Annotated in this window: 113 protein-coding genes, 1 other RNA gene and 1 pseudogene (2 of these 115 only partly in view); 56 read left to right on the top strand and 59 right to left on the bottom strand. The window is 33.9% G+C overall.

The annotated features are described in order from the left end of the window. The 5 genes from cobA to NG806_RS05730 form a co-directional block, all read left to right on the top strand. A protein-coding gene (gene cobA / locus NG806_RS05710; protein WP_261512309.1) for a uroporphyrinogen-III C-methyltransferase crosses the window boundary here: on the top strand, positions 1-544 show its 3' portion. The gene continues 302 nt to the left of window position 1, outside the view; only the last 544 of its 846 coding nucleotides appear in the window; the start codon falls outside the window, past its left edge; its stop codon occupies positions 542-544. Then, on the top strand, positions 534-2,243 hold the full coding sequence (locus tag NG806_RS05715) for a diflavin oxidoreductase (protein ID WP_261512310.1): 1,710 nt from the start codon (positions 534-536) through the stop codon (positions 2,241-2,243). Before cobA ends, NG806_RS05715 begins: the two co-directional genes overlap by 11 nt. Positions 2,244-2,274: 31 nt before the next feature. Next, a complete protein-coding gene (locus NG806_RS05720; RefSeq protein WP_214824690.1) occupies positions 2,275-3,948 on the top strand; it encodes an NADPH-dependent assimilatory sulfite reductase hemoprotein subunit in 1,674 nt (557 codons plus the stop codon). Between the two features lie 382 nt (positions 3,949-4,330). Beyond that, positions 4,331-7,216, top strand: coding sequence for a TonB-dependent receptor (locus NG806_RS05725; RefSeq protein WP_261512312.1), 2,886 nt, complete (start codon positions 4,331-4,333; stop codon positions 7,214-7,216). Further along, positions 7,213-8,730 carry a TSUP family transporter gene (locus NG806_RS05730; protein WP_261512314.1) on the top strand — a complete coding sequence of 506 codons (1,518 nt, stop codon included), beginning with the start codon at positions 7,213-7,215 and terminating at the stop codon, positions 8,728-8,730. The genes NG806_RS05725 and NG806_RS05730 overlap by 4 nt, the downstream gene beginning before the upstream one ends. A 56-nt stretch (positions 8,731-8,786) precedes the next feature. Here the strand turns inward: NG806_RS05730 and NG806_RS05735 are convergent, their stop codons facing one another. Next, entirely contained in the window at positions 8,787-9,575 is a 789-nt protein-coding gene (locus tag NG806_RS05735) for a PhzF family phenazine biosynthesis protein (protein ID WP_261512315.1), read from the bottom strand. Positions 9,576-9,657: 82 nt separating this feature from the next. After that, positions 9,658-10,155: a DoxX family protein gene (locus NG806_RS05740; RefSeq protein ID WP_261512317.1), complete on the bottom strand. Its 498-nt coding sequence runs from the start codon at positions 10,153-10,155 to the stop codon at positions 9,658-9,660. Positions 10,156-10,906: 751 nt separating this feature from the next. Here NG806_RS05740 and NG806_RS05745 point away from each other — a divergent pair. Continuing rightward, positions 10,907-11,692, top strand: coding sequence for a hypothetical protein (locus tag NG806_RS05745; RefSeq protein WP_261512318.1), 786 nt, complete (start codon positions 10,907-10,909; stop codon positions 11,690-11,692). A gap of 20 nt (positions 11,693-11,712) precedes the next feature. Here NG806_RS05745 and NG806_RS05750 read toward each other — a convergent pair whose 3' ends face one another. Together NG806_RS05750 and NG806_RS05755 are read right to left on the bottom strand one after the other, a co-directional pair. Beyond that, the gene (locus NG806_RS05750) at positions 11,713-12,621 is read right to left on the bottom strand and encodes a helix-turn-helix domain-containing protein (protein ID WP_261512319.1); all 909 of its coding nucleotides are present in this window, start codon (positions 12,619-12,621) and stop codon (positions 11,713-11,715) included. 40 nt (positions 12,622-12,661) lie between these two features. Further along, complete coding sequence (locus NG806_RS05755) at positions 12,662-13,597, bottom strand: NAD-dependent epimerase/dehydratase family protein (protein WP_261512320.1); 936 nt, start codon at positions 13,595-13,597, stop codon at positions 12,662-12,664. A gap of 256 nt (positions 13,598-13,853) precedes the next feature. Between NG806_RS05755 and NG806_RS05760 the strand changes: the two genes are divergently transcribed. Together NG806_RS05760 and NG806_RS05765 are read left to right on the top strand one after the other, a co-directional pair. Then, the gene (locus tag NG806_RS05760) at positions 13,854-14,354 is read left to right on the top strand and encodes a hypothetical protein (protein ID WP_261512321.1); all 501 of its coding nucleotides are present in this window, start codon (positions 13,854-13,856) and stop codon (positions 14,352-14,354) included. Positions 14,355-14,444: 90 nt separating this feature from the next. Next, entirely contained in the window at positions 14,445-14,579 is a 135-nt protein-coding gene (locus NG806_RS05765) for a bacteriocin-like protein (protein ID WP_261512322.1), read from the top strand. Positions 14,580-14,637: 58 nt separating this feature from the next. On the opposite strand, the gene NG806_RS05770 is transcribed toward NG806_RS05765, so the two are convergent. After that, positions 14,638-15,810 carry an MFS transporter gene (locus tag NG806_RS05770; RefSeq protein WP_261512323.1) on the bottom strand — a complete coding sequence of 391 codons (1,173 nt, stop codon included), beginning with the start codon at positions 15,808-15,810 and terminating at the stop codon, positions 14,638-14,640. A 109-nt stretch (positions 15,811-15,919) separates the two neighbouring features. Between NG806_RS05770 and NG806_RS05775 the strand changes: the two genes are divergently transcribed. Next, a complete protein-coding gene (locus NG806_RS05775) occupies positions 15,920-16,282 on the top strand; it encodes a winged helix-turn-helix transcriptional regulator (RefSeq protein ID WP_261512325.1) in 363 nt (120 codons plus the stop codon). Between the two features lie 28 nt (positions 16,283-16,310). On the opposite strand, the gene NG806_RS05780 is transcribed toward NG806_RS05775, so the two are convergent. Next, on the bottom strand, positions 16,311-16,784 hold the full coding sequence (locus NG806_RS05780; protein ID WP_214824673.1) for a hypothetical protein: 474 nt from the start codon (positions 16,782-16,784) through the stop codon (positions 16,311-16,313). A 262-nt stretch (positions 16,785-17,046) separates the two neighbouring features. On the opposite strand from NG806_RS05780, the gene NG806_RS05785 reads away from it, so the two are divergent. The 5 genes from NG806_RS05785 to NG806_RS05805 all read left to right on the top strand — a co-directional run bounded on the left by NG806_RS05785 (position 17,047) and on the right by NG806_RS05805 (position 22,386). Next, positions 17,047-18,372 carry a phosphatidylserine decarboxylase family protein gene (locus NG806_RS05785; protein WP_261512326.1) on the top strand — a complete coding sequence of 442 codons (1,326 nt, stop codon included), beginning with the start codon at positions 17,047-17,049 and terminating at the stop codon, positions 18,370-18,372. Positions 18,373-18,609: 237 nt separating this feature from the next. Continuing rightward, positions 18,610-19,275 carry a metal-dependent hydrolase gene (locus NG806_RS05790; RefSeq protein WP_261512327.1) on the top strand — a complete coding sequence of 222 codons (666 nt, stop codon included), beginning with the start codon at positions 18,610-18,612 and terminating at the stop codon, positions 19,273-19,275. 154 nt (positions 19,276-19,429) lie between these two features. After that, a complete protein-coding gene (locus NG806_RS05795) occupies positions 19,430-20,854 on the top strand; it encodes an aminotransferase-like domain-containing protein (protein ID WP_214824667.1) in 1,425 nt (474 codons plus the stop codon). A 183-nt stretch (positions 20,855-21,037) separates the two neighbouring features. Further along, complete coding sequence (locus NG806_RS05800) at positions 21,038-21,787, top strand: transporter substrate-binding domain-containing protein (RefSeq protein WP_261512328.1); 750 nt, start codon at positions 21,038-21,040, stop codon at positions 21,785-21,787. 65 nt (positions 21,788-21,852) lie between these two features. Further along, on the top strand, positions 21,853-22,386 hold the full coding sequence (locus NG806_RS05805) for a GNAT family N-acetyltransferase (RefSeq protein WP_261512329.1): 534 nt from the start codon (positions 21,853-21,855) through the stop codon (positions 22,384-22,386). An 83-nt stretch (positions 22,387-22,469) separates the two neighbouring features. Here the strand turns inward: NG806_RS05805 and NG806_RS05810 are convergent, their stop codons facing one another. The 5 genes from NG806_RS05810 to NG806_RS05830 all read right to left on the bottom strand — a co-directional run bounded on the left by NG806_RS05810 (position 22,470) and on the right by NG806_RS05830 (position 25,399). Then, on the bottom strand, positions 22,470-23,201 hold the full coding sequence (locus tag NG806_RS05810; protein ID WP_261512330.1) for an alpha/beta hydrolase: 732 nt from the start codon (positions 23,199-23,201) through the stop codon (positions 22,470-22,472). Positions 23,202-23,205: 4 nt separating this feature from the next. Further along, positions 23,206-23,778 carry a TetR/AcrR family transcriptional regulator gene (locus NG806_RS05815; protein ID WP_261512332.1) on the bottom strand — a complete coding sequence of 191 codons (573 nt, stop codon included), beginning with the start codon at positions 23,776-23,778 and terminating at the stop codon, positions 23,206-23,208. A gap of 136 nt (positions 23,779-23,914) precedes the next feature. Beyond that, positions 23,915-24,283 (bottom strand): alpha/beta fold hydrolase, encoded by a 369-nt coding sequence (locus tag NG806_RS05820; protein ID WP_261512333.1) that lies wholly within the window; start codon positions 24,281-24,283, stop codon positions 23,915-23,917. 16 nt (positions 24,284-24,299) lie between these two features. Continuing rightward, complete coding sequence (locus NG806_RS05825; protein ID WP_261512335.1) at positions 24,300-24,824, bottom strand: alpha/beta fold hydrolase; 525 nt, start codon at positions 24,822-24,824, stop codon at positions 24,300-24,302. Positions 24,825-24,829: 5 nt separating this feature from the next. Further along, positions 24,830-25,399: a TetR/AcrR family transcriptional regulator gene (locus tag NG806_RS05830; RefSeq protein WP_261512336.1), complete on the bottom strand. Its 570-nt coding sequence runs from the start codon at positions 25,397-25,399 to the stop codon at positions 24,830-24,832. Between the two features lie 308 nt (positions 25,400-25,707). Between NG806_RS05830 and NG806_RS05835 the strand changes: the two genes are divergently transcribed. From NG806_RS05835 to NG806_RS05855, 5 genes are all read left to right on the top strand, one after another. Beyond that, on the top strand, positions 25,708-25,974 hold the full coding sequence (locus tag NG806_RS05835) for a bacteriocin-like protein (RefSeq protein WP_214824657.1): 267 nt from the start codon (positions 25,708-25,710) through the stop codon (positions 25,972-25,974). A gap of 399 nt (positions 25,975-26,373) precedes the next feature. Then, a complete protein-coding gene (locus tag NG806_RS05840) occupies positions 26,374-26,832 on the top strand; it encodes a DoxX family protein (RefSeq protein WP_261512337.1) in 459 nt (152 codons plus the stop codon). A gap of 65 nt (positions 26,833-26,897) precedes the next feature. Further along, on the top strand, positions 26,898-27,473 hold the full coding sequence (locus NG806_RS05845; RefSeq protein WP_261512338.1) for a hypothetical protein: 576 nt from the start codon (positions 26,898-26,900) through the stop codon (positions 27,471-27,473). Beyond that, positions 27,470-27,748: a helix-turn-helix domain-containing protein gene (locus NG806_RS05850; RefSeq protein ID WP_261512340.1), complete on the top strand. Its 279-nt coding sequence runs from the start codon at positions 27,470-27,472 to the stop codon at positions 27,746-27,748. Before NG806_RS05845 ends, NG806_RS05850 begins: the two co-directional genes overlap by 4 nt. Before the next feature lie 130 nt (positions 27,749-27,878). Then, positions 27,879-28,415: a YkgB family protein gene (locus NG806_RS05855; protein WP_261512341.1), complete on the top strand. Its 537-nt coding sequence runs from the start codon at positions 27,879-27,881 to the stop codon at positions 28,413-28,415. Here the strand turns inward: NG806_RS05855 and NG806_RS05860 are convergent. Then, entirely contained in the window at positions 28,412-29,104 is a 693-nt protein-coding gene (locus NG806_RS05860; protein ID WP_214824656.1) for a DUF3667 domain-containing protein, read from the bottom strand. The two genes, NG806_RS05855 and NG806_RS05860, sit on opposite strands and share 4 nt — an antisense overlap. A 143-nt stretch (positions 29,105-29,247) precedes the next feature. Between NG806_RS05860 and NG806_RS05865 the strand changes: the two genes are divergently transcribed. Further along, positions 29,248-30,009, top strand: coding sequence for a response regulator transcription factor (locus tag NG806_RS05865; protein WP_214824655.1), 762 nt, complete (start codon positions 29,248-29,250; stop codon positions 30,007-30,009). Between the two features lie 237 nt (positions 30,010-30,246). Here the strand turns inward: NG806_RS05865 and NG806_RS05870 are convergent, their stop codons facing one another. Next, a complete protein-coding gene (locus tag NG806_RS05870; protein WP_214824653.1) occupies positions 30,247-31,044 on the bottom strand; it encodes a T9SS type A sorting domain-containing protein in 798 nt (265 codons plus the stop codon). A gap of 181 nt (positions 31,045-31,225) precedes the next feature. Between NG806_RS05870 and NG806_RS05875 the strand changes: the two genes are divergently transcribed. Then, complete coding sequence (locus NG806_RS05875; protein WP_214824650.1) at positions 31,226-31,717, top strand: cupin domain-containing protein; 492 nt, start codon at positions 31,226-31,228, stop codon at positions 31,715-31,717. Positions 31,718-31,886: 169 nt separating this feature from the next. Continuing rightward, on the top strand, positions 31,887-32,603 hold the full coding sequence (locus NG806_RS05880) for a hypothetical protein (protein WP_261512343.1): 717 nt from the start codon (positions 31,887-31,889) through the stop codon (positions 32,601-32,603). Positions 32,604-32,616: 13 nt separating this feature from the next. Here NG806_RS05880 and NG806_RS05885 read toward each other — a convergent pair whose 3' ends face one another. Beyond that, positions 32,617-33,087 (bottom strand): DoxX family protein, encoded by a 471-nt coding sequence (locus NG806_RS05885; protein WP_261512344.1) that lies wholly within the window; start codon positions 33,085-33,087, stop codon positions 32,617-32,619. Positions 33,088-33,290: 203 nt separating this feature from the next. Here NG806_RS05885 and NG806_RS05890 point away from each other — a divergent pair, with 203 nt between their 5' ends. The 6 genes from NG806_RS05890 to NG806_RS05915 all read left to right on the top strand — a co-directional run bounded on the left by NG806_RS05890 (position 33,291) and on the right by NG806_RS05915 (position 37,890). After that, positions 33,291-33,896 (top strand): dual specificity protein phosphatase family protein, encoded by a 606-nt coding sequence (locus NG806_RS05890; protein ID WP_214824643.1) that lies wholly within the window; start codon positions 33,291-33,293, stop codon positions 33,894-33,896. A gap of 231 nt (positions 33,897-34,127) precedes the next feature. Then, positions 34,128-34,706: an HD domain-containing protein gene (locus NG806_RS05895; RefSeq protein WP_261512345.1), complete on the top strand. Its 579-nt coding sequence runs from the start codon at positions 34,128-34,130 to the stop codon at positions 34,704-34,706. Between the two features lie 23 nt (positions 34,707-34,729). Further along, a complete protein-coding gene (locus NG806_RS05900; protein ID WP_261513170.1) occupies positions 34,730-35,146 on the top strand; it encodes an EamA family transporter in 417 nt (138 codons plus the stop codon). A gap of 215 nt (positions 35,147-35,361) precedes the next feature. After that, positions 35,362-35,757 (top strand): VOC family protein, encoded by a 396-nt coding sequence (locus NG806_RS05905; protein WP_214824639.1) that lies wholly within the window; start codon positions 35,362-35,364, stop codon positions 35,755-35,757. A 204-nt stretch (positions 35,758-35,961) separates the two neighbouring features. Next, positions 35,962-36,828 (top strand): DMT family transporter, encoded by an 867-nt coding sequence (locus NG806_RS05910; RefSeq protein WP_261512346.1) that lies wholly within the window; start codon positions 35,962-35,964, stop codon positions 36,826-36,828. 246 nt (positions 36,829-37,074) lie between these two features. Next, complete coding sequence (locus NG806_RS05915) at positions 37,075-37,890, top strand: GLPGLI family protein (protein WP_261512347.1); 816 nt, start codon at positions 37,075-37,077, stop codon at positions 37,888-37,890. A 47-nt stretch (positions 37,891-37,937) separates the two neighbouring features. Here NG806_RS05915 and NG806_RS05920 read toward each other — a convergent pair whose 3' ends face one another. Beyond that, a complete protein-coding gene (locus NG806_RS05920; RefSeq protein ID WP_214824634.1) occupies positions 37,938-38,156 on the bottom strand; it encodes a SymE family type I addiction module toxin in 219 nt (72 codons plus the stop codon). A 150-nt stretch (positions 38,157-38,306) separates the two neighbouring features. Here NG806_RS05920 and NG806_RS05925 point away from each other — a divergent pair, with 150 nt between their 5' ends. From NG806_RS05925 to NG806_RS05950, 6 genes are all read left to right on the top strand, one after another. Continuing rightward, entirely contained in the window at positions 38,307-38,732 is a 426-nt protein-coding gene (locus tag NG806_RS05925) for a helix-turn-helix domain-containing protein (protein ID WP_214824632.1), read from the top strand. 144 nt (positions 38,733-38,876) lie between these two features. Continuing rightward, positions 38,877-39,194: an ArsR/SmtB family transcription factor gene (locus tag NG806_RS05930; RefSeq protein ID WP_214824629.1), complete on the top strand. Its 318-nt coding sequence runs from the start codon at positions 38,877-38,879 to the stop codon at positions 39,192-39,194. 133 nt (positions 39,195-39,327) lie between these two features. Continuing rightward, on the top strand, positions 39,328-39,789 hold the full coding sequence (locus tag NG806_RS05935) for an SRPBCC family protein (RefSeq protein ID WP_261512348.1): 462 nt from the start codon (positions 39,328-39,330) through the stop codon (positions 39,787-39,789). Between the two features lie 118 nt (positions 39,790-39,907). Then, a complete protein-coding gene (locus NG806_RS05940; RefSeq protein WP_261512349.1) occupies positions 39,908-40,486 on the top strand; it encodes a YdeI/OmpD-associated family protein in 579 nt (192 codons plus the stop codon). An 18-nt stretch (positions 40,487-40,504) separates the two neighbouring features. Further along, positions 40,505-40,921 carry a DoxX family protein gene (locus NG806_RS05945; RefSeq protein ID WP_261512350.1) on the top strand — a complete coding sequence of 139 codons (417 nt, stop codon included), beginning with the start codon at positions 40,505-40,507 and terminating at the stop codon, positions 40,919-40,921. Between the two features lie 38 nt (positions 40,922-40,959). Further along, entirely contained in the window at positions 40,960-41,520 is a 561-nt protein-coding gene (locus NG806_RS05950; RefSeq protein ID WP_214824611.1) for a DUF4256 domain-containing protein, read from the top strand. Between the two features lie 232 nt (positions 41,521-41,752). Here the strand turns inward: NG806_RS05950 and NG806_RS05955 are convergent, their stop codons facing one another. Further along, positions 41,753-42,724 carry a hypothetical protein gene (locus tag NG806_RS05955; RefSeq protein ID WP_214824610.1) on the bottom strand — a complete coding sequence of 324 codons (972 nt, stop codon included), beginning with the start codon at positions 42,722-42,724 and terminating at the stop codon, positions 41,753-41,755. 239 nt (positions 42,725-42,963) lie between these two features. Between NG806_RS05955 and NG806_RS05960 the strand changes: the two genes are divergently transcribed. Together NG806_RS05960 and NG806_RS05965 are read left to right on the top strand one after the other, a co-directional pair. Further along, complete coding sequence (locus NG806_RS05960; protein WP_261512352.1) at positions 42,964-43,464, top strand: hypothetical protein; 501 nt, start codon at positions 42,964-42,966, stop codon at positions 43,462-43,464. 98 nt (positions 43,465-43,562) lie between these two features. Then, positions 43,563-43,892, top strand: a complete 330-nt coding sequence (locus NG806_RS05965) for a hypothetical protein (protein WP_214824607.1) — start codon at positions 43,563-43,565, stop codon at positions 43,890-43,892. A gap of 61 nt (positions 43,893-43,953) precedes the next feature. On the opposite strand, the gene NG806_RS05970 is transcribed toward NG806_RS05965, so the two are convergent. Continuing rightward, complete coding sequence (locus NG806_RS05970) at positions 43,954-44,982, bottom strand: threonine aldolase family protein (protein ID WP_261512353.1); 1,029 nt, start codon at positions 44,980-44,982, stop codon at positions 43,954-43,956. Positions 44,983-45,067: 85 nt separating this feature from the next. On the opposite strand from NG806_RS05970, the gene NG806_RS05975 reads away from it, so the two are divergent. Beyond that, on the top strand, positions 45,068-45,721 hold the full coding sequence (locus NG806_RS05975; protein WP_214824602.1) for a metal-dependent transcriptional regulator: 654 nt from the start codon (positions 45,068-45,070) through the stop codon (positions 45,719-45,721). Between the two features lie 56 nt (positions 45,722-45,777). Here the strand turns inward: NG806_RS05975 and NG806_RS05980 are convergent, their stop codons facing one another. Continuing rightward, a complete protein-coding gene (locus tag NG806_RS05980) occupies positions 45,778-48,207 on the bottom strand; it encodes a TonB-dependent receptor (RefSeq protein WP_261512355.1) in 2,430 nt (809 codons plus the stop codon). A gap of 307 nt (positions 48,208-48,514) precedes the next feature. Here NG806_RS05980 and NG806_RS05985 point away from each other — a divergent pair, with 307 nt between their 5' ends. Next, positions 48,515-49,243 carry a subclass B1 metallo-beta-lactamase IND-17 gene (locus NG806_RS05985; RefSeq protein ID WP_214824597.1) on the top strand — a complete coding sequence of 243 codons (729 nt, stop codon included), beginning with the start codon at positions 48,515-48,517 and terminating at the stop codon, positions 49,241-49,243. A gap of 107 nt (positions 49,244-49,350) precedes the next feature. Here the strand turns inward: NG806_RS05985 and NG806_RS05990 are convergent, their stop codons facing one another. Genes NG806_RS05990 through NG806_RS06000 form a run of 3 tightly spaced genes read right to left on the bottom strand, consistent with a single transcriptional unit; the run spans position 49,351 to position 52,414 of the window. Beyond that, entirely contained in the window at positions 49,351-50,490 is a 1,140-nt protein-coding gene (locus NG806_RS05990) for a hypothetical protein (RefSeq protein WP_214824595.1), read from the bottom strand. Between the two features lie 25 nt (positions 50,491-50,515). Next, a complete protein-coding gene (locus NG806_RS05995; RefSeq protein ID WP_214824592.1) occupies positions 50,516-51,418 on the bottom strand; it encodes a TssN family type VI secretion system protein in 903 nt (300 codons plus the stop codon). Positions 51,419-51,472: 54 nt separating this feature from the next. After that, positions 51,473-52,414 carry a type VI secretion system baseplate subunit TssG gene (locus tag NG806_RS06000; RefSeq protein WP_214824590.1) on the bottom strand — a complete coding sequence of 314 codons (942 nt, stop codon included), beginning with the start codon at positions 52,412-52,414 and terminating at the stop codon, positions 51,473-51,475. Positions 52,415-52,831: 417 nt separating this feature from the next. On the opposite strand from NG806_RS06000, the gene NG806_RS06005 reads away from it, so the two are divergent. From NG806_RS06005 to NG806_RS06025, 5 genes are all read left to right on the top strand, one after another. Then, positions 52,832-53,623 (top strand): S1/P1 nuclease, encoded by a 792-nt coding sequence (locus tag NG806_RS06005; RefSeq protein WP_214824588.1) that lies wholly within the window; start codon positions 52,832-52,834, stop codon positions 53,621-53,623. 208 nt (positions 53,624-53,831) lie between these two features. Next, on the top strand, positions 53,832-54,698 hold the full coding sequence (locus NG806_RS06010) for a sigma-70 family RNA polymerase sigma factor (protein WP_055859010.1): 867 nt from the start codon (positions 53,832-53,834) through the stop codon (positions 54,696-54,698). Between the two features lie 292 nt (positions 54,699-54,990). Next, positions 54,991-55,584: a hypothetical protein gene (locus tag NG806_RS06015; protein ID WP_214824586.1), complete on the top strand. Its 594-nt coding sequence runs from the start codon at positions 54,991-54,993 to the stop codon at positions 55,582-55,584. A 28-nt stretch (positions 55,585-55,612) separates the two neighbouring features. Continuing rightward, positions 55,613-56,122 (top strand): GNAT family N-acetyltransferase, encoded by a 510-nt coding sequence (locus tag NG806_RS06020; RefSeq protein ID WP_261512358.1) that lies wholly within the window; start codon positions 55,613-55,615, stop codon positions 56,120-56,122. Between the two features lie 33 nt (positions 56,123-56,155). Continuing rightward, positions 56,156-57,274: an FAD-dependent monooxygenase gene (locus NG806_RS06025; RefSeq protein ID WP_261512360.1), complete on the top strand. Its 1,119-nt coding sequence runs from the start codon at positions 56,156-56,158 to the stop codon at positions 57,272-57,274. Between the two features lie 338 nt (positions 57,275-57,612). Here the strand turns inward: NG806_RS06025 and NG806_RS06030 are convergent, their stop codons facing one another. From NG806_RS06030 to NG806_RS06070, 9 genes and pseudogenes are all read right to left on the bottom strand, one after another. Then, complete coding sequence (locus NG806_RS06030; RefSeq protein ID WP_261512361.1) at positions 57,613-60,348, bottom strand: multicopper oxidase domain-containing protein; 2,736 nt, start codon at positions 60,346-60,348, stop codon at positions 57,613-57,615. A gap of 101 nt (positions 60,349-60,449) precedes the next feature. Further along, a complete protein-coding gene (locus NG806_RS06035; protein ID WP_261512362.1) occupies positions 60,450-60,923 on the bottom strand; it encodes a DUF3347 domain-containing protein in 474 nt (157 codons plus the stop codon). 111 nt (positions 60,924-61,034) lie between these two features. After that, positions 61,035-61,412: an HYC_CC_PP family protein gene (locus NG806_RS06040; protein ID WP_214824564.1), complete on the bottom strand. Its 378-nt coding sequence runs from the start codon at positions 61,410-61,412 to the stop codon at positions 61,035-61,037. Between the two features lie 202 nt (positions 61,413-61,614). Next, entirely contained in the window at positions 61,615-63,846 is a 2,232-nt protein-coding gene (locus NG806_RS06045; protein WP_261512363.1) for a TonB-dependent receptor plug domain-containing protein, read from the bottom strand. A 44-nt stretch (positions 63,847-63,890) separates the two neighbouring features. Further along, positions 63,891-64,700, bottom strand: coding sequence for a 3-deoxy-8-phosphooctulonate synthase (kdsA, locus tag NG806_RS06050; protein WP_261512365.1), 810 nt, complete (start codon positions 64,698-64,700; stop codon positions 63,891-63,893). Between the two features lie 140 nt (positions 64,701-64,840). Further along, complete coding sequence (locus tag NG806_RS06055) at positions 64,841-65,371, bottom strand: DUF1697 domain-containing protein (RefSeq protein WP_261512366.1); 531 nt, start codon at positions 65,369-65,371, stop codon at positions 64,841-64,843. Between the two features lie 76 nt (positions 65,372-65,447). Next, positions 65,448-66,935, bottom strand: a complete 1,488-nt coding sequence (locus tag NG806_RS06060; protein ID WP_261512367.1) for a DUF2079 domain-containing protein — start codon at positions 66,933-66,935, stop codon at positions 65,448-65,450. A gap of 90 nt (positions 66,936-67,025) precedes the next feature. Then, positions 67,026-70,510 (bottom strand): annotated as a pseudogene (locus tag NG806_RS06065) (glycosyltransferase family 117 protein). Positions 70,511-70,812: 302 nt separating this feature from the next. Beyond that, positions 70,813-74,298 (bottom strand): glycosyltransferase family 117 protein, encoded by a 3,486-nt coding sequence (locus NG806_RS06070; protein ID WP_261512368.1) that lies wholly within the window; start codon positions 74,296-74,298, stop codon positions 70,813-70,815. A 224-nt stretch (positions 74,299-74,522) separates the two neighbouring features. Between NG806_RS06070 and NG806_RS06075 the strand changes: the two genes are divergently transcribed. The 4 genes from NG806_RS06075 (at position 74,523) to NG806_RS06090 (ending at position 79,720) form a co-directional block, all read left to right on the top strand. Next, positions 74,523-75,560 (top strand): PLP-dependent cysteine synthase family protein, encoded by a 1,038-nt coding sequence (locus NG806_RS06075; protein WP_214824551.1) that lies wholly within the window; start codon positions 74,523-74,525, stop codon positions 75,558-75,560. 79 nt (positions 75,561-75,639) lie between these two features. Beyond that, positions 75,640-76,911, top strand: a complete 1,272-nt coding sequence (locus tag NG806_RS06080; protein ID WP_214826172.1) for an aminotransferase class I/II-fold pyridoxal phosphate-dependent enzyme — start codon at positions 75,640-75,642, stop codon at positions 76,909-76,911. Between the two features lie 72 nt (positions 76,912-76,983). Further along, positions 76,984-77,445 carry a glucosaminidase domain-containing protein gene (locus NG806_RS06085; protein WP_261512369.1) on the top strand — a complete coding sequence of 154 codons (462 nt, stop codon included), beginning with the start codon at positions 76,984-76,986 and terminating at the stop codon, positions 77,443-77,445. Positions 77,446-77,530: 85 nt separating this feature from the next. Next, complete coding sequence (locus tag NG806_RS06090; RefSeq protein ID WP_261512371.1) at positions 77,531-79,720, top strand: B12-binding domain-containing radical SAM protein; 2,190 nt, start codon at positions 77,531-77,533, stop codon at positions 79,718-79,720. 51 nt (positions 79,721-79,771) lie between these two features. On the opposite strand, the gene NG806_RS06095 is transcribed toward NG806_RS06090, so the two are convergent. The 3 genes from NG806_RS06095 to atpD form a co-directional block, all read right to left on the bottom strand. Beyond that, positions 79,772-80,593 (bottom strand): hypothetical protein, encoded by an 822-nt coding sequence (locus tag NG806_RS06095; RefSeq protein ID WP_214824544.1) that lies wholly within the window; start codon positions 80,591-80,593, stop codon positions 79,772-79,774. A gap of 79 nt (positions 80,594-80,672) precedes the next feature. After that, positions 80,673-80,954, bottom strand: a complete 282-nt coding sequence (locus NG806_RS06100) for a FoF1 ATP synthase subunit delta/epsilon (RefSeq protein WP_214824541.1) — start codon at positions 80,952-80,954, stop codon at positions 80,673-80,675. 93 nt (positions 80,955-81,047) lie between these two features. Further along, complete coding sequence (gene atpD / locus NG806_RS06105; RefSeq protein ID WP_214824539.1) at positions 81,048-82,556, bottom strand: F0F1 ATP synthase subunit beta; 1,509 nt, start codon at positions 82,554-82,556, stop codon at positions 81,048-81,050. 318 nt (positions 82,557-82,874) lie between these two features. Here atpD and NG806_RS06110 point away from each other — a divergent pair, with 318 nt between their 5' ends. Next, entirely contained in the window at positions 82,875-83,795 is a 921-nt protein-coding gene (locus NG806_RS06110; RefSeq protein ID WP_214824536.1) for a bifunctional riboflavin kinase/FAD synthetase, read from the top strand. On the opposite strand, the gene NG806_RS06115 is transcribed toward NG806_RS06110, so the two are convergent. Both NG806_RS06115 and NG806_RS06120 read right to left on the bottom strand, forming a co-directional pair. Beyond that, a complete protein-coding gene (locus tag NG806_RS06115; protein WP_214824533.1) occupies positions 83,792-84,145 on the bottom strand; it encodes an MmcQ/YjbR family DNA-binding protein in 354 nt (117 codons plus the stop codon). The two genes, NG806_RS06110 and NG806_RS06115, sit on opposite strands and share 4 nt — an antisense overlap. A gap of 98 nt (positions 84,146-84,243) precedes the next feature. Next, positions 84,244-85,725, bottom strand: a complete 1,482-nt coding sequence (locus NG806_RS06120; RefSeq protein WP_214824530.1) for a carboxylesterase/lipase family protein — start codon at positions 85,723-85,725, stop codon at positions 84,244-84,246. 201 nt (positions 85,726-85,926) lie between these two features. On the opposite strand from NG806_RS06120, the gene NG806_RS06125 reads away from it, so the two are divergent. After that, on the top strand, positions 85,927-86,583 hold the full coding sequence (locus NG806_RS06125; RefSeq protein WP_214824527.1) for an NAD(P)H-binding protein: 657 nt from the start codon (positions 85,927-85,929) through the stop codon (positions 86,581-86,583). A gap of 166 nt (positions 86,584-86,749) precedes the next feature. Here the strand turns inward: NG806_RS06125 and NG806_RS06130 are convergent, their stop codons facing one another. Next, entirely contained in the window at positions 86,750-87,265 is a 516-nt protein-coding gene (locus NG806_RS06130) for a VOC family protein (protein WP_315941759.1), read from the bottom strand. 83 nt (positions 87,266-87,348) lie between these two features. Further along, complete coding sequence (locus NG806_RS06135) at positions 87,349-87,924, bottom strand: glutathione peroxidase (RefSeq protein ID WP_214824525.1); 576 nt, start codon at positions 87,922-87,924, stop codon at positions 87,349-87,351. Between the two features lie 1,064 nt (positions 87,925-88,988). Between NG806_RS06135 and NG806_RS06140 the strand changes: the two genes are divergently transcribed. Further along, positions 88,989-90,032, top strand: a complete 1,044-nt coding sequence (locus NG806_RS06140) for a hypothetical protein (protein WP_261512374.1) — start codon at positions 88,989-88,991, stop codon at positions 90,030-90,032. A 31-nt stretch (positions 90,033-90,063) separates the two neighbouring features. Continuing rightward, positions 90,064-90,540 carry a calreticulin family protein gene (locus tag NG806_RS06145; RefSeq protein WP_261512375.1) on the top strand — a complete coding sequence of 159 codons (477 nt, stop codon included), beginning with the start codon at positions 90,064-90,066 and terminating at the stop codon, positions 90,538-90,540. Between the two features lie 171 nt (positions 90,541-90,711). Here the strand turns inward: NG806_RS06145 and NG806_RS06150 are convergent, their stop codons facing one another. The 10 genes from NG806_RS06150 to NG806_RS06195 all read right to left on the bottom strand — a co-directional run bounded on the left by NG806_RS06150 (position 90,712) and on the right by NG806_RS06195 (position 99,963). Beyond that, positions 90,712-91,374, bottom strand: coding sequence for an outer membrane lipoprotein-sorting protein (locus tag NG806_RS06150; RefSeq protein ID WP_214824518.1), 663 nt, complete (start codon positions 91,372-91,374; stop codon positions 90,712-90,714). A 103-nt stretch (positions 91,375-91,477) separates the two neighbouring features. Next, the gene (gene kdsB, locus NG806_RS06155) at positions 91,478-92,203 is read right to left on the bottom strand and encodes a 3-deoxy-manno-octulosonate cytidylyltransferase (RefSeq protein ID WP_214824516.1); all 726 of its coding nucleotides are present in this window, start codon (positions 92,201-92,203) and stop codon (positions 91,478-91,480) included. A gap of 58 nt (positions 92,204-92,261) precedes the next feature. Continuing rightward, positions 92,262-93,233, bottom strand: a complete 972-nt coding sequence (locus NG806_RS06160; protein WP_261512376.1) for a phosphatase PAP2 family protein — start codon at positions 93,231-93,233, stop codon at positions 92,262-92,264. Between the two features lie 108 nt (positions 93,234-93,341). Next, positions 93,342-94,595 carry a pyridoxal phosphate-dependent aminotransferase gene (locus NG806_RS06165; RefSeq protein WP_214824513.1) on the bottom strand — a complete coding sequence of 418 codons (1,254 nt, stop codon included), beginning with the start codon at positions 94,593-94,595 and terminating at the stop codon, positions 93,342-93,344. Between the two features lie 109 nt (positions 94,596-94,704). Continuing rightward, positions 94,705-96,420, bottom strand: a complete 1,716-nt coding sequence (locus NG806_RS06170; protein ID WP_261512378.1) for a phospho-sugar mutase — start codon at positions 96,418-96,420, stop codon at positions 94,705-94,707. A gap of 147 nt (positions 96,421-96,567) precedes the next feature. Then, the gene (locus NG806_RS06175) at positions 96,568-97,269 is read right to left on the bottom strand and encodes a GIN domain-containing protein (protein ID WP_214824507.1); all 702 of its coding nucleotides are present in this window, start codon (positions 97,267-97,269) and stop codon (positions 96,568-96,570) included. Between the two features lie 7 nt (positions 97,270-97,276). Continuing rightward, a complete protein-coding gene (locus NG806_RS06180; RefSeq protein ID WP_261512379.1) occupies positions 97,277-97,987 on the bottom strand; it encodes a DUF3667 domain-containing protein in 711 nt (236 codons plus the stop codon). Positions 97,988-98,024: 37 nt separating this feature from the next. Then, entirely contained in the window at positions 98,025-98,417 is a 393-nt protein-coding gene (locus tag NG806_RS06185) for a hypothetical protein (protein ID WP_261512380.1), read from the bottom strand. Between the two features lies 1 nt (position 98,418). After that, the gene (locus NG806_RS06190) at positions 98,419-99,369 is read right to left on the bottom strand and encodes a glycosyltransferase family 2 protein (RefSeq protein ID WP_214824499.1); all 951 of its coding nucleotides are present in this window, start codon (positions 99,367-99,369) and stop codon (positions 98,419-98,421) included. Between the two features lie 15 nt (positions 99,370-99,384). Beyond that, positions 99,385-99,963 (bottom strand): DUF4199 domain-containing protein, encoded by a 579-nt coding sequence (locus NG806_RS06195; protein WP_214824496.1) that lies wholly within the window; start codon positions 99,961-99,963, stop codon positions 99,385-99,387. A 132-nt stretch (positions 99,964-100,095) separates the two neighbouring features. On the opposite strand from NG806_RS06195, the gene ffs reads away from it, so the two are divergent. Next, positions 100,096-100,193, top strand: an RNA gene (gene ffs / locus NG806_RS06200) — signal recognition particle sRNA small type. A 15-nt stretch (positions 100,194-100,208) separates the two neighbouring features. Here the strand turns inward: ffs and NG806_RS06205 are convergent. The 6 genes from NG806_RS06205 to gyrA form a co-directional block, all read right to left on the bottom strand. Continuing rightward, positions 100,209-100,895, bottom strand: a complete 687-nt coding sequence (locus tag NG806_RS06205) for a metal-dependent hydrolase (RefSeq protein ID WP_261512381.1) — start codon at positions 100,893-100,895, stop codon at positions 100,209-100,211. Positions 100,896-101,064: 169 nt separating this feature from the next. Further along, the gene (locus tag NG806_RS06210) at positions 101,065-101,514 is read right to left on the bottom strand and encodes an SRPBCC family protein (RefSeq protein WP_261512382.1); all 450 of its coding nucleotides are present in this window, start codon (positions 101,512-101,514) and stop codon (positions 101,065-101,067) included. Between the two features lie 13 nt (positions 101,515-101,527). Continuing rightward, positions 101,528-102,457, bottom strand: a complete 930-nt coding sequence (menA, locus tag NG806_RS06215; protein WP_261512384.1) for a 1,4-dihydroxy-2-naphthoate octaprenyltransferase — start codon at positions 102,455-102,457, stop codon at positions 101,528-101,530. Positions 102,458-102,547: 90 nt separating this feature from the next. Next, complete coding sequence (locus NG806_RS06220; protein WP_214824487.1) at positions 102,548-103,384, bottom strand: 1,4-dihydroxy-2-naphthoyl-CoA synthase; 837 nt, start codon at positions 103,382-103,384, stop codon at positions 102,548-102,550. A 174-nt stretch (positions 103,385-103,558) separates the two neighbouring features. Further along, on the bottom strand, positions 103,559-104,584 hold the full coding sequence (locus tag NG806_RS06225) for a tetratricopeptide repeat protein (protein WP_214824484.1): 1,026 nt from the start codon (positions 104,582-104,584) through the stop codon (positions 103,559-103,561). Positions 104,585-104,608: 24 nt separating this feature from the next. Beyond that, positions 104,609-107,209, bottom strand: a complete 2,601-nt coding sequence (gene gyrA / locus NG806_RS06230) for a DNA gyrase subunit A (protein WP_214824481.1) — start codon at positions 107,207-107,209, stop codon at positions 104,609-104,611. A 148-nt stretch (positions 107,210-107,357) separates the two neighbouring features. Here gyrA and NG806_RS06235 point away from each other — a divergent pair, with 148 nt between their 5' ends. Further along, positions 107,358-107,672: a DUF4286 family protein gene (locus NG806_RS06235; RefSeq protein WP_214824478.1), complete on the top strand. Its 315-nt coding sequence runs from the start codon at positions 107,358-107,360 to the stop codon at positions 107,670-107,672. Positions 107,673-107,969: 297 nt separating this feature from the next. Here NG806_RS06235 and NG806_RS06240 read toward each other — a convergent pair whose 3' ends face one another. The 3 genes from NG806_RS06240 to NG806_RS06250 all read right to left on the bottom strand — a co-directional run bounded on the left by NG806_RS06240 (position 107,970) and on the right by NG806_RS06250 (position 109,335). After that, positions 107,970-108,212 (bottom strand): hypothetical protein, encoded by a 243-nt coding sequence (locus tag NG806_RS06240; RefSeq protein ID WP_214824474.1) that lies wholly within the window; start codon positions 108,210-108,212, stop codon positions 107,970-107,972. 104 nt (positions 108,213-108,316) lie between these two features. Continuing rightward, positions 108,317-108,817 carry a GNAT family N-acetyltransferase gene (locus NG806_RS06245; RefSeq protein ID WP_214824472.1) on the bottom strand — a complete coding sequence of 167 codons (501 nt, stop codon included), beginning with the start codon at positions 108,815-108,817 and terminating at the stop codon, positions 108,317-108,319. 5 nt (positions 108,818-108,822) lie between these two features. Next, positions 108,823-109,335 (bottom strand): DUF421 domain-containing protein, encoded by a 513-nt coding sequence (locus tag NG806_RS06250; RefSeq protein ID WP_214824470.1) that lies wholly within the window; start codon positions 109,333-109,335, stop codon positions 108,823-108,825. 144 nt (positions 109,336-109,479) lie between these two features. Here NG806_RS06250 and NG806_RS06255 point away from each other — a divergent pair, with 144 nt between their 5' ends. Further along, positions 109,480-110,043, top strand: coding sequence for a hypothetical protein (locus NG806_RS06255; RefSeq protein ID WP_261512386.1), 564 nt, complete (start codon positions 109,480-109,482; stop codon positions 110,041-110,043). Between the two features lie 31 nt (positions 110,044-110,074). On the opposite strand, the gene NG806_RS23080 is transcribed toward NG806_RS06255, so the two are convergent. The 3 genes from NG806_RS23080 to uvrA all read right to left on the bottom strand — a co-directional run bounded on the left by NG806_RS23080 (position 110,075) and on the right by uvrA (position 113,864). Beyond that, the gene (locus tag NG806_RS23080; RefSeq protein ID WP_449243619.1) at positions 110,075-110,209 is read right to left on the bottom strand and encodes a bacteriocin-like protein; all 135 of its coding nucleotides are present in this window, start codon (positions 110,207-110,209) and stop codon (positions 110,075-110,077) included. 145 nt (positions 110,210-110,354) lie between these two features. Then, on the bottom strand, positions 110,355-110,750 hold the full coding sequence (locus NG806_RS06260) for a TSCPD domain-containing protein (protein WP_261512387.1): 396 nt from the start codon (positions 110,748-110,750) through the stop codon (positions 110,355-110,357). A 285-nt stretch (positions 110,751-111,035) separates the two neighbouring features. Further along, a complete protein-coding gene (uvrA, locus tag NG806_RS06265; protein WP_214824463.1) occupies positions 111,036-113,864 on the bottom strand; it encodes an excinuclease ABC subunit UvrA in 2,829 nt (942 codons plus the stop codon). Positions 113,865-114,106: 242 nt separating this feature from the next. On the opposite strand from uvrA, the gene NG806_RS06270 reads away from it, so the two are divergent. Then, the gene (locus NG806_RS06270; RefSeq protein WP_261512388.1) at positions 114,107-114,682 is read left to right on the top strand and encodes a Crp/Fnr family transcriptional regulator; all 576 of its coding nucleotides are present in this window, start codon (positions 114,107-114,109) and stop codon (positions 114,680-114,682) included. Between the two features lie 116 nt (positions 114,683-114,798). Continuing rightward, a protein-coding gene (locus NG806_RS06275; protein WP_214824458.1) for a type 1 glutamine amidotransferase domain-containing protein crosses the window boundary here: on the top strand, positions 114,799-115,343 show its 5' portion. 136 nt of this gene lie beyond the right edge of the window; the window shows 545 of its 681 coding nt (coding positions 1-545); the start codon lies at positions 114,799-114,801; its stop codon lies beyond the right edge, outside the window.

The following is a 115,343-nucleotide window of genomic DNA, read 5'->3' on the forward strand; positions in this document are numbered from 1 at the left end:
TTCTAATATTCTCGATGAATTACAAACTTTGAAGGAAAATCATATTCCATACGAAATTATTCCGGGGATTACTGCTGCTTTAGGTGCTGCCGCGTATGCAGGAATGCCTCTAACAGCGAGAGGATATGCTACATCTGTTCGATTTTTAACCTATTACAAGTCGGAAATTCTTACCGCTGAATATTGGAAAGAACTTGCTGCCACGAACGACACCCTTGTTTTTTATATGTCTAAGGGCAACCTTACTGATCTTGTTGAGAAGTTTATACACCTGGATATTTCAAAAGAGAAAAAAATTGCAATCATTGAACAGGCTACAACCCCTTATCAAAAGGTATACACTTCTTCTTTCGATGATTTTGAAGTAAACTTTTCGGACAAAACCTTTGCCTCGCCTTCACTCGTGGTTATTGGTAAAATAGTCAACCTGCATGAGAAATTTTCATGGCTGAAAAATACGGAAGAAGAAGGTCTTTATTTTAAATCAGTCGTGAATGGAAGCTTAGTACCAAAAAATCAAAACTTTTTCGAATATGCTGTCTGAAACAAAATTTAATATATTAAAACAAATATCAGGTGATTTCTCCAGAGATGAAACCATCTGGGCAAGTGGCTACCTCGCTGGTCTTGTGGCTGATCCTTCAACTTCGGTTCAGCCACCTCAACAACTGATTCATACAGATCAGATCGCAGTAAAGAAAATTACACTGGCTTATGGTACAGAAACCGGAAACAGCAAGAAACTGGCTACAGGGATTGCAGGAATAATTAAGAAAAAAGGGGTTCAGGTTAAGTTAACTGACCTTTCCCAATATAAACCTAAAGACCTGAATAAAGAAGAATTTTTCTTTGTGATCATAAGTACACAGGGCGAGGGTGATCCCCCGGTTCTGGCTAAAAAATTCTACGATCATATTCATGAGAATGAAATCGATCTCACTCATCTCAAGTTTGGGGTTTTGGCATTGGGAGACAGCAGTTATCCTTTGTTTTGTAAAACAGGAGAAGATATAGATTACCGCTTTGAAACATTAGGTGCTCAGCGGATAATCCCATTGAAAAAATGTGATATTGATTATGAAGAAGAAGCTGGTAACTGGATAGAACATATCTTTGAAACGGTAAATAAAACCACTCAGAATAGTATAAAAAATACTTCGGCACCAAAAACTTCAACAGGCAGAAAAAAATACCATGGAAAGGTTTCAACAATCATCAATCTGAATGATATTACTTCTGAAAAAGAAACCTATCATATAGAAATTGAAACCGAAGAAGCACTGATTTATCATCCAGGGGCAGCTTTGGGTATTTTACCAATCAATTCGAAATCTGTAGTAGAAGAAATTATTGAACTGACAGGAATTGATCCTAAAAAACAGATTGAGACATCAAAAGTCACCGCCAATGTAGAGGAACTTCTGTACAAACATCTTAATATAAGTTATTTACTTAAAACCGTCGTTGCTCAATACGCAAAGATCACAGGCCACTCAATTCCGGAAGTCCGCTTGGGTCTTATCGACCTGCTTCGGATCTATCCGGTGAAAAATGCTGGCGAATTTGAGCAGGTCATTCCGATCTTAACGGGTCAGTCACCCCGTCTGTATTCTATTTCTTCTTCTTTGGAAGCTCATGGTGAAAATGAGATTCATATTACTGTTGCCAAGTCAGAATTCTTACTTGATGATCAGAAACAAAATGGCCTATGCAGTGGATTTCTCAGTGGATTTACGGAAGGAGAAAGTCTTGAATTTTATATTCAGGAAGCCGGACATTTCAGATTGCCTGAAACAGATAAAGATATCATTATGATTGGGCCGGGAACTGGCATTGCTCCTTTCAGATCATTCCTTTGGGAGCGCGATGCAATAGGAGCAGAAGGAAGGAACTGGCTATTTTTTGGAGACAGGAATTTCATCTCAGACTTTCTTTATCAGTCAGAAATGATTGATTTCCTGAAAACAGGAACACTAACCCACCTAGACATGGCATTCTCCAGAGATACAGCCGAAAAAGTATATGTTCAACATAAACTGAAACAAAAAGCTCAGGAAGTATTCTACTGGCTTGAAGGCGGAGCATCTGTTTATGTATGTGGTACTAAAGAACCGATGAGCGGGGATGTTGAAGACACCCTTTTGAATATTATTCAGGATCAGGGAAAACGCAGCAAAGAAGAGGCTCTAATTTATCTCGAAGAAATGGAGCTCAATGGCAGATATGCTAAAGATGTTTATTAAATCAAGTCAGTAAAATTAAAAGAAAACAGTTATGAGTAATAAAGATAACCTTTCGCCGGTAGAAAGGATTAAAACCGGTAGTAACGGACTCAGAGGGACTTTAAAAGAGAGTCTTTCGGATGACTTCACAGGATCTATAAGAGAAGACGATCAAACTCTGATCAAGTTCCATGGAATGTATCAACAGGACGACAGAGACAGAAGAGAAGAACGCGTAGGTAAAAAATTGGAATGGCTTTATTCTTATATGATCAGGCTAAGGCTTCCTGGAGGCTTTTTAAATTCCGAACAATGGATCGGATTGAATAAAATTGCCGAAGATCATTCCACAGGAACCATAAAAATAACCACAAGACAGACGATTCAGTTACATGGTATTTTAAAATCCCATTTAAAACCAACCATACAGAATTTCAATCTGCAACATCTCGATTCTATTGCAGCCTGTGGTGATGTGAATAGAAATGTAACCTGTACAGCAAACCCTTCAGAGTCACCATTACATCAGGAAGCTTATGAGCTTGCCGGTAAAATAAGTGAAATGTGCCTTCCAAAGACAAAATCATATTATGATATCTGGATTGATGATGAACTAATTGTCGATAGGAAAGTTGAAGAAGATCCTCTCTACCAAGACAGATACCTTCCCCGAAAATTGAAAATAGGAATTGCCATTCCGCCCAATAATGATGTGGATGTATTCATCAATGATATCGCATTGATTGCCATCATTGAAAACAATCAGATCGTAGGATATAATATTGCTGCCGGAGGCGGATTAGGGGCAACTCACGGAAATGAAGCTACGTATGCCCGTCTGGCTTCTCTATTAGGGTTTGTGGATACGGAAGAGAAAGTTTTAAAAACCGTATATGAGATTATTACGGTACAGCGAGACTTTGGAAACAGAAATGATAGAAAACTTTCAAGATTAAAATATACGATCGATAAACTGGGAATTGATGGATATAGGGCTGAAGTTGAGAAAAGAACAGGTTTTGCTTTTGAACCTGCCAGAACATTCAGGTTTGAGCAAAGAAAAGACCGTTACGGCTGGATACAAAATCATGAAGGAAAATGGTTCTATACTGTGTTTGTTGAACATGGAAGAGTTTTAGACATCGAAAAATATCCTTTAAAATCTGGGTTATTAAAAATTGCAGAAGCAGGCAAAGTCAACTTCCGTTTTACCTGTAACCAAAACTTAATTCTTGCAGATATTAAAGAAGTGGATAAGCCTGAAGTTGAAAATCTTCTGAAAGAATTTGGAATTTCAGACTCTACTGAAGGTGCCAGTGCTCTCCGTAAAAATTCAGTTGCCTGTGTGGCATTAAATACTTGTTCATTAGCATTGGCTGAAGCACAGCGTTATCTGCCTTCTTTAGTGACTAAAATAGAACCGATGCTTGAAAAATATAGCCTTTTACAGGAAGATATTACAATAAGAATGACAGGATGTCCCAATGGCTGTGGAAGATCTCCTAATGCAGAAATCGGATTTGTGGGAACAGCCTATGGAAAATACAATCTTCATATTGGTGGGGACAGACTAGGAATGCGTCTCAACACCAAATTCAAAGAAAATATCGGCGAAGAAGAGATCCTGGAAACGCTGGATGAACTTTTTGGAATTTATGTAAAGGAGAAACTTGCTGAAGAAACATTTGGAGATTTTTCATATCGATACTTACAAAACTTAAATTAATGAAGCTCCTAAAAATTCAAACACATCATCATTATGCTCTTATAAAAACTAAAATTGAAAATATGACCCATCTTATTGACCAACATAAAAAAACTAAGAAATTCGATCATCATCTTTTAGGTATGCGAATGTGTATGTGTTGTTGATTTTTAATCAATAATAACATTAAAACTATTTAAACTGATTTAAACTGATTTAAACTACAAAACTCCTAAAAACTTTTATTTTAATTACTTACATACACTTACTGTACGTAAAGCTTTTAACGTAAAATCTCCCAAGTATAATAACTTTTGTAGTTCAAAATTCATCCTCCAACAATCTCCCTTATCAAAAAAAGTTTAAATAAGTTCATTCATAGTAACCTAAAAACAGATAAAAAATGAAACATAAAAGGCAGATATATTTTCTGCAAAAAACGGGCATTCTAGTATTTACACTCTTATTTTTTAACCTTGCAGAAGCCCAACAGCAGCTTATTGAATTAAGTGGAATTATCAAAAATACAGATACTCAAAAAGGTATTACCGCAGTAAAGGTTCAGGTTGAAAATACACAAGACACCTCATTAACCGATCAGCAGGGAAATTTTAAAATAAGAACAAGGGTTAAAATACCATTCAGAATTATCATCAATAAAGAAGGCTTTACCAGTCAGACGGTTGAAATCCTTTCTCTTTCAAATAAAATAGCCATCGAGCTCAACCCTCAGAATGCAATCATAGACGAAGTGGTTATTTCAGCCTCAAGGGTTCCTGAAAAAGTATTGCGATCACCTATAGCTATTGAAAAGATTGATATCAGAGCCATCCGTGAGAGTCCGGCTGCGTCATTTTATGAAACACTGGAAAATGTAAAAGGTTTACAGCTTTTAACTTCCAGTCTGACTCTAAAAATCCCTAATTCCCGGGGTTTCAATTCACCCAATAATTTCCGCTTTATGCAATTGGTGGATGGTGTTGATGTACAGTCGGCTACTTTGGGAGTCCCCTTAGGAAATGCAATAGGACCAACGGAACTGGATATTCAGTCTATGGAGGTGACTCCGGGAGCTGCATCTGCTCTTTATGGAATGAATGCCATCAATGGATTGGCAAGCCTTCAAACCAAAGATCCTTTTACTTCTGAAGGACTGAGCGTTTACTTCAGGGGTGGTGTGAATCATGTAGACAATGTTAATCACAAAATAAGTTCTCTGGGAGAAAGTGCAATACGTTTTGCAAAAGCTTTAAATAAAAATCTGGCCGTAAAAGTCAATGCCTCTTATTTTAGTGGTGTCGATTGGATCTCTAATAATCAAACCGATCAGAATGCCAATCCATTAATTACCGCTAATCCCAATTTTCCATTAACGAATAACCCTGCCGAAGATCTTTGGAATAAATATGGAGACGAAAGAAATAACCGAGTTGCCGTAAAAGTGGATTATAATGGAAAACCTACGACATTCAATGTTTCAAGAACGGGTTATTTGGAGAAGGATCTGGTAAGTCCCGAAGTAAAAAATATAAAATTTGATGCCGGATTATATTATCGTTTTGGCGATCAGTGGAGAGCATCATATGTCTATCGATATGGATTACTGGACGGAACTTTCCAAAGAGGGAATAAGATCAGGTTACAAAATGCAACGGTCCAAAATCATAAAGTTGAACTAACGGGCAAAGAACTTACCTTCAGAGCTTATGTATCTATAGAAAATACCGGAGATTCTTATAATTTAAAACCACTGGCTGATAATCTGGATCTGACCAATCTTTCCAATACCAATTGGAAAAACATATTTCAGTCGGCTTTGCAAAATAATATTAACTCTGGTATAAACCTTAATGATGCTTTTATTCTTGCCCGGAGAGAAGCAGACAAAAATAGAGTAGTCCCGGGAACTTATGCTTTTGACCAGCTAAAAAATACTATTATTGGGATCAATAACTGGGATTCTGCCAATGGAGGGGTTGTTGGAGCTCCGGCAACTGGTGGGGCTAAACTCGAACAGAAATCCCGCTTTTATCAGGGAGAGCTTACATACGATCTCAGCAGATTTGTGAAAATATTTAATTTACTTGCCGGTATTGATTATCGCTTATACAGCATAACACCGGACGGAAATAATTTTGTTGATTTTGACAGACCGGTTAAGGAGAGAAATATTCCTTTATCCAATGGTACATTTGGTAAAGATGTTATCTATCAAAAATATGGTGTTTTCGCACAGGTAACCAAGCTTTTCTTTGATGATAAATTAAAGCTTAATGCCGCTTTACGTGTTGACAGGAATCCTGAATTTGAGGCAAAACTAAATCCAAGAATTAGTATTGTCTATTCTCCTGTCAATCAGCATAACTTCAGGGCATCTTTTCAAAACGGATATCGTTTTCCTTCACTGTTTGAAGCCCTTTCATTCGTCAATAACGGAAATGTAAGAAGGGTTGGAGGATTATCTAAAGTGAATGAAGGATTAGGTTATCTGGACAATTCATACACATTGGCCTCAATCGACAAATTTACGTCTGCTGTGAATGCGGATGTAGATGGAGGAAAAACGCCAAATCAAGCGGCTTTGGATAACAAAAACCTTTTAATGGTTGCCAACCTGCAAAAGCTACAGCCTGAAAAGATCAATTCATTTGAAGTGGGTTATAAATCAGTTTTCTTTAATAATAAGTTGGTTTTAGATTGGGATTTCTACTATAACATCTATGAAGGATTCCTTGGCCAAGTTGAAGTGGCTGTTCCTAAAAATGGTAAAGTAGGCAGTGAAAATGCAGTTCTTGATATGATTGATCGCAGCAAACAGGATCGATACAGGGTGTATACCAATAGCAACAACACCTATAAAAGCTATGGAACTTCTTTGGGTATCCGTTATAATATTGTAAAAAATTACAACATTAATGCGAACGTTTCTTACAATGATCTGGCTTCAAATACTGATTCAGATCTGTTTATTACCTCTTTCAATACGCCGAAATGGATGGTGAATGTAAGTGTAGGAAATAGGGAAATTATCAAGAATATTGGGGTTACGATCGTAGCCAGATGGCAGAATCAATTTTTATGGGAGAGCCCGTTAGCTTCAGGAAATATCCCGGCTTATTATACCGTTGATGCTCAGGCCACCTGGAAACTTCCGGAGATTAATGCCAATGTGAAAATCGGAGCTACCAATCTTCTTAACAGACGTTATTTTCAATATGCAGCAGGTCCGGAAATCGGTGGGTTATACTATCTCGCCTTTACTTATGATTTAAAATTATCATCAAAATGAGCAACTCCTTATATCCCGTATTTCTAAAACTAGAGAAGTTATCATTATTAATTATTGGTGGTGGTAAGGTGGCTCTCGAAAAATTAGAATCAATACTAGGTAATTCTCCTAACACCTTTATTAAATTGGTGGCCAGGGAAATTATTCCAGAGATTAGATCTTTACAGTCTCAATTTCCTAATTTAACGATATACGAAAGGTCTTATAACATTTATGATTTTAAGGATATTGATCTGGCCGTTATAGCAGTCAATGATATTGTAATAGCCGGGCAGATTAAAAATCACGCCTATCAACATAATGTGCTCGTTAATGTGGCTGACAAGCCTGATCTGTGCGACTTTTACCTAGGTTCGATTGTAAAAAAGGGCAGTCTTAAAATCGCTATTTCAACCAATGGAAAATCACCAACCATTGCCAAGAGATTGCGTGAAACTTTCACAGAAGTGATCCCCGACGAAATGGATCACGTACTGGACAATATGCAAAATATACGCAATGAGCTAAAAGGTGATTTTAATTATAAAGTGAAAGAACTGAACAGAGTGACAACCCAATATATCTCTGATAGAAAAAATAGCCCTTCAAAATCAGATCTGGAAATTGAAAAATTAATCAAAATCACCAAGATAGCCCAAAGAAAAGCTAATATTTATCTGGCTATTATAGGAGTTCTGCTTCTTGTTGGGGTATTCGGACTTATTATTTATCAGTTTGATCTGTCCGATGCTATTCAGGTTTTTCTCAGCAAAGATGGTCACATCTTTTATTGGATGTTGCTTGCCGGTTTTTTGGCGGAAATCGTTGCAGGATCAATGGGAATGGGCTATGGAGTAATATGTACAACCATTTTATTATTGCTTAATGTTCCGCCACCAGTAGTTAGTGCCAGTATTCACTCTGCCGAATCCTTTACGACAGCGGCTGGAAGTTTTAGTCATTATAAATTAGGAAACGTCAATAAAAAAATGGTTTGGGTATTGTTTCCATTAGCCATTGTAGGTTCAGTGATTGGAGCATTAACATTATCCCATTACGGCGAATATTATGCTCATATTGTAAAACCCATTATCGCTTGTTACACCTTATACTTGGGACTAAATATTTTAAAAAATGCTTTCAAGGAAAAGAAAACAGGTCTTGTTAAAGCTAAAAAGAAAACAAACCTTAGAATTTTAGGACTGGTTGGCGGCTTCATCGATTCTTTTGCTGGTGGCGGATGGGGTCCTTTGGTTACGGGAACTTTAATTAAAGAAGGAAGGAATCCCCGTTATGTTGTGGGAAGCTCAACAGTAGCTAAATTTTTGCTCACCATCACCAGTGCGATCACCTTTATTTTTACCATTGGAATTCATCATTGGAATATCGTATTGGGACTTTTGCTGGGTGGCGTTTTTACAGCTCCTTTTTCAGCCATGCTTACCACAAAGTTACCGACTAAAAAAATGTTTGTGGTTGTAGGTATGGTGGTTATTGTAATGAGCCTTATCACCATTGTAAAATCTTTATTATAAATAAGAAAAGCTCCCTTTGGGGAGCTTTCCATAAAATGCCTCTGGTTTAAAAAATTTTATTCTATCCACAGATGTCCTGCGGAATAGGTTTTTGCTTTTCCTGCAATGATTACCCGCTCACCTTGATCTTCACAATATAATTTCCCAAGCCTTTCGGAAAGTTGTATGGCAAAAAGATCTTTCTTTCCCAATCTCTTCGACCAGAAAGGAATTAATGAGCAGTGTGCAGAGCCTGTTACAGGATCTTCCAGAATACTGGATTGTGAGGTAAAATATCTTGAAACGAAATCGCTGTCATTTCCTTTCGCTGTGATAACCACACCACCAGGATCTAAATTAATAAGATCAAAAGTCTGCCTGTCAATTTTGATGTCTTTTATATCCTCTTCGGTATCATAGACCAAAACATAATCTCTTGACTTGAATACTTCTTTCGGCTGAATATTTAATGATTTAGAAATAATATCCGGTAAAACAGATGGTACCGGCATTCTGGAAGGAAAATTAAGCTCATACAGTCCATCCTGAAAAATAACTTTCAATTCACCACTTTTTGTTTCAAAGATAATTTCATCCCTGTTATAGTTTAGAATCGAAATCAAACAGTGAGCCGTTGCTAATGTTGCATGCCCACAAAGATCCATTTCAATTTCTGGAGTAAACCATCTCAGATGTATTGTTGAACCGTTGTCGATAAAAAAGGCTGTTTCAGCTACTGCATTTTCCATGGCAATCTTTAGAAGTGTTTCATCAGGAAGCCATTCTTTCAAAGGAACAACGCATGCCGGATTTCCTCTAAAAAGTTCATCTGTAAAGGCATCGATTTGATATAATTCTAATTTCATAATTACGGATATAAATTGTATTCAGTAAAAGTAAAAATTTCTTTTCGTCTTCATTACTAAACTGAGATTATAAAAGGGTTTTTCAACGATTAACTAAATATTTGTTTTTTCTAAAGCTATCAATTCCAAGTCCAACACATCCATGTGATAGGAAAAGTGTTAAAAACAGTAAATACAAGGTTTGTGGTAGGTAAAGGAAATAACTCAACCATGTAAAAGGATCCATTTCGTATACTCCGGTTTCTGGTTTAACAGGAATAAGCTCTTTGGGAATTGTAGCCAGATCATGGGTAAATAACGCGACAAGTATAATGATGATCAGGAAAACAGAGCTAAGTCTGGTCCATAAACCTATCATCAAAAACAGTCCAAATATACACTCACAAAATGCCGTAAAATTAGCCGTAAATTGTGGAAAAGGAAATCCTATATTGCTAATGGTATTAAACATATACCCTTGAAATATGGGATGGAATAATTTATTGAAACCTGCTATAAAGAAAAATAATCCGATTAATATTCTGCAGATGATATAAATATTTTTGCTGTTTTTTTCGAAGTTTGATATTGTTGTTTTCATTATATTTTTTAATTTATTTTAATTAAATAACATTGACAAGATTCATGAAAGAAGTTCCGTCATGTTAGTTTAAAATTAGATAATAATTTGAGTATTGGAATAATTGTATTCCATTTTCGTAAAGATTCAGATTTGGTTTATCCGTTCATATCTGGGATATAAATTATCTGATACCTTATTAGAAATTAAGGTATTAGTTTATGTCGAATAACGATCTGAAAATTAAATACTTATTTTGGGCGGAATCCAGATTGAATTAAAAAAAGAAGAATAGGGTGGGTCGTCATATAAAAAGAACCTATTTTCTATATCCTGGTCAATACTTTTATGGCATCTAAAAGATGAAAAAGAAGCCACAAAGAATGATGAAAAACTGTAGCAATAATTGTTATTGCATTTTATTGGAGTTCTATTGTTTTCCTGAAGATAGATCTTACTGCATTTTTTATGAGAATTTGCTTTAAACCTATGATAAGTATTTAACGCCTTTAAAGATAAATGACTGTAATCTGTTTTAAAAATGAACAAATGGGTTAGCATTAAAAATATATTAAATACCCTTACATAATGCCATAAACCAATTTCTCTCATCATAAACTTCCCTAAAAACGGTAACAAATATAATAAAATATTTATGGGAGTTACTTTCATGATTGGTCTAAGAATTTGATATTTATCAGGCGGATAATCATTTCTATTCAATAGTTTTGTAGCAAAGAAAACATAAGGTATTAAAAGAATTTGACGAATTATGAAAAAGAGATTATTATTCCTATTACTACTCCTATTCAGCTATATCATCTCAGCACAGGATGCTGATAATTCCCTTCAGGGTTATTACAAAGCAACAAATGATAAAACATTTTACAACAGTTTTAACTTCGATGGCAATGGGAAAGTTCTAATATCCGATATGGATTATGGTGATTATTTTACACGAAATGATAGCCTGATCATCTATCCTGATAAAAGCATATTTATTTTTAAAATTAAAAAAGGGAAACTTACAGGGGTTTCAAACTGGGTAGAAAAGGGTATTTGGATTCCCAAAAAGGACAGTTCGGAAATCAATAACAGAAAAAATCCCGTAGATGCTCAAAAAAAAGCACAGCTTTTAGCCGAATACTATGATAAAACAAAAAGCTCTTCAAAATCTGATCTCGATTTTGAAACCTTGCTTTCCGGTAAAACTGCTGGAGTAAATGAAGAACTTTGTAACAAAGGTTTAGCCAAAGCCTGTATGAACCTTTTCGGACTGAAAATGATGGAATATACACCTGGCCTATTAAGTGATCTTGCAAAGATTGCTTCAAAAAAAATAAAACCTCATCCGGAATTAATTGCATTATCAAAGAAAATAATAGACCTCGGTGAACCCGAAGGATACACGGTTTTAGGAAGCTATTACTACACATTGGGATTAAAAGATAAAGCTTTTAAAACCTGGGACGAAGGTGAGAAAAACGGAAGCCTGAAATCTGGAACCACAAAAGCACTGATCGAATTTCAGGAAGGTATAGAGAAAGACGCAAAATAAGATTAATCCCCTTTTACTATTCAATTAAACATTTGTCTGAATTCAAGCGGAGAAACAGATGTTCTGTTCTTGAATAATCGGTGGAATGATTGCGGATATTCAAAGCCCAAATGATAACCAATTTCAGAAACTGACATAGAAGTTGTTGACAGTAATTCCTTAGCCTTTTCTATTAATCTGTACTGTATATGCTGCTGTGTTGTTTGTCCGGTATGAATTCGCAATGTATCACTCAGATAGTTTGGGCTGATGTGAAGTTTTTTTGCGATAAATTGCACGGAAGGTATACCATTGATCATTAAATTATCATTTTTAAACTGTTCGTCAAGTAAAGTTTCCAGGTGGTTTAAAAGATCATTGTTTACTTTTTTTCTTGTTAAAAATTGACGGTTATAAAAACGGTCTGAGTATTTTAAAAGCAGATCAATATTAGATATCAATAAATCCTGGGTGAAAATATCCATATTATTTTCTGTTTCTCTTCGTATATTATCTATGATATCCGTAACCAACTTTTCTTCTTTTTCAGAAAGATGCAAAGCCTCATTAGCAGAATACGAAAAATAACCATAATCTTTGATAGCAGAAGCTAATGGATATCCCTGTAAAAAATCGGGGTGAATAACAATCACACTGCCTTTTACTTCAGACAACAGGATATTTTCAAACTGTACAACCTGATTCGGTGCAATAAAATACATAATCCCATCTTCAAAGTCATAGTAATGCTGCCCATACCTGAACTTTCCTGCACATTCATTTTTAATCGCAATAACATAGAAATCCGTACTTACAGTATTAAGAAGAGTTTCATGATGCACAGAAACTTCATTAAAATCAAAAACACTGATCAGTGGATTTGAAGGCCTTTTAAGGTTCAAATAGCTGTGCAATGCGGTAATTGAATTTATTTTTTCCGGTGTTTTCATTTTTTATATTATTAAATAATGATACATCTTAAATTGACTATTATATTAAAGCCTGCTGTTCTTTCTTTATTTGCTCTATTCCCTTTCTATAGGTTGTTACCTCAAAATCAGGAAATCTATTTCTGAATTTTGAATCATCAAAAAGATTGTCATATCCATATCTTGGCAGCAATTCCTGCAGCTCTTTTGCGTTTTCATTGAATAAAGCACTAAGCTTAAAAGCAAATTTAGGAATTGTAAAATATTTAAATTCCTGCCCATAAATTTCAGAAGCTAAAGCAATAAACTCCTTGTAAGTTAATTTATGATCATCTACCGGAAGATGCCAGGTCTGTCCGAATGCATCAGGAGTATTTCCAATTAGAGCAGTGGCCCTGCTTGCATCTGGAGTCCATATCAGACTTCTTAACTTATCATCTCTCAATGGTACTTTGAGCTTTTTACTTTCTTTTATTGCATCAAAAATAAAAGCGTTTGTAATACTTTGTGTCTTACCAGGACCATAAAACTCAGGAGCTCGACAGATTACTATTTCTATTTCTCCTGCTTTCATTTCTTTTAAAAGCATATCTGCCATTTCTTCTCTCACTCTGCCTTTCCTTCCAATTGGCGAAAAGCGGGTGTTCTCAGTGAGAACCTTGTCGTTTTGCGGATACATATAGGTATTGTCAAAAAACACCAATTTACTTCCATTGATTTTACAAGCTTCGATTACATTTTTGGTAATGAGAGGAAATCGTTTTTCCCATAGATCAGAATTCATAGGCAGTCCTAAAGTAAAATAGGCAATTTCACTCCCTTTTACAGCTTCAATAGCATTTTCTCTAACAGATAGATCTGCAGAGAATATTGTATCTGTAGGATTCACTTTCTTTGCGTTTCTGCTCACGATTCTAATATCAGAAGTAAAGTTTCGTTTCAGTTCTCTTGCCAGTTCTTCACCAATCTGGCCATTGGCACCTAATATAGTCTGCATGATATTGTGTTTATACTTTTTTCTAATGCAAAATTCGGGCATAACCTTAAATAAATGGTATCTCAATTACTTGAGTTCATAACCATATCTCTGTTATGAATAATTATTACTCATTTACTAATCTTATTTATTCTAAGAAAAAATACTGCAAAACACTGTCTTAAACTGTATTCTTGAACACTATGAAGAATGTGTATTTATACTAAACTTGTATATTTGCCAAAATATAACATTCATTCACAACACAAAATTATTGATGGTGACACCTCATGCCTCCCATAAGCTTATTCCAATGACCACTTTCGTTCTTGAATATTATTCAAACGAAGGATATGCCGATCTTCAGACATTAAATCTGGTGAATAACTATGCAAACCTGCTGAAACATCCCTTAACTCTTGGAATGTTTGTTCCTGTAGATCCAGATGGAAACATTTTGAAAGAACCTAAAAATTATTTAAGCTGGAAATCTCTTGAACATAATACCCAAAAAGAAAATGATAACTTCGGAGGTCCCGGATTTGAAGAAAACCGCATCTACCAAAAGGCAGAACAAAACTGTTTTTTTGAAGGTTTTAAAGTAGCTTATAATGGGTATTCAGTGGTGAGAATTGTGGCATCCTATGATGATTCTATTGAACTCTCATTTAACAAGATCGATTTGAAATTTCAGACATTTGAAGACATTGAGTCTCTTACAGTTTTCGATGAAATATATTTAAGTTCTACCGCTTTGAAGGTTATTGGTATCAAATAATACAATTCTTATTATTTTTTTTCAAATGATTAACAGTTAGTTAGGAAAATATTCATCATATTTACATAACAAACCACTAAATTATTTAAAATGAAAAATTTCAAAAAAATTTCAAAAGAGGATTTAAAAACAATCAAAGGTGCAGCTTCGGTATGCCCAAAAAATCATTACTGGTGTACACCTTCAGGAGGCTGTATTCCTAATGAACAAACTTGTTGTTTATAAGCCAGAGGACCATCATAGCAATCCATAAAAAGATTGTATAAATTTCAAAAACCCCTAGCTAAGCAGGGGTTTTCTTAATAATGTCTGAGCTCACTATTTCTGTCTTTTTAAGAAGAAGAATTAAAAACGAAACAGCTAAACACAACATACTTGACCAAATAATTTGATGAATACCAAAATGGGCAATCCAAAAACCTCCAATACTTGTCCCTAATGTAACAGCAATATTTCCACAAGAAGTAAAAATACTGTTAATAAATTCACGCGATTCAGGTGCTGAAGAAGTTACATTAATATTGCTGATGAGAAAACCACCAGAATGCACCAGGCCCCAGATCGCTATCATGATGGCAACCGATATAAATTCTGTCCCTAAATTATAAAGTAAAAGATGCACAACACCTAAAGACAGGATAAATAAAAGTGTAGTGATATAGATGCTTTTAGATAAAAATTTACCCGCCAACTGATTGCCAAAAATTCCGGCAACTCCAAAAATAAATAAGAGAATACTTATTTCCTTGCCATTCATTCTATTTACTTTTCCCAGATAATCAGCCATATATCCATAAGTAGCATACATTGCCGCAATGATAAAACAAGCTACCAACAAGTTGATCCATAAAACCTTCTTCTTAAAAATACTACTATTTGTACCTGCTGCTTTTTTATCCGGAATTGGAATGTTCGGTAAAAAGAGCAATATTCCAGCAAATGAAATAACATTTATAACAGCATAAAGGATAAAAGATGATTGCCAATTAAATACATCTGCCATTAATGTAGCAATAGGGATACCCAGAATACTTGCAATGGTAAAGCCTCCAAAGACGATACTTACAGCCCTGGGAGCTTCTTTTTCGGAAACTAAATTAGCTGCGGAAGATAAAGCAATAGACCAGTAAACAGGATGAAAAAATCCAGGTAAAATTCTTGCAACAAGCAGAAATCCAAAATTGGGGGCAATGATAGAAAGTAAGTTGGAGAAAGCAAAGATCCCTAAAACAAATGCCATTAAATTTTTTCTTTTAAAAGAAGATAAAAGCATCATCATAAATGGTCCGGAAACAGCAACTGCTAATGCAAAGCCACTCAATAACCAACCTGCTTTCTCAATACTTACATCAAATGCAGTTGCCAATTGCGGCAATATACCAATCACACCAAATTCAGTGGTACCAATACCAAAGATGCCTAACGCCAAAATGTAAAGTGTTCTTTTTGATTTCATTTAAAATATTTTTTGCAAATTTGCAAAAAGCACTATCAATAAATCATATACTTACTAATAAGTGATATACTAACCTTTTAGAAAGTGTAAGCAAAATTAATTTCATTTTATGCCTGAGTTTTTCCACGATAAAAGACTATACTATACCCCTATAGAGTTTGCATTAAGCCATATAGGAGGAACCTGGAAAATGCCTATTTTGTGGCGTTTGCAGGAGAAAGCGTTGCGATTTAATGAACTAAAAAAAGACATTCCACACATTACTGATAAAATGCTTACCAGTCAGCTCAGAGAGTTGGAAAGTAAAGGATTGGTTAACCGAAAAGTTTTTCCGGTCGTCCCACCAAAAGTAGAGTATAGCTTAACAGAAAAGGGAGAAAAAGCAATTCCTGTCATAGAAACTATTATGAAATACGGTTATGAATTGATCATTGATGAAGGTATCGAATATCCACCAAAAAAGAAGGAGTAATTAAAACAATTGGTATTGTTGTTATTCTTTAATCGAGTTTTTTGTTATGAAAATTGTCAATCTTTTTCTCTAACATTTCTTTAAAATTATTAAAAGCATCAACCTCCTCCTGTGTGTTACTCAAGGGTTGGGAAGGCCGTGGATTACTAATTGCCCAATGGCATGATCTACTATCAGTAAATCGGAGTTTAAAGCCTCGATACATGAAATACCATGGTGAAACGATTTTTATAATATCTCTAAAATAAATTCTCCCATAGAGATCTGATTCCATATGATCCGGGTAGAATACAATACGTTCTTTTCTCCACATCCACCGGATAGAGATAAAAGATAATATAATAAATTCAATGATGCTGATACCTAGCAGCCAATTGATATGAATATCTATTATTTTTCCTCCGATAACCGTTATCAGAAGTAATAGAGGAACGCTGAGTGCACATTGTGCAGCACGTTGGTTATCTGGCATTACAAATTCAAAAGTTGATGTAGGTGTCAATGATGATCAAATGTTTTGGTAAATATACTAAACCCTTCTATTACAGGCCATGTTCCAGCTCATTCCCACATTAAGCTTTCTTACAAAATACAGTCAGTAGTTATACGTATTTCCCTTTAAGTAGAAATACTCTTGTTTCTCTTTATTTCCCGTCGTAAATTTAGGATACTAAATCTTAATAACCATGGAGACCAGAAACCATTACAAAACGGGGCGCAATTCCGAAAAGCCAAATGAGTAGGGAGCGAAAAAACTGAATATTATGAATCATGTAAAGTACAGGGTTGGAAAATGGCTTCCTTCCGACAGGAATTTTCTAAATAGCTGGATAGAAAAGAAGGTCAATCAGGCCAAACATTCTAAACTTGCCATAAATCCGGCTATTGCTGATCTTAGAGATACCATATACAATGATCCAATTTTGTATATGAGCTTCACCAGTATGTATGATGAAATTCCGCAGGGTTACAACGAACCTGTAAAAAACTTTGACACCATGCTTCTCGTCATGAATCAGATTCTACAGGAAGCACCATGCTACAGCACGATAGAGAATACAATAGGACTGGTTGGCTTTCCCATCAATGCTATTTTAGATTGGGCAATGGGAACCAGTGGCGGATATTTAGCATTCACCAATACGGTGGTTAACGAAAAACTAAATGTGATCCTGAACGAATGGAAATTATTTCTTCAATCTGAAGCTTCAAAATATGTTCTTGCCAACGGTCCGATACATCAGCCACAACCAGATTACACCAATCCGGTTGGCTGGTTTTCACCGGAGGCTCTGGAAGCAATTGCCGCTATGGATCCGTTGAGAGGGCAGGGCAATGATCCACAGGATGCATTATCCAATTTTATATATAACTATCAATGTCAGCCCACTCAGCCTTATTTTGGTTATAAAAGCTGGGATGATTTCTTCACCCGTGAGTTTAATCCCGGTGTAAGGGAAGTAAGCAATGCGGACAAAGATCCTTCCGTTATTGTAAGTGCCTGTGAATCGGCTCCCTATAATTGTGTAACCAACGCGATGATGAGAGATAAGTTCTGGATGAAAGGACAGCCCTATTCACTAGTGGATATTATGAACAATCATCCGCTATCACAACAATTTGGAGACAACAGTACCGTATATCAGGCATTCCTTTGTGCCAAAACATACCACAGATGGAACAGTCCCGTTGATGGAAGAGTAATTGCCATTCAGAATGTGCCGGGTACGTATTATGCTGAAGCTCCTGTAGAAGGTTACGATCCTGCAGGTCCTAATGATTCTCAAGGCTATATTGCCGAATTGGCGGCGCGTGCATTGATCTTTATACAGTCAGACAATCCAAAAATTGGATTGATGTGCTTTGTAGCTATCGGTATGGCAGAAGTTTCCAGTTGTGAGATCACCGTAAAAGTAGGAGATCATATCAAAAAAGGAGATCCAACAGGGACCTTCCATTTTGGTGGATCTACCCATTGTTTAATTTTCAGACCAGGAGTGAATATCGATTTTGATTTCCATGGACAGACCCCAAGTTTAAATACCTATAATATTCCAGTAAAATCAAGGATTGGGGTAGTAAAAGGTTAATTTATTTTAAAATAAAACTAAAGAAAGAGTTATGTGATTTCAATGTAACTCTTTTTATTTTTCGTATCGTAACTTTCCTAAATAATCTTTCCAAATTTTACCGTAATGTTTTAATAAACGGTTGTTTAAAGTGGCGTAAAAAACTCAATTTTAGTAGAATTAAGAAAAATGTTTTTTTTGATTTTTGTCAAGAGGAAAACTCCTCATTCCAAACTACTTTTGTTAATAAAATACATCATGTTTATAGGACACTTTGGACTTTCATTTGCAGCTAAAAAGGCTGCACCACAAGTTTCACTAGGAATTCTCTTTATTGCTACTCAATTTGTAGATATCCTTTGGCCCTTTCTCCTCATTTTCAACATTGAAAAGGTAGCTATTATACCTGGCTATACGAAGACAAATGCTTTTGAATTTTTATTATACCCTTATACACATAGTTTACTCATGAATATAGTATGGGGTGTCATCGTAGGATTTATTTACTGGCTTGTTAAAAGAGACAGACAAGGTGCAATCGTCGTGGGTATCTGTGTGCTAAGTCACTGGTTTCTTGACTTAATTGTTCATGTTGCGGATTTGCCATTGACACCTTTTAATGATTATAAAGTGGGTTTTGGTCTTTGGAATCATGTCATGATTACGCTATTTACTGAGACTGCAATATTCTTAATTGGTACATCTGTTTATGCTGCAATTACTAAAGCCAAAAATAAAATTGGAAAGTGGGGATTATGGATATTGATTGCTTTACTTTTAATGATCAACCTAGCCAATACTTTTGGCCCGACACCCCCTGATTCAATAATGACATTATTTATATCTTCAATTATTGCATCAGTACTTATTATCTCGTTAGCCTATTGGGTAGATAAAAACCGGGAGATTAAAAACAATATTTAATTTATGAAGAGCTATACAAGTCTTTATAATTAATGAAGATTGCTTATTTTAAAATGGCTCAAATAGTATTAATTCTTTAATCCGATTTATATTGTAAAGATTCTATACCTTTAACAGATTTTATTTTTATAAATTATCCTATAACAGATAGTGCATGAAAGAACCTGTTTACATTAGTTTTGCCAATAAAATTGCGCAAATGATAGAAGATAAAACCTATAAGCCAGGAGATAAATTGCCTTCATTAAGGAGTTTACATCAAAAGAAAGGCTTAAGTATTGGTACAATATTACAATCATTCAATTATCTAATGGATAAAGGATTAATAACTTCCAGAGAAAAATCGGGATATTTTGTCAATGACAACATGCATAAAAAGTTACCCCTTCCTAACGTATTGCCTGTTTCATTGGAACAAAACACTGTTAAGATCGATCAACTCTTACAAAAACTGCCTTTTAAAAATGACAGTAAAAATTTTGTATCTTTTGCTAAAGCCCTTCCAGATAATAGATTATTACCTTTCAATAGTATCAAAAGAGCAATACAGCAAACTTCAAGAGATATCAGTGGAAGCTACCTGACATTAGAAGGTAGAAAAGGCAATCAGAAGTTACGGGATGAAATAGCCAAAAGATCTTTGATCTGGAAAGGAGTAATTCATACTGATGAGTTAATTGTCACTAATGGGGCGACGGAAGCTATTTTTTGCTGTCTTAAAGCAATAACACAACCGGGAGATACTGTTTTAGTCCAGGATCCTTGTTTTCATGGTATTATGCAGGTATTGGAATGTTTAAACCTCAAAGTATCTACAGTACCTTCACATCCTGAAGAGGGGATATCTATTGAAAATGTGAAAGAAATCTGCGGAAAAATGCAGGTTAAGGCATGTATTTTTGTCAGTAACTTTAACAATCCTGATGGAGCCAGCATCAATACTGAAACAAAAAAAGAACTTGCTGAATGGGCTAATTCTTCCCAAATACCAATAATAGAAGATGATATTTATGGTGAACTATTTTTTAAAGGAAGCAGGCCAGATACCATCAAGACCTATGATACCCATGGATGGGTATTGTATTGTAATTCATTTACAAAAACATTAATTCCAGGCTTTCGGGTTGGATGGTGTGCTGCTGGAAGATTTACCGATCAGGTAGCCAGAATTAAATACATCAATAACCATTCAACTTCCAGTTTCGATCAAAGAGTAATTTTACAATTATTACAGTCCGGGCTTTTTGAACGTCATCTTCAAAAATTCAGACTTGAGTTGCATAAAAATCTAAACCGAACCATTGATCTTATTCAACAATCTTTTCCTGAAAACACCAAAATAACCAGACCTAACGGCGGCGTTATGATTTGGATCGAGCTCCCTGATCATATCAATACGACCTATTTTTTAGATACGGCATTTAATAACGATGTATCTTATGTTCCCGGAGAGGTATTTTCATCAAAAGGAGAATATCGAAACTATATTCGTGTCAGCTATTGCAGTTTATGGGAGAATAAAGTAGAAAAAGCCCTGATTAAGTTAGGGAATCTATTTTCTGCTATCCCTGAGGTCTAGCTAGTTTGGTTTTATTTATAAATCTGTTACACTTAAATTTCCAATATCTGTATCTGTTATAAGTTTATTTATAGTTATAGCTTTGTATTACAAATTAATACTACACTATTAGCATTGATAATCATTACAAAATCATCTTTATAAATAGGGTAGATAGGTATGAATCATATAACAGCAAGTAAAATGGAAACAAAAATTTCAACGCCTGATAGATGGAATAAAATCAGAGTCGCCTATATTGAAGAACCTCCTTTCTATTGGACTGAAGAGCATCTTGTAAAAGGTGCAGACATCGAGTTGGCCGAAGTTGTACTTCGAGCGATAGGTGTTTCTTCCATCGAATATCATCTTACTACGTTCGAAGAACTTTTACCTGGTGTAAAGACAGGTCGATGGGATATGAACGTACCCATTTTCGCTACAGCAGAACGTGCTGAGAAAGTAGCTTTCAGCCTTCCGGTTTGGTCGCTTGGCGATGGATTCGTTGTACAAAATGGCAATCCAAAAACACTAACCAGCTATGAAGCTGTGGTAAGGAACAATGATGCTCTGCTAGGAGTAATTCCAGGACAACTACAATATGATGCTGCAAAATTTGCTGGTATACCTGATAAGCAGATTGTCATGTTTAACAGTCAGCCAGATGCAATCGCAGCTTTATTAGCAGGGAAGATCGACGCATTTGCGGCTACAGCAATTGGTAATCGTGCTATTGCCGATGCACATCGAGAGCTGGAAGCAGCCCCACATCAGATAACTAAAGATAGCGGCGCATCAGTTGGTGCTTTCTCTTTCAGTAAAAATAATCAAGACCTTTTACAAGCTGTAAACTCGCAGCTCCGCAAATATATAGGATCAACTGACCATCGTTTGCGGGTAGCAAAATACGGAATCACACAAACCGAGATCGACAGTGTGGTAGGTGATAAATAAAGCAAGATTCAGATTTTTCAGCCTTCAAATGAGCCTGATATTTGTGACGTATAAAATACAATACTATGGAAATTAAAAACTGCGTAATGAGTGATGTCAATGAGATAATGTCGCTTTATGAAGCTGCACGGAATTTACAGGCCCAAAGACAAATGGTCATATGGCCTTTTTTCGAAAAAACTTTTATTGAAAAAGAAATAGACGAGAAACGACAATGGAAAATAGTTGATGATCACAACAACATCGCGTGCATCTGGGTTATCGCGTTTGAGGATCCGGAAATTTGGGGTGAAAGGGATAAAAATGATTCAATTTATGTTCATCGCATTTCTACTCATCCATCATTTCGGGGACACCGATATATTGATGATATTGTAGAGTGGTCAAAAGAATACGCAAAACAATCAGGAAAACAATTTATACGTCTTGATACCTTAGGAAACAATACCAAGCTTATTCAACACTATACCTCAGCGGGGTTTAATTTCTTAGGAATAGAAAGACTGACAGACACTGCAAATCTTCCGTTACATTATCAAAGGGAACCCAATTGCTGTCTATTTGAAATTGACTTAAAAGACAAGAGCATTAATACATAAACTTCTTTCTAATAAAAATCTCTCATATTCCAAGGAAATAATATGAGAGATTTTCATATTGAAATAGAATATCTATTTTCTCCTTATAAATTAGAAATAAACCTATTGAAGCTTTCCTTATACTCACTTCTGCTTTTTAGATCACCATGTCCTCCTTTAGAAATTACAGTCATTTCTTTTTCCTGAGTTTGAAGATTAGCAAATATCCGCTCTGAATGGTCAGGAGGTAAAACATCATCCTGCTCACCATGAATCAGTAAAGTAGGAATAGTAATTTCATCAGCTCTAGCTGCAGTATTGAGTTGATAGGCAGGTGCCTGATTTCCAAAAATATCAATTTCCGCAATAGAAGAGTAGGGACTTTCAAGAATGAGAGCCTTAGCATCTTTTTTAGTTGCCAGATAGGCGGCCATTGAGGTTCCCATAGAATAGCCGTAAAGGATTATATCTTCGGGACGATATCCTAATTGTAGTGCATAATCATAGATCTGTTCGGCATCATTATACATATTTTGTTCCCCGTCAATCATTCCTGTTGATTTTCCAAAACCACGATAGTCAGTAACCAAAACATTGTATCCCCAATCTAATATCATAGAATGGTTATCAAGAAAATTCTGCATGTTTTTCGCATTTCCCTGAAAATAGAGCAAGAGTAACGGACTTTTTGTCGTCTTATGATAAAGACCATTTAAGTTAACTTCTGAGGCAACATTAATAAAAATCTCTTCAACATTTTCAGGCAATTCAAATTTGTAATCCTGAGGCAAAAGAATGGGTTCAAAAATAAGTTCGGTTTGTTTTTTAATATCCATTTAGCTATTTATTATTTGGTATTTGATTTTGTGCTAAGATCTGTGTCGCATTTTTTCGAGCCAGTTCAATGGGCCATTTGTTCTTAAAGATTTTGCTTTCAACAGTTGCAGCCTCATAGAGTAGGTAAATGGTGTCGGATATTTCAAGTGCCTGAGCTGAATTGGTAAATATCTTCGTTGTGAGTTGATATAAAAATTCCCGGAATTTTTGTTTATGAGCCACTGCCATTGTTGTAATTTGATCATCCTGATCAGTAACTTCCGTTAAAATATTAATTAAACGGCACCCGTTAAAATGATTGATCTGGGCATACTTTTCTGAAAATGAAAAAATAGCAAGAAGCTTTTGAGTAGGATCAGAATAAGCCTCTAGTTCTTCTTCAATCCCTTTGAACCATTCTTCGCTGGATTGTTTTACATAAGCATGACCGAGCTCTCTTTTTGAAGGGAAATGATTGTATAAACTTCCTTTAGCGACATTCGCCTCTGCAATGATCTGATTAATCCCCGTCGACTGATAACCCTGAAAATAGAAGAGCTTATCAGCTGTTTCCATAATGCGATTCTTTGTATCCATGAAACAAAGGTAATATTTTAATTTAAAAATTAGACAGATCTGTCTAATTTTTATTTAAAATACTGATTATCAAATAATAAATTTAATAACTTGTAAAAAGTTGAACTTTTTGTCCGATAGAATAATAAATAAAAGGTTATTTACCCATAAAGCTTAAGATTAATTGTGTGACCTCTTCAGGCTGTTCTTCCATTAAAAAATGACCAGTTCCCTTAATTTCCTTCATTTCTAAATTTATGGCATACTGTGATAAAGAAAATTTAAGCATTTCATAACTTTCATTGCTTGCAATACCCATTGTAGGCACACGAATAGTTGCCATTGTTTTTATATCCTGAATGTCTTGAGTAAATGTTTGGTACCAAGCATTTGAGGCCCTTATAGAATCTTTGTCAGCATAAGCGTTTGCATACACTTTACGGTCAAAATCATTAATCGCTGATTGATCTTGTAAAAGATGATCGAAGATCCAATCCTGGATCATATGGAATCGTCCCTCTGTCAATTTTTCTGGTAGATCTTTAACCTGATTGAAAGCCACCCCACCAGGGATATACAGGGGCGCCTACAGGTAACATTGGAAGTTTATACATATTTTCGTCAGGATGCGGGGTGTCTAAAACGATGAGTTTCTCGGTATTTTCTGGAAAATGCCCAGCAAAACTAATGGCAACACCCGCCCCAATATCATGCCCGGCAATACTTATCTTTTCATATCCAATCTTTTTAGTCAATGCCAATATATCAGCAGCCATATTTTTCTTTGTATATCCATCTTCAGGCTTATCGGAACTTCCCATTCCTCTGATATCTACAACAATCACATGGTGTTTCTCTGCCAATGCCGGCATTATTTTATGGAAGCTCCACCAGGTCTGCGGCCAACCTGCAATGAGTACAAGAGGTGAACCTTTTCCACCAGTAACATAATGTAATTTAATACCATCCTCCAAGTGTTCGATATGGCTGGTAAATCCGATTATCAATTTTACAAGTTCGTTATCCTGATAATTTTCCAAATGTTGATTTGCCAATTTTGAGTCCATATTGCTTAATTATTTATTGATTGTTTCAATCCTATACTGCCTTTAAAAGAAGACCAGGCAAACTTTTTCAGATCATTACCCGCTACCTCTTCATTACGCAATGCAGCGATGGCAATATCAATGATACCTCCAAAAAGATTGTAGATCCAGGCAACTGTAAATCTATTATCAACCATCCTGTCTTCCTGAAGCTTTTCTACAATTCTAAACCATTTTGCTTTAACATCGTCGTATAACCCTTCTTCATTACTTACTACTTCAGAATAGCCACTGCGTTCAAAACGTTTTTTTACAAATGAGTATTCATTACCAATACTAAGAGCCGCATAGAACATATTTTCCATTTGAACAATCGGTTCATTACTGCTCTGGTAAGCAGCTATCATTGTTGCATTACATGTTGTCATCATTTTTTGCTTACACTGTTCGATAAGAAGATTTTTATCTTTAAAATACCTGTGAATTGTTCGTCGGTTTATTCCAATATGATTAGCGATATCATCAATTGTAGCAGCATCATTACCATTTAATACATGTACTGCTGCTTCTATAATTTTGTCTTCTGTACTTTTCATAACACAAATATATGACAAATGACACACTTATGTGACATTTATTAGTTTTTTTTACAAATTCTTAAAATTGAAAAAACTTTCTTTAAGGGAGAATAAGGAACACCACATTTCACAAAAATGAGCCTGGATATTTGTCTAAAGGCATTTTATAAAGGAAAAATCACAAAAGCGATATCCTCATCAAATACCACTTATATTAATGAAATATTAAGTTATAAGAATATTTAATTATTTTTTCCAAAAAAATAGAAGGGTATTGTAATTTTTCATATCTTAGTGATGTATTAACCACATAAAAATTTTATATCATGAAAAATTTTAAAAAATTAAACAGAGACGAGTTGAAATCTATTTCAGGAGAAGGATTACTTGATCCAATCGGAGGTCTAATTGGAGGAGTTGTTGGAGCTGTTGCTGGAACTGTTGGAGGTATCGTTGGCGGTGTTGCTAGCGGTGTTGGAGGTATCGTTGGTAACGTAGTAGGTAACTTAGGAAATGGATTATGCCAAGTACAGTGTGAAATCAATAATGTAATCCACATCAGATTACTTAATTGTGGAGCTACTACTTGCTAAAAAAACAAGTATTAAAAGTATACCGCTCTTTTTAGAGCGGTTTTTTTTGTAGAAAATCAGCAATAAAAAAATAGAACCCCTATAGTACATGATATTGGGGGCTCTTGTAAGCAATCATTGTGCAACATACAATCTGCAGTTAATGGAGTAGCTCAAATTACTTTTATTTGAATCTACTTGTTAATATAATCAAGTATTTATTAGTTAGTTATTCCGCTCTTTTCAGAGCGGTTTTTTTATGGGCTCCCAATTAATTTGTCACTAAAAAAACACCTCTCAAAAAAGAACCTGTGAAAAAGGAATTATAGTCAAGTGATCGGGAAAATCAGTCATCAGTGCTTTAAGACACAGCCTTTATCTTAGCCTCTTATTATTTCTAACCGACTAAAAAAATGAACAATGAAACAATTAAAATGTCATGAATTAGCCCCTCTATTTTTGCGGATAGCTATAGGAATAGGCTTCATAATACATGGATGGGCTAAAATCAGTAGAGGAGGGCCAGGTTTTGAAAAGCTACTGACATGGATTGGAGTTCCTTTTGCCCATTTAAATGCTGAAGCAGTTCCTTATATAGAGCTTTTGGGAGGAATGGCTATCATAACAGGATTCTATATCCGCTTTACATCCATCCCACTTATGCTAACGATGCTGGTCGCATTATTTTCCATCCATATCAAATTTGGCTTTAGTACAGTAAACACTATTGGATTGTCTGAAAGTGGGCCTAAGTTTGGTCCTCCGGGATATGAAATTAATATCATTTATATTGCTGTACTGCTAAGTTTTATTTTGACGGGCGCAGGCAAATATTCAATTGATCATTGGGTCCTAAACAAAAAAAACGATGAGATCTAAAGCTTTTCCTTCAGGAATTAAATAAAAACAGCCAACCCATAAAAACTAAGTAATCAGATAGCACCATGAATCTTGCATATAAAAATCAAAAAACCTTAGCAGAATGCAAACTTCTTATTCAAGAACCTGAATTCAACAGAGCATTCTACGGGAAAGATCTCGCAGATAAATCACTGACGATCAGCTGGAACAAAGGAGCTTCCCAAAAGATATGGATCGATGATATTCAATATGATTTTCCTGAAGATAGTATCTTATGCTTAATGACCAATCAATCCTTTCATTTTATGCATCCTGAAAACATCATAGCCTGGCAGTTCAATCGGGATTTTTATTGCATAGAAAACCATGATCAGGAAGTCAGTTGCGTCGGCTTTTTATTCTACGGATCAGGTCCGATGATGTTTATAAAATTAAATGAGGAAGAAAAAAGGAAAATAATTTTACTCATTCATATATTTGAAGAAGAGTTTAGTGAAATTGATGACATACAAGAAGATATGCTGCGTATGCTTTTAAAAAGACTAATTATCATCGTGACGCGTATTGCCAAGAAACAATTTATTGATAAAGCGTTAACAGATTCAAAGCTCGACATTCTGAGACAATACAATCTTTTGGTTGAGCATCACATAAAGTGAAATTTTACGCCGAACAACTTAACCGATCACCAAAAACTTTAGCCAATTATTTTGCACTTTACAATCATAAATCTCCATTGATGGTTATTCAGGAGAGGATTTTTTTGGAAGCTAAGCGCCTATTGATTTACACCAATAAATCATCTAAAGAAATTGCTTATGAATTGGGTTTCGAAGATGTCGCTTATTTCAGTAATTTTTTCAAAAAAACAGCACTGGTTGCACCTACTTTATTCAGAAAAAACAAAAATGAATTTAAACAAACTGAACCGTAATAAATGCTGTTCATATCTTATCATAGTCCTTTTCCTCATCTTTTCGGGAAATTATTCTATTCTTTAAAGCCTTCTCAAGTCGGAAATTTGCATCAGTAATTTAATGTAAAAACTTATAAACATCTTTAAAATGAAAAATTTCCGAGAATCAGAAAACAAATCAATGCCAGTTCAGTCTAATACTACAGTCAATTCCAAGGTACTGAAAATAACCAATTGGGTTGATGATTTTAATGTTCCATTTATAATGGGGAGCGCATCGATGATTATAATGCTTTTATGGGCAGGCTCTTACAAAATGACTGGTCCGGGAGCAGAAGGTATCATTCCTTTAGTAAGCAACAGCCCTTTAATCAGCTGGCATTTCAAGCTGTTTGGCCCTTATTTAGGTTCAGATATCATTGGAATTACAGAAATTGCAGCAGCGATTTTAATGATCATTGGGTATTTCCGTCCAAAAGTGGGAATTGTCGGGGCATCTATCACTATAATTATGTTTATAACAACAGGTTCTATGTTGATTACAACACCTGATACCATTACTCTTGTAAAAGGAATAGGATATATGTCTTTTCTTGGACTATTCTTATTTAAAGACATTGTTGCTTTGGGGGTAAGTCTATTTCTTATAAGTAGTTATCGTAAAAAAGTTCCTTCCAAATTTTAGTGCTTTAAAGTCAGGTTCATTAAAATTCCTAAAATAATGACTACAATACCAAATGTGGTCATTCCCAATATATAAGAAACAAGGGCCTTTACATAACTCATAGCCTTTGTTTTATCGAAAAATTGACCAACGGCCCACGAAAAATAGATAAAGACAATAGCTGCGGCAGCCTTCATTAATGGAAAATTAGTTAATCCTTCAAAAAGTGCAGAAACAGAAAATATCAACATTTCCATTCCAAGTATAAAACATAATAGGATTAATATTTCAAAAAAATTATAATCATATTTTCTGAAAAATACTTTCAACCAAAAAGCAATAAAGACTCCCATTATAATATTTGCATATCCATAATGGCTTTGAATCCAATCGTTAATCACATTGACTTCTGTTCCTTTTGTTGCATCATCATACTTAATATACGCTTCTTCAATATGGAAAAAATGACTGATCAAAGTATAAATCAGCGATGCTACAATAATGAATATCACAGGTTTTACAAGTCTGCTTCTATTTTCATTAATAAAATTCTTTATATTTTGTCCGGGTCTTACTAATAATTCCCGTATGGTATATAAAATACCTCTTTCAAAATGTAAAACATGTTCGATTTCATGCAAGATATACCGACCATCAATTCTTTTTGGTTTTACAGTTTGTTTGCAGTTTGAACAGAATTCTTCACTCATAATTCGAATGGTGTTTATTAAACGGTACTATCTTTTGTAAATGATTTTTTATCATATGGCCGGAACTAAATCCTACCGCAAAAAACGATAAATCATTTTAAACCAACTTTACACCTTTGTTTAGTTTTTATTATTTTTATCCAATGGAAAATGAAAAAAATTCATTGCTTAATCGAAATAGGATAAAAACAATATCTGACGAAGATAAACTTCAGTTTGGCGATTATCTGGAGGTCGTAAAGTCTTTTGCGAAAATTACTTATCAAAGTGTTTATGTAATCGATTATAAGGAAATGAAGTTTGAATATGTTTCAAACAATCCTTTGTTTTTATGCGGCTATTCTTCGGAAGAAGTATTTGAGATGGGTTATGAATTTTATTTCAACAATGTACCTAAAGAAGATCTTGAGCTACTGAGCATGATCAATACACTTGGATTTGATTTTTATGATAAGCTGCCTAAAGATGCTGACAGAAAATTATACAGCATTTCTTATGATTTTCATTTAAAAGGTAAGTATGATAAGCCTGTTCTTATCAACCACAAATTAACCCCTCTTTTCCTCAGCGGAAATGGTTCTTTATGGAAATCATTGTGTATAGTATCTATTTCGCATAATCAAAAGGCTGGGAATGTAACTATAAATAAGCAGGGTTCAGATCAGTTATGGAAATTGGATCTATCCAAAAAAATTTGGATCACAGAAAACAAACCAACACTCAAAGAAAAAGAACTGAAGATACTTCGGTTATATGCTCAGGGATTAACGATCAATCAGATTGCAGAAAGAATATTTGTTTCACCGGATACCGTCAAATATTACAGGAGAAAAATTTTTGACACTTTTGGAGTTAAAAACTTTACAGAAGCACTTGCTTTTGCTACCAATCATAAGATTATTTAAATGAAAAACAAAGCAGGAAAGCTCTACTTTGGTTTCTTCGTTTTATGATCTTAGAAATCCTGTTTTGTACTGAGTACCATCTATTCTGAAGGCACAGATTTTCATTTGATCTTATTTTTAATAGTCTTAGTCATGATCAATCATCTAATAGGATAAGGAAACTGAATAATGGTATCAAAAAACTCCCACAAAAATTGCAGGAGTTTGGAATATGGAATAGGATATCAGTTATGATTATTATTTTTTCATCAGTTTTAAAGTTCCACTTGTTCCGGCGTTTGATTTCCATTGAACAATATAAGTTCCTCCCAATTGATTTTGGATATCGATCGGCAGTTTGTTTAATCCAGCTTCTATATCGGTAGTATATGCTCTTATTATTTTACCATTCATATCAGCTACATTAATTGAAATGGTTTCTTTATCAGCAGCGGTATAGTAAAGCTCAGAGAATCCCATACTTGGGTTGGGTACCAGAGATACATTGTTTTGAGGATTTGCAGTTTTTGAAACAGGAGGACGAACACATATATAACATAAGAATTTAGTAACCCTCATTGTATATTGATTCGGAGCTGTACAATAAAGATCAACTCCATATCCATATTGACCCGGGTATGGGTCGTATACGATCATATTGGGATCTGAAATTGTTGTATGACTTCCTACAGCAGTTGAAAGTGGATAATAAGCACTAAATAATGATGGATACACCGGATCATTAGAAGTTACTTTAACATAAGTTACTGGAGGGGGGAAACCAGGAAGAGAAATAGAAATAGGAAAAGTGTAAATTCCAGGAAGAGCGCCTGGGCCAAATGCTTTAATTTGAGAATTAGACCCTTTTTTTATCTCAAGGTTAATAGTAGTGGGTGCATAACCCGGCGTAGTTGGAGCAAAATCATCTTGTCTGGTAACCGTAATGTTATAGGTTGGCGCAGGAGCAGTAGTACCTGGATCAGTAATTATTTTTTGGGCAGTTAATTGGTTTTGGCACACCAATACAAAAGACAGTAAGAGGATAAATTTTTTCATTTTACTTAATTTTTAAATTGTTAGTTCTTAATAATAGATCTGTTTTTGTTGATCTTTATTGTAAAATTGAAGGTTACTAACCACTTAACAAAAGGGCAACTAGTAAATGTGAGAGATTATCTAATATCTGTTTATATTTGTTTGGTAAACGTAATTTAAGAGTTCAATAAAAGAAAGTGATATGGATTCAAATATCAGTATTATCAACAAAAATGAAGGGAAACTATTAGCTGTTGCGGGTGGCAATTATAGAATTATAATCTCTGGCGAACAAACTGGTGGCAATTACGCTGTTATAGAAATGGTTGTGCCTCCGGGAGGAGGTCCGCCGCCACATTCACATCCAAATACCCAAGAAATGTTTCATGTCCTGGAAGGGGAAGTAGAGTTTAAAACTGAAGCAGGAAAGCAAATTGTAAGTAAAGACGGTTTTGTTAATATTCCTTTTGGTGGTTCTATACATTGTTTTAAAAATACTTCTGAAAAATATGCCCGGTTACTCTGTACTGTTGTCCCGGCAGGATTGGAGAATTTATTTGGAGAGATAGGTATTTCCGTATTACCAGGTCAGATTTTACCCGTTCCGGAATTAACTGAAGAGCGAAAAGAATTCTTAAAAGAGATAGATCAAAAATATGGTCAGAAAACATATCCTTTTGATTTTCTGGGATAGCTCTATTTCTTTTAAATAATTCGAAAACAAAAGAGAAGGATGATGATTCTTAAATAAAAAAACCAAAAAGAAATTTCCAATGAATTATTTTTAAGTAAAAAATATTATTTCAAGAGATATTGATAGTAGTTTCCAACGTAACTTTGCAAGATTAATTATCAATAATAAAATGAAGCGTTCTTCCATTGTATCCCGTGTTATTTTAGCCATAATATTCACTTGTTCAATACTTACTTTTTCTCAAACACATGATACAAAAGATCATCCCGGAATTCATGGTATGGTTTTACTCGGGAGCGATACTCAATATGCTTCCCATCTTCCTCTTTTTCATTCACCTCATGATTATCAGGTTATTCTAAAAATAAAATTAGATGAGACATCTACCTTAAACTATCAAAAAGATAGAGTAGTACATCCGGAAAATAATATGTATACACTGGAACCTGAAAAATTTGTGCTTCCAGGCATCCTCAATGATATCACCACTTTTAAAGCTAACATTTACAGAGGTCATTTTGAGCGCGGCGGAGAACTTATCATAAAGGATGCGCAAGTAGAAATAACCAAAGTATTGTATTTTCATAAGCTAAACAAAGATAAAAGCGAAGGAAACCCATGTGATTATATTTTATTTGGAGATCAAAAAGAACAATTTCTAGCCCATCAGATTTTAAATCGTCCGGATTTTGATGAACTTTCAAAAATTGATATAAAAAATAAGAACGTTGCGGCTACATTACAAAATGGTGAAATAGCAATTGTTTCCAGTAAAGCAAAAAAAACTCAATCTTTAAAAGAGAAATGCAGTGGTACTAAAGAGTATAAAAATATCAGCTTTAATAATCCTGAAATAATATATCTGGAATTTGATGAGTTACAATAATTGGAGTACAATTTTATCTTAATATAATCTTAGAAGAGATCAACCAATAATCCACAGATAATGTACCACTTCCTTTAAGGATAATAATCAGTAAAATTGCCAGCAGTAATACGAAATATTCTATACCCTCGCCCTTTTTGTTTTTGAGCCAGTTCAAGGTCCATCCCTCAGGCAGATGTACAAACAAGGCTCCTAAAAAAATAACAAAATTGCCTAAAGCAGCAACTCTCCCAAGACAGCCTAGTATCAAAGCAATACTTCCCAAAGATTGCCCTATAATAACCATCCAGGTAATAAAGCCCGGAATTTTTTTAGCTCTCATCTTTAAAAAAGTCTCTTTAATTCCTACACCGCCGCCCATATCGTCAAACCAACCCAATAGCTTTTGCATTCCATAAGGAAAAATAATAATCCCGGCAGCAAGTCTAAGAATAAGATATACATAATCATTCTCCGTTTGAAGTATATCAAATAATATTTCCATTTGTAGTAGTTTATGCTAATTTACATTAAAATCGATCTTTATTTTTCTTTCCAGAACATTATCAATGGAGAGTTTTTTGATAATGCAAAAAAAGGGTAGTGGTGCCCTTTTTTTGCTTTTCTAAATGTTCCACCTTTTTATGATGAGAAAATGAGTATTTTTAAAATAAATTATAGCTTTACAATATTCAAAATTTAATCCTAATGAATTTAAATTTTAAAACCACAATAAAAAGAATAATAATTCCATTAGTAATAATAGGATTCTTATTTTTAATTTGTTCTCTTTATCAGAAAAAAGTACGGTATAATTTAGTAACGATTTCAGAAAATAAAGTCTATAACTCAGGGGTTATACCTCCAAATAAATTACCTGGTGTTCTAAAGGATCATCACATAAAAACCGTTATCGACTTACGGGATGGTGTAGAACAAACAGAACTAAATCCTGAAACAAAAAAGCAGGTGAATGCAGAAGAAAATGCCGTAGACAAAATTTCAGGTGTTCATTATTTTAATCTGCCTACAGATCAAATTCCTCAGGATAGTACTGTAAAAAAGTTTCTAACAATTATGGATGATCCCAAAAATTATCCGGTTTTAATTCATTGCCATCATGGGGTAGGACGTTCACGGTTGTTTAGTTCACTTTATAGAATTGAATACGAAAACTTCACCAACGAAGATGCCAGAGCAAATGCACGTTTCGTTTGGGAATTTAGTAATAATTTCTCAAAAAGCTCTGATAAAGGAATTTACCTTATGAATTACAAAAAAAGAAAATCAGAGGATAAGCAGGTTTATAAATAATTCAGTTTTTAATAGAATATGATTCAAAAAATCGCCCTATAACAAGGTGATTTTTGTTTTATGTTTTATTTCTGTTTTTAATAAAATATATCATTTTCCTCCAGAACTTCCTTAAAAATTCGAAATTTCTTCTAAATCGTTACCGATTATTGCATATCAACCAGGACAATATTATTACGAAACTTAAGTTGTAGGATTGGCTATAGGTATAAATTTTAATTAAAAATGATCATGGATAATTTAGTAGAAGCGGTAAGTAGCTATGTTATATTATTTCTTTCCGAAAATCTTTCAGAGAATCTTTCTTTTCACAGTATTGGCCATACCTATGATGTTGTAGGTGCAGCATGCGAAATTGGCATACAAAGTAACCTTTCTGAGGAAGAATTAATTGTTTTACAGGTTGCAGCATGGTTTCATGATTGTGGATATGCCAATGTATATACCGGTCATGAAGAAGAAAGTAAAAAAATAGCAAAGAATTTTTTAGAAAATTTCGGGTGCGGAAAAAAAATGATTGACATTGTTTTAAGCTGTATAGAATCAACAAAATATCCTGCTCAACCTTCCTCATTAATTGAAAAAGTAATGTGTGATGCCGATATGTACCATTTAACGCGACCCAATTATCCAAAATATGAAAAAGCAATAAGGCAAGAATTTGAAAAATACCTTGGTTTAATTTATACCGATGAAGAATGGATGGCAAAGAATTTCAATTTTCTGAGGGCTCATCAATTTTACACTGATTATGGTCAAAAAATACTTTCAAAGTTCAAGGAAGTGAATGTTCAGTTAATAAATAATTAATATTGAATTTAATATATAAATATATGTGGTTCTATTATGCTTTATTATCAGCTTTATTCGCTGCATTTACAGCCATTTTTGCAAAAATGGGAGTGTCCAATATTAACTCTAATCTTGCAACTGGTATAAGAACTGTGATCATTCTTATCATGGTTTGGAGTATTGTGTTTATAAATGGTGAGGGTAAAAATATTGGTTCATTATCAAAAGTAAATATTATATTTTTAGTTCTGTCTGGAATAGCAACAGGATTGTCTTGGATGTTTTATTTTAAAGCATTGCAAATCGGAAAAATATCACAAGTGGCAGCTGTAGATAAATTAAGCGTTGCTCTTGCCATAATTCTTTCCGTGTTGTTCTTCAAAGAAACGCTGACAATAAAGACCACAATTGGAGCTGTGTTGATAATTAGTGGAACTATTTTATTTGCATTGAAATAGGCAGGCCAGAATCAATTATTAAAAAGTAAACATAAATACAATTTAACATAATATAAATTATAGGATTTTTAATGAACCCGAAAGGAGAGCTTTATCGCTCACATTTTCCTTACAATTTCTCTACATCCGATTCTCAGCCATTAAAATCTTGTCCTATGGCAATCTTAGTTTTTAATAAACGGGCTACCTTTATCCTAACCAAAAAATAAAATATTATGAAGCCTAAAATGATCTGGTCAAATCTGGCCGTAGCCAATCTGGAACGAACACACAAATTTTATTCTGACTTAGGATTTAAACCTAATGGTCCACACACCTCTGATCAGCTGGTAAGTTTTTTTTTCGGTGAAAATGATTTTGTCATCCATTTTTTCCTGAAGAATATTTTGGAATCCAATCTAAAGCCTTTAGAATTCTGTGATACCCAAAAAGTACATGAGATCGTTTTTACTCTATCTGCAGAAACTATAGATCAGGTAAATGACTGGGCCAAAGAAGTTGAAAAAGCTGGCGGTACTATTGTTTCAAAACCTGAAAGCTTTGGAGATAATTATTATGGATTCGTATTTGCTGATCCGGATGGCCATACCTATAACGTATTTCATATGTAGAAATAAAAGGATATTTCCTATATTTGTTTTAATATAATTCAATATGAACCATTCAAGCTGTTTGCCTCCTCCAGGATTTTAATATTTCTAAAGTATACCTGAAGTATTGACGCTGATAATATATTATCGGTTGTTTTCTAATGCTTCAGATTCTATTAAATATTAATTAAAAATCTTTGTCTTCACAGACAGGCAAATTGTCTCATGAAAAAATCATATGTATTATTACATCTGGCCGTCATACTGGCTGGGTTTACAGGTATATTCGGAAAACTCATATCTCTGAATGAAGGTCTGCTGGTTTGGTACCGGTTACTGTTTTCTTCCATTATTTTATTCCTCATTTTAAAATCGCTGAGAATCCGTTATACGATTTCAAATCGGGAAAAAGTCAATATAGCCAAAGTTGGACTGTTGATTACTTTACACTGGTTATTTTTCTATGCCAGTATTAAGTATTCCAATATTTCAATTGGTGTGGTTTGTTATTGCCTGACAAGTTTCTTCACGGCTATATTTAAACCATTGATCGATCGGGAGAAATTCAAAGTTTCCGAATTGCTACTCAGTACTTTTACACTTTTAGGAATCAGTCTGATCTTTCATTTTGATGCATCTTATCAATTGGGAATTGGTCTAGGGGTTGTTTCATCTGCCATTGGCGCTTTATATACCATTTTCAATAAGCGCTTGGTTCATCGTTATGATACCAAAGTAATTAATTACTATCAGATGATTGGCGGAACGGTTTTTTTAGGAGCTATCCTACCGGTTTATTTATACTTTTTCCCTGTAGAAAGTGTTATTCCGAGTTTGAAAGATATTGGCTATCTGATCATTCTCGCGCTTTTCTGTACAGTTGGCTTATATGTTATATTTGCGGAGGTTTTAAAGAAGATTCCAGCATTTACAGTTAATCTAACCTTCAATTTAGAGCCTGTGTATGCTATTATCATGGCTTTTTTATTCTTTAATGAAAGCAAACAGGTTAACATGGCCTTTTATATAGGACTTCTACTGATCATTACTTCTGTTATTTTGCAGACATTAATATCGGTTAGAAAAAAATAATATCTAAAACCCTCTTGTTATTATGATAAGAGGGTTTTAATTTAAATCACAAAAAAGTGATAAATATGAATATCTTCTTACTTCACGTTTTCTGGGTTTAAACCTAAGGTTAACATAATAAAATCCTCTCAGAAATGAATGATTTATTCTCTATATTACAACTTAATTCTAAAATACACTACGTTACAAAAGCCTTAAATTAATGAAAGCCTATCTGAAAAGTGGCTTTTTTTATCTCAATATAATATGAAAAACATACTTCTTTTTTGCTTTTTTTTACCTTCTTTATGTTTTTCTCAAGATATGAGATTCAGCTATCATTATAAATTTGTTACAGATACTTTGAAAAAAGATGTTATCTCGGAAGAAATTATGATTTTAGACTTTAATGGCAAAAGTAAACAATCCATTTTCACCGGACTAAAACACATCATATCTGACTCAACTATGACAGCAATGTCCCAGAAAGGGATTATGTTATTCCCTGATACTTCAATGAAAATCAAATATGTAGTAGAAAAAATTAACAACAGTACAGTATATTTCTATACCCCGAACCATATGCCTAACCCTGTTTTAAAGATTAAAGATGACAGGAAAATAAATTGGGTAATATCAAATGAAAAAGAAAACATACTGGGATATACCGCTCAAAAGGCAACAACTTTTTTTGCAGGAAGACAATGGACGGCTTGGTTTACTACTAGTATTCCTATTTCTGATGGCCCATATAAATTTTACGGCTTACCGGGACTGATCTTAAAAATTTATGATAAAACAAACACGCATTCATTTGAAATTATCTCTGTACAAAAACAAAAGTCTAATTATTTGGTTTTAAATGATAATACTTATAAAGAGGCAAAGCAAATTACTTTAAATCAATTTGAACAGATATCTAAAGAAAGTCCATTGGAAAGATATAGAAACAAAGCTTTTACCGGTGAAATAATTTTTCGTAACAACGAAGAAAAGCAAAAATTTTTGAAAGATTTAGATGCTCAAATACAAGAAAGTAATATACATGATAATAATCCTATTGAGCTATTAAATAAAAAATGATGAGATTTGAAAAACCTCCGCAAACAGGAGGTTTTCTTATGAACTTTCTATAGTTGCTTTTTGAGAATAATCTGATTTCTCTGAACCTTCACGACTACCCTGTCACCGGGTTCAAAGCCGCATTCCAGAACCCACTTCCCTGCTATCCTGATCTCAGGAAAGAAAACCTGCCGATGGTAGGATCTTTCAAATGACTTATGGGAAACCGTAAGGTTACGGTCACGAACTTGTTTATTTTTACTATTATTCGCTTCTGGCTTTTTCATATCCGTGTTTTTATCCTGTAAAAGAAAGATTAAGACCTTAGATATTCAAGTTGGATAAAGGATAACTTATTCACTGTAATGGATAATTCAGAAGGATAATTATACCAGGAACACTTTATTCTTCAAACTTAAAATTCTATATTTGTTATTATGACAAACACAGATATGCAAACTAAAAAAATACATCAGGGCCGAAATATCAAACGTTTCCGTGAAATGTTAGGTATTAAACAGGAAGCCTTAGCTTTTGAATTAGGTGATGATTGGAATCAAAAGAAAATTTCCCTTCTCGAACAGAAAGAAACTGTAGAATCAGATATCTTAGAACATGTTGCTAAGATTTTGAAAATCCCGACTGAAGCCATTGAGAATTTTGATGAAGAACAGGCTGTGAATATTATTGCAAGTACAATTAATAACCATGATCAAAGTGCTGTTATACAGTATAATCCTACCTTTTATCCTATTGATCAAATTATTAAACTTCATGAAGAAAAAATCGAACTATACGAAAGAATGTTGAAGGAAAAAGATGAGATGATGACAAGATTGGAGAGACTTATGGAAGAAAAATAATTAAAATAATTTATTTTAAATGATATTAATACCCTCTTGCAATACCTATTGCAAGAGGTTTTTCATTAAAAACCAACAATTTATCATAAAAATATTTGCGTAGTTAAATAACTTCATATATATTTGTAGTCAAATAACTACACGATGAACTTAAGAAGAGATGTATTTCAGGCAATAGCAGATCCTACCCGAAGAGCGATTTTGATGCTGGTAGCAACTCAATCTATGACTGCCGGAAGTATTGCCTCAAAGTTTGATACAGCCAGACCTACGGTTTCCAAGCACCTTCAGATTCTTACGGAATGTGAATTACTGACGCAGGAACAAAATGGCCGCGAAATGATCTATCACCTAAATCCAAATAAAATGAAAGAAATAGCCGACTTTATAGAACCTTTCCGCAAAATGTGGGATGACCGATTTAATAAACTGGAGGATATAATGAAAAAGTATCAAGGGTAAAAGGTTATAGGTGGGAGTTAAATTCTAAATTTTGAATTTTAGATTTTGAAATACCAAAACCCAGAACCCGTAACTCACACTCTCAAACTTGAATCCGAAACACCGTAGCTCGTAACACCAAAACTAAAAAAATATGGAACTCAAAACAAAAATTCACGCTGAAGACAACAAACAGGAAATACAGATAACCAGAGAATTTGATCTTCCTGTAGAGTTGCTCTTTAAAGCATATACAGAACCGGAAATTGTAGAACAATGGATGGGAACAAAAGTCTTAAAACTTGAAAATAAACAACATGGTGGTTATCAGTTTGAAACTTCTGATCCCAATGGAAACGTAGTATTTCGTGCACATGGAACTATTCACGACCTCATTCCCAATCAGCAAATCACACGGACTTTTGAAATGAATGATGCTCCTTTCCCACCCCAGTTTGAATTTCTTAATTTTGAAAAACTAACTGATAACACCAGCAAGCTCACCATCAACGTAATCTACAAATCAGTCGATTACAGAGACCAAATGCTGAAATTACCATTTGCACAAGGACTTAATATGGCACATAATAGATTGCAGGAAGTTTTTAAAAATTAAAAGATGAAAGACAGAAGCTGAATTTTAGATTTTAAAATTAGGCATAAATGACAATCAAGGGATGAAATTTAAAATACTCAGCAACGCCCGAACCTCGTAACTCATAACTCAAAACACCATGAATCCAAAAGTTGACTTCTTCTTTGAAACAGCCAAACAATGGCAGAAAGAATTTGAAAAATTAAGAACAATTGCTTTAGACACAGGACTTGAAGAGGAATTAAAATGGGGATGTCCCTGTTATACCTACCATGGGAAAAATATATTTCTGATCCATGGCTTTAAAGAATACTGCGCCCTACTCTTTTTTAAAGGTGCTTTATTGAACGACACTCATAACATTCTGATCCTTCAATCTGAAAACGTGCAAGCTGCAAGACAGATTCGATTTACCAATCTTAAGGAAATCGATGATCTGGAAAAGGTACTTAAAACTTATATGTATCAAGCACTTGAAGTAGAAAAAGCGGGCTTAAAAGTCATACTGAAAGAAACAAAGCAATTTGAAATGCCTGAAGAATTTCAGCATACACTGGATCATAATTCAGAATTAAAATCCGCTTTTGAGGCTTTAACTCCCGGAAGGCAAAGAGCCTACCTACTCCATTTTTCTTCACCTAAACAATCCAAAACCCGCGAAGCGAGAATTGAAAAATGCATTCCTCAAATTCTTGCCGGTAAAGGACTTAATGACTAATATTCAAATCACAATATCATGGAAACACAGACACAAACAACACAAGTACAAACACAAACGCAATCTCAAAAAAGAAATAAAATCATCTACTGGATTTTTACACTATGGCTGGCATTAGGAATGGTATCTACAGCTGCTGTTCAGCTATTAAAAAACAAGGATGAAGTAGAAAACTTTACAAGTTTAGGATTTCCAGTTTATTTAATGACCATTATAGGAGTCTGGAAAATTCTGGGTGTCATTGCCATTCTCATTCCAAAGCGTCCTTTACTAAAAGAATGGGCATACGCTGGATTTTTCTTTGTGATGTCAGGAGCTATTATCTCTCACCTAGCTTCAGATCATAACTTTAGTAAAATATTCGCATCATTATTACTTCTTGTTCTTACTGTAATATCCTGGTATTTTAGGCCAGCAGAAAGAAAAATAATTTAAATACATTCAGTATAAAACTACCACCACAAACTATTCTTATGAAAAAAAATAAAAAAATCTCATCGGAACAAAGTCGGGAACTTTTAAAAGTTTTAAAAATTCGTTTTGAGAAAAATATGAATCGTCATAAAGATCTCGACTGGAACAAAATCCAGACAAAATTAGAAGCCAATTCCGAAAAGCTTTGGTCTTTAAACGAAATGGAAGAAACTGAAGGCGAACCCGATGTTGTAGGTTTTGATAAAAAAACAAACGAATATATTTTCTTCGACTGTTCTCCAGAGAGTCCAAAGCGTAGAAGCTTGTGCTATGATTATCAGGCCTGGGAGTCCAGAAAAGCCAATAAACCGGAAAGTAATGCAATTGACAAAGCTTCAGAAATGGGAATCGAACTGTTAACCGAAGATGAATACCGTCAACTTCAGGAATTAGGAAAGTTCGATCTGAAAACCTCAAGCTGGGTAAAAACACCTTCCGACATTCGTGAATTAGGAGGAGCAATCTTTTGCGACCGCCGTTACAATAAAGTTTTCATGTACCACAACGGAGCAGACTCCTATTATGCTGCGAGAGGTTTTCGTGGATCTTTGAGGGTGTGAAGGATTCTAGATCTCAAATGTGGATTTTGAATTAAGACATTTGATTGTTAAATATTTCTAATTTTAAAATTCAAAATTTAGAATTTAACATTTTATCTACTACCAAATATTTTTACCGCTCGCAGATTTAGCGGATTCAGCAGATTTATTTTTCAAAGAAAAAGGATCTGCGCCATCTGTAAAATCTGCGAGACAAAAAATTTTAAATAAATACGGTCTATTAAAACCCACTCTATTCTTTAGTCTTTCCTACTTTCAGCCATGGCGATTCTACACTCCAAAAGATAATATTCACGCCCAAATAATTTTCTGCATACATTACAAATTCCTCTTTTGTAAAAGGCTTTTTAGTCTTGGGATTTTTATAGGTAAGTGTTGGTTCCTGTACAGCCATCGCTACTAAAGGAAGTTTTCCCTTATATTTATTAAAGAAAGGATAAGAGTTTTTCATCTGTGCATTTTTATTGGGAACAATATCCGGTCCTCCCAAGCCTATATTATTTTCTTTTGCAAACTCAAACAGCCTTGACATATATTGATGATCATTTTCCCATTCACAAGGGAAAAAATTGACATATTGTAAAACATAAGATTTTGAGAAAGCGCTTCGTGCAAACTTCAGATTATCAAGCTCGGCCTGAAAATAAGAATCACAACTAAATCCTGTTTTATCTTTTTTCATATCGATATCAATGGCAGTCTCTGGTAAATTGATTCCCTGAATTTTTCCATCGAACTTTTTAGCCAACTCTCCTATCAGTTTTTGAAATCTCTTCCGAACCTCTGAATTCCATTGTTGGGTAGCCCATCCATTTCCTATTGGTTTATTTTCACCTGGGTTATCATATTGAGGAACCAGTCCGCCGTTATATTCTTTATCTTTTAAAATATAATCCGGAACATATCTTGCCTGAGGTTCAAAAAATCTATCCTGTAGCTGAATAAATAATTTTCTGTCTAATTTTGTCAAATAATCAAGATCCTTCTCAATTCTTGAAAAATCGTAAACATCTTTTTCAGTTTCTAAGGATTTCCAGTTATAAACAATTTGGACACCACCTATATCTTTTCGGCTGATCATTTTTTCTATTTGCTCTAAATCCCCGGAGGAAGTGTAAATATAATTTTGTGGCGTCTGCGATCTTAATAAATTAATTCCACAGAAAAATAAAACAACAGTTAAGATTTCAAAAATTTTGTACATAGACCTTTTTTAATACCATTTTATAAGCACTTTCTGTGCCTAAATTATTTTCCTCTGTACGAATAAATATTCACAAATATTTTTTTTAAACGATTCTCAGCAATTAGAGAAATTATGATATACACAAGTATTTTCAATACTTTTTTGATGAAATTTTATTTACAATAAATGTATCTTTGATTTAAATACTATTGCTATTTTAGCAAAATTGAAATTTGATTTAATATAATACTAAGGATATGAAAAAATTAATTGTGTTGGGTTCATTGTCAGTTTTTTTAATGAATTGTAATAAAAAAGCAGAAAATGTAACTCCAAAAGTGAATACAGATTCCACTGCAACTACTGAAGCTGTTGTTGATACATTAGGTCCTAAGTCATTTTGTTATTTAGGGGTGATTGGTAAAGACAGTGTTTTTGCTTCTATTGATGATAATTTGGGAACAATTTCCGGTAAATTATCGTACAAAAACAGTGAGAAAGACGGTTCTACAGGAGATATAACAGGCTTCAAATCAGGTGATACTTTAAAACTAACCTATGAATTTCAGTCTGAAGGTTCAAAAAGCAAACGCGATATTTTCTTCATTCAAAAAGATAATGCTTTGATCGAAGGAATTGGTGACCATAAAGAAGAAGGTTCACAAAGTAAATACGCTGATGAAAAGAAGATCACTTATAAAGATGGTCCAAAAATGGAAACAGCAGATTGCTCTATTGTCTCAAAAGGATTAAAATAAAATATTTTTCGTTATTATTCATACAGTAATGAAATATTTCAGCATAGTATTTGCTATACAAGAACTTCATTCATAGGAATCATAACTAAATACAATTTATGCAGAGTTTACTATTCAGTCCGTTTTCAAAAAAAGAATTTATTGAAGATTTAAGGAAAACATTTCCTCAATATAAAATTCAGACAAGTTTTGGAGCATTACAGGTGCGTACCAGTGGTTTTACAATTACAGGAAATGTAAAAATAAATGCCAATCCCGAAACAGGTATGGTAACTACACAAACCAATAACGACATGCCTATTGTTTATTTAATATTCCAATTTCCGATTGCTATTTATATCAGAATGAAAAAAGATAAGATCAAACGTCTTGAAGATGAAGTTGTTGAAGGCATAAAAAAAATACTTCAACCACATCCGCAGGATTAACCTCTTGTATAAAGAAATAAAAAAAACAGCTTTTAAAAGGCTGTTTTTTTATTTATAATTCTTAGTTGTTTTTAATAGTTTCTATAAAATCATCTACCCCTTTATCAGAAGTATTCCAGGAGGTTATTAACCGTATAGCAGAAGATTGATCATCTATTTTTTTCCACACATAAAATTCAAATTTCTCCGCCAGGATCTCAATCAGATCATTATTTAAAACAGGAAATATCTGATTGGTATACGAATCAGAAAGAAAAGAAGCTCCCCTTTCCTGTAAAGCATTTTTTATTTTCATAGCCTGCTGATTAGCATGTTTCGCCAGATCAAAATAAAGATCATTTTTCATCAGTTCTAAAAACTGAATTCCAAGAAGTCTTCCTTTAGCCAACATGGCTCCTTTTTGTTTAATGCTAAAACCAAAATTCTCATTAAGAACAGGGTTATTGATCACAATCGCCTCTCCTATTAATGCTCCATTTTTAGTTCCACCTAAATAGAAAATATCAGTTAGTTCTGCTATTTTTTCTAAAGTCAGATCACTAGTCTCAGCTGTTAAACCATGACCTAATCTTGCCCCATCCATGAACAGATATAAGTTATTCTGCTTACAAAAACTGGAAAGATCTTCCAGTTCCTTCCTATTATAGGTTGTTCCTAATTCAGTAGAATTTGAAATATAAACCAGCTTAGGCATCACCTGATGCGGAACATTGCTATGTCCTTCCAATACAGGAATAATATCTGATGGTCTTAATTTACCATCTTCAGTATCAATACTTAAGATCTTATGCCCCGTTGCCTCAATAGCACCAGCTTCATTATTTAATATATGTCCGGTAGCAGCAGAAATAGCCGCTTGATAAGGTCTTAAAATCGAAGAAATAACAATCAGGTTTGCTTGTGTTCCTCCAGAAACAAAATAAATTTCAGAATCTTTACGGCCTATCTTTTCTCTGATCAATTCTTTAGCTTCTAAACAATATCTATCCTCTCCATAGCCAGCTTCCTGTTCAAGGTTAGATTGTAAAAGTGCTTGTAATATATTAGGGTGACACCCCTCTGAGTAATCGTTTTTAAAAGAAAATTTCATAAGACAAAATTAAAAAAACTTAAAGGAACAAGCATAAAATTTTCACAAAATTTTGTTAGATTTGTAGTTAAAATCATCTAACATTTTGAAAACAACATTAACAGAAGAAAATTATCTGAAAGCTTTGTTTCATTTGGTTGATAATGAAGGTAAAGTAACAATTAACGAACTCAGCAAATTTCTAAATGTAAAAATGCCAAGCGTTAATAATATGATGAAGAAATTTGCAGAAAAGAGCTGGGTAATTTATGAGACCTACAAACCCCTTCGTGTCACTGATAAAGGAAAACGGGAGGCTGCTTTGGTGGTTCGCAAGCACAGGCTTACAGAAATGTTCCTGGTAAAAAAGATGAACTTCGGCTGGGAAAATGTTCATGAAATTGCAGAACAGCTGGAGCATGTACATTCTCAGGTCTTTTTTGATAAAATGGATGAAATTTTAGATTATCCAAAATTCGATCCTCATGGAGAACCTATTCCTGATAAAGATGGCAATATCATCGCTCAGGATTTGCAGAAATTAAGCAATTGTGAAGTTGGTGAAACTGTAATTTTTGCTTCTGTCACCTTATCTGATGATGCTTTTTTAAGTTATCTTACAGAAAGAAAGTTACTGCTGAATACCAGAATTAAGATCATAAAAATCGAAAACTTTGACAAATCTGTCACTATAGAAATTGAAGGAAAGAGAGAGGTCCTTAGTAAAAAAGCAACCGAGAAAATATTAGTCAAAAAATAAAATAAAAAAGGTGGTTTTGAGAGCTTCAGCCACCTTTTTTGTTCTTAAGTTCCAACTTAAAAAGGAACAATAAGTTTCAACGACACATTTCTTCCCATATTATAAATATTTCCCAAATACTTTAGTCTGCTAAGATGTGATTGATAAGCACGATCGAACACATTATTCACCTGAAGCAATAGGACTGCAGAATGGTTTTCAGAATAGTTCATGTTAACAGAGATCCCTATATTAAATAAAGTATAATCTTTTGTTGCCGTTTCTGTATCATTCAAACCCAAATATCTGTTTTGTGCTGCTGAAAATTCCACGTCCGCTGTAGGAGTCATGGATGAAAAGACTTTTGATCGGGTAGCTATTTTCTGTGATATGCTACTGGATAGTTTTAGCGGAGAAATCAAAGGAAGATGCTCTCCGTTATTTCCTTTACTTTTAAACATCTTATCACGGTTAAATCCATAAATAAGAGACAGGCTGGTTTCAAAGTTAAATCCTTTCCATTTTTCCGGATGTAGTGATAGCCATGCTTCCATACCATAAAGTTGAGCAGAGGCCTGCTGATACTGATAGGTCTTATTTCCCTGAGCGTCGACAAGAGGATTTCCTTGTCCATCTACTAGTAATGAAAGATAGATATAATTCTGAATATGATTATTAAACCAGCTTACATCTGCTGAGAAATCTTTGAAACGTGTACTTACCCCCAGATCTTCCTGCAATGAGAATTCAGGATTGAAATCCCTGTTTCCTTTATAGATAATATGAGCTCCCGGATCCAGTCCATTGGAACCAATCTCCGTAATATTTGGTGCCCTGTAGCTTCTTCCAATATTAGCTTTAAGACTGATCTGTTTTGTTAATTGAAAAGCAGATCCTATGCTAGCTGATACCCCGCCAAAAGTTTTGCTGTATGATGGAAATCTCAATTCAGCATGAGAAGATACCTGAGTAGCCTGTTCTTCAAACTGGGTTACCGGATTGGTCTGTACATAGAAATTATTCCACCTGACATTTCGGATGTCATAACGGGCACCACCACTGATGTTCAATCTCTTATATTTCCATTTGGCATAAGCGTAGACACCACCTTCACTTAAGTCATAATCAGGAATAGGAAAATCCGTGGCAGATTTGTTTTTATTATTTTGCATCATTCCGTTAACACCTGCAGAAATTTCAAAAGAAGAAAACTTGGGAAAATTATAGCGGACTCCATAATTTAAAGTATTAAGCTGAACATACATTCCCGGCTGGGAAGGTAAAGTCGGGTGATTATATTCCCTACGGATATTTTTCTGCAAAGCAAGCTGAACATCCAGGTCTCCTTTTCCAATTTGTTGAGTATGCTGCGCATAAAGTCGGTAATGCTGAATTCTCTGATGTAAAGGTGAAAGAGCATATGAATTGAGTTCTCTCTCTGAAACAATGGGTCTTTTTTCTACATCATCATCTTCACCCTCTCCCACCTGATATGTAAATTTTCCGGTCTTAGCGTCACGACTACCATCTGGTATCCCCTGAAGATTATCATATAGTGTAAAATTAAGTTTCGAAAAGCTGGTTCTTGTTTTACGTCCTAATAGAAAGGAAAAGTTCTTTTCCTCAAAATTGGTATTATATACTCTCCCATCCATAGAATTTCTATAGTTTTTTGCCATTCTATAAGAAGCATTTAATGAGGCTATGAAAGAATTCTTCTTATAATCAAATTGCATCCCATTTCCTATAAGACTATTATTACCCTGATACTCGCTGGTTATTTTTCCATGAATAATACCATCATCCTGAGTAGGAATATGAGGAAATAGGCTAACGACACCAGCCAGTGCATCAGAACCAAACATCAAACTGGCAGGTCCTTTTATCACTTCTGCACGCTCAACTATATAAGGAGCTACTTCTATACCGTGCTCATCTCCCCATTGCTGACCTTCTTGCCGTATTCCATCATAGAGTGTTAATACACGGTTATATCCCAGTCCTCTGATAAAAGGTTTGGAAATATTAGGTCCTGTCTCTACCACACTCAGACCCGGAGCTGATTTTACCAAAGAGCTGATAATATTAGTAGCTATCGTCTTTTCAATCTGTTTGGAAGAAATACTTATAATAGCAACTGGATTCTCTTTAATTAAAGTTTCTTTTGAAACTCCTGTTATCACTACTTCATCAATTTTATTACTGTCGCGGATCAATAAAATATTTGGAATCACGGTATGCTTTTTCTCTATGGAAACTTCCTGCTCCATATTTTCATATCCTTTAGCTTTAATTAAAAGTTTATAATTTCCCGGAACTATATTTTTAATCGTATAATTTCCGTTTTTATCGGTGGTTGTTTTTGTCTGTGTATCTTTTAATATTACTTCAGTATCTGAAGATCCTCCGTTTTCAAAAAATACTCTTCCCGTTGCTTCTCCATCCTGTGCTTTTACTGTGGAAATAATAAAAACACCTAATACTGACAGAATAAATCTAAAGTTCATATACATCATATTTAACCGTGATTAGTTTAAAACTTAGTTTCAACTTTAAAAGAAACCCTATTTTAATAAAAAGCAAAAGTATTAAAAAAAAACAAACTAATGCAACAAAGTTGCATTAGTTTAAAAACTTTACAAAAGCAAATTGATTAAAATATAGAACCATAAATACGCTCAACCGTTAAAAAACGGTTAAATTCTATTCCATAAATGCTCAATATTTTAATTTTAATTAGGTTTGCAAAACTTTCTGCTTCGATTCCGTCTTTTCCTAAAAGCAGTAAAATTTTAATTATCATTCAAAAAAATTATGAGAAAAAGTATTCGATTTTTAATTATTTCCGTTTTATTTTTAAGTCAGTTTGTTAATGCTCAGGTAAGAGATTTTGTGATCGAACCTCCCATTAAACCCAATCTGTATATTTACAAAACTTTTGGTGTATTTGGAGGCAGAGAATATTCTACCAATGCGATGTATCTAGTTACCAAAAAAGGAGTCGTTCTCTTTGATGTGCCTTGGCAGAAAACGCAATATCAAAGCCTGATGGATACTATAAAAAAACGCCATAACCTACCGATTATTGCTGTATTTGCAACACATTCGCATGATGATAGAGCGGGAGATTTAAGTTTTTACAATAATAAAGGAATTAAAACTTACGCAACTGTAAAAACCAATGAGCTATTGAAGAAAGAAGGAAAAGCTACATCAAGTGAGATCACAAAAACAGGAAAACCTTATCGTATAGGAGGAGAAGAGTTTGTTGTAGATTTTCTTGGAGAAGGACACACTGCAGATAATGTCGTGGTATGGTTTCCAAAATACAATATATTGGATGGTGGATGTCTTGTAAAAAGCAGAAATGCAACAGACTTGGGCTATACTGGTGAAGCCAATGTAAAGCAGTGGCCTTTGACGATGGCTAAACTAAAATCTAAATACCCTGGAGCAACGATGGTTGTTCCCGGACATGACGAATGGAAAGGTGGAGGTCATGTAGAACATACACTGGAACTTCTAAATGAAAATAAAAAATAGAATTTAAAATAAAAAAGACTTGACAAATTGTTAGGTCTTTTTTGTTCTGTTTCTTAAAACAAAAAAATCCCGATAAACGGGATTTAATATATTTAAATTGTATTGGATTAATCTAAAACACTCCAACCTCTTTTCGGATTGGCATTATTAGATACTTCCTGTTCATTAACAATAATATTTTCTTTTCTCTGTCCGATATAATCCAGTTCACTTAGTTTAGAGAAAATCGTTTCCAAACTTCTTAGCATCTGCTGAATGTACAGTAAAGGCTCTCCACAATTATGGTGATCATAATTGGTTTCAGCAACAATTGAAAGTTGATTAAGCAAGGTATGAGGAGCTATTTCACTCCATTCTAAACTATAGTTTAGCATCTCTTCCAATTCTGCAGGAACTAAAACTTGGGTAGTATTATATAAACGAAGTGCCAGTTTAGCAAAAGATTCGATTAAAAATATAGGTGGCTGCGAAGGAATGACATTTCTAAATTGAAAATACATATCGCCAAATGTATTGATCAGGGTACTACACAAAAATTTAACGTTTTGTGCTAAAGCTGTATTCTGATTTTTATGAGATGCCTTCTGAACGATCTTAAAAGCATACTGTTGTAAATTTCCAATAGATTTTGCAAAGCTTCCGTAATAATCAACCAAAACAGGGTGACTCTGAATAGAAGTACATGGCGGAATAAAATTAGAATTAACCTGTGCGATATTTCCTTTTAAATCTACTTTCCCAACGATCAGATAATTTCCTCCCGAATAGCTGCTGTTTAAAGAAGTAACAGGAAGTAATTCAATATGATAATTGGGCTGTGCATTAGGATGACGCGGAGGTATTTCCTCAGGATCAATATCCCCAAAAGGTACTTTATCAAAAGGATTAACTGAAATTAAAATATAATATTCACCATCGGCCTGCTCTTCATTCATCGATTTTGCCAATGATTTTACACTCACTCTCCTATCACTCATCTCCATTCTGTAGCCTGCCAATGTAACAGCACTACAACGCTTGATCACCAATTGAACATCATTCGTTGCTGTATTATGAACATCAAATATTGTTTTATCGGTAAACTCATTGGAAATGGGAAGAAGCCCATAATTATATGGAGTAATTCCAAGTGAATTGGAATCTCTAATGGTATCAATTAAAAAATTATCCTGATCATTAAGGTGTCTCTGGGAAACTTTCATCCCATCTACCCAATTGATTGCAAAATGTTTAATAGGCTGTATCATATTAAATACTTTAAATTTTGTGTGGTTATGATTTTCTTGTTATTCCTTCTTCTTCATGCTGAATAACTCTTTTACAAATAACGACTTCATTTTCAGAAATTCCATTTGCCATGATATCCTGGTCAAAATCAATATACTTTCTGAAACTGAAAAACGATTTTTTAGTATAGAAGATCCAATAATAGGATTCTCTTTCTTCGTCTGTAAGATGAATGATCGACTTAGGGTTTTTATGATTGTAGTCATCCACCACTCTATAGAACCAGTCCCCAAAAGTTACCCCTGTTGGGAGTGTTTTAGCTTTAATTCTAAATCTGTTGGCATCTTCCAAATTTTTACTCAGTTCTACATTCAATACCATGAGTCTATCAAAATCCGCGCCTTCAAAATCAGGAAGCCTCTGATCCGGAGAATAACGCCATGTTTTATAAATATCAACCGGAATACTGATAAACTGAACATAACAGTAATGAAATACCATCGGAACAAGAAATATAATTACACTCGTCGCCGACATTACCGGATACCCTGTTCCCACACTCATCCATTTGAACAGAAGTACAAAGAGATACCCTCCAAAAGCAATACACGTCAATGAAAGTATAGATTCAAATAATATACTCATTGGCACAGATTCAATATGTTTTTTAAAATACCTGTCTAACAAATTTACATGGATAATACCAAAAATCAGATAGACGATTTGTGCAATAAGATACCAGTAAGGATTAAATAAATTCCCGGCAAATCCAAAAAAACCAGGTAAGGCTAAACATAAACTGCATAGCAGAACATAAATGATGATGACCTTAATTTTTATAGCAGGTTTATTTCGTCTGATTACACCTAGTATAATCATCATAATAACTGCTATTAAAGGCATTAAAATATATCTTAAAAAGATTCCTTTTACTGAAGAAATTTCCATTGGTCGTTTTTCAAATTTATAATGTATTGGTGCTTGTAAATATAGTAAAATATTTTACAGAAAGGTAGAGTATCCAAGGCGGTTCGCATTTCTTTCATCATCTTCCAGCTTAAACGAATATTCTTGTTTCTCTGTTATAAAATTCTCATGTATATCTACTGTCACAGGAAGGAAATAATCATATAAAGCCTGAAGCACTTTTCTGAAAGGATGTCCAGGAATATACATTTTCATATTTTCATAAGGAATAGGTCCTATATTGACCACCCAATTTCGTTGTCCATCCATGTGTCTGCCACTTGGAATGTAGGTAACCCCTAATCTTGAATTCCCCAATAACATTGAATCATCATTTTCTTCAATATCATCAATGACATTTGGAGTAAAGGTTATTTCTACCGGAACACGCAAAAAAGCAGTTAGACATCTTTCAAACCATCTTTTATCACCACGAATCTGATGAAAAAAAGGTAGGATGTGCATAAAGATGTACGCATTTTTCTGGTCAAGTTGTTTTACAATAGGCCAAAGTTCAGTAATGGTTTCAAGCAATGTATCGGTATCACTGGAAACTTCAAAATCAAACTCTTTTGATAAAGCGCTGATCTCTGTAAAAAATATCTCTAATTCGAAGGGACGAAAAAATTTTCTCGCGTCTTCCTCTACTTTTTTTTGTTTACGGATTTCCTTAACAACACCCTCTACGTTCTTTCTCGTAGTACTTAATGATGGTGGATGAAATAAGCCTTCCGGAAGATAATCATAGATCCCCTCTCTATAAGTCTCTATCGTAAATACTTCTTCATCAAATCCTAAATAATTGCTCGAAATACTCTTGATATCTTTTAAATAAGCCCTGTCATTGATTCCAATGCGGTCAATGAAAATATTGCTTACTGATCTGTGATATTTCAAAAGATTAACTGCTACCGATTCAGCTTTAAAATCGGTCTGCAGTTTATTGTAATGCATATCTACAATATTATTCTCATACATAGTGTTTCCCGTGATTATGACTTGTAAAGATAATATATCTCATGAGATGGAAAAAAAATATTATATAATTTTTACATTTCAAAGATAATATCATTATTAGTAGGAGTAAAAATATAAAATTTTTGTATAATCAAAGGCAGATGTAGATAAAAATTAAGGAATAAAAAACATTGATATACTATACTTGTACACTTTACTACTTAAAAAACATAATAAGATGCTTTATTAAGATACAGCTTAATATAAAATCATCTATAATATCGGAAAACATTCTATCATACTGATCTATTTAAACAAATGTTTCCTTCTTTTATTTAAATTAAATTTTATTAATCTCTTTCTCATAAGAAATTAATCTTTTTTATCTCTACTTATAAAAAGCTGGTTTATCTTTGCAGATTGAAAATGTTATTTACAATGAAAAGTATTTATTCTAAAATTTTAATTTTAGCATTCATCTCCTCTTCTCTTTATTCATTTGCATGGGGATTAACGGGGCACAGAATTATTGCAGAAATCGCAGAAAACCATCTTTCCGGAAAAGCAAGAAGGGAAATCAGAAAAATAATGGGTCAGGAACGTCTTGCTTATTGGGCAAACTGGCCGGATTTTATTAAATCTGATACCACAGGCGTTTGGAAACAGGCCTCAGCATGGCATTATGTAAATATAGCGCCGCAAGCTGATTTTAAAACATTTGAGCAAAATTTAAAAGCTCAGGCAGGTCCAAGTCTTTATTCTCAGGTAAAAACATTATCTGCACAGGTAAAAGATGAAAAAACATCTGAAAAAGACAGAAAAATTGCTTTGGTATTCCTTATTCATATAATGGGAGATCTTGCACAGCCTTTGCATGTCGGAAGAGCTGAAGATTTAGGAGGCAACAAAATTAATGTAACTTATTTTGGAGATAAAACAAACTTACATTCAGTATGGGATGGGAAATTAGTAGACTCTCAAAAATACAGCTATACGGAATATTCAAGGTTATTGGATATTAAATCTAAGGATGAAGTAAAGCAGATCCAATACGGAACATTAGAAGATTGGTTATATGATTCTCATAAAATTGCCAATAAAATCTATGCACAAACTCCTGATGGTTCAAATTTATCTTTCGATTATCAGTATAAATTTAATGATACATTAGAAAGACAGCTTCTTTACGGAGGTTTAAGACTAGCAAAACTATTGAATGATTTATTTTAATTGAAAGATTAATGGATCTCAGTTTATGTTAACATCAAATTGAAACCAACATTCATGATCAGCTATCATAAATACAGGCAGAACTTCGGTTTTGCCTTTTTTGTTTTCATAAAATTCAGCTTAAGTTTAAAAAAAATTAAAACTAGTGTAACCTTTTAACCTCTTCAAGCGTATAATATATAGTAACTCTAGTTTGAGGATAAAATAAATGAGACAGTTAAAAATTACTAAGCAGGTAACCAACAGGGAAACTGCTTCACTAGACAAGTATTTGCAGGAAATTGGTAAGGTAGAATTGATTACTGCAGACGAAGAAGTAGATTTGGCACAGAAAATTCGTGCAGGTGACAGAGCCGCATTGGAAAAATTAATCAAAGCCAACCTTCGTTTCGTAGTTTCTGTATCTAAACAATATCAAAACCAAGGTCTTTCTTTACCCGATTTGATCAATGAAGGTAACTTAGGACTTATGAAAGCTGCAAAAAGATATGATGAGACCAGAGGTTTCAAATTTATCTCTTACGCAGTTTGGTGGATTCGTCAATCAATTTTACAGGCTTTGGCAGAACAGTCAAGAATTGTAAGATTACCACTAAACAAGATTGGCTCAATTAACAAAATTAATAAAGCATACGCTCACCTTGAGCAGGAAAATGAAAGACCACCTTCTCCGGAAGAATTGGCTGAAGTTCTTGACATGAGTGAAGAAGACATTAAAGAATCTATGAAAAACTCCGGTAGACACTTGTCTATGGATGCACCTTTAGTAGAAGGTGAAGATTCTAATCTTTATGATGTATTACGTTCTGGAGAATCTCCAAGTCCTGATAAAGATCTAATGCTTGAATCTCTTCAAATTGAGATCGAAAGAGCATTGAATACTTTAACTCCAAGAGAAGCGGATCTTGTAAGATTGTACTTCGGATTAAACGGAAAACATCCAATGACTTTGGAAGAAATTGGTGAAACTTTTGACCTAACGAGAGAAAGAGTTCGTCAGATCAAAGAAAAAGCAATCAAAAGACTAAAACATAATACAAGAAGTAAGATTTTGAAATCTTACCTAGGTAAATAATTTAGCCTAAATAATTAATTAGCGGAGTTTGATTTTTCAGACTCCGTTTTTTTTTATCTTTATATTACATCTTCAACTAATTAAATAATCATAAAATTTGTCATTCAGAATGAAGCGTAAGCAGAATGAAGAATCTCAAAAAAAGATAAATTATTAATGGATTTCTCCCATAGTCGAAATGACGGTCCTAATGGCAGTGAAATTATAAGTTATTGAATCCAATGAATATCAGCTTGATCATCAGTAAAAATCTATTTTATTTGCTTATTTTTAATACTTATAAATGGTAATTATGAAAAAAATACTATTAACCTCTGCGCTGGTTTTATTTTTATTTTCCTGTACAGAAAATAAGTCTGAAAACACTCCTATCCCGGATAATGTTGTAGATAATGCAGAATCTTCTGTATCAGGTTCATTTAAAAGTGGACGGAGTGAAGATATGATCGATCAGATTTATTCTGAACTTATTAAAAACGATAAAAACCTTCAGGCACTGGATGATAAAATAAAAAGCATCAATCAGGAAGCAGGTAAAGTTATCTTCGAATATAAAAAAGTCTTTGATAAATCTGAATCCTATTATCGCGATGCTGAATATCATACCAGTTCAATAAGCGATTCCCTGATGAAAAAGGAAATCACAAAATCTATTAAAGCAAGCTCCGATACATACTTTTCAAAAGTTAAAAACATCAAAGACTTAATCAATCAGGTGAATACCAATGAAAAGAAAATGAATGATTTATACACCGTTTTTAAAGTCAATAAAACACTTCCTGAAATTGAAAAATATCAGAATGCACATCCTTTGAAGCCAGATCATTTAAATAGCTTCATTAACAAACAAAATAAACTATTGACCGAATTAAAAAATTTGAAATAATTCAAAATAAAAGTCTATAAAAGTCACAATGATGCAATATACCACTCAATGGCTCAGTGATAAAAGCCGTGTTAAAGAATTAGTAGATTTTTTTATTACCCATAAAACAGAATCTTATATTTCGCATGGAGAAATAATATCCGGCCGAGCTGAAAATACTCACGAATGGAGCTCAAATCTTGAGTCTATACTAACAGACCAGCTTACTACCGATTTTAACTCAGAAGATTCTTCTTCCTCAAAATTAGAAATTTTAATTGCAGAAAATAATGATGGCAACATCATTGGAATGTTGGTCTTTAATGTAATCTACAGTGGTTTTAAAAAATATGCTGTTTTAGAAGATATGCTGTTGAATAATGCTTTCCGTGGACAATCTATTGGAAGTACTTTACTGGAAAATGCCATTCAGGAATCTAAAAATTGGAATGTCAGCTTTATTCTTTTAGAAAGTGGGATTGATAATAAAGGAGCACATCATTTCTTTGAAAAATATGGCTTCACAAAAGTATCAGAAAATTACATTCTGACGATGTAAAATAAGCTTTCAAATTAACAACTTCATCTGCTTATGAATTCTATTTCAATAATTGGAGCCGGAATTGGCGGTTTAACACTTGGAAATATCCTAAAACAGCAACATATTGATTTTAGTATCTATGATTCTGTACCGGAAATAAAACCAGTGGGAGCCGGAATTATGATGGCTATGAATGCCATGCAGGTTTTTGATCAGTTGGGATTAAAACAGAAAATTGAAGAAGCCGGTAATAAAATCCATAAAATATCGATTACCAATCAATATCTAAAACCTATTTCTGATACCAATAGCCTTGAATTTGAAAAGAAATTTAATTCCTGTAATGTGGCAATTCACAGAGCAGAATTACAGAGAATTCTCGCTGAAAACATGGGTATTGAAAACATTCAGCTCAATTATAACTTAAAACAAATTATAAAAAAAGAAAATTACCATCTCCATTTTGAAAATAGACAGGAAATAGAAAGTACTGTTGTTTTTGGCGCTGATGGAATTAAATCAAACATTCGTAATCAAATTCTAAAAACAGGAACAATCCGGGATACAAAACAAAAATGCTGGCGTGGACTGGTCGATTTTGAATTACCGGAAAAATATAATCAGGAAGCCCTTGAGACATGGGGAGTTGGTAAACGCTTTGGCTTTGTAAGAATATCAGATAAAAAAGTCTATTGGTATGCAGTGATCAAAGACAAAAATCTGAACCCGGATACTGATCTGCTTTCTACTTATAGCGATTTTGATCCTTTAGTTATTAAAATTTTAGAAGCAACAGATCCTAAAAATATTATTTTCAACGACATTACAGACCTTTCTCCCATCCCAAAATGGCATTCAGACAACTTATGCCTCATTGGTGATTCTGCGCACGCAACGACTCCTAATATGGGTCAGGGAGCTTGCCAGGCAATAGAAGATGCTTACATTATTGGTAAATTATTAGAAAAGAGTAAAAATTTCAATTCTGTTTTTGAAGACTTTCAAAAAATAAGAAGAAAAAAAGTAGATTATATTGTCAGTACAAGCCGACAGGTTGGAAACATTTCACAATGGCAATATGGAACCTCTCTCCGTAATTTTTTAATGGGTATTATCCCTGAAAGTATCAACAAAAAAATGATTGAAAAAATAGCGACGCTGGAAATGTAACGAATTAGTCATCATATGATCCTAATCACCCCATTCTACAAATGTTTCTGTCCCGTCGATTTTTCCACTAAATATACCTTTCACTTTTATTCTTGGGGTATTAAGTTTTAAATAATTATCAAAGACAAGTTGATTTTGATAATTATTTAAAACTTAATACCCACTCTTCACTAGATCCATTTATTATATTCAAGCTTTCAAAAGATTTAATTTTTCTCTCTTTAGCATATTCAATAGCATGTGGGATTTTCGTTTCATTGGAATATCATAAAATAAATATACGCTTTCAAATATAAAGCAAGAAAAAACCGCCTCAGTGATGAGACGGTTTTTTTTATTTAATAAGTCAGTGTAACACCTGCTCCCCAACCCATTTCATTATCATAATTTCCTGAAATTGAGAACCATTTTTGTACGATATACCGTAGTCCTGTAGTAAATTCTCCATCAGAATTAAGACTAAAGTTTCCTCTTATCCTTCTGGAAATCGGAATATCCTCCCTGCTTAGCTCCAGTAATACTTTTCCATTCTGATCTACACTTGCATCTGCTGTAATCAACATAGGCAAAAGGTATTGTGCACCCACAATGAAAGTAGCCTTATTCTTTGAGGCGATGTTTTGTCCAAACCAGGTTTTCTTACCCTCATACTTCATTCCCATCTCTTCTGTCATTTGTCTTTCCATGATCTCATGATTCTTCTGAATCCTAAAACCGGCATAAGGAAGTGCCCATTGAAATTTCCCTAAGAATCTTCCTACTTTAAAATTTCCATCAAAATGGTCGAAGTTCCAATTGGAATGAAATTCATTCAGATTAGCCCATCTCGGTCCGAACATCGTCATGGTTTCAGTATGTATTTTATTGCTTGCAATATCCAGCATCGCCATTGAGCTCACCATTCTGTTATCCTTAAGGAAATTTTTCCAGGCTAACTTCCTGTTTGGAAGCTGAGGATTGGGTTTAGAATCCTCATAGCTGAATATCCTTCCCATTCCAGCCATCATATGGTATAAAATGTGACAGTGAAAAAACCAGTCGCCATCCTGATTAGCAACAAATTCTATCGTGTTTGTTTCCATTGGCATAATATCCACTACATTTTTTAGTGGTGAGTACTCTCCTTTTGAATTGATCAGTCTAAAATCATGTCCGTGCAAGTGCATTGGATGTCGCATCATCGAATTATTATACATCGTAATTCTCAGAATCTCTCCTTTCTTAACCAAAATCTTATCCGTTTCCGTCACTGTTTTATTATCTAGAGTCCACAGATAATGGTTCATGTTACCTTCCAATGTAAACTTAAGCTCTCTGACATTTTCGGTTGGAAGGATTGTTTTTTCAGGAGCTTTTAAAATATTATAGGAAAGCCTTTTAATCGTTTTTTCCTCTTTCATATCCATTCCAGAATGTTGGGAATGATCCTCTTTTTCATCTTTTGTTTTTACCCCCATCATTTCATTAATATGCTTCATCGTCATTTTTCGCTGGCTTTCAGAAAGTTCAGGGTACATCACTTCATTCATATCCATCATCTGGTTACCCATAGTCATACTCATAGGCTTCATATTTCCACTCATTTCCATCATTCCATTCATCATCTTCATTCCTTCAAAAAGTTTTAATCTTGGTAAATCAGGAGCTTCTACCTTTTCTCCTGATCCCAGCCAAAGTGAAGAATGTCCAATTCGGTCTTCCGAAGTAGCGCGAAATTCAAAACTTTTATCTTCAGGAATGGTCACCTCAATATCATAGGTTTCAGAAACTCCTACGATCAGACGATCAACTTCTGTAGGAACTACATCATTTCCATCATTACCCACGACTTTAATTTTTCCGCCACCATAATTTAACCAAAAGTAGGTTGAAGATCCACCGTTTGCCACTCTTAGCCTTACTTTATCTCCAGCTTTTAGATTGGAATACTCAGAACTTGGCAATCCGTTAATGAGAAATTTATCATAATACACATCACTTACATCCATCGCCTCCATTCTTTTCCATTCATTCAGGGCTTTTGTTCCAAAATTTCCAGATTTAATAGCTTCCCAATAACTTTGAACAGCATTCTTCTTAATAGCATACCAATCTGTATTGGCCATATGAAGTCTCCTGGCAATCTGCATTGGATCTTCATCACTCCAATCTCCAAGTAGTATAGGGATTTCCTTTGTATACTGCTCTGTCGGTTCTCCTTCCCTTTTCTTGAAAACTAAAATACCATTCATGCCAATCTGTTCCTGATGTCCCTGATGCGAATGATACCAATAGGTCCCATTTTGAGAAACTTTAAATTTATATAGATGAGTTTCTCCAGGTATTACAGGTTTTGTGGTAAGGTATGGAACTCCATCATGTTCATTGGGCAGAATAACTCCATGCCAATGAAATCCTGTGTTTTCCTTTAGCATATTATGAAGATAAATTTCAGCGGTATCACCTTCTGTAAAATATAAGGTCGGAGCCTGTAACTTACCGTTTACCGCAATAGCTCTTCTGTTCTTCCCTGTAAAGTTGACAATCGTATCTTTAACATACAGATCATAACGAACGGTTTTACCCCCAAAAGTAATTTTACCGTTCTCAGAATTTCTTCTTAAAACTGAGGTCTCTTCTTTCTGATTTTCTACCGTCTTTTGTTTCTGATCTTCCTTTTCTACCAAATCCATTCCACACTTAGGACATTTTCCCGGTTTATCGGAAATTACCTCTGGGTGCATCGGACAACTATAGGCTGTCTGAGATTTTGAGAGCGTTTTAGGGTTAGAGATAGGTTGAGCTTTAGAGGTTATTTTTACATAACTCCTTTTCTCTGCCTCAGGCTTATTATTTCTTTTTATATCCTGAGTCTTTGTTTCTTGTTTTTCAATTGGCCTAGCTGTAGGTTTTGAAATAACTTTAGGCTTAATGGCAACAGTTTTTTTTACTAAGGTCATTCCACATTTCGGGCAGTCTCCAGGTTTTTGGGAAACTACTTCAGAATGCATTGGACAGGTATAGTAAGTTTTTGTCGATTGTGTGAAAGTAAAAACAGAGAACAAAAACATCAGAAATATTATTATTTTTCTCATAATATTTCGAGTTTATTTAAAGCTGTATAGTTTAATTATTCAATTAAAGTAAATTATAATTTAAACTATACAACTACCTATTTTATAGATCAATATAAAAATTAATTAATCTCAGTTTTAACACTTCCACATGAAAGCATTTTACTTCCGTAATAGGGATTTACAATTTGCTTTTCATCACTCAACCAACTTCCATCAGCCATTGGGCAGTACTGAACAAAAATTGGTTTTTCTGAAAGTTTAAATTGCTTTGTTAATGCAATCATATTATCAGAGAGATTAAGAAAAGTCTCTCTTTGTGTATTGATGCTTCTGGCCTCAGAAATAGCGGTAGCATCTTTTTTAAGAATCGTTAAGTTTCCTTCTGAAACTACTTTATAGTCAATTGTTGAAGCCGTTTTAATGAATTCTGATGCTGCTTTTGACGTTTTATCAGCATCATCGGATGCCAATGCTGTTTTAATAGCAATATAATTTTTATATAACTTTGAAACCTGAGGATTTGATTTTGATTGTGCAGACACAAAAATCATTGAAAATAAAGAGAATACTGCGGTTACGATATACTTTTTCATTGTTTTAAAATTTAGAATTAAATAAGTTTTTAATAAGAATAACTGAGAGTCGCCTATTGCGACAAAACTTGCCGTTCGTTATAATGAAACCATTAAACGAAGAACTTAATTCTAAATTCTGAAATTACAATGTGTAATAAAGATAGGTATAGATCGATTTTCAGGTGGTGCATTGATCTGAATTGATGTAAATTTTACAGCTGAAAAAGAGTGATCCGTAAAGAAAAACTCATGGTTTTGAAATTCAGCAATCTGTTTTAAAAAATCAATTTTTAAGAAATCTGATTTTTGTGAATCATCAACTTTTACAACTTTGATTTCTGTTTTACAACAATCCTTTTTAGTTTTAACACCGCATTTAGCACAAATATCATCTGTCTTCTGACTTACTGATACCATTTCCTGCATACAATAATGTACACTGAAAACTGCTCCGGAAGAAAATCCAAAGTAGAAAACAGAAAACAATATGGCAAGAATCTTTTTCATATGCTGAAGCAAAGGTAAAAATAACTTTCTAGCAATTGTTATAAAATTATGTAATGTTGTTATAAAATTCGGAAAACAGCAAATAAAAAACTCCTGAAAATTTCAGAAGTTTATATTGTCTTTATTTCTCGCGCATTATGCAGATTGAGCAGATTTCCAACCTTTGCTACTTAATACTTTATATCTGCTGCCAAATAACTATTTATTTAATCTTAAATTCAAGTTTCACATTAAAGAATCTTCCTGTTAATCGAACTGGAACAGGATACATAAAATTGGTATTCGCATCTGTAATCCATTGATTGGCTACTGTATTTCTAATATTAAATGCATTGAAAACCTGTACTCCCAAAATTAATTCTTCAAAATTGCCCCAGAATCCATATTTCTGCTTTTTATCTTTAGAATCGATAAATACTTTAGACAACCCGATATCCACTCTTTTATAGGAAGGTAATGTTCTCTGATATTGATAAGCAGCATTTACGTCAGGCGCACCATTCTGGTCTAATATAATTGGTGCTCCAGTTGGTAGTCCCATTGCATAAGTTAGTGTAAGATTCACCCTCATTGAAGGATATTGAGGCATATAATCCTGATAGAACATCGCAAACCTTAACCTTTGATCGGTAGGTCTTGGAATATTTCCTTTCCCATCAATATTTTCATACACTCTGGCATAACTTGCAGATAACCAAGAATCGATCCCTGGTACAAATTCACCAAATAATCTGGTATCAATTCCATAAGCATAACCAGTAGCATTATTATTACCAGAATAACGGATTCTTACATTATCCATGTAGTATGGAATAAGATCATCCATTTTTTTATAGTAAGCTTCTGTCGTCAATTTAAATGGACGGTCATACATCTGGAATTCATAATCATTCGCTAAAATCACCTGTAACGAACGCTGAGATTTTATTGTATTGTTAAAGTTTCCATCCAGATCTTTAATTTCTTTGTAGAAAGGTGCCTGATAATATACCCCTCCTGAAAGCCTGAAAAGCATATCAGTTTCCCAATCAGGTTTAACAGCAAATTGTACACGTGGAGAGAAAATAGTCTCATTATTAAAACTCCAGTGAGAAACTCTTGCTCCAGCATTAATGAAAACTTTTTTCGTTCCCCAGTAAAATTTCTGTGAATATTGTGCGTAAGCAGATAACCTTGTGGGTTCAATGGCATTTTGACCAGCTATTCTATAGAATAATTTAAGATCTCCAGGAGTTCCAAATCTTGGATCATCAATAGCTACCGGAGTACTATATCCCGCAGAGTCTACCAATTTCCATTCATTGGTAAGATCTTTCAGATTTTCTTTTTCAAATTTAAATCCAACTTCAATATCTGTGTTTACATTAGGTGAAAAACGTCCTCTGAGCTGTGTTCCATAAGTCCTTACAAAAAGGTCATTTCTTGCATGATCTATTTGTCCTCCTGTATCATATGTTGTAAGAGGTGCTCCTGTGATAGGATCAAAGGTCTGTAGTATATATTGAGATTGTATAGAATAATATTCTCTTTCACGGTTTTGGTACGCAAAAGCATCCAAGGTGAACTTCCATTGATCCGATGGTTTGTAGTTCATAGAAAGAGTTCCCATCATGTTTTTATACTTGTCATTTTCTTTTCCAGCATAAAAAACAGTTAGATTAAGAGGTCTTTGAAGACTTCCAAAATCAACACTTCTTTCTTTGGGGATCATTTCGTAATCATTCTTAGAATAGTATCCTACGAATGAGAGACTTAGCTTCGGATTGATATGATAGTTGATATAAGACTGGAAATCCCAATAAGTAGGATTAAAGTTAGTATCTTCTTTCAAAGTATTCAGAACAAGGTTTGTATTTCTGTATCTTCCAGAAAATAAGGCTGTCAGTTTTTTATTCTTTGAAGCTAAACCTGCAGTCAATCTTCCACCAATTAAACTTGCTTCTCCTGAAAGCTCAAATTTTTCGGGTTCCCGATAATAGATATTTAAAGCAGAAGACATTTTATCTCCAAATCTTGGTTCAAAACCTCCTGCCGAGAAATTAACTGTTGACACCATATCCGGATTAATGATACTCAATCCCTCCTGTTGAGAATTTCTAATCAGGAAAGGTCTGTAAATTTCAATATCATTAATATAAATAAGGTTTTCATCATAGTTTCCACCACGAACCATATATTGCGAAGAAAGCTCTGTGTTGGAGTTTACGGATGGCAGGGTTTTAAGGATCCCTTCTATTCCTCCGGAAATACTAGCAACATTTTTAGCGTCTTTAGCTGAAATTTTTACAGTACTAAGGTCAGTTGTTCGTCCTACGACTTTTTTCTGGAACACGACTTCCTCAATATCTGTGACTTTTGTAGTATCTTTCTTTTTTGTTTGAGAGAACACTAACATGGGAACCATAAGGCTCAGTGGTAAAACTAGTTTTTTCAAAAGAAATGTTTTAAGAATTTCTAAAATTAAGTATTTTTTAACAACTACAAAATCGATTCTCTAATTCTTGTTAATTTTTGTAACAAATCTTCTAATAAATCTAATCTTAACATGTTGGCTCCATCAGATAATGCAGTTTCTGGTGTAGGATGTGTTTCTATAAAAAGTCCATCTGCTCCAACAGCAATTCCTGCTTTAGCAATGGTTTCAATTAAGTCCGGTCTTCCTCCTGTAACACCAGAGTTTTGATTAGGCTGTTGTAGAGAATGCGTAACATCCAGAATAACAGGCGCATATTGTCTCATCGTTGGAATACCTCTATAATCAACGATTAAATCTGTATATCCGAAAGAGTTCCCTCTTTCAATGATCGCTACTTTCTGATTATTAGAATCCGTTATTTTCTGAACAGCAAATTTCATGGATTCCGGAGAAAGGAATTGTCCTTTTTTCAAGGTAACACATTTTCCTGTTTCTGCTGCAGCAACCAATAGATCGGTCTGACGTACTAGAAATGCAGGGATCTGTAAAACATCTACATACTGAGCCGCTAAAGCTGCGTGCTCATTTTCATGAATATCTGTAGTGGTTGGAATATTAAAAGTCTCTCCAACTTTTTTTAGAATTTCTAAAGATTTTTCCTCACCAATAGTAGTAAATGAATCTACTCTACTTCTGTTAGCTTTCTTAAAGCTTCCTTTAAAAATATATGGAATGTTATATTTATTGGTAATTTCTATTATCTTCTCTGCAATCTTCAACGCCATATCTTCCCCTTCAATAATACAAGGACCTGCTGTAAGAAAAAAGTTTTTTGAATCTTTGTGTTGGATATTATCTAAATACTGAATCATTTTATTATAATTAAAAGTTCAGTAAAAATACTTATAAAGTTTCAGAATCGGAAATAATTTAAAACCTTAATAGTATTAAGAGTCTAAACAAAATTTTAATAGTAAGGTTTTAATAAAACAATTAAGAAATGATACTGTTATTAAGAATTCATTTTTTTTAAAATCTTTTCAAAAGTATTGATATTTCTGCTTGTAAACTGGTCTTTCATGCTTTTTTTACCTAAAATTTTACCAAAGCTGGAATCTAACGTATTTCCTTTAGGAACCTGCCAGTAAAAAATATCATTAATGATTTCTCCTTTTTCATTTTCAACCTTAGAAGACTCTTCAAATTCTTTCATTAAAACCGCTTCTACTCCTTTATTTCCAACAAAAGTATAACTATGGAAATTTTCATTTTTTTCAAAAGGGTTTCCACTCCAGAAATTCTCTATCTCTTTTAAAGATTTAATAAACAAAAAAGCTTCGTAAGAAAAATACTCCGACATTGATTTCTCAAGAATTTTCTTTAAATCGGATACATTCTTCTCTGAAGAAAAAACAATATTTCCTGATGCCAAAATAGAACTTACATTTTCCATTCCTGCATCTTTAAAAACCTTGCAGACATCAACCATTTTCATATTTGTTCCTTTTACATTGACACCTCTAAGAAAAGCACAGTATTTCATATTTTTAGTTTTATATTATATTAGGTTGCAGATTAAAGGTTGTAGGTAATGAATTTAGCGAAATAATACGTAATCCTCAATTCTTAATTCTCACATATAAATTATAATCCGTTCCCGAAGGTTTCAGCTTATAAATCTTTTCAAGAATTGTATTGTCACTTTTAAGATGATCCTTAATTCTGAATTCTTCTAATAATCTATAGTGGGTCTTATAATATTCAGCATCCGGAGTCTTAAATAAATCATTGTACGAAAGCAGATATTTTGGTTTCCTGTTTTTTACGGTATTAATCCAGTAATGTGCTTTATCCTTCTTTATTTCACTCTGAATCTTCTTATCTACCAATCCTACTTCATCAATGGTCTTTAATCCCGAGAAATAAGGAATATATCCTGCCGGTTCCAATAATATCCATTGCTTTTTATCTTTCTCATAAAAGTTTAGAGATATTCCAATTGACCTTCTGTAATTCCATTCCCCATTTCCTGTTGCAATAGAATGAATAGTCTGAAAAAGCAACATGGGCAGAATATAGATGATAATTAGCAGAAACAGCCATAGGTTTCTTTTAACCTTTTGCTCCAATACAAATATTAAAACAGGAACAAAAAGTAAGATCTGCGGAACCCAGTAATACCAGTCAAAAAGACTTTTTTGGGACAGAAAGATCAATTGTTTTACCCAACCGAAAAGAAAGATCATCCATAGAAAATAATTTCTTTTTTCTTTCTGACGGATCAGAAATATAAAACAAACCAGTTCAAAGATCAGAACAAGTATGGTGAATGGATTGAAATTTCCAGGTAATTTTAACATCCCCCAGAAGTTTCCGTAATTGGTCATAAAATATTCCACATCCTGGCTAAATGTAAAATTCTTGTCGTAAAGAAGTTTTTTGGCAACAATGGTATTATTAACCCATTCGCCGAAATAAAACCAGTTAAAAGCAAGGGCAACAGAAACACCTAATACACCACCTATGATATAGCTCCATCTTATTTTTTTATTCCAGAAAATATCAATTAAAAAAACGATTCCCAGGAAAATTACGGTATCAATTCTTGTAAATAAGATCAGTATTGGAAGTACTATAAACGCCCATTTTTTTTCTTTTTTAAACCCATAATACAGCAAAGCCATTTCTAAAAAGAAGAGAATCCCATATTCCATGCCCAGGATAGAAATTTTTATAGAAGGCGGTAATATCCCAAACAGGAAAATAAAAATTGCTTTATGCCAGGGATTTTTTAGGAGTAAATGAGATAAAAACAAACTCCCTATTGTGAAAAGAATTGAATTAAAAATAAGAAGAGGTTCAATGAAATATTCTTTCCCAAATATAAGATTGAACAGATAAGAAACAAAAACATATAAATGGGTTGTTGACGCTGAAATTCTGGTTTCGCCATTAAATCCAATCACCCCATAATCCATTAGGTTTTGAGCAACTCTCCAGGTGATGAATGCGTCTTCCTGAATATGGTGCGTCAATAAAAAGAGGAGCTTAAAAATAACTGTAAAAATTACAGCATAAATTGGGAGTTTATTTGTTCTTTCTGACATTGTGCTTCTTTAATGGCACAAATATAATCTTAAAAATTTATGAATACAATAACAAAAAACGGAACCGAAGTTCCGTTTTAAATATATTTTCTATTGTGTTGCTTTCATAATAGATGTGGTAATCTGATCTTCTTTTTTCTTGGAATAAGTAGAATCAAAAGGTTCCATGATATCAAATAAATACTGATAGAATGGCGTGATCTTCTGTACATTTTCAGATTCACTCATAGCTTTCTCTTTACCCATCTGTCGGAGGTTTTTCACAAACACATTGAACTTTTTATCAATAGGTTCTATAGATTTCACAAGGTAGTCATAGGCTTTATCTTTTTGTCCGATCGCTTTGTAGGCATTAGTAACAGATGAAACAACAAGAGAATATTCCATCGGTTTGGATCCCATTTGTCTCCTTAAATACTTTTGTTCACCACGACTAAGACTTGCATAATAATCATATTCTTCAAAAATTCCTTTCTTAAGTGTTTCTGCCAGTTTCAATCCTTTCTGCTCCTGACCTGCCACAATATATCCATAAACAAGAGAACTTAAAGAACGGGGATCATTATACTTTTCTACAGGAATTTCTTTTGCTGCAAGATCCAATAATTCAACCGCTTTAGCTTTTTGTCCACTTGAAGATAATGCTCCTACAGCTCTGCTAACTGTTGATCTATAGCCTATAATATTCGATGTTGCTGTTTCATCGTAATGATTTTTAAGATCCTTAAAATTGCCCCATTTAAGGTTCTTCACCACATTGTATAGTGAATTGGCATCTACTCTACCCATATCGCCTTCAGGATTTGGAGGTGTATGAATAGGAACCAGTCGATAACTGAAGCCATCAAACTGCAAATAATCATCCAGATAAAAAATATTCTCACTGTCATAGACCCCTCCTGAGGAGAAGTTAATCGGTCTCTTCCAATCGAAATTGGCAAAAATATCAAACATCATAAGGTTTCCTTTAAAAAGTGTATTTGCCTTATAATCGATCATGATCTGATTTACTGTATTCGGTAAATCCGCCTGATTGATGATTCCTGCTTTTAAGGCATTTTCTTTATTAACAGGTAGAATAAATTTGCTTACCGGTAAGAAATTGTATTTCTCATAATGTGTTTCTCCAAAAATCATTTTCAAAATCTCATCCTTCTCCGGAGATTTCATCTTAAGGAAACTCATTGCTTCTTTAAGGGTAATAGAATCCTGAGTAAGATATTTTCTAAAAGATTGAAGTTCTGTTGAAGGTGCTCCCTGCTCCTGAAGGTTACTGAAAATATTCTGCCAGTTTTCCTTTTTCATTACATAGATCTGATCATTAACCCCGTCTTTATAATCATCATGGGTCAGCTGTCCCGGAATAGGATCCGCATTATACGTCTTTCTTTTTACCTGATCACAATACCACGGAGTCGAAAGTAACGTGAAATTAACTGATTTTACATCATCACGCAATCTTTCTGTCTCCTGAATTGCCCAAACCGGAAATGTATCATTATCTCCATAAAGAAATATAATATCCTCTTTTGGTAAAGACTTTATAAATGAATAAGCATAATCATGAGCCGCAGATTTACGACTACGGTCATGTACATTGTAGTTCTGGAAGCCCATCATAAATGGCACGCCTAATAAGAGTACTCCTATTGCGATATTTGCTCCATTCGACTTTATTTTAGATTGCAAGAACCATAAAATAGCTCCTGCACCTAAACCTATCCAAATGGCAAATGCATAGAAGGAGCCCACCATAGCATAATCCCTTTCTCTAACTTCAAAGGGCTTTACTCCGGTATAAAAAACAATTCCAGCTCCTGTCAATATAAATAAAGACAGCAATGCATAGAACCTTCCAAAATCTTTGTTTAACTGAAAGAAGAAACCTATTAATCCCAAGATCAACGGTAAGAAGAAAAAGGCAACTGTACTTTCATTTTTGAACTTAGCAGGCATTTTATCCTGATTACCCCACAAAGCATTGTCAATAAAAGAAAAACCTGAGATCCAATTCCCATTGGTACTTTCCATGTGACCTTCCCTGTCATTTTGCCTTCCGACAAAGTTCCACATCAGGTATCTGGCGAAATAATATCCGTTCTGAAAGGTAAAGAAATAATCCATATTCTGAGCCAGGGAAGGTTTTTGAACCTTTATTAGATCATATTCTTTTACTTTTAAATAATCTGATGCAGTAATAGATTTATCTTCATATTTCTTTCTTAGTTCTTCAAAAATCTGTTTAGCCTGAGGATTATCTGCTACCTCTTCGTTATCATAATTAAAAGTAAAATCAGGTGCTCCATACATTGAAATGTAATTAGCCATTACATCCTTATCTTCATTAAACATCCTTGGCATTAAACTTACCTGGGATTTACTGAATACATAATTAAAACGATCTCCCGTTTTTCTGTAGATACCCGCTTTTTCATCTTTTTCATAAATGTCACCGGTCTTTTGCGTCTTGTAACTTCCATCTTCATTTTTTTCAATCCCATTTGCATCAAGGAATGCTGTATAGTTCTGTCCGTAAATCGTTGGCCAGTCTCCATACTGAGCTCTGTTATAATAATCCAGCATACCAATTGCTGTATCCGGATCATTAAGGTTCATTGGTGGATTTGCATTGGCTCTGATCGGAATTACCATCCAACATGAAAAACCTATCATCATATAAACTACAGATAATGCAACCGTTTGATAAACATTTTTTTTACTTCTTCTCGCATATTTAATAATTAAATAACAAAGGACAATCATAAGAATAAACGCTACGATAGTTCCTGAGTGGAAAGGAAGTCCTAAACCATTAACAAAAATATTTCAAGTTTCCCAAACATCGTCATGATCAATGGGAAGATAATTTTAAATACAATGATCAGGATACCAAGTGTAATTAAATTCGCCCAGATAAAATTTTTCCAGGTAAATTTATAATTTCGGGTGTAGTATACTAAGCAAATAGCAGGAATTGATAACATGCACATCATGTGCACACCCACAGAAAGTCCTACAATAAAGAAGATAAGGATGATCCATCTCTCATTGTCAACCGCATTATATTCATTTTCCCATTTTGTAATCAGCCAGACCAAAAGCGCAATAAACATCGAGGCCATTGAATAAACTTCTCCCTCTACCGCAGAAAACCAGAAGGTATCGGAGAAAGTGAAACATAATGCTCCAATTACGCCTGCAAATAAAATAGAAATTTCCTGATGTTTGGTTACTTCTTCAAATTCTTTTTTCAAAAGCCTTCTTACAAAATGAGTAATCGTCCAGAACAAGAATAAAATAGTAAATGCGCTGAACAGCGCAGACATCGCATTGATGACAATAGCATAATTATCTTCCTTTCCAAATGCAAAAATAGCAGCTACTGCGCCCATGATCTGAAATAAAGCAGCTCCCGGAGCGTGTGTTACTTCTAGTTTAACTGCTGAAGAAATATACTCTCCGCAATCCCAGAAACTCAAATAATGCTCTATTGTTGATAAATATGTAAAAAGTGCAATGATGAAAATTCCCCACCCTAAAATGGTGTTCCATTGCTTAAAAGTCCAGTTCTTCATATAAAAATTAATTTCTAATAACCTTTTCTAAATAAATTTTTTATCAAATTCAGGATACACTCCAGTAAAGTTCCAAAGATACTTTTTTCAAGGCTTTCTGATAACATTTGTTAAAATAATTTACTTAATGGTGAATATTTATTTTTGAACTTTAACTTTTTAGGAATACCGTTAGGACTTATGTAATTAAACAATGGAATACAACTCATTATATTCCATTGTTTTAGTATTAATTAAAAGCGTAACAGAATAATAGGGCAATAAAAAAACGGAACCAAGTTCCGTTTTTAAAATTATGCTTTCTATTGTGTTGCTTTCATAATGGCTGTAGTAATCTGATTTTCCTTTTCTTTTGAATAAGTAGAATCAAAAGGTTCCATGATATCAAATAAGTACTGATAGAATGGTGTGATCTTCTGTACATTTTCAGATTCACTCATTGCCTTCTCTTTACCCATCTGTTGAAGATCTTTTACGAACACATTGAACTTTTTATCAATTGGCTCTATCGATTTCACAAGATAGTCATAGGCTTTATCTTTTTGTCCGATCGCTTTGTAGGCATTAGTAACAGATGAAACAACAAGAGAATATTCCATTGGTTTGGACCCCATTTGTCTTCTCAGATATCTTTGCTCACTTGGAGTAAGGCTTAAATAATAATCATATTCTTCAAAAATTCCTTTCTTAAGTGTTTCTGCCAGTTTCAATCCTTTCTGCTCCTGACCTGCCACAATATATCCATAAACGATAGAACTTAATGAACGGGGATCATTATACTTTTCTACAGGAATTTCTTTTGCTGCAAGATCCAATAATTCAACCGCTTTAGCTTTTTGGCCATTTAGAGAAAGAGCAGCTGCTGCTCTACTTGCAGCACTTCTGTAGCTGATAATATTAGAAGTAGCGGTTTCATCAAAATGAGCATTAAGATCTTTAAAATTACCCCATTTGAAGTTTTTCACCACATTATATAGTGAATTGGCATCTACTCTACCCATATCACCATCAGAATTTGGAGGTGTATGAATAGGAATCAAACGATAACTGAAACCATCCAATTGAAGATAATCATCTAAATAGAAAATATTCTCACTGTCATAGATTCCTCCAGAAGAGAAATTAATCGGTCTTTTCCAATCGAAGTTGGCAAGAATATCAAACATTATCAGATTATTTTTATAGAGTGTATTCGCTTTATAATCGATCATGATCTGATTCACCGTATTTGGTAAATCAGCCTGATTAATGATTCCTGCTTTTAAGGCATTCTCTTTATTAACAGGTAGAATAAATTTGCTTACCGGTAGAAAATTGTATTTCTCATAACGTGCTTCACCAAATATCATTTTCAGTACTTCATCCTTTTCAGGGGATTTCATCTTAATGAAATTGATTGCTTCTTTAAGGGTAATAGAATCCTGTGTAAGGTATTTTTTAAAGGATTGGAATTCTGTTGAAGGAGCTCCCTGTTCCTGAAGGTTACTGAAAATATTTTGCCAGTCCTCTTTTTTCATCAGATAGATCTGATCATTCACTCCATCTCTGTAATCCTCATGTGTTAACTGACTAGGAATAGGATTCGCATTATATGTCTTTCTCTTTACCTGATCAATATTCCATGGAGTGGATAAAAGAGTAAAGTTAACTACTTTTACATCATCACGGAAGTTTTCTGTTTCCTGAAGTCCCCAAACCGGATACGTATCATTATCTCCATACACAAATAAGATATCTTCTTTAGGTAAGGATTTTAACACTGAGTATGAATAATCATAGGCAGTATATCTGTTACTCCTATCGTGTACATTATAATTCTGGAATCCCATCATAAAAGGTACTCCCAATAAAACGATCCCTGCAATAATATTCGCAGCGTTGGATTTAATTTTAGATTGTACAAACCACAAGATAGCTCCTGCACCTAAACCTATCCAAATGGCAAATGCGTAGAAGGAGCCCACCATAGCATAATCTCTCTCTCTTGGTTCAAAAGGTTTTACTCCCGTATAAAAGACGATTCCAACACTTGTGATCACAAATAATGATAATATAGCGTAGAACCTTCCAAAGTCTCTGTTAAGCTGAAAGAAGAAACCTATTAATCCCAAGATCAACGGTAAGAAGAAAAAGGCAACCGTACTTTCATTTTTGAACTTAGCAGGCATTTTATCCTGATTACCCCACAAAGCATTGTCAATAAAAGAAAAACCTGAAATCCAGTTTCCTTTTGTATTTTCCATATTTCCTTCCAGATCATTCTGTCTACCCACATAGTTCCACAACAGGTATCTTACAAAGTAATATCCGTTCTGAAAAGTAATAAAGTAGTCCATATTCTGAGCCAGAGAAGGCTTCTGAACCGTAATAAGATCATATGGTTTTACTTTTAAATAATCTGCTGCGGTAATAGATTTATCTTCGTATTTCTTTCTTAGTTCTTCAAAAATCTGTTTAGCCTGAGGATTATCTGCTACATCTTCATTTCCATAGTTAAAAGTAAAGTCAGGTGCTCCGTACATTGAAATGTAATTAGCCATTACTGCTTTATCTTCATTAAACATCCTTGGCATTAAACTTACCTGGGATTTACTGAATACATAATTAAAACGATCTCCTGTTTTTCTGTAGGTCCCCGTTTTTTCATCTTTTTCGAAGATCTCTCCTGTTTTCTGTGTTTTAAAACTTCCATCTTCATTTTTTTCAATTCCATTTGCATCAAGGAATGCTGTATAGTTCTGTCCGTAAATCGTTGGCCAGTCTCCATACTGCTCTCTGTTATAATAATCCAGCATACCAATTGCTGTATCCGGATCATTAAGGTTCATTGGTGGATTTGCATTGGCTCTGATCGGAATTACCATCCAACATGAAAAACCTATCATCATATAAACTACAGATAATGCAACCGTTTGATAAACATTTTTTTTACTTCTTCTCGCATATTTAATAATTAAATAACAAAGGACAATCATAAGAATAAACGCTACGATAGTTCCTGAGTGGAAAGGAAGTCCTAAACCATTAACAAAGAATATTTCAAGTTTCCCAAACATCGTCATGATCAATGGGAAGATAATTTTAAATACAATGATCAGAATTCCAAGTGTAATTAAGTTAGCCCAGATAAAATTTTTCCAGGTAAATTTATAATTTCGGGTGTAGTATACTAAGCAAATAGCAGGAATTGATAACATACACATCATGTGTACCCCTACAGAAAGTCCTACAATAAAGAAAATAAGAATAATCCATCTCTCATTATCCGCAGCACTGTATTCATTTTCCCATTTTGTAATCAGCCAGACCAAAAGCGCAATAAACATCGAGGCCATAGAATATACTTCTCCTTCTACCGCAGAAAACCAGAAGGTATCCGAGAATGTAAAGCATAAAGCTCCAATTACCCCAGCAAATAAAATAGAAATTTCCTGATGTTTGGTTACTTCTTCAAAATCTTTGTTCAAAAGCCTTCTCACAAAATGAGTAATCGTCCAGAACAAAAATAAAATAGTAAACGCGCTGAACATTGCGGACATCGCATTGATGACAATAGAATAATTTTCACCTTTTCCTAATGCAAAAATGGCCGCTACTGCGCCCACAATTTGAAATAAAGCAGCTCCAGGAGCGTGCGTTACTTCTAATTTAACTGCTGAAGAAATATACTCACCACAATCCCAAAAACTAAGCTTAGGTTCTATCGTTGATAAGTACGTGAAAAATGCAATGACGAAAATAACCCACCCTAAAACGGTGTTCCATTGCCTAAAAGTCCAGTTTTTCATAGTATAAAATCAATTACGCGAAAATAGGGCTTTTATCTCATTTTATGCCGATTTTAACAAATTTTAAAAATACTGGTGTGGTATTTGCGATAATAATGGAGCAATGATTGAGGAAGGAAAAATAACGAATTAACTAATGGCGACTTAGAAATCAAACAAAAGTTTAGAAATTATTTATTTTTTTGTATTTTTGCCCTCAGATTTTTATTGAAAAATAACAAATAATGAGTAATGTTTACGATAATATCCTTGGCCTTATAGGAAATACTCCTATGGTGAAGCTAAATACTGTAACGAAAGATATTCCTGCAACTGTTTATGCCAAGTTAGAATCATATAATCCTGGACATTCCACTAAAGATAGAATCGCACTTCATATTATAGAAAACGCTGAGAAGAAAGGTTTATTAAAAGAAGATTCTGTAATTGTAGAGACCACTTCCGGAAACACTGGATTCTCTCTTGCAATGGTTTGCATCATCAAAGGATACAAATGCATTCTTGCTGTAAGTGACAAAACAAAACCGGAGAAGATTGCCTATCTGAAAGCACTTGGTGCTGTGGTATATGTCTGTCCTGCGAATGTAGCAGCAAATGACCCGAGATCTTATTATGAAGTGGCAAAAAGAGTTGCTTCAGAAACGCCTAATTCCGTTTATATCAATCAGTATTTTAATGAGCTGAATATTGATGCCCATTACCAAACTACAGGACCGGAGATTTGGGAGCAGACGGAGGGAAAAATAACCCATCTTTTTGCTTGTACCGGAACTGGCGGAACTTTATCGGGATCAGGAAAATTTTTGAAAGAAAAAAATCCAGATATCAAAATTATCGGAGTAGATGCAGATGGTTCTATTCTGAAAAGTTATCATGAAACTGGAAAAATTAATAAAGAAGATGTTCATCCTTACCAGATTGAAGGAATGGGAAAAAACCTGATTCCTGCTGCTTTGCTTTTTGACAAAGTAGATGAATTCGTAAGGGTAAACGATGAAATGTCTGCATATAGAACTCGTGAAATAGCATTAAAGGAAGCCATCATGGGTGGTTATACAACAGGAGCTGTGACACAGGCATTGATACAGTATGCACAATCTCACGAATTTTCAAAAGACGATCTTGTTGTTTTAATATATCCGGATCACGGATCAAGATATATCACTAAAGTATATAGTGACAAATGGATGGCTGAGCAAGGTTTTGTAAATAATTGTGTACACAATTACGATGAAGTTTTTAAAACAGAATTCATTAAATAGAAATAAATTACCATACAAATAAAGCCTTTTTTGTAGATCACAAAAGGCTTTTTTACTTAAAAAAATCACTTATAAAATGTTGGATATTTTTGACAGAATAAAAGAAAATCCAGGACCTCTTGGACAATTTGCAGATTATGGCGAAGGTTATTTTATTTTCCCAAGACTGGAAGGCCCTATCGGACCTAGAATGCAGTTTCAGGGAAGAGAAGTAATCTTCTGGAGTGCTAATGATTATTTGGGATTGTGTAATCATCCTGAAGTATTAGAAGCTGATGCAAAAGCTGCTGCTCAATACGGGATGTTTTATCCAATGGGAGCAAGAGCAATGTCTGGAGAAACAGAACAGCACTTACAGTTAGAAAAAGAACTTGCTGACTTTGTTCAAAAAGAATCCGCTTATTTATTAAATTTTGGTTACCAGGGAATGGTATCCACTATTGATGCATTGGTTAGCAGAAATGATGTTATTGTATATGATGTAGATTCTCACGCTTGCATTGTAGACGGTGTAAGACTTCATGCTGGAAAAAGATTTACATACAGACACAATGATATTGAAAGTCTGGAAAAAAACCTTCAGAGAGCGACAAAAGTAGCTCAGGAAACAGGAGGAGGTATTTTAGTAGTTACTGAAGGTGTTTTCGGAATGAGAGGCCAACAGGGAAAACTTAAAGAAATCTGTGACCTGAAATCAAAATATAATTTCAGACTATTAGTAGATGATGCTCATGGATTCGGAACTCTTGGTGAAACAGGGGCCGGGGCTGGTGAAGAACAGGGATGTCAGGATCAGATTGATGTATACTTCTCTACTTTTGCTAAATCAATGGCAGGATTTGGAGCTTTCATCGCAGGAGACAAAGACATCATCAGATATCTAAAATTCAATTTAAGATCTCAAATTTTTGCAAAATCTCTTACCATGCCAATGGTAATTGGAGGTTTGAAAAGATTAGAGCTTTTAAGAACAAAGCCTGAGATCAAAGCTAAATTATGGGAAAACACTCATAAATTACAAAATGGTCTTAAAGAAAGAGGTTTCAATATTGGAGACAGCAATACGTGTGTAACTCCGGTAATGATGCAGGGAACTCCTGTAGAAGCAACTCTTTTAGTAAAAGATTTAAGAGAAAACTATAGAATATTTACATCTGTTGTTGTTTATCCGGTAATTCCTAAAGGAATGATCCTATTAAGATTAATTCCTACCGCATCTCATACTGATTCTGAGATCAATGAAACTCTTGCCGCTTTTGAAGCAATTCACGACAAATTAATGAGTGGACATTATAAAGAACAGGCTGAGAGCTATCTTAAAGAAAATAATATTCAGTTTAAAGAAATTTAATTAAAAATAAAAAAGGTCATTTGAAATAGAATGACCTTTTTGTCTAATAAATTTACGTCAAAATGAATTTATATGAAAAATTCTAAAAATATCAGAATTGCTATTATTAGCCTTTTTCTACTGCTTTTTTTCACTAACGCTACGGCTCAACGTTCCTATATCGATAATCATAAAGATATCGCTATGGATCTCTCAAAACAGTACGGAATTCCAAGTTCGGTTATATTGGCTATTGCCATTGTTGAATCCGGAGCGGGAACCAGTAAAGCCAGTAAGACCCTAAACAATCATTTTGGTATGTTAGGGAAAAATGATATTAATTCTTCGAGATTTAAGAGCTTTGGCTCTGTAAAAGAAAGTTATGAGGCTTTTTGTCGACTGCTCTCAAAAAAGAAACTCTACACTAAACTAAAAGATAATAATAATTATACTGAATGGGTTAAAGCGATTGCTTCTTCAGGCTATTCTGCGAAACCTAATGAATGGATGAAAAAAATAAATCTTACAATTACAAAGTTTGGTTTAAATAAATAACCTTCACACCTTCACATTTTATAAGCTGCTAGTCTTTATAGTACAGAATATAATAATTTAAAATAAATTTGTAAAAATTTTTCTATTGAAAGATCTGCTTCTTATCACTCCGCCTTTTACCCAACTTAACACTCCTTATCCTGCAACAGCTTATATTAAAGGTTTTCTAAATACCAAAAATATTTCCAGCTATCAGATTGATTTGGGGATTGAAGTTATTTTGGAGTTATTCTCAAAAGACGGGCTTCAGAATATTTTTAATAAAAAAATTAACCTTAAAAATACCTCAGAAAATTCTCAGAGAATTTTTGCTTTAAGAGAAGAATATCTAAAAACCATTGATCAGGTTATACTTTTCTTACAAGGTAAAAATTTCACATTGGCAAGGCAGATCTGCAGCATGAATTTTTTACCGGAAGCTTCCCGTTTCAACCAATTGGATGATATGGAATTTGCTTTCGGAAACATGGGTTTACAGGACAAAGCTAAACATCTGTGTACTTTATATTTAGAAGACCTATCTGATTATATTATTGAAAATATAGATTCAGATTTTGGTTTCAGCAGATATGCGGAACGTTTGGGAAAAAGTGCTAATTCTTTTGACGAATTGTATTTAAAACTGATCGGAGGCCAAACATTTATTGACCATATAACCTTAAGTATTCTTCAGGAAAAATTAGAATTTGCTCAGCCAAAACTGGTATGCTTTTCTATTCCTTTTCCTGGAAATTTGTATGCAGCATTTAGATGTGCAAAATACATTAAAGATAACTTTCCCCACATTAAAACTGCAATGGGCGGAGGTTTCCCAAACACAGAATTAAGAGAAGTAAAAGATGCCAGAGTCTTTGAATTTTTCGATTTTATTACACTGGATGATGGTGAACTTCCTATTGAACTTCTTTACGAAAATCTAAATAGCCAATCCGAAATTGCAGAATTTAAACGGACTTTCTTAATAGAAAATGAAAAAGTAACTTATAAGAACAATTCGAAAAGACACGATTATAAGCAAGCTCAAGTAGGAACACCTGAATATACCGATTTACAGCTAGACAGATATATTTCGGTTATTGAAATTGCAAATCCAATGCACAGTTTATGGAGTGATGGAAGATGGAATAAGCTTACAATGGCACATGGCTGCTACTGGGGCAAATGTACTTTTTGTGATATATCATTAGATTATATCAAAATTTATGAGCCTATTTCTGCAAAAATTCTGGTCGACAGAATGGAAGATCTCATTAAAAGTACAGGCGAAACAGGATTTCATTTTGTAGATGAAGCAGCACCACCCGCTCTAATGAGAGAAGTTGCTTTGGAAATTTTACGAAGAAATTTAGTGGTTACCTGGTGGACCAATATTCGCTTTGAAAAGAGCTTTACCAAAGATCTTTGTTTTTTATTAAAACTTTCAGGTTGTGTAGCTGTTTCCGGAGGACTGGAAGTTGCCAGTGACCGTTTATTAAAATTAATTGATAAAGGGATTTCGGTAGACCAGGTTGCTCAGGTAACAAGAAATTTTACTGAAGCCGGAGTTATGATCCATGCTTACCTGATGTATGGCTACCCTACCCAAACAGTTCAGGAAACCGTCGACTCTCTGGAGATGGTTCGTCAATTATTTGAAATGGGAATTTTACAAAGTGGATTTTGGCATCAGTTTGCCATGACCGCTCATTCACCGGTAGGCTTAAATCCTGAAGAGTTTGGAGTTACCCCTATTAAACAGGAAATTTTGTTTGCTAATAACGATATTGATTTTACAGATAAAACAGGTATTGATCATAGTAAATTTAGTTTTGGCTTAAAGAAATCTTTATTCAATTATATGCATGGGATCAATTTTGAAATTCCTCTGCAGGATTGGTTTGATTTTAAAATCCCGAAAACAACCATTCACCCTGATTATATTCACGATTGTCTTTTAGAAGATGATAGTTTTATATTTAAAGGAAATTCAAAAATTATTTTCTTAGATAAAAACGTGATCGCTGAGAATTACATTAAAACAAAAAAACAGAACTCCTGGCCGTATACCCAGCTTACATTCCATTTAAAAACCAATATTGTAAAAGTGGATCTGGAACAGGAAAAAGCTGAATGGTTAATGGAAATACTTAAAGACAATTCTAAAGAAAGTGCGAAGAAAATTACACTTCAGCAGCTTAAAACTCAGTTTGAAGAAAGTTTTGAAGATTTTGAATTATTTTGGTTTTCAAAACCTATGCAGCAGCTAAAAGATAATGGTGTTATTTTAAGTTTGTAATCTGATTTTTTCGTAGATAGTTCAGCAATTTTCAACTAATGATTCTACTTTTTATTTCTCAACACCATCTTTTACCACAGCTCCTACTACCACTTTTTCTTGGACTTTTATAAAATTAGGATCCATAATTGCCATTCGTTCGGCGATAGCTTTGTAGGTAGGAAATTTTAATATTGAAGCCCTTCCGGACATCTCTCTATAGAGCGTAAACGATTTCCCACCAGCGGTTTTGATCTGCTTTGTGGTTGTAATATATTTTCCAATATACTTACTCTTAGCATCATAAATTTCAATATCAACAAAGGTTTTTTCGGCGATTGTATCATCAGAACCAAAGCTGACTGGTAGATTGGTAAAATACCCTACAGGAACACCATTACTTAGAATTTCGCCAACGCTGTTGACTTCAATTTTCAGTTTATCAATTTTACTTCTTATAGCGTAAGCATCTTTTGTTTTACTATCAAGCTTCCGTTTAGGCATATTCGTAAAAAGCTCATCTAAATTCTTAACATTGATCCCTTTATTATCAATCAGTTTCAAACCTTTTATAGAAGTATAAACTGCCGATTTTTCTTCACCAGAAAAAGCTGATGGAGAGATATAATCCAGTTCTATTGTTTTATCCCTGTTATATACCCTGTTTAATGTTATATAACTATCTCTTACAGAATCAACAACACTTTTATCAATGAATTCCATTGTATAGATCGGAGTTTCTTTAAGATCCATAAAAGTGTATTGATTTGATTTATTTGAAATTTTCGCGACGTGCACACCATCAAGACTTACAATCCCCCTTTTAGTTTTAAAATTCTGAGCATTAAACAAGATACTCAAAACTGTAAACAACATGACCGTACTTTTTTTCATAAAATCAGATTTTTACATTACATAAAAAAAGTGTAACCAAAGTTACACTTTTTGAAAATATATTTAGCTTTTCATTTAATTACTCACAAAGGATAATCCCTTTATCATGATTAAATTCTACAACACCGCTTTTGATAGGATAAGAAAAAACCGAATCTTTTTCATTCTCTCTTGTAAAGTTTTTAGCATACGTTTCATCAATAGAATTCACATATAATTTTACCTTACCGTTAATTAAAGAAGAAACGATTCCTGCGTGGTTTTTCATGATGTGGAATTCACCATTTTTTCCCGGCAGTAATACTGAAGTTACCTCACCTTCAAAAACTACGTGTTCTGGTGTTAAAATTTTTATATTCATTTCTTTAGATTTGAAGATTTCAGATTCCAGATTTCAGATTTCAGACAGCATTAAAGTCTCATGTCTTGTGTCTGACATCTTTTGTCTAATTTATTAAGCGTTATCAGCTAACATTTTTTGTCCTGCTGCAATAGCTTCTTCAATAGTTCCTTTCAAGTTGAAAGCAGCTTCTGGTAAATGATCTAATTCACCATCCATAATCATGTTGAATCCTTTAATAGTATCTTTAATATCTACTAATGAACCTGGGATACCTGTAAACTGTTCTGCAACGTGGAAAGGCTGAGATAAGAATCTCTGAACTTTTCTAGCACGGTAAACAACAGATTTATCTTCTTCAGAAAGTTCTTCCATACCAAGGATAGCGATGATATCTTGAAGAGCTTTATATCTTTGAAGAATTTCTTTTACTCTTTGAGCACAGTTATAATGCTCTTCTCCGATAATTTCAGGAGCTAGGATTCTTGAAGTAGAAGCCAATGGATCTACTGCCGGATAAATACCTAATGAAGCAATTTTTCTATCTAGTACTGTAGTTGCATCCAAGTGAGCAAACGTAGTTGCCGGAGCCGGGTCAGTTAAGTCATCCGCAGGTACATAAACAGCCTGTACAGAAGTAATAGATCCGTTCTTAGTAGAAGTAATTCTTTCCTGCATTGCACCCATCTCAGAAGCAAGTGTTGGTTGGTAACCTACCGCAGATGGCATACGACCAAGAAGTGCAGATACCTCAGAACCAGCTTGTGTAAAACGGAAGATATTATCTACGAAGAATAGAACGTCTCTACCCTGTCCGCTTTCTCCACCATCCCTATAGTATTCAGCTAATGTAAGACCAGAAAGTGCTACTCTGGCTCTTGCTCCTGGTGGCTCGTTCATTTGTCCGAAAACGAATGCTGCTTTAGATTCTTTCATAGCCTCTAAGTCTACTTTAGAAAGATCCCAACCTCCGTTTTCCATAGAGTGCATAAAATCATCACCATATTTGATAATTCCTGATTCTAGCATCTCTCTTAAAAGGTCATTTCCTTCTCTCGTTCTTTCACCTACTCCAGCGAAAACAGAAAGACCACCGTGTCCTTTTGCAATATTGTTAATCAACTCCTGGATCAATACTGTTTTACCTACACCAGCACCACCAAACAATCCAATCTTACCCCCTTTTGCGTAAGGTTCAACTAGATCGATTACTTTAATACCTGTAAATAAAACTTCTGCAGAAGTTGAAAGTTGATCAAATTTTGGAGCTGGTCTGTGAATTGGCAGACCACCTTCTTTAGAAATATTTTGAAGCCCGTCGATAGCATCACCAACAACGTTGAATAGTCTTCCGTTCACAGCCTCACCGATTGGCATTGTAATAGGATTTCCATATCCAATTACGTCTTGCCCTCTTTGAAGACCGTCTGTAGCATCCATTGCGATACATCTTACTGTATCCTCACCAATATGTTGTTCTACCTCTAAGACTACTTTTTCACCGTTTCCTTTAGTAATTTCTAACGCGTCATAAATACTTGGAATTGCTTCCACATTATTAAAAACTACGTCGATTACAGGACCAATAATTTGAGAAATTTTTCCTTTAATTTGGTTTGCCATTGCTAAATTTTTTCTTGGTGCAAATATAATGAATCTTAACAAACCCGCAATTGGTAAAAAAAAGATTTTTATCATACTTTTTAACCTCTCTAAAATTCGGATTCTGGCTTTTAATTTTTTGGATTTTCAATTAATTTTAATATAATTATGCGTCGGATTGAAGTTAATTTACAGATCAATGAGATAAACATCATATAATAAGGGTAACCAATTATACACTTAATAGACAACGTAAAATACAATAACATAAAATAACTTGCGATACATTATAGTAGATTATTTTAAAGGCTTTATATTTGCAGTCAAATTTTTTCCGTTTTGAAAGTTTTCAAGAATTTTAAAGATTATTCCTCTCAAAAGCCTCTAGCATTGTCTTTAGGAATGTTTGACGGAGTACATCTAGGTCATAAATGTATTATTGACGAATTAAAAAAAGTGGGTACAGAAAACCAACTAGAGACTGCTATCCTTACTTTTTGGCCACATCCAAGATTTGTTTTTAATCCAAATGAAGATTTAAAACTTTTAAATACGTTAGATGAAAAGAAATTACTGATCGATAAATATGGTATCAATAATTTATTCTTAAAAGAATTTGATGAAGAATTCAGGAATCTCACCGGAGAGGAATTTGTTCGTCAAATCCTTATCGACAAGCTGAATGTAAAATACCTTATTATAGGATACGATCATTCTTTCGGAAAAAATAAAAGTGGGAATTTTGAACTTCTTCAAAAACTTTCAAAAGAATTGAATTTTGAAGTGGAACAAATGGAAGCAATCAATATCCACGAAAACAATATCAGTTCTACAAAAATCAGGAATGCACTTTTAGCTGGAAACATTGTTGCAGCCAATGAAATGTTGGGCTACTCCTACTCTGTTTCAGGAAAAGTAATTCATGGAAAGAAAATAGGAAGAACAATTGGTTATCCTACTGCTAATATTGGTACTGATTCCATTAAGTTATTACCTAAAAAAGGAGCTTATATTGTTGAAGTTGAAGTAAAAGGTCAGACATATAAAGGGATGTTGAGTGTTGGAACCAATCCAACCGTAAACGGTGATACTTTAACTGTCGAAGTCTACATACTTGATTTTAATGAAGATATTTATGATCAGGATATCACGGTAAAATTCAGAGATTTTCTTCATGATGAGATCAAATTTGAAGGCCTTGAAAAGTTAATTGAAAGATTGGATGAAGATAAAAGACTGACTGAAGAATTTGATTTTTAAGTATTTGTAATTTCTTCCCTCGCTTTTTTCGTTAAAGAATTAAAAACCAATTCATAAGACTGATCAATCAGTTTAAAAATAAGATCTCTTTTTAAACCATCTACTGAAACTGAATTCCAATGGGTTTTATTCATATGATAAGCCCCGGTGATCTGTGGATATTGTTCGCGAAGCTCAGCACTCCATTCGGGATCTGTCTTTACATTAATTCCCAAAGGCTGCCTCTCCAAACCCATCAGGAGAAACATTTTTGTTCCTACTTTCATGACAAGCGTTTCATTATCAAAAGGAAAAGTTTCTGTGACTCCTTTTTTAGCAAGACAATAATCTAATATTTCGTTAGCATCCATAATTTGTTAGTTGAAAGGTGAAAATGGAAAGTTGATAGTTGATAGTTGATAGTTGATAGTGCAAAATTAATGTTTAGGAAGTTCCTTTAATCTTTTAATTATCTAATTCTATCCCAGAGAGAACGTTCATCAGCTCGATCGTTGACTGTAATTTGTGATACAGTATCAAAACGCATAGATATACGATTATTAACATTATAAGTATCCCAACCAGGATTGCCGTTAGTAGCAAAATTTACCCATGCTTTATGTACACTGTCAGCCAATTGTTGTGGAAGTTGGTTGCCTAATATTTCGGAAAAGCCAGCATTAGTCAGATTATCAAATACAAAAGCAATCTCAAGACCGTGGCAAGCTCCAAGTAGATTGTTACATGCAGGTGATTCCCATGAAAATTCATATACATGTGTGTTGCCGTGCTTTTCTGCAACGCGCAAAGCTGGAATACGGTAAAACCAATCTGTGATAATTGCACTTAGCACATCACCAGGAGAACTATCTGGACGGTTTGCCTTATAGATTTGAATGGCCTCAGTAGATAGTCCATAAGCAGAAGCTGCCATATCTAAAGCCGTATCAGTGATTTTTGATATGGTACCTTCAGGTACAAGAAATAATCTAAATTCCTGACTATTACTACCAATAAGAATATCTATATCTTTACTTGCGCCTTTAGCAATGCATTCTATAGGGGTTGCTGTTAATAACTGACCATCAACTATTGGCTCAAACGGCATTAAGTTGAAAGCAGCCTCACCCCATAATTTTGCTGAAGGATTTGCCATAATTTCGGATCCCAATTGACCTTGTGCAGCAAAAAGCTTTTCAAGAGTAACCTGTCCGATTGCTTCGCGTGTTGGCTCAACACCAAGTATTTCAGCAAGCCTGGTACCAATAAGCTTTGCAGAGGAAGGACTAATTACTGAGTGTCCTGCTCCCGACTCAGCAATAGCCCGTCGAAATAAACCTTCTGCTTCTTTCATTGCGAGTAAAGTACAAACACTCATTCCACCAGCAGACTCACCGAAAATAGTAACATTATCAGGATCACCACCAAAGTTTACAATATTGTCCCGAACCCATCTGAGTGCAGCAATTTGGTCAAGTATACCAAGGTTAGGTACCCCATCACCAAACCACAAAAATCCGTCAATACCAATCCGATAATTTATGGTAACTAAAACAACACCATCTCGTGCAAAATGACTCCCATCATAGCCTGAAACAGCACCTGACCCAAGAGTAAAGGCACCACCATAAATAAAAACCATGACTGGCTTTTTTTCAGCAACACCTGAAGTCCAAATATTAAGGTTTAAATAATCATCTCCCGGAATTACCACATTGGGTAATAATCCAGCAAACGGTCCAGATTTTGGGGTTATTTGTGGCGGAGTGGCACCATATTCTGTTGCATTTTTTACACCCGTCCATGGCATTGGAGGTTTGGGTGGTTGAAAGCGGTTTACACCAATAGGTGGGGCAGCATAAGGAATGCCTTTAAATGCTAAGATACCATCTTCTTTTTTAATGCCACTAACGTCTCCGTACTGAGTGCTGACCGTTTTTAATGTTTCCATAATATTTATAAAAGGTTCAACACAAACTTAGCAAAATTTGGTAAAATTTCAGAGTGTGTTTCAGTTATATTCAATAATAATTTTTAGCGAATAATTTCATTTTTAGGTTGTTAATATTTTAATCTTTCTGTTTTATTAATCAAAATTTAGTAAATTTAGAAAGGAAAAGAAAAATTATACTTATCACAAATCACATTTATTATGAAAGCTTTGGTAATAGGCGCGACTGGTGCCACAGGTAAAGATTTAGTCAGTCAATTGTTGAATGATAAAGAGTTTGATGAAGTAGATGTTTTCGTTAGAAAACCGCTGGATATAAAAAGTGATAAATTAAAAGTTCACGTAGTGAATTTTGAGAATCCTGAAGAATGGAAAGATTCGGTAAAAGGTGATGTAGCCTTCTCATGTCTCGGAACTACTTTAAAAACCGCAGGAAGCAAGGAAGCCCAGAGAAAAGTGGATTTCGATTATCAATATCAATTTGCAAAAGCTGCTAAAGAAAATAATGTGGATGACTATGTTCTGGTTTCTGCCTATGGAGCTGATCCTAAGTCAAAAATTTTCTATTCTAAAATGAAAGGAGAACTGGAAGATGCAGTAAGACAACTCCATTTTAATAAGATCACTATCTTCAAACCCGGAATGTTGGAGAGAAAAGATTCTGACAGAACAGGAGAAGTCCTGGGAAGCAGAATTATAAAATTCGCAAATAAAATTGGACTTTTAGAAAGTCAAAAACCCTTACCTACATATATTTTAGCCAAAGCAATGATCAATTCTTCAAAAATCAAAAGCAATGGCTATTCCAGTATCAAATTGGGAAATATTTTCTGCTTTGCAGAAAAGACAAATGAATAATAATTGAAAGTTAGAATTTAGAAGTTAGATCGAAAATAATAATTTTAAGTAGAACCACGAAATCCATAACCCGCATCTCAAATCCCATAACTTTTAAACTTTCCACTTTCAATTTCAATTTAAACCCGAATCTTATAACTCCTAAAATCTGATACCTATAACCTAGTTATTTCGTGGTTTTACTTCCCATACTTTTCCCTAATTTTTCATACTCAATATCATTAGGCTCCCACAGTTCTATTTTGTTACCTTCGACATCCATGATGTGTACAAATTTTCCGTATTCATAGGTTTCGACCTTATCCACGATTGTTACACCTTCTTTTTTCAGTTCTTCTACCAATTTTTCAAGATTTTCTACACGGTAATTAATCATAAAATCTTTTTCAGAAGGCTGAAAATATTTTGTCTTTTCATTGAAAGGGCTCCATTGTGAAAATCCTTTCTTAGAATTATCCGCACCCTGATACCACTCAAACACAGCACCATATTCATTTGTATTAAGACCTAAATGATCTTTATACCATTCTCTCATCTTTTTAGGATCTTTACATTTAAAAAAGATTCCACCAATACCTGTTACTCTTTTCAGATCATCCGATTTCTTTTCTGTAGCTGATTTAAAAGCAAATCCTAGTATAAAAGAAGCCAGAATGCAAGAAGCAAAAAATATTTTTTTCATAAATTACGTTTTACCTGTTCAATAATATTCTCATAAAAAAAGTGGATGAAAACATCCACTTTGTAAAAATATACTTTTTAATTTTATTTCAAATACTTTGTAATAGCCTCATCTGTAGGTTTTGTAGTACTTACAAAACTGTCCACCAATTTACCATTTTCATCTATCAGGAATTTTGTAAAATTCCAAAGGATCGTTGTATTCTTTACTCCGTTCAGGTCTTTCTCTGTCAGATATTTAAAGATTGGAGCTGTGTCATCACCTTTTACAGAAACTTTAGCTGCCAAAGGGAAAGTTACTCCATAGTTTTTCTGACAAAAAGCTCCGATTTCTGTATTTGTTCCTGGCTCCTGACCTCCAAAATTATTGGCAGGGAAACCTACAATGACCAATTTATCTTTATACTCTTCATACACTTTTTCTAAATCAGCATACTGTGGAGTAAATCCACACTCGGAAGCAGTATTTACAATAAGGATTTTCTTTCCTTTAAAATCAGCAAAATTGATTTCCTTCCCATCCAGGCTTTCAACTTTGAAATCATATATTGTTTTTCCCATAAGTTCGTTGGTTTTAGCTTTAGAAATTTCACTTTTTTGATTCGTACAACTCTGTAAAAATGCCACAAAAGAAAGCAGCAATACAAAAAATTTTTTCATTTGAATGATGTATATTTACCTTGCTAGTTACAAAATTTATTTTAAAAGCCGGATATTTCATTTAGAATATTTATCTAGAAAAAGGATAACCTTTTACTTAATCGGATCTTGTTCATATCTCAAATTATATTTACTTAGGGATAAAAAGAAAAGATTGTTATATCACCATATTTTATTTCCCAACTAATCCCCTATCGTTTGACTCTGTCAGTTACAAAATACATTTTATTCACATATTGAAAACACATTATTTATAAGCCAAAAATACTGAAAATCAATTTTTGTTATAGATCAGTATATACTCTCATCCTGCTTTTCGTAAGGATTGTTATTTTATTTCTTTTAATATTTACTTTCAATTTATTTTTTATTCTATTCTTAAAATCAGAGAAAAAAAATATTTATATCCAATTATTATTGCTGGCATTTAAATTTTATTTTAAAATCCCAAACAGGTGATATATTATTAATAAAAATAATATAAATCACTTATAATCAAAACAATACATTCATTTTAAATAATTAGAAAAAATAATTTTGAGCCCAAATTATTGCACATACAATAATTTTTAATCATAGATTGGCAACTTAAAACCAATAAAAAAAACATTTATGAAAAAATTATTTATTTAGCTGCACGTACTTCTCTTGTTTTGTGTCGTACAATGGATAACGTTTCAAGCAATGAGAATAAAAAAAAAAACGAAATGGGGATCTCAGCTCATTTTGGGAATCCTAGATCGTTATTTTTATTAAAGACCAGTCAATAGATTAATATTATATTTTGTATGTGCGCAGTACAGAATAAATACGAAAATATTGATTTCAAGAACTCTATGTCGATAATATACGGCAAAAAACAAACCCTTAACAATTAATTTCTTGCTTTGTCAAGGAATTAGTAAAATAACATCATTTAATTAAAATTTTTAAATATGGCACAGATAAAAACTTACACTGTTGACCCTGCGAAACGTCGCATCCTTACAGTTAAAAACATGGAAGAAATAGGAATAACAGATGAATTTCTTCAGGATTTTTTGACTAAAAAAATACCTGGATTAATGAGACCCCAAGTAGATGAAAGTGGAAAACCTATTCTGGATAGTAATAGACGACAAATCCCGTTATGGCCAGTAGGAGTATCTATAAACGATAAAAAATTTGGTGTTTTCCCTGATCCAAATGCTGCAAAAAGAGGATGGATGGCTTTTTTTGAAATTGGAGCTCCCTTGTTTGAAGAAAGATCAAATATCATTCAACCTGTTGCTGATGTAATATCTACCAGAACCTATGAAAATAGATCGTCTGAAATCCGTCAATTTTCTGATACTATTGAATTTACTGTAGGGAATACAATCAATTGGGCTTTGTCAAGTACAGGAACTACTACTTTTGACGGAAAAGTTGCTGGGGAATTGCAAGGACAAATATCGAAAACTATAGAGACGATTTTGACAGAGAGTTTGTCTAATAGTTTAGCAAAATATGATAGCAATACCATCACGCAAACCAAGCACATACATAATCATAAAGACAATATAGGTGTCCAAACTGTATCTTCTGCCGCAAATCAATCAGCAAGTACTAAAACAACTAATTTTACTTTCACCAATTCAAACAGGCTAAGCTTCACAGGGACTGGTACTGCTATTGGTCGTGGAGAGCTAGCTGCAGAACTTGGGCTTTCTTTGACGGGTACGATTTCTGGTACATTAACAACATCATGGAAATCAGATTCTAATGTTTCAGGAAGCATCCCAGCCAACTCTCGAGTTGAAACCTCGGCAACACAAAGGCGTCAGGTGAAGCAATTTACTTACGAAATACCCATTACGTTTGATGGATTCATTGCATTGAATTATGATGAATTAGTTCTTCCTATTGTGAATGCAGACGGGCCACTTCCAGCTTCAGCTCCTCCAGCTAAAGTAATTCCTGTTAGTATATCTTTTTTAGAGCTTGTAGAGAAAAATAAACTATACAGACCAAAGGGAATAGCAGAAACAGTATCAGCTCTGGATGTAAATCATACTATTTTCGATACCAAGGCACTTAGTAGAGATGGTAGTCAAAAATTTGGAACAGAGCGTCCACATAATTTGTAAAATCAATATAACTTATAAAAAAACAACAAATATGACATTTCAAGATATATTCAATTTTTCCCGCAGTATATCTGCCGGAGGAAGCAAAGCAGAAGGGGAACTTTTTGGATTCATACCAAAAGAAGAAAATGAATCAATCAGTACTCCTCCTCACGATCCATTTAAACCCGAAGAACCGGTTCGACAAGATCCGAAAATTGTGAGAGAAACATCCCCACAATCCAATATTGTATTCAATTTCATAAAATCGGTGACTTCTGATATTAAACAATCTAGTGATAGTGTAGAGAAATCAATGAATGATCCTTCGTCAGTAGTTGATCCAGCCGCAGGTGCTATGGGTAAAGCCCGAGAAACTTCTGATAAGGTTAAGGATGATACTCCTGCTTCTGATACATCAATTACTCCTCCACCTAAACCTAAGGATGTTAGACCAGAGGGATGGGATGAGAAACCCAAAGCTAATAATGAGAAGCCAGATAATTGGAATGAAAAATTTCCTAAGTAATCGTCTAAAAGTAGAAATATAATAGATGTTTTTATCAAAAAACACTATATAAATAAAAGCCTCAGATTTGATCCGAGGCTTTTACTATTTACATGCCTAGCAGCAATAAATCTTTGTGCATTATTTACTTTTCTATTACGGTTCAGTTGATGAAAAGTAGCTTAAATCGAATTAAAATTTAAAAATATTTGCCGGAAACACTTTGTTAATATCGATCTTATTAATTTGCATCACAAAATCACCGTCTTTTTTAGAACTTGATGACTCTATTCTGAATGGCATAACCAGATTTCCAACTTTTTTATACTCCGAATAGTTTAAAGTTTCTTCTTTCTTTATTTCTTTTAAGAGCATATAAGTATTGGTATCGAAGTAATATAAATTTTTGTTTACATTTTTCGTTAGTTCTACCTTATGACAGTAAATATCTCCTACTTTTTCTTTTCCTAAATATTTTGCATCAAATCCTTTATTCTCCCAATCTATAAAGTCATTATCAAAGCTTTCAGGAACATAATTCGGGTATTCCTGAACTTTATTTGTTGCATAATTCATGGCATATCCTTTATTTCCATCATAACCTTCAATCGCCGTTTCTTTATTATTGATCGTAAGAACTGTCTTAGTAAGATTCGGACGTTGCTGGTAAATTTTTATCGGGTATTCATCCTTAATTCCTAAAATTACTTTACCCTGAAGTAATACTGAATTTAATAGCTTCCAATTCGTTAATCCGCCTGATAATTCTATATTTTTATCTATAATTTCCTTTGCGGTCTGTGCAAAAGAGAGTTGCGAATAAATCAGTACGAATACTAAAAGTAATTTCTTCATTAATTCAATTTATAGTTCAAATATAAGGTTTTTATGAAAGGTAAAGATGAATTTGCAAAAAAGTAAAACCATCTTTATTCCGGGGATTTTACAGATTTAAAAGCTAACCTATTAGCTTCCTTGCTTTTTCTAAATCTTCAGGAGTATCAATTCCCACACCGATAAAGTTGGTTTCTATTAATTTGATCTTCATTCCGTATTCCAGATAACGAATGCATTCTATTTTTTCTGAAATTTCTAAAGGTTTCATTTCCAATTTAGAGAATTGCAATAGAGCATGTTTTCTAAAAGCATAGACTCCGATATGTTTAAAATAATCAACATCATAAGAAGTTTCCCTGTGATAAGGGATAATAGAACGGCTAAAATACAAAGCGAATCCACTGTTATCTGTGATCACTTTTACATTATTAGGGTTTTCTATTTCTTCTTTTTCAGTCAGTTTTATTTTTAATGAAGCTAATGAGATCTCCTGATTATCATCTTGTTTAAAAACTTCGATCAATTGTTTGAGGGGTTCAGTTTTTAAAAAAGGTTCATCTCCTTGTACATTAATAACAATGTCACAATCTATGTTCTGAACAGCTTCTGCAATACGGTCACTCCCCGTTTCATGCTGTCCTGTCATCACAGCTTTCCCACCATTATTTACAATTTCATTATAGATAATCTCAGAATCACTGGCTACAAAAACTTCATCAAATAAACCAGTTTCTACAACATTCTGATAAGTAGTTGTGATCACTGTTTTTTCTCCTAAAATCTGCATTAATTTTCCTGGAAAACGGCTCGCTTCGTAACGAGCGGGAATAACGGCTATGATCTTCATTGAATGAATCTAATTGTTTAAAATTTTCTTTAAATATAGGCAAAATATGCTTTTCATTTTAAAAAGATAAGTTAATACCAACCATATTGTAACCAAAATTATGAGAAGCGGTAAAGTTAACTTTATAGTGTACCGTTCCTGCATTAAATCCTGAAACGGTATATCTGTTTTTGGAAATGGTTTTTCCTATAAAATATCCCATCAACAAAGCTAAAGGATAGTCAGATGCCCAATGAACCTGGCTCTGCATCATTTGAAAGGCCAATGCTCCGGCTAATGTATAGCCTACAGGCTTTATCCATTTTACATCAGGATAATTATCCGCTATAACCGTTAATGCCGACATAAACGTAGTTAAATGCCCTGAGGGCATCGCATCATAACGCGAAGTATTACTTGAAAATGCAGAAAAACCAGGAAACGGAGTCCAATGTCCCCCAGAGTTACCATTTTCAATTGCTATAAATGGACTTTCTCTTCCCGTCATTCTTTTTATGGTTTGAGAAAAAACACCTGAAAGTATTAAACTTTCCATTAATCCACTTGCTGTAGCCTGAGCTCTATAATCATCTTTTATTAATCCATAAGCAGCAAAACCGATCCCTAACAGTACAACTGTAGACCCATTACCAATTAAATACAGGCCTGCTCCAATATCTTTTGGAATTTTTATTAATCCACCAACTTTACTGTAATTATTGTCAGCACTCATTCCCCATTTATCACCCAGCTCTCTTGAGTTATCTATAAGTTTCTGATCAAAAGGTAATAGTACTAAAGTACTTGCCACTGCACCACCTAGATAATAGGCATGATCTTTTGCAACAAAATCTTTATTTGTCTCAATAAAATCTTTGGGAACTCTTGTAATAAATTCAAAAAGCTTTGGTTTAGAATAGGTTCTAACAGAGCCATCTTTTAGTGTATAATTTTGGGACTTTGGAGGGTTTACGATAATTGTACTATCGCTCTTTTGAGACCATACCATGACAGATATCGGTAACAATATCAATCTAATTCTTTTCATCATGTGTGTATATTAATACCCGCAATTAACTATTTACCTCATATTCAAAAGAACTTATGGCGGGAAATAAAGTTCGAAAGAATAAAATTTAGTTAATTGCGGGTATGTATTTTATTTCAAATTGTTTAATGCCTGTTCAAGTTTTGGCATCATTACTTCAATTTCATTTACAGCTAATCCACCTACAGAAGCACGGAACCAAGGTTCAGATTTTTCTTCACCGAAGGCAGAGAATGGAACTAATGCCACTCCAGCTTCATTGATCAGGTAAAATCCAAGATCAGATGAATTTTCGATAACAGTTCCGTCTGGTTTTGTTTTTCCGATATAATCTAATTTAATAGTAAGGTAAAGAGCCCCCATTGGTTCGATACTTTCTACTGCCAATCCTTTTCCTTTCAGATCCTGAATTCCTTTGTGAAGCACTTTTAGACTCTCTTCCAACTTAGCTTTAAAATCGTCAACGAAAGTATTTACATCTTCAGTATTCTGATAAAATTTAGCTGTTGCTTCCTGCTCCGGTTTTGGTGCCCAAGCTCCTACGTGAGTAAGCAGTGCTTTCATTTTATCAATGATATGAGCTGGTCCGAATCCCCATCCTACACGAACTCCCGTAGCAGCCAAACATTTTGAAATACCATCAATGTATATGGTGTATTCTTTCATCTCAGGAAATAAAGAAACAGGATCATAATGCTTTGCATCAAAAGTAAGGTTGGAATAGATCTGGTCATACATTAAGTACAACGGCTTCTCATCTTCACCTCTCTTCTTGTTTTCTTCAATGATCAATTCACAGATTTCTGAAAGCTGATCCTTTGTAAACATTGTTCCTGTTGGATTCAATGGTGAACAAAGTGCTAACAAAACAGCACCACCTAAGTGAGGTTTAATATCAGCGGCAGTAGGTAAAAAGTTATTTTCAGGTGTCGTTTTTACTTCAATGGCATCAGCTGATGTAAGGTATGCATAATGGTTATTGTTCCATGAAGGAATTGGATAAATGATTTTATCACCTTCATCTACAATTGTTTTATACACAGCATAGATCAATGGTCTTGAACCCGCAGTGATCAAAATATCATTTGCAGAATAATCAAGGTTCCATCTTGTTTTAAGATCTTTAGAAACCTCATTTCTTAAAGATAAAAGCCCATTTGCTGGCGGATAGTTTGTCAGATTATTCTGATAAGCTTTCTGAATCTCTTCCTTCAACTTTGCAGGTATCGGATAAATATTAGAATTCAGATCACCAATAGTAAGATTGGCTATCTCCGCTCCTTTTGCTTTTAAATCATTTACTTCATTACCAATTTTTACAATTTCAGAACCAATCAGGTTCGCCGCTAATTTTGAAACTTTCACTTTATTTAAAATTTAGAATTATTTTAAGTTTTCAGGGATTAAAGATTAGAAATTAGATTTTAGGAATTTTCCATTAAACTCTATTTCTAAACACCAAGCCCGCTCTTATTTATGTTAACTGTAAGTCTGTTTTTACCTGATTGATTTTCTCATCCAAAGATTTTAATTTATCTCTAAAATCAGCCTCAGAAGTAATACTATCTTTTACAGAAATATAGAATTTAATTTTTGGTTCAGTCCCTGAAGGTCTTACACAAACTTTAGTTCCATCCTGTGTATAATAGATCAATACATTTGATTTTGGAATATCATTCATTACCTGTTTCTCATTTTTAGAAACAATAAAATTGGTTTGTTCCTTAAAATCTTTTACTTCTTCCACTAGAGAACCAGCTATTTGTTTAGGTGGATTTTCACGGAAATTTTTCATCATATTCTGAATTTCTTCAGCTCCGTCTCGTCCCTTTCTTACAAGGTTTACCAATCCCTCATAATACATTCCGGTTTCCTGATAGATCTCAATCATATATTGATACATCGTTCTGCCGTTTGCTTTACACCAGGCAGCAATCTCACAAGCAACAAGAATACTTCCACAAGAATCTTTATCACGAACAAAGTCTCCTGTCATAAAACCAAAACTTTCTTCTCCACCACAAACAAACTTTTCTTTTCCTTCAGCCTCACGAATCATTTTTCCGATCCATTTAAATCCAGTAAGACCAGCTTTGCAGGCAACACCAAACTTTTGAGCAATATCAAAGAAAATATCTGAAGTAACAATTGTTGAACCGATAAACTCTTTTCCTGTAATTTTTCCAAGCTTTCTCCACTCATTAAGGATATAATAGGTAAGAATTGTATTGGTTTGGTTTCCATTCAGCAGTTGCATTTCACCATCGAGATTTCTTACCGCAATCCCCAATCGATCACCATCCGGATCTGTTCCGATCACAATATCAGCATTTGTAATTTTCGCTAAATCCATTGCCATTTCCAATGCTGCCGGCTCTTCAGGGTTTGGAGATTCTACAGTAGTAAAATTCCCACTAGGAATCATTTGTTCCTTTACAAGGTCAATTTTTTTGAATCCGGCCTTTTCCAGAGCTTTTGGAACTGTTGTATACGTAGTTCCATGAATGGAAGTGAAAACAATATTAAGGTTCTCTTTTCCAACATTCTGATAGGTAGAGTTTTCAATACAGGCATCAATATAAACATCATCCTGTTCTTCTCCGATCCATTCTATAAGATCATCATTCCCATTGAAGTTAATTTCATTGAATTTTACAGAATAAACTTCATTAATAATCGCTTCATCATGAGGTGGAACAATCTGTGCTCCATCATTCCAATATACTTTATATCCGTTATATTCCGGTGGGTTGTGTGAAGCGGTTAAAACAATACCACCGTTACATTTTTTATCACGAACGGTAAAAGACAATTCGGGAGTAGGTCTGTGATCTTTAAAAAGTAATACTTTAATCCCGTTAGCCGTTAGAACATCAGCTACCAACTTTCCAAATTCCTTAGAGTTATGCCGTACATCATAAGCTATAGCAACCTTAATTTCTTCATTTGGAAATTGCTTTAACATATAATTCGCAAGTCCTTGTGTTGCTTGACCTAACGTATACTTATTTAAACGATTTGTTCCAACACCCATAATTCCTCTCATTCCTCCGGTTCCGAATTCCAGTTCTCTATAAAAAGAATCTTCCAGATCAGGGGAATTACCATCAATCAATAATTGTACAGCATCTCTCGTTTCCTGATCAAACGTATCACTTAACCAAAGTTTCGCTTTTTCTAATGTTGTCATATTTGTACTTTGTTCTTTTAAATTTGTGTCTAATTATTTTTTATAAATTGTCATTTTGAGAAACGAGAAATCTCTATGGTTATTTTTAAAGATTTCTGAACTACGTTCCTGGACCTGTAGTTTGTGTTCTGAATGACAATAAACTTTTTAATCCAATTTCTTATTCTCTACCCTTGTTGTTTTATCAATTTTAAAAGCACGGATCGGATCGTTATAATACAAAAACTTCGCAGTATTCTGAATATGTCCCTTTAGAGAATCTTTTACATTAACCTCTGCATAATTTCCATTTTTAGAATCAATATTCAAGTTTGTAATTTTCCAATATGGAGCAATCAAACTTGCAGTATCAGAGATCTTTATCACTGCATTTTTAGTTTCCCCTAAAAAATTAGCCCTACTTTTGTTCAGCATCTCCACTTCTGCTCTTCTTGTATTCACTGAACCCATAAATGTAGCGTTATTCTTTAAATTAAGCTTAAAGTTATCTGTTTTTATTTCGCTTGAAATATTCATTTCTACAGAATCGGAGACCGATACTTTTTCAAGATTATATTTAGAATAAATGGTTACATTATAAAAATCAACCCCCTTTGTACCTCTTTTTTCCTTGATTGAAAGGGTTTTATCTTTTACATCAACATCTAAATTATTGGCAACATTGGGATATGTTTCTATTTCAATAAAGTTTTTTGGTCCTCTTGCATAAAACACACGAAACTTTCCTTGCATATCAAGATTCACAAATTCTGAAACATCAATATCTTTCTTTTCAATATTTCCTTTTGGAGAAATTTTTCCGCAGGAAACTAAGGCAAAGACAGCAGCTACATAGAATATATTTTTCATTTTTATTTTAAAATATGTTATATAAAAGTATAATTATTGCAAAACATCCAATTATTAGTAAGATATAAAAAACTAATAACCTCCATAGTAAGCCTAATTTTGAGTATGAATCTTTAAAAGCATTAAAATAAGTAAAACCAGGAAATAAAGCCAAGCCACTAACTAAAATTTTATCTAAGATATTAATGATTTTTGACAATGGCTCATAAACTCCGATAATGCTAATGGCATCATCTAATAACAATAATACCAGAATTCCTGAAAGACTGACGGATGCAATAATCACATGTTCTGCAATATTCAGCTTAATTCGTTTAAAAATAACCCATCCATTCAAAGCCAGAATCGGGATCAAAGCAAACAAAATTGTTTTAGAGTATTTTGAGAAAAAATCAACAATATCTGAGCTTTCTTTGGGAATTTCCTTAGGGTTCAGATCCAAATAAAAATGCAGGGCTAAAACATTGAAACCAAATAAAATAAGTAATAGAGAAAATAAATTATAGTATTTAACTCTTTTACCTGAAATATAATCCATTGCCATTTTTCCAGGACTAAATAAAATATGTTTTAATGTTCGGAAAAACCTTGCTTCTACATGCCAAACTGATCCTAAAATATCGCTTTTAATAAGAGAATGCGGAGTTATTCTTGCAGTGTCGGCCCTCTGTCCGCAATGAGCACAAAACTCATCGGAAATTCTATAACCGCAGTTCAAACAACTCTTTTTACTCATGAAAAAACATCACATTATTTTAAGTATTTTCAAGCGATCCTGCATAAATGATCAGACCTACAAAAGCTGCCGTTATGATAACCGCAATGATTAAAGGTTTCCATATCTTTTTTTTAGGAAACTGCTCTTCATCCGGGAAATAGGTCGGAACGAAATAATATGAAAGTAAGCTTCCGCCAGCAATTCCGCAAACATAGGCAAGTGAGCTTTTCGGCTCTTCCGGAATATTTACAATGATAATCGTTACAATAGTTATCAAAATTGAAATTCCCAATACCATATAAGCCTCTTTTTTCTTCTTTATATCAATTAAATTCTGATACAATAAAATACCTCCGAAAAGAGTCGACATTAAAATAGAAAAACCTAAAATGGCTTTTTTGGAATATATTTTTGGCAGATTATTCTCCATATCAGATTACTTCATCAATATTATAATTTTTATGTTCTCTATTTGTTCTTATGATCATTTCACCTAAGAACCCAGCAATAAACAGAAGCGTTCCCATGATCATCATTGTCAAAGCAATAAAAAACCACGGATTATTGGTAATAAGATGCCCATAAATTCCTCTTGATACATCAATTAGCTTTGAAACTCCCAACCAAAATGCAGAAAGAAATCCAAAAATAAACATAATCGTTCCTACTGCTCCAAAAAAGTGCATAGGTCTGCCTCCAAAACGACTTACAAACCAAAGTGTTACCAAATCAAGAAAACCACGAATAAATCTTTCAGTTCCAAATTTTGAAGTTCCATAAGGTCTGGCCTGATGACGAACTTCTTTTTCAGTAATCCTTCTGAATCCTGCATTAGCAGCTAAAACAGGAATATAACGGTGCATATCTCCATATACATCTATAGATTTTACAACCTGTTTTTTATATGCTTTCAAACCACAGTTGAAATCATGAAGTTCAACTCCTGATACTTTTCTTGCCGCTGCATTGAAAAGCTTTGAAGGAACATTTTTAGTCATTACATTATCAAAACGTTTCTTCTTCCAACCTGAAACAATATCGTAATTGTCTTCAATTACCATTTTGTACAGATCAGGGATTTCTTCTGGAAAATCCTGTAAATCAGCATCCATTGTGATAATTACATCACCATGTGCTCTTTCAAAAGCAGCATGCAATGCCTGAGATTTTCCGTAATTTCTGGAAAATTTTATCCCGTGAATCTGTGGATTTTGAACCTTCAGATTTTCGATAATACTCCATGACAAATCCGTGCTTCCATCATCTACAAACCAAATCTCATAGGATAAATTGCTTGTTTTACAAACAGTATCAATCCTTGAGAAAAGCTCTTCCAAAGAGTCTTCTTCATTAAGCAGCGGAATAATTATAGATAAATTCATTTAACTTTTATAAAATTATTGGTGAATTGTTTTTGTTCTGAAAAACGCTCCAAAAAACAGTGACAAAACTACGTAAAATATAAGAATTGCTGCAAAATATCCTGAAAAATGACTTGCCGTAAGCATATCTTTTCCTTTAACAGCTTGTGGAGAAAAGCTTTGAATTCTCTCTTTATATTTCTGATCGAGTTCGTCGATATCTTTTTGATGTTTTAAAATCTTTCTTGCAGACTTGTATTCTGAATCAAGTTCTGATTTTTGTCTTTCAACATATTGATAATTTAATAGCTTTTTTGCATCTGTATCTACAAAATTTAAAAATGCATAAATACTAAATATTGAAAGAATTCCGCCAATGAACATTGGAACGAAAGATCTTTTGAAAGCTTCTCTGAAACCCATTTTATGGTTATTCCAATGAGATTTTACTGACCAGAATGCTGCAGCAGCATAAATAATAGGCAGTACGAAAGCATTGATTTTGAGAGAAGTATCAAAATAATGGATTCCTGAAAAAAAGTAATACGCTATAAAAAAAACAATCATTGTAGCGATAAACAGTATAATTCCTATGGTGGATGGACTTTTCGTCATATTCTTATTTTTAGAAAAATTTCAGAAAAATTATTGCTCTAAATTTCAGCAATTTAGCTTAGGTAAAGCATTTTTTCGTACATTTTTCTGTAATATTATTTTCAAATTTATAATTAATTCCTATCTTTGCACCGGCAAGTCCTACACAACCAGCTCCTGAGAATCCTCCAGGGTGGGAACACAGCAAAGGTAATTGGTCGTAGCGGTGTGATGTAGATAGCTTGCCATTTTTTATTTCCCTTAGTTTAAAATTCAAACTTCTCTCCCAATTTCGGTAAAACAAGTTCAACATTTTTATCAGCGAAATGCTTTAAAGCACTTTCATGATTAATTTCAATAGCAGGGAAAGTATCAAAATGACATCCAATAACTTTAGGCGTTTTCAATAATTCTGCTGCTGCAAAAGCTGCTTTTCTTGGACACATTGTATAATGACTTCCGATAGGTAAAATAGATAAATCAATATTTCCGTATAATCTTGGGAATAATTCCATATCGGCCATTACTCCGGTATCCCCTGCCAAATAAAGATTCTTACCTTCAGGTAATCTGAAAATATAGCCCACAGGAACACCTCCGTAGCTTCCATCTGGGAAAGAACTCGTATGATGAGCCGGAACCATGGAAATTTTAAGATCGTCGATTTTTGCCGATCCTCCTAAGTTCACATCATCTTTATTTTTGGCCATCTTAAAATAACCACAAACTTCAGGTACTCCAATTATAGTAGCATCCGGGTGATACTCTAAAACTTCTGCTACATCAGCAATATGATCACCATGAGCATGAGTTAATAAAATGTAATCTATTTTTTGTGCTGAAATATCAAACCCCGATTCAGCTTTTTTGTAGTTATAAAACGGATCACTTAAAATCGTTTTATCTTTGTAAGTGAACAAAAAACAATTTTGCCCTAAATATTGTATTTTCATTTTTAATTTATTTTTTTAATTATTTTTAAACACAAATAGCATTAATATCTCGTCACTAATCACAGCAAAAATATTGTGAAATTTGTGAAAGTATTTGTGTATTTAGTTTTTTAAAAGCAATAGAATGCTAATATTTCTCTGTGGGAGATTTTATTAAGATGATGAAACCTTATTTCTGTGGAAACTTATCTTCGATCAATCTTAAATTAATTCCATGTTCCAGATACGCCTTACAGCCATCCAAGACAGTGGTAAAACCGCCAGTATTATCATTAACGGTTTTTAAAAGATCTTCTCCAGTCTGAGTGAATCCATAGCTTTTAATCACCACAAAGGTTCCTTTTTCCATTTCTTTGAATTCATAATCCACCTTACTTGCAGGATCACCCCACTCTGTTTTTATCAGATGATTATGAATTATTTCAAGAACGGTAACATTATTTTTCACCCCATACATTTCCCATTCCCAGGTAACCGTCTTACCTTTTTCTAACTTTCCAGTCGATTTTGTAAACCAAAACTGGGTCGTGATCTCAGGATTAACAAATGCTTCGAATACCTCTTGAATAGGCTTTCTGATAAGCATTTGAGCTTCAACGTAGATAGGAGAATTACTCATAATGAAATTTTATTTAGTTAAAGAAATTGAGTCCAATTGCTGTAAGAACAGCCATAGTAAAAGTAAGAATTCCGACCTGTTTCAAATACTGATCCAATTCTTTAGGTTCTTTTACAGACATTATTTTTCTTCTCAGCTTAGCAAATGGGATCAATAGGATCATCACAATGAAAACATAGTAATTTTTTGATTCTATAAAACCATTTATCCCTAAAAAGACAAGAATCAAAATAAGAGGAAGCTGCAACAGAATCATTTCATAGATCATTGCATTTTTAAAGCCTAATCTCAAAGCAAAACTGTGTTTGCCCGATAGTCTGTCACTTTCAATGTCTCTCATATTATTTAGGTTCAAAACAGCCATACTCATCAATCCAACTGCTGTTCCTGGCAATAAAATATCCCAGCTGAAAGTTTTAGTGAAAAGAAAATAACTCCCACAAACTGAAACCAAACCAAAAAAGATAAATACAAAAAGGTCTCCCAATCCCATATATCCATAAGGTTTTTTTCCAACTGTATATCCAATAGCTGCTAAAATACTTGCTACTCCTAATCCTATGAAAATGTAGAATTCATTCATATATTTAGGAATAAAAGCAACATACAATAAGACTACTGTAGCTATAAAAGATAGTATTGAAAGTAAGATCACAGCATTCTTCATTTGCTGAGCTGTAATTCTTCCTGAAGCTACGGCTCTTGATTCTGCCTCGTTAATTCTTTTAGCATCCGTTCCTTTTACTCCATCACCATAATCATTGGCATAGTTTGATAAAACCTGATACAGTAAAGTCACTAAAAGAGCCAGTGCAAAAATCTTCCAGTCCCAAGTTCCACCAGCACCATATAATTTCCACTTAGCGATGAAGCTCCCCATAATAATTCCGCTCAAAGAAAGCGGTAAAGTTCTTAGCCTTGCGGCTTTTATCCAGTCTTTCATTTTATATAAATGTTAGAAATCAGAAGTTAGAAGTTAGATTTTATAAACATTTTTCTTGTAATATCCGACATCTAACCTCTAATATCTTATTTAAGATATCCATTGATTTTCTCCGAAGTCCGGCTTTCTCTTTTCCAGGAATGCATTTCTACCTTCCTGAGCTTCTTCAGTCATATAGGCCAAACGAGTTGCTTCTCCTGCAAAAACCTGCTGCCCTACCATTCCGTCGTCAGTTAAGTTCATTGCAAATTTCAGCATTCTGATTGAAGTCGGAGATTTTGCTAAAATTTCCTGCGCCCATTCGTAAGCTGTATCTTCTAGTTCAGCGTGAGGAATTACAGCATTAACCATTCCCATTTCCAATGCTTCCTGAGCTGAATAGTTTCTTCCTAAAAAGAAGATTTCCCGAGCTTTTTTCTGACCCACCATTTTTGCTAAGTATGCAGAACCGTATCCACCATCAAAACTTGTAACATCAGCATCAGTCTGCTTAAAAATAGCATGTTCTTTACTTGCTAAAGTAAGATCGCAAACCACATGAAGTGAATGTCCACCACCTACCGCCCATCCTGGAACGACAGCAATAACCACCTTAGGCATAAAACGGATCAAACGCTGAACTTCTAAAATATTCAGACGATGTCTTCCATCCTCACCAACATATCCCTGATGTCCTCTTGCTTTTTGATCACCTCCACTGCAGAAAGCCCATCCGCCATCTTTAGGACTTGGACCTTCTCCGGAAAGTAAAACAACGCCTATAGAAGAGTCTTCATAAGCATCATAAAAAGCATCGTACAATTCTGAGGTAGTTTTAGGTCTGAAAGCATTACGAACTTCTGGTCTGTTAAAAGCAATTCTCGCAACACCATTACATTTTTTATAGGTAATATCTTCGTATTCTTTGACGGTTTTCCACTCAATCATTTTGTAAAAATTTTCCCAAAGATACGGAATTGCAAAGAATTTTAACGTTCAAAAATAAGGATTATCATGTAAAAAAATACTGGAATTTTATCTCTTAATTTCATATCAAAAAAATAAAAAACCGAAACAAAATTGTTTCGGTTTTTATTATCTATAAATTCTTTTAAAAGAATACTATTTAGGTTTTCCCTGAAGTTCAGCTTCTTTAGCTTTCATTTCAGCCATTTTAGCCTGATTTTTAGTAATGCTATAAATCTCTTTTAGCATTGTAACAGCATTTACGTCATTAGGAAGAGCTTTATACCAACTCTCTGCAAAAGGCAAAGCTTTGTTAAACCTTTCTTTTCTTGCTTCAATTAATTTAGTAGCATCATCCGGCTTAGTTTTCCTAAGTGTATTGATTTCACTTACCGCTTTTTCATCTTCTCCAATTACGGAATAAATTAAATTCTGATAAGCATTAGCAAAGTCAGGTTTCAATTCTATTGCTTTCTTAAAAGAAGCTTCAGCATCAGCTGCACTTGCAGGATTTTTAGACTGCATTACTCCTAAATTATACCAATTGGTAGCATCATTAGGATTTTTTGCTAATTGCTCTTTTAAAGTAGCAACAAATTTATCTGTATTTCCTGACTGATAGTAAGCAGTACTTTGGAAATCCTTCAACTTTGCATTATTAGGAAATTTAGCTAATCCTTTTTCAATAACTGCAACAGCTTCATCGTTCTTCTTAGCATTTAATAGCAAAGTAGATAAAGTTTCATACAAATCAGGTTCAACACTTGGTGTTTGCTCAGTTTTAAAGTCAGAATAATCTGCAGACTTTTTCAGCATATCCCAAGTTCCTTTATCATAAGTAGCAACCTGGCCTGTCTTTTTTTCCTTTGCAGTATAGTTAGTCTGAACTCCAGTATATCCTGAATTAATTAACTCAGTATATATTTTAATAGCTTCGTCTACGTTGTTAGCTAAAGCATAATTAAGACCTGCATAATACATATACACTTTATCATCCTGGCCACTGGTTTTCAACAAATTATATACTTCTAAAAACTTTGGAGCCGCAACAGCATAGTTTTTCGCATTATATGCATCCATAGCTGCTTTATTAGCTTCTTGTAGCTGAGCATTTGTATCCTTCTTCTGTCCGAAAACAAAAGCTGAAGAAATAATCGCTATACTTAAAATTAGCTTTTTCATAATCAGAATTTATTTTATTTACATTTATTCTTCAGAATCAGAATTTTCAGCGTCTTCTGCTGGTTTATCATTTTCTGAATTATTCTCTAATTGTGGTGTTACATTTGCTTCTGTACCGCTATCTTGCGTAGTTTCCGCTCCTTCTAAATTTTCCTCTAATTCTTCCTCTACATCTTTATCCATAGCTACTTTTGCAATTGCTGCAATTTCATCATTTTTCTTAAGATTGATCATTCTCACTCCCTGAGTATTTCTACCCATTACTCTCATTTCATCCATATTCATACGGATTGCAACACCAGATTTATTGATAATCATTAATCCATCTTCATCTGTTACGTTCTGAATTGCGATAAGATTTCCGGTTTTTTCAGTAATATTCAGCGTGATAACTCCTTTTCCACCTCTGTTGGTAATTCTATAATCTTCAACGGCAGTTCTCTTACCGTATCCTTTTTCAGAAACTACTAAAACGGTTTCATTTTCTACATCGTTCACAACAATCATACCAATTACCTCATCACTATCCTCCATAGTAATACCACGAACCCCAATAGAACCCCTTCCTACTTCTCTTACTTTTTCTTCTGGGAAACGGATACATTTACCATTTTTAGTAGCAATCATAATCTGTGAAGTACCATTCGTTAACCATGCGCCTAACAACTGGTCATTATCTCTGATCTCAATAGCATTGATACCATTTACTCTTGGTCTTGAATATGCTTCGAGAGACGTTTTTTTGATGGTACCATTTTTAGTAATCATCACAACGCTCATTTGATTTATATACTCAGTATCTTTAAGATCGTTAGTACGGATGTATGCTTTAATCTTATCATCCGGCTCAATATTGATCAAATTCTGAACTGCTCTGCCTTTTGCTGTTTTAGAACCTTCAGGAATTTCAAATACCCTTAACCAATAACATTTTCCTTTTTCCGTAAAGAATAACATATACTGGTGATTGGTTGCAGAAACAATATACTCTAAGAAATCTTCATCTCTTGTCGTAGCTGCTCTGTTTCCTACACCACCTCTACTTTGAATTTTATATTCCGAAAGAGAAGTTCTTTTGATATATCCAGCATGAGAAATAGTAAGAACCACAGCATCATTCGGAATAATATCTTCAATTGACATTTCTCCTCCTGAATAATCTATTTCAGTTCTTCTTTCGTCACCGTATTTCTCTTTTACTTCAAGTAATTCTTCTTTAATAATTTCGAATCTTCTGCTTTCGTTTGCTAAAATATCTTCTAAATTCTGAATTTCTTTCATGATAGCATCGTACTCATCGCGGATCTTATCAAGTTCCATTCCCGTTAAACGAGCCAAACGAAGATCAAGAATTGCCTGAGCCTGAATTTCAGAAAGATCAAACTCCTGAATTAAGCCTTCTTTAGCAGCTTGGGGATTTGCACTGTGACGGATAATTGAGATAGCTTTATCCAATGAATCCTGAGTTCCTATCACTTTCATGAAGCCCTCTAAGATATGTGCTCTTTCCTTAGCTTTCTTAAGCTCATACTGAGTTCTTCTGATAACCACCTCATGTCTGTGTTCTACAAAATGATGGATAATATCTTTTAAGTTCAACTGCTCAGGTCTACCATGTACCAAAGCAATATTATTAACACTAAAAGAGGTCTGAAGTGAAGTATATTTATATAATAAGTTCAATACTACATTAGGAATCGCATCATTCTTTAATTCATAAACGATACGAAGACCTTTTCTGTCGGATTCATCTCTTATCTCATAAATTCCGGGAATTTTCTCATCTTTAACCAGTTCAGCTGTTCTGGCGATCATTTCTGCTTTATTTACCTGATAAGGAATTTCAGTAACGATAATAGCATTTCTGTTTCCTATTTCTTCGAAATTAACTTTCGCTCTAAGAACAACCCTTCCTCTTCCTGTGTGGAACGCATCTCTCACCCCATCGTACCCATAAATAATCCCACCTGTTGGAAAATCAGGAGCAATGATATGCTGCATCAATTCATCAATGGTAATTTCCTTATTATCAATGTATGCCGTGATTGCATCTACAGCTTCCGATAAGTTATGCGGCGCCATATTCGTTGCCATCCCAACAGCGATACCAGAAGTTCCATTAACTAAAAGATTTGGAATTTTTGTAGGCATCACGGTAGGTTCCGTCATGCTATCATCAAAATTATTCTGAAAATCAACAGTTTCTTTGTCCAAGTCTGAAAGTATATCATCAGAAATTTTCTTTAGTCTGGCTTCAGTATAACGCATTGCCGCCGGTGGGTCACCATCCATAGATCCAAAGTTACCCTGACCATCAACCTGAGGATATCGTAAACTCCAAGGCTGTGCCATTCTAACCATTGCATCATATACAGAAGAGTCTCCATGTGGATGATATTTACCTAAAACATCTCCAACAATTCTCGCAGATTTTAAGTATTTTCTATTAGAAAAAACCCCCAATCCATACATACCATAAAGTACTCTTCTATGAACGGGTTTTAAGCCATCTCTTACGTCAGGTAACGCTCTTGAAACGATAACTGACATCGAATAATCGATATAAGATGACTTCATTTCATCAACAATGTTGATAGGAATTAGTCTTTCTCCTTCTTTTTGCATAAACAAATTTTATTATAATGACAGTCAGACTTTTAGCTGTGAGTCTGAAAATTATTTATTTTGGTTTTTTATTAACGGGCTAATTTACGAAATTTTTACCGATTTTTGTAGTAGAATTTATCCACAAAATCTTAAAAATTCTTAAAATATGAGCGTATTAAGTATAACTTTCCACTGCACGAAAAACAATCTGGAAGAATGGGAAAATTATATGGACGAGACATTGGTTTTAATGACTGAAAATCTGATGGATGTCAGCAAATATATTCTTTCCGAAGTAGACAGTGATTATATTGAGGATGGAAAAAACTACAACCTTCTTTTAATATTTGACAATGATGAATTGCGAACAGATTTTATTGAGAGTGAGCTCTTAAACATCTCTGAGAGAATAGAGAAACAATTTGGACAGGAAGTTATGATCTTCAACACTTTTTTAAATCCAAAGAAAACCAGACTTTAATAAAAAAGGCCCTGAAATTTCAGGGCCTTTCATTTTTTTGATTTTTAAATCAAAATAAGTTTCTTTTTATCTTGTTGGATGATGCGGTGGTTTTGGAGGCGCAGGAGGGTGAGGTAAACATGAAGCCAACACACCAACCAAAGCCAATACTCCGATAATTTTAGTTAAGGTTTTCATATTTTTATTCTTTATGATTCAAACTAATACAAACAATCCGAGTGCCAAAAAGTTAAATTAAAATATAGCTTTTAACTGCCAACGAAAAAAGCCCCGTAAAATCAGGGCTATTATAAGATATTAATCTCTGTGATGTTTTTTATGTCCTCTATGTTTGTTATGACCTCTATCATCATATTCATAGTAGTATACCCTCTTCTTAACCTGGCCTGGCGCATAATATCTGGCACTTCCGCCATACACCTTTTTTGCCTGCCCTGGTGGCAATCCTCTCCTACCATGATAGTGTTGCTCCTGCACGGTACAGCTAGACAGCATAAAACCCAGAGAAACCACTCCCACTACTTTTATTAAACCTTTCATATTTTCATTGTTTCAAATTTCGTATGAAAATAAACAAGGTTGATGCCAAAGATCGAATTCACATAGCAGAGATAAGATATTAAGAGAATATTAATATCTTAATTTTAGTCAAAACCTACTGTCTCGCTTCTTTTTTCAAGCATAACAAGATCTTTCCATTCTCCATTTAGTTTTCCAACTTTTTTACGAATTCCTACTGTTCTGAATCCATTTTTCTGATGGAATTTTATGGATGCTTCATTTTCAGGAAATATATTAGACTGTAAGGTCCAGAAACCATGGCTTTCGCTGTCTAAAATCATCTTTTTAAGTAATACTGACCCTAAACCCTTTCCCTGGTAATTAACGTCAAAATAAATGCTTACTTCTGCAACTCCTTTAAAACATTCTCTTTTACTTACTGGTTTTAAGGCTGCCCAACCAACTACCTCATTATTTTCATTTTCCAAAATCCATCTGCAGTCGTTAAAAAATTCTGTGTTCCAAACTTCTCTATTGGGAGCCTCGGTTTCAAAAGTAGCAATTCCGCCATCTATTCCTTGCTGAAATATTTCTAAAACACGTACTTCGTCACTGGGAAGCATTTCTCTGATTTCGTAGTTCATTTTATTTAAAGATATTTTCTTTTATTTTTTCGTTTTATTCTTGAATAATGAGTTTGTTTTGTTTGACCATCTTCTGAGACAACACTTATATTTCCATCAACTTCAAGAACGGATAGCTTTACATTTTCTATCTTTTCCACACCATGCTCTCTTATTGCCTCTTCTAATTCTCCCTTAGTAATTTTCACTTTATCAAGCGCTTTTTGATCTACTTCACCATCCCTTATTAAAATCACCGGATCTTCCTCCATAAAAGTTTCGAAGGACGGGTTTGCAAACATTAATCTTTTTAAGATAAAATTAGCTGCGAAAAGCACAAGTGCAGCGATAAGCCCTCCCTGGAGAGATGTATCAGGTCCCACCATGGCATTTTGTACTGCATTGGAAATAAGAAGTAATAACACAACATCTCCTGCATTAAGCTGAGAAAGTTGATTTTTACCAAATAAACGGATTGCAATTACCATGAAAAGGTAAACGCAAAGGGAACGAACAACAACATTAAGAATAGGATCCACAGATATTTTTTATCTATTCAAATGTAGTAAAGAAATCTTAAAATATCGAAGTAAATTTTCAATCATCTTCTTTTTGACCATCTATAAATTGGTACAAACTTTGATACTCAATTTCAGGACCTTATATCCTTAAAAAACACAATAATGAAAGCGCTATTCTTCTATCTAAGTATTTTCTTAGTATTACTCAGCTGTAAAAATCATCAGGATTATAAAAAAGAATCTGCAGAACCCGAAATCAGAGAAAAAGTAAATAAACTATACACTTTGTATAGTCGTTCTAATGAAACCCTTTATGATCGCCCGCTTCAAAAGGATCTATTTTCTTCTGATCTGGAAGATGTAATAAAAAAAGCAATTAGTGTTTCAAAAGCAGATATTGAAAAAGTAAAAAGCAGTGCTCATCCAACGGATAAGCCTTTAATATTAGAAGGGGAAGTTTTCTCAAGTTTATATGAAGGATATACGACTTACAAAATAAAATCGGTTGATATCATTGCTAATAGAGCAAATGTTTCTGTTGATTTTGAGTATGATAAGGTATCCCCTCAAATTATATGGACTGATACTATACATTTAATTAATACAGATGACAAGCATTGGAAAATTGACAATATAACATTTAATAATTCTATCAGTACCGCTACAGATCTTAAAAATAGTTTGGAGGGATTTATTTCTTATGCTGAAGAAGATTTAGAACAATAAAAAAGCTGCTATTTCTAGCAGCTTAAGTTTTTTAAGGACACTGAGCGATTGGAACTTCGCTACAAACTGTCTTATTTAATCTTTCACAGTATACACAGTATTTTTTAGGCTCTCCTCCATACACTGATTTTAATTCTTGCTTGTTAAGTTTCTTTAAATTTTTCATATTGTTTTAATTTAATAGTTGGCTAAATTTAAAACGAAAAACCAATTAGTTTATTACAAATTTTTGTGGAAAATTTTCACTATTCGCATCTTAAAAACAAAAATTATAGAGAATTTGCCAAATCTATATAAATGTTTTATGAATTTTACCTATTATCTATCTCAACCGTTACTGGCATCACATAGGTATAAGCCATCATATTTTCATTAAAATTTTTGCGATTTATTTTAAGGTTAGTTAAAACATTTTCAATTTCTTTACTTACATTTTTGCAATCACCTGTAGAGTGAACGTTCACGATCTTTCCATTTTCTGTAATATCGAATTTTACCTCTGAATTTACAACTCCTTGTTTATATTCGTAATTCGTAAAATCGAAGTTATCTAATAATTCATTTCTTATGTCACTGAACGTATCATTCTTATTCAATTGAATCTCCTGAATTACATTAGTATTGTTAGTCTGTGCTTTAAAAGTATTCATTGAAACAAATCCCAAAACGAAAAGTGAAGCTATAAATATTTGAATTTTATTTTTCATAACTGTATGGTTTTAAATATTATAATTACATTAGTTTGTATTTCTTACCCGAAGTTATTAAAAATAATTCATATTAAATTCACATCTAGTTAACATTGAGTTAATATTAGAACACAAATAACTGATATACAGTATATTAAATTTTTAAAATAATTGAAAAATTAATATTGAACTTCAAATTAGATTATAAAAAAAGACCAAACTTTATCGGTTCAGCCTTTTTTAGTCATTATTGTAATACTTTTAAATCACACATTTAACTTTTTTCAATACGAAGTATAGGTATTAGAATTCTTTCTTCAAAAACTTCCCTGTCAAACTTTTCTTAGACTTGATAATTTCCTCGGGAGTTCCCTGAGCAACAATTTGTCCACCATGTTTCCCTCCTTCCGGACCAACATCAATAATATGATCAGCCAGTTTAATCACATCCATATTATGTTCAATAATAATAAACGAATTTCCAAGCTCAACCAGTTGGTTGATCGCATCCATTAATATTTTAACGTCTTCAAAATGTAATCCCGTTGTAGGTTCATCCAGAATGTAAAGTGTATTTCCTGTTTGTCTCTTCGCCAGTTCTGTGGCAAGTTTAATACGCTGAGCCTCTCCTCCGGAAAGGGTTGTTGACTGTTGCCCCATTGTGATATAGCCCAAACCAACATCTTGCAGTGTTTTAACTCTGCTAAAAATTTTAGGAATTGGCTGGAAGAAATCTACTGCTTCATCAATTGTCATATCCAATACATCAGAAATAGATTTTCCTTTATAACGAACTTCAAGGGTTTCCCTGTTGAAGCGTTTTCCGTTGCAGGTTTCACAATGAACATAAACATCCGGTAAGAAGTTCATCTCAATTACCTTCAGTCCACCACCTTGACAGGTTTCACATCTTCCACCTTTTACATTAAAAGAAAATCTCCCTGGCTTATAACCACGAATTTTACTTTCCGGTAATTCAGCGAAAAGATTTCTGATATCAGTGAACATTCCCGTATAGGTTGCAGGATTTGATCGAGGTGTTCTTCCGATCGGAGCTTGGTCTACATCTACTATTTTGTCGATATTTTCCAGACCCTCAATTTTTTTATATGGTAAAGGCTCCTGAACTGCTCTGTAAAAATGTTTGTTAAGGATTGGATATAAGGTACCATTAATCAAGGAAGATTTTCCACTTCCTGAAATTCCTGTTACAACCACTAATTTCCCTAAAGGAATATCAAGAGTTACATTTTTAAGGTTATTTCCAGTAGCCCCTTTTAATAAAATATTTTTTCCGTTTCCTACTCTCCTTTGTTCTGGAATTTCAATTTTTCTTTTTCCATTGATATAATCAGCTGTTATAGTATCAGCCTTCAACAGGTCTTTCGGTTTTCCCTGCCAAAGAATTTCACCTCCAAATTTTCCAGCTCTTGGCCCGATATCCAATACCTCATCAGCTTCAAGGATCATATCTTTGTCATGCTCTACAACCAAAACAGAATTACCAATATCTCTAAGATTCTTTAATGATTTGATAAGTCTTTCATTGTCTCTCTGATGGAGACCGATACTTGGTTCATCCAGAATATACAAGACATTAACCAGTTGCGAACCAATTTGTGTTGCCAGGCGGATCCTTTGAGATTCACCTCCAGAAAGCGTTTTGGAACTCCTGCTTAAACTTAAATAATCTAATCCTACATCCAGCAAGAACTGAAGTCTGGTTTCAATTTCCTTTAAAATTTCGTACGCAATAATTTTATTTTTTTCTGAGAATTTGTCTTTAATATCATGCAGCCAGTCTTTCAAATCCGATAAACTTAAACCATTGACCTCAGCAATATTTTTTCCATCAATTTTAAAACTTAAACTTGAAGGCTGTAAACGGGTTCCGTTACATTCAGGACAAGTCTCTTCAGTAGTAAAATGTCTTTCCAGCAAAACACCTTCATAAGATTCTTTCTCATCAATAATTTCTTCCATAAAAGGAATTAACCCATCAAAATTGATTTTTATTTTCTTGGTAATTCCTGCATATTTAAGGTCTTTATTAAATTCTTTATGACAGCCGTGATAAATATATTCCAACGCCTCTTCAGGAATATCCTTCATTGCAGTCGTTAAACCCAAACCGAAGATCTCAAGAATATTCTTGATCTGTGCTAAAATCCATTTATTAGATTTAATATCTTCTAAAGGCAATAAAGCTCCCTGATTGATCGACAACTTTGGATTATCAACAAAATAGTCTGTATTGATCTTTTTAATAGTTCCCAATCCTTTGCAATCCGGACAGCTTCCTTTAGGGGAATTGAATGAAAAGGTATTAGGTTCCGGTAATGCTAATGAATGTCCTGTTTCCGCATCCATTAGATTCTTTGAGAAATATTCAATATCCGTACTTCCCAGTTTTTGAATTCCAATAATTCCTTCCCCCATCTCCATCGCTGTTCTCAGGGATTTCTCCATTCTGGTTTCGGAGGCACTTTCACCAATAATCCAGCGGTCAATAACGATATCGATATCATGGGTTTTATAACGGTCGAGCTTTAGATCATATTCGATATCCTGCAGCTCACCATCAATTCTTGCCTGTCCATAGCCTTTTTTTGCCATCTGTACGAAAAGCTCATGGTAATGTCCTTTTCTCGAGCGAACAACAGGAGCCATCAGCATGATCTTTTCACCTTTATAATTTTCCTTAATTGTATCAAGGATCTGATCTTCCGTATAGCTTACCAATCTTTTTCCACTAGCCATTGAATAAGCATCCGACACCCTTGCATACAGTAAACGCAGATAATCATAAAGCTCAGTAACTGTTCCTACAGTGGAACGTGGATTTTTATTAGTGGTCTTCTGCTCTATTGCAATTACAGGAGAAAGCCCTTCGATCTTATCGACATCAGGACGCTCCAAACCTCCTAAAAATTGACGCGCATATGCTGAAAATGTTTCAATATAACGACGCTGACCTTCTGCGAAAATAGTATCAAAAGCTAATGATGATTTTCCACTGCCGGAAAGCCCGGTAATTACTACCAATTCATTGCGTGGAATTTTTACGTTTATATTTTTTAAATTATGCTCTCGAGCACCGTAAATTTCTATATATTCTGTTGATTTACTCATAATTCAGTGTGATCCTACCTGAAAATCACGCTGTGCAAAATTACGGAATTTTATGGAATTTTTTGTGTTAAAAAGTGTTAGTTTATTCGCAGTAAATGAATCAAAAGTTTTTATTTTAATTTAAATTTTAAATGAGATAACGGTTATATGAAATTACATTGATCGGGAAAATATATTAAAGCTGTCCTACCCGCTTTACTTAATCAATTTTATTTAAATTTACATTTCATTAATTCACCACTATGAACAGATTACGCGAGCATATTGAAGAAGTAATTCCTCTTACAGATGAGGAATTTGATCGTATTCAAACCTTCTTTACGTTGAAAAATGTTCGTAAAAATCAATTTTTGGTTAATGAAGCTGACGAAGTGAAGTTTGAATTTTTAGCTTTGAATGGTATCTATAAAGTATTTTACATTGATGAAAACGGTAAGGAGCATATCCTGCAATTTGCTAAAAAAAATTGGTGGATGACAGATTACGTAGGATTTTTCAAACAAAAAAATGCTACTATGTTCGTAGAATGCCTGAAAGATGGCCAGGTTTTATGTCTCACTCTAGAAGGAAGAGAAAAACTTGCTTTAGAATTTCACAAAATGGAACATTTCTTTAGGGTAAAATTAACAAACGGCTACATCGCTCTGCAACAAAGAATAACCCTTCTATTATCAAGTACTCCTCAACAGCGATATGAAGAGTTCTCAAAATTATATCCCGATCTCATCCTTGAAATTCCAAAAAAATATGTAGCAGAATATTTGGGTGTAAGCAGGGAAACATTGAGTAGATTATATGTGAACAGTAATAAAATGTAAGTGTGATTTCAATCACACTTTTTTTGTGACTTTATTCCTTCATTTTCGGATAAGTTCCGTGGTAATTTTACATCAGAAAAAAATAACAATATTATTAATCTGAAAAATTTTAAGTCATGAAACAAAAAGTATTAATCATTGTATCCAATGCAAACTCAATCGGACCTAACAATAGAAGAACAGGTACATTCCTACCTGAAGTAGCCCATCCTTATGCAGAATTTAAAAAAGCAGATTATCAAATTGATTTTGCGAGCTTAACAGGAGACTCTCCTTATCTTGATGCTTTAAATTTAGCGGATGATCCTGATAATTTAGCCTTCCTAACGGGTAAAGGCTGGGAAGATATGCATAATGCGGTAAAATTATCAACCGTAGATGTAAATACCTATGATGCAATTTTTATTCCTGGAGGTCTTGCTCCTATGGTAGATATGCCCGAAGCTCCAGAACTTAAAAGAATTATTGCCGAAACTTACGAGCGTAACGCAGTAGTTGGAGCAGTATGTCATGGTCCGGTATCTTTACTGAATGTAAAATTAAGCGATGGATCTTATCTGATCAATGGTAAAAATATTGCTTCTTTCACAACAGAAGAAGAGGATAATTATGCAAGAGCTGAGGTTCCTTTTGATCTGCAAACTGCATTAACTGAACAGGG

The sequence above is a fragment of the Chryseobacterium paludis genome (genome assembly GCF_025403485.1).
In the GTDB taxonomy this organism is placed as follows: Bacteria; Bacteroidota; Bacteroidia; order Flavobacteriales; family Weeksellaceae; genus Chryseobacterium; species Chryseobacterium paludis.

Bases quoted from the DNA above. Each gene is read 5' to 3' on its own strand.
- NG806_RS06115 (WP_214824533.1), bottom strand. From the start codon at position 84,145: ATGGATGCTAACGAAATATTAGATTATTGTCTTGCTAAAAAAGGAGTC.
- NG806_RS05825 (WP_261512335.1), bottom strand. From the start codon at position 24,824: ATGGACTCAAAATTGGCAAATCAACATTTGGAAAATTATCAGGATAAC.
- NG806_RS05950 (WP_214824611.1), top strand. From the start codon at position 40,960: ATGAAAAAAAATAAAAAAATCTCATCGGAACAAAGTCGGGAACTTTTA.
- NG806_RS05805 (WP_261512329.1), top strand. From the start codon at position 21,853: ATGGAAATTAAAAACTGCGTAATGAGTGATGTCAATGAGATAATGTCG.
- NG806_RS05775 (WP_261512325.1), top strand. From the start codon at position 15,920: ATGCCTGAGTTTTTCCACGATAAAAGACTATACTATACCCCTATAGAG.
- NG806_RS06270 (WP_261512388.1), top strand. From the start codon at position 114,107: ATGAACAGATTACGCGAGCATATTGAAGAAGTAATTCCTCTTACAGAT.
- NG806_RS06260 (WP_261512387.1), bottom strand. From the start codon at position 110,750: ATGAAAAATAAAATTCAAATATTTATAGCTTCACTTTTCGTTTTGGGA.
- NG806_RS05735 (WP_261512315.1), bottom strand. From the start codon at position 9,575: ATGAAATTAGAATTATATCAAATCGATGCCTTTACAGATGAACTTTTT.
- NG806_RS06015 (WP_214824586.1), top strand. From the start codon at position 54,991: ATGAAAAAAATACTATTAACCTCTGCGCTGGTTTTATTTTTATTTTCC.
- NG806_RS05770 (WP_261512323.1), bottom strand. From the start codon at position 15,810: ATGAAATCAAAAAGAACACTTTACATTTTGGCGTTAGGCATCTTTGGT.
- NG806_RS06195 (WP_214824496.1), bottom strand. From the start codon at position 99,963: ATGACGAAAAGTCCATCCACCATAGGAATTATACTGTTTATCGCTACA.
- NG806_RS05815 (WP_261512332.1), bottom strand. From the start codon at position 23,778: ATGGATACAAAGAATCGCATTATGGAAACAGCTGATAAGCTCTTCTAT.
- NG806_RS05720 (WP_214824690.1), top strand. From the start codon at position 2,275: ATGAGTAATAAAGATAACCTTTCGCCGGTAGAAAGGATTAAAACCGGT.
- NG806_RS06150 (WP_214824518.1), bottom strand. From the start codon at position 91,374: ATGAAGAAATTACTTTTAGTATTCGTACTGATTTATTCGCAACTCTCT.
- NG806_RS06205 (WP_261512381.1), bottom strand. From the start codon at position 100,895: ATGAAAATACAATATTTAGGGCAAAATTGTTTTTTGTTCACTTACAAA.
- NG806_RS06025 (WP_261512360.1), top strand. From the start codon at position 56,156: ATGAATTCTATTTCAATAATTGGAGCCGGAATTGGCGGTTTAACACTT.
- menA (WP_261512384.1), bottom strand. From the start codon at position 102,457: ATGAAAGACTGGATAAAAGCCGCAAGGCTAAGAACTTTACCGCTTTCT.
- NG806_RS05895 (WP_261512345.1), top strand. From the start codon at position 34,128: ATGGATAATTTAGTAGAAGCGGTAAGTAGCTATGTTATATTATTTCTT.
- kdsB (WP_214824516.1), bottom strand. From the start codon at position 92,203: ATGAAGATCATAGCCGTTATTCCCGCTCGTTACGAAGCGAGCCGTTTT.
- NG806_RS05945 (WP_261512350.1), top strand. From the start codon at position 40,505: ATGGAAACACAGACACAAACAACACAAGTACAAACACAAACGCAATCT.
- NG806_RS06255 (WP_261512386.1), top strand. From the start codon at position 109,480: ATGAAAGCGCTATTCTTCTATCTAAGTATTTTCTTAGTATTACTCAGC.
- NG806_RS05995 (WP_214824592.1), bottom strand. From the start codon at position 51,418: ATGGAAATTTCTTCAGTAAAAGGAATCTTTTTAAGATATATTTTAATG.
- NG806_RS06225 (WP_214824484.1), bottom strand. From the start codon at position 104,584: ATGAAAAAGCTAATTTTAAGTATAGCGATTATTTCTTCAGCTTTTGTT.
- NG806_RS05935 (WP_261512348.1), top strand. From the start codon at position 39,328: ATGGAACTCAAAACAAAAATTCACGCTGAAGACAACAAACAGGAAATA.
- NG806_RS06010 (WP_055859010.1), top strand. From the start codon at position 53,832: ATGAGACAGTTAAAAATTACTAAGCAGGTAACCAACAGGGAAACTGCT.
- NG806_RS06245 (WP_214824472.1), bottom strand. From the start codon at position 108,817: ATGAACTACGAAATCAGAGAAATGCTTCCCAGTGACGAAGTACGTGTT.
- NG806_RS06060 (WP_261512367.1), bottom strand. From the start codon at position 66,935: ATGTCAGAAAGAACAAATAAACTCCCAATTTATGCTGTAATTTTTACA.
- NG806_RS06120 (WP_214824530.1), bottom strand. From the start codon at position 85,725: ATGGAAACATTAAAAACGGTCAGCACTCAGTACGGAGACGTTAGTGGC.
- NG806_RS06210 (WP_261512382.1), bottom strand. From the start codon at position 101,514: ATGAGTAATTCTCCTATCTACGTTGAAGCTCAAATGCTTATCAGAAAG.
- NG806_RS06055 (WP_261512366.1), bottom strand. From the start codon at position 65,371: ATGAAATACTGTGCTTTTCTTAGAGGTGTCAATGTAAAAGGAACAAAT.
- NG806_RS05810 (WP_261512330.1), bottom strand. From the start codon at position 23,201: ATGGATATTAAAAAACAAACCGAACTTATTTTTGAACCCATTCTTTTG.
- NG806_RS05740 (WP_261512317.1), bottom strand. From the start codon at position 10,155: ATGAAAACAACAATATCAAACTTCGAAAAAAACAGCAAAAATATTTAT.
- NG806_RS05890 (WP_214824643.1), top strand. From the start codon at position 33,291: ATGAATTTAAATTTTAAAACCACAATAAAAAGAATAATAATTCCATTA.
- NG806_RS05715 (WP_261512310.1), top strand. From the start codon at position 534: ATGCTGTCTGAAACAAAATTTAATATATTAAAACAAATATCAGGTGAT.
- NG806_RS06145 (WP_261512375.1), top strand. From the start codon at position 90,064: ATGACATTTCAAGATATATTCAATTTTTCCCGCAGTATATCTGCCGGA.
- NG806_RS05795 (WP_214824667.1), top strand. From the start codon at position 19,430: ATGAAAGAACCTGTTTACATTAGTTTTGCCAATAAAATTGCGCAAATG.
- NG806_RS06095 (WP_214824544.1), bottom strand. From the start codon at position 80,593: ATGAAAAAAAGTACGGTCATGTTGTTTACAGTTTTGAGTATCTTGTTT.
- NG806_RS05910 (WP_261512346.1), top strand. From the start codon at position 35,962: ATGAAAAAATCATATGTATTATTACATCTGGCCGTCATACTGGCTGGG.
- NG806_RS05885 (WP_261512344.1), bottom strand. From the start codon at position 33,087: ATGGAAATATTATTTGATATACTTCAAACGGAGAATGATTATGTATAT.
- NG806_RS05830 (WP_261512336.1), bottom strand. From the start codon at position 25,399: ATGAAAAGTACAGAAGACAAAATTATAGAAGCAGCAGTACATGTATTA.
- NG806_RS05800 (WP_261512328.1), top strand. From the start codon at position 21,038: ATGGAAACAAAAATTTCAACGCCTGATAGATGGAATAAAATCAGAGTC.
- NG806_RS05725 (WP_261512312.1), top strand. From the start codon at position 4,331: ATGAAACATAAAAGGCAGATATATTTTCTGCAAAAAACGGGCATTCTA.
- NG806_RS05900 (WP_261513170.1), top strand. From the start codon at position 34,730: ATGTGGTTCTATTATGCTTTATTATCAGCTTTATTCGCTGCATTTACA.
- NG806_RS06085 (WP_261512369.1), top strand. From the start codon at position 76,984: ATGAAAAATTCTAAAAATATCAGAATTGCTATTATTAGCCTTTTTCTA.
- NG806_RS05920 (WP_214824634.1), bottom strand. From the start codon at position 38,156: ATGAAAAAGCCAGAAGCGAATAATAGTAAAAATAAACAAGTTCGTGAC.
- NG806_RS06135 (WP_214824525.1), bottom strand. From the start codon at position 87,924: ATGAAAAAATTTTTTGTATTGCTGCTTTCTTTTGTGGCATTTTTACAG.
- NG806_RS05790 (WP_261512327.1), top strand. From the start codon at position 18,610: ATGTTTATAGGACACTTTGGACTTTCATTTGCAGCTAAAAAGGCTGCA.
- NG806_RS06235 (WP_214824478.1), top strand. From the start codon at position 107,358: ATGAGCGTATTAAGTATAACTTTCCACTGCACGAAAAACAATCTGGAA.
- NG806_RS06005 (WP_214824588.1), top strand. From the start codon at position 52,832: ATGAAAAGTATTTATTCTAAAATTTTAATTTTAGCATTCATCTCCTCT.
- NG806_RS06185 (WP_261512380.1), bottom strand. From the start codon at position 98,417: ATGGAGAATAATCTGCCAAAAATATATTCCAAAAAAGCCATTTTAGGT.
- NG806_RS06035 (WP_261512362.1), bottom strand. From the start codon at position 60,923: ATGAAAAAGTATATCGTAACCGCAGTATTCTCTTTATTTTCAATGATT.
- NG806_RS05745 (WP_261512318.1), top strand. From the start codon at position 10,907: ATGAAAAAGAGATTATTATTCCTATTACTACTCCTATTCAGCTATATC.
- NG806_RS05930 (WP_214824629.1), top strand. From the start codon at position 38,877: ATGAACTTAAGAAGAGATGTATTTCAGGCAATAGCAGATCCTACCCGA.
- NG806_RS05970 (WP_261512353.1), bottom strand. From the start codon at position 44,982: ATGAAATTTTCTTTTAAAAACGATTACTCAGAGGGGTGTCACCCTAAT.
- NG806_RS06220 (WP_214824487.1), bottom strand. From the start codon at position 103,384: ATGATTGAGTGGAAAACCGTCAAAGAATACGAAGATATTACCTATAAA.
- NG806_RS05750 (WP_261512319.1), bottom strand. From the start codon at position 12,621: ATGAAAACACCGGAAAAAATAAATTCAATTACCGCATTGCACAGCTAT.
- gyrA (WP_214824481.1), bottom strand. From the start codon at position 107,209: ATGCAAAAAGAAGGAGAAAGACTAATTCCTATCAACATTGTTGATGAA.
- NG806_RS06160 (WP_261512376.1), bottom strand. From the start codon at position 93,233: ATGATGAAAAGAATTAGATTGATATTGTTACCGATATCTGTCATGGTA.
- NG806_RS05840 (WP_261512337.1), top strand. From the start codon at position 26,374: ATGAAACAATTAAAATGTCATGAATTAGCCCCTCTATTTTTGCGGATA.
- NG806_RS06140 (WP_261512374.1), top strand. From the start codon at position 88,989: ATGAGACCCCAAGTAGATGAAAGTGGAAAACCTATTCTGGATAGTAAT.
- NG806_RS05785 (WP_261512326.1), top strand. From the start codon at position 17,047: ATGAATCATGTAAAGTACAGGGTTGGAAAATGGCTTCCTTCCGACAGG.
- NG806_RS23080 (WP_449243619.1), bottom strand. From the start codon at position 110,209: ATGAAAAATTTAAAGAAACTTAACAAGCAAGAATTAAAATCAGTGTAT.
- NG806_RS06125 (WP_214824527.1), top strand. From the start codon at position 85,927: ATGAAAGCTTTGGTAATAGGCGCGACTGGTGCCACAGGTAAAGATTTA.
- NG806_RS05925 (WP_214824632.1), top strand. From the start codon at position 38,307: ATGACAAACACAGATATGCAAACTAAAAAAATACATCAGGGCCGAAAT.
- NG806_RS06100 (WP_214824541.1), bottom strand. From the start codon at position 80,954: ATGAATATAAAAATTTTAACACCAGAACACGTAGTTTTTGAAGGTGAG.
- NG806_RS05985 (WP_214824597.1), top strand. From the start codon at position 48,515: ATGAGAAAAAGTATTCGATTTTTAATTATTTCCGTTTTATTTTTAAGT.
- NG806_RS05965 (WP_214824607.1), top strand. From the start codon at position 43,563: ATGCAGAGTTTACTATTCAGTCCGTTTTCAAAAAAAGAATTTATTGAA.
- NG806_RS05915 (WP_261512347.1), top strand. From the start codon at position 37,075: ATGAAAAACATACTTCTTTTTTGCTTTTTTTTACCTTCTTTATGTTTT.
- NG806_RS06040 (WP_214824564.1), bottom strand. From the start codon at position 61,412: ATGAAAAAGATTCTTGCCATATTGTTTTCTGTTTTCTACTTTGGATTT.
- NG806_RS05870 (WP_214824653.1), bottom strand. From the start codon at position 31,044: ATGAAAAAATTTATCCTCTTACTGTCTTTTGTATTGGTGTGCCAAAAC.
- kdsA (WP_261512365.1), bottom strand. From the start codon at position 64,700: ATGATTCAGTATTTAGATAATATCCAACACAAAGATTCAAAAAACTTT.
- NG806_RS05990 (WP_214824595.1), bottom strand. From the start codon at position 50,490: ATGATACAGCCTATTAAACATTTTGCAATCAATTGGGTAGATGGGATG.
- NG806_RS05980 (WP_261512355.1), bottom strand. From the start codon at position 48,207: ATGAACTTTAGATTTATTCTGTCAGTATTAGGTGTTTTTATTATTTCC.
- NG806_RS05855 (WP_261512341.1), top strand. From the start codon at position 27,879: ATGAAAAATTTCCGAGAATCAGAAAACAAATCAATGCCAGTTCAGTCT.
- NG806_RS05865 (WP_214824655.1), top strand. From the start codon at position 29,248: ATGGAAAATGAAAAAAATTCATTGCTTAATCGAAATAGGATAAAAACA.
- NG806_RS05955 (WP_214824610.1), bottom strand. From the start codon at position 42,724: ATGTACAAAATTTTTGAAATCTTAACTGTTGTTTTATTTTTCTGTGGA.
- NG806_RS05940 (WP_261512349.1), top strand. From the start codon at position 39,908: ATGAATCCAAAAGTTGACTTCTTCTTTGAAACAGCCAAACAATGGCAG.
- NG806_RS06000 (WP_214824590.1), bottom strand. From the start codon at position 52,414: ATGTATGAGAATAATATTGTAGATATGCATTACAATAAACTGCAGACC.
- NG806_RS06130 (WP_315941759.1), bottom strand. From the start codon at position 87,265: ATGAAAAAAATATTTTTTGCTTCTTGCATTCTGGCTTCTTTTATACTA.
- NG806_RS05765 (WP_261512322.1), top strand. From the start codon at position 14,445: ATGAAAAATTTCAAAAAAATTTCAAAAGAGGATTTAAAAACAATCAAA.
- NG806_RS05960 (WP_261512352.1), top strand. From the start codon at position 42,964: ATGAAAAAATTAATTGTGTTGGGTTCATTGTCAGTTTTTTTAATGAAT.
- NG806_RS06240 (WP_214824474.1), bottom strand. From the start codon at position 108,212: ATGAAAGGTTTAATAAAAGTAGTGGGAGTGGTTTCTCTGGGTTTTATG.
- NG806_RS06070 (WP_261512368.1), bottom strand. From the start codon at position 74,298: ATGAAAAACTGGACTTTTAGGCAATGGAACACCGTTTTAGGGTGGGTT.
- NG806_RS05860 (WP_214824656.1), bottom strand. From the start codon at position 29,104: ATGAGTGAAGAATTCTGTTCAAACTGCAAACAAACTGTAAAACCAAAA.
- atpD (WP_214824539.1), bottom strand. From the start codon at position 82,556: ATGGCAAACCAAATTAAAGGAAAAATTTCTCAAATTATTGGTCCTGTA.
- NG806_RS05760 (WP_261512321.1), top strand. From the start codon at position 13,854: ATGGTGACACCTCATGCCTCCCATAAGCTTATTCCAATGACCACTTTC.
- NG806_RS05880 (WP_261512343.1), top strand. From the start codon at position 31,887: ATGAAGCGTTCTTCCATTGTATCCCGTGTTATTTTAGCCATAATATTC.
- NG806_RS05875 (WP_214824650.1), top strand. From the start codon at position 31,226: ATGGATTCAAATATCAGTATTATCAACAAAAATGAAGGGAAACTATTA.
- NG806_RS05905 (WP_214824639.1), top strand. From the start codon at position 35,362: ATGAAGCCTAAAATGATCTGGTCAAATCTGGCCGTAGCCAATCTGGAA.
- NG806_RS06175 (WP_214824507.1), bottom strand. From the start codon at position 97,269: ATGAAAAATATATTCTATGTAGCTGCTGTCTTTGCCTTAGTTTCCTGC.
- uvrA (WP_214824463.1), bottom strand. From the start codon at position 113,864: ATGAGTAAATCAACAGAATATATAGAAATTTACGGTGCTCGAGAGCAT.
- NG806_RS05730 (WP_261512314.1), top strand. From the start codon at position 7,213: ATGAGCAACTCCTTATATCCCGTATTTCTAAAACTAGAGAAGTTATCA.
- NG806_RS05845 (WP_261512338.1), top strand. From the start codon at position 26,898: ATGAATCTTGCATATAAAAATCAAAAAACCTTAGCAGAATGCAAACTT.
- NG806_RS06030 (WP_261512361.1), bottom strand. From the start codon at position 60,348: ATGAGAAAAATAATAATATTTCTGATGTTTTTGTTCTCTGTTTTTACT.
- NG806_RS06170 (WP_261512378.1), bottom strand. From the start codon at position 96,420: ATGACAACATTAGAAAAAGCGAAACTTTGGTTAAGTGATACGTTTGAT.
- NG806_RS06075 (WP_214824551.1), top strand. From the start codon at position 74,523: ATGAGTAATGTTTACGATAATATCCTTGGCCTTATAGGAAATACTCCT.
- NG806_RS06190 (WP_214824499.1), bottom strand. From the start codon at position 99,369: ATGAATTTATCTATAATTATTCCGCTGCTTAATGAAGAAGACTCTTTG.
- NG806_RS06020 (WP_261512358.1), top strand. From the start codon at position 55,613: ATGATGCAATATACCACTCAATGGCTCAGTGATAAAAGCCGTGTTAAA.
- NG806_RS05835 (WP_214824657.1), top strand. From the start codon at position 25,708: ATGAAAAATTTTAAAAAATTAAACAGAGACGAGTTGAAATCTATTTCA.
- NG806_RS05755 (WP_261512320.1), bottom strand. From the start codon at position 13,597: ATGCAGACTATATTAGGTGCCAATGGCCAGATTGGTGAAGAACTGGCA.